Origin of the sequence: Bacillus sp. FSL L8-0193, assembly GCF_037976065.1 — a bacterium.
Lineage (GTDB): Bacteria > Bacillota > Bacilli > Bacillales > Bacillaceae > Bacillus > Bacillus paralicheniformis.
Window position 1 is genome coordinate 990,001 of the sequence record NZ_CP150261.1, and the last position, 115,343, is coordinate 1,105,343.

The following is a 115,343-nucleotide window of genomic DNA, read 5'->3' on the forward strand; positions in this document are numbered from 1 at the left end:
CTCAGGGTTCGGCGGTTCGAATCCGTCCCCCTCCACCATGTTTTTAGGGGCATAGTTTAACGGTAGAACAGAGGTCTCCAAAACCTCCAGTGTGGGTTCGATTCCTACTGCCCCTGCCAATTTTAATTCACAATTTATGGCGGTTGTGGCGAAGTGGTTAACGCACCAGATTGTGGCTCTGGCACTCGTGGGTTCGATTCCCATCAATCGCCCTTCATATTGGGCTATAGCCAAGCGGTAAGGCAACGGACTTTGACTCCGTCATGCGCTGGTTCGAATCCAGCTAGCCCAGTTTTCATCTTTCTTTATCATCCTGCATATGATAAGATGAATATTAGTTAAAATGCGGAAGTAGTTCAGTGGTAGAACACCACCTTGCCAAGGTGGGGGTCGCGGGTTCGAATCCCGTCTTCCGCTCCAATTCTTAAAATGATGGCGGCATAGCCAAGTGGTAAGGCAGAGGTCTGCAAAACCTTTATCCCCGGTTCGAATCCGGGTGTCGCCTTATTTGCCTCGTGCCGGGGTGGTGGAATTGGCAGACACACAGGACTTAAAATCCTGCGGTAGGTGACTACCGTGCCGGTTCAAGTCCGGCCCTCGGCACCATTGATCACACACATGCCGGTGTGGCGGAATTGGCAGACGCGCACGACTCAAAATCGTGTTCCTTCGGGAGTGTCGGTTCGACCCCGACCACCGGTATCATTAATCATCGTATTGCCAAACGATGAAAGAGCGTTCCTTATAAAGGGAACGCTCTTTTTATTTATTCTTTATCTTGGAACGAGTCCGTAAGAATTTTTTCTTAAGGACTGCGAGTTCTGGAAGCTGCGAGAACATACCGTGAGATATTATCGAAATGAGCTTAATAAGGTGCAGAAACTCTTACAGGAGCAAAATGTATCTGGCGATCCCTCGTCAGGAGCAGTGGTATATCATTGGATATATACGCAGAGGAGGACTAAAATTCCTTAAAGACCGGATCACTAATTCAGTCGACAATAAGAGAAGCAACTTTTAAGCCAGCCGAATCTTAGAACATTCACAGGTAACCGAGACTATTCAATGATGCTGCTCTTATTGAAGACAGGTATTCGGGAGAATGAGTTCGCAAGCCTAAAATTTAACAGTTGTAAAAATCGAAGAGAAGAATCAGTCATACACGTAAGAAATGCAAAAGGGGATCAAGAAAGAAGTGTATCGATTACGCCATAATGAAGAAGCAGCTTAAAAAGTATATTTCTATCCGAGGGTATGTCGAGGCAGAAGCAATGTTTATTACTCTCGATAGAGAGTCTGTCATTGAAATAAGAAACATTTGAGAAAAGGACAAATAAGTTTGCCGTAACTTCCTAGGGCGGCAATCGCACAATAAATTATATAGGCAAGCCCTCACTTTTTATTATCCATTTATAGGGTAAAAAGTAAATTATACAAATTCCTTTGCAAAGATTGGTAACTTTCTGTAAAATGTTCTCATAGCGATAGAGGCAGTAAAGTGTGGGAGGTTTGACAATGAAAACAGTAGCCTCTGTGAACGTAGCCAATCTCATCAATCAGTGGTATGTTCACATAAAAAAGAGAGATGTTTCAAATGCCGTAGAACTTAGGGACAGAATAAAAGGCCTTTTAAACGTAATGGAAGAAGATCAGGATGTTTTGCTTTACTTTAATCTACTTGATTACAGGTTCAGAGTATTAATGGAAGACATCGCGGGGGAGCCGCAGCTTCCGCCTATTGCTGAAGATAAGGCGAAGACAGACGGTTTGTTACGATACTATTACTTTCTCTTTAAAGGAATGTATGAAAGTGCGAGGAGCAACTACTCTAAAGCGCTTAATTGTTTTAGAGTTGCCGAGCGGCAGCTCGATAATGTCGAAGATGAAATCGAAAAGGCCGAGTTTCATTATAAGCTTGGAAATCTCTATTATTTTACGAAAACAACTCTACTTTCTTTTCATCATCTTTCAATCGCGAAGAGCATTTATAGGGCTTATGAAGAATATAAGACACAGTCGATAAACTGTACGGTACTGCTCTCGCACTCAATTATATAGACGACGGACGTTTAACAAGAGCTGAAAATATGCTTAAGAGTTGCGCAGAAAGACTGATCAAGATGGGCGATATTCATCTGCTGGCGGCTGTCTACTATGATCTCGGCTTTTTAAAAATTCAAGAGGATAAACATGAAGAAGCACTCGAGTATTTCGACCTCTCATTTAAAACGGATGATATCGAAAAAAATGCGCCTATTATGTACATGCAGTGCATATACGAGTCAGCTAGGTCAACTTATAAGATAGGTGAGGTTGATAAGGCGCTTAAGAGGGTTCATCTTGGTTTTGAGTTTGCTCAGAAAACGAATAATATCAACTTTTCGCTCAAATTCTCGATTCTAAATATATGCTATAGCGCTCCCCTCGAGGGTGTACCGCAAGTCAAAGAGTTTATCGAAATGCTCGAGGAGAGAGAGGCTTACGTAGACATTGAGGCGCTTGCTGAGGATGTGGCCAACGTCTACAGCTCATTATAATTACAAATATTCCACATACTTCTTGGAAAAAGCAATAAAATCAAGTAAACTAACAGGAAAGGAGGTTCTTTAAATGAAAAAACTTATTGTAACTGCTTTCCTTACTGCATCGCTTGGACTCGTTTTAACCAGCGCAGCAGACTTCCTCGCAGAAAGTATCCAAACAGCAGACTCAGTAACATTACTTGCCTCAAGAGGAGCGGGCTCATAAAACAAAAATACAACAGTAAGAGGGCGGCTATTACAGCCGTCTTTTTTTGCTTTCGGTTACCTTTCGCAGTTTGAATTTGTATACTATAGTTATGTCTAAAATACGAATCTTACGCCATGATAGACCGTAATGGCTTATTATATCGAATATACTGTGGACTAAGGCTTTCTAATAGAATCGGCACCACTCAAAATCGTGTTCCTTCGGGAGTGTCGGTTCGACCCCGACCACCAGTATCCTTAGCTCTTTTAAATTGGATAGAAAATGTTATGATTTGAAATGGTTTTGCACATTCTTTACACATACTCAACTTCTTCAGGCTTTTCAACTTCCTCAACAGCCATATCTTCAAAAATGTTTACAGTCTCAGTTTCATCTCTTTCCCGAAGCTCTTTAATTAAGTGAACATATGTATTTGACGTGGTTTCTATATCAGCATGTCCTAACCTTTCACTTACATAATAAATTGACACCTTTCTATAAAGCAGCACGCTTACGGGAGGGCGCTTTTATTTTAGGGAGATGATCTGGATGGAATCGAAATGCGAGTATTGCGGTGAGGTTCATGGGGTTTTATTGCGGGAGGAGAAAAGGGAGAATGGCGTTGAAATTTGGTATATTCAATGCCCCGCCTGCCAGCATAGGGCCGTGTTTTCTGTGACTACCCCACAAATTAGAGTCCTCAAAAGCGTATTAGAGGTGTAAAGAACCAATATGCGAAAGCCGACAACATTTACGGGCCGAAGACAAAGGCAAAACTTGAATCCTTACTTGAAGTAATAAAAAAGGCCCTCTCGTAAAAAAGTGGGCCTTTCAAGTCTTTTTCTTTTAAATAGCTTCTTTTATTTGCTCTATTACACTTTTTAACCATTGTATTGGAGTTAATCCGATAGCAGGAAAATAAATTTCGCAGTGCGATTTTATAAAGTCTTCTTTCTCTTGATCAGATATGTCATTATTTAAAAACTCTTGACAAAATTGTATTGTGAAAGCCAAGCATTCTTTGCTGGATTCACTAATAAACTCATTCAGTGCTTGTTCTGGGGCCCCCATATCCTGATGAAATGTGCCATCCAAAAAATCGCTTAACTCTTCAAAAATATCATAATTATCTTGCATATTGAAACTCCTTTATTTTATTGGATATCCTGTTAAAATATACTCTCCATCTTTCCCCTTTTTCAAGACTATTTTTGCATTCGTAACATCTTCTGCGGTATTTGAGCCTCTTTCTATACTTCTTCCAAGAACATCTCCATTACCTTTGTATCTTAATGCAAGAGTAGGCCTGCTTTTAGGGTCTGATAACCACTTTTCTACTTTTTTTATGTTTTTGGGATCTTTCAATACTTCACTAGCGACTTTTTCTGCTGTAGCTCTATCTTTAAAAGTAGATGAACCAGTGATTTTAAGATCTTTTTTTAAACGTTGGGATAACTCCTCGTCAGTTTTCCCAACATGCCTTTTGATTAAGTGGCCTCTTTTGGATTCATGAGCTGCTAATCCACCACCTGGTGCCAGGGGACTACTGTCCCCTGGTTTAACTGTATCTTTACTCTTCTGGGCTTTATCTACCTTAGAAACGTTCTTTGCCGCTTCTTCACCTTTAAATAACTTGAAGCCGCGCTTTCCGTACTTAAATGCCTTTCCAAAAGGTGTGACACTCAATGCGGCCATCAAACGATCACCTTTATCTTTAACGATTTCGCCTGTCGCAAGGTCGTATCCAAACGCTGCTCTCACTGCATCATACACACCTGTAAATTCCATCGCTGTATCGAAATATTCAGCAAAGTCGCTTTTTTCCACATTCTCTGGAAGGGTGTAGGCGGGTTCTATCTTAACGATTGTATCACCATCTATGTATGCCCGGTAAAGCGTATCGTTAAATACTCTATAATCTTTTTTCAGTTCATTCAATTCCTCTTGGGTGTACTCTTTCTTGGAAACCTTTTGTGTCGCCAATTTTTTTAATCGATCTGGATTGGCGAGTGTGTTAATGTCCGCATCTTCTTTGTCTCCGACTTTTTTCAACATGGCACCCATTGCTGTTTCTTGATTTCCACTCAAGGTATCCATCTCATCCGGCTTTAAAATCGCGCCTTTTTGATAACCGGTGATTTCAATTTTGGGGCCGGTATACATCTTTTCGAGCCGCGCCATGTATTTTTGCATCGTCTCAAGATCGTTTTCAGCCGTTTTGAGGGCGTTGGTTTGCTCGCGGTCAAACGCATGCAGCTTTTCAAGGGTCGTGCTGATTTCCTTTAACGCTTTCTGATTCTGTTCATGAAAACCGCTGTCATTCAAATCCGGTAAATCAACGATATGACTGACTTTTGCGATTGTGGCGTTGGCCTTAGAAACCAAATGTTTCGTTGTGCGATCAGCAGCATTTAAGCCATTCTCCAGTTCGTGTTCGAGAAAGGGCTGTGAAATAAATCCGTTATGGTTGGGTTCCAGGGAATTCAACGCGCTTTTCATTTTCTTCAGCGTGGAACTGTATTCCTCTATGAAAGTGTCATAGAACCGCAGAAAAGGGGTGTGACATTCCTCGTAAAAGGCGCGGATCGCGTCGCCGCCTTTTCCTTTTAAAGCATCATCAAGTGATGTGATCCCCTCAACGGCCTTTTTAACTTTATCGAATTCGTCTGATTGTTGTTTTAATTGTTCCAGCGTTTGATCAATTGCAGGGTGAAGCGCCTGAACATCCAGAGTCTTCATGGCATTCTCCTCTAATACTTTTCATTACAATCAGTATATAGTTTACCACTTTATAGAAAGGACTTGGTGAATATATCCTGTTCAACCATGAAAATGAATCATTGGACTTAGGTCATTACTTCTATTAATTCATTTCGTTTTTTGGGATGATATAAGTTTTGCAATTTTTCTATTACTCAAACAAAAAATTAAACTACTCGTTCAATATGGGAATATTCCAGCTTTATTTTAACCTCACATGATTGCAAGGTTTTCTCCATTTTTCCTGTTAAAGTGCTATAATATAATTGTCTTTTTTTACATAGCTAAGAAAGATCTATGTATGGTTATAAGCTATGATAAATTGTGAAAACTATTGATTGACAAGAAAATGAACAAAACTGACTTAAAAGATTAAGCTGGAATCACCTACAATATACTGGGTCGTCTTGGAAAAGGGCAGCCGGTAAGTGTGGAAAGCTTATATAAGATTTGCAAATGCCTCAATGTAATATCGATGACATCATAGAATTTCACTTCGATCGACAAATATAGCGGTTAAATTGAATGGAAGGTGCTGATGATATGGGGAAGAAACATCTATCTGAAGAAGATATCAAAGCTAGATATATCACACCGGCAATTATTGATGCGGGGTGGGATATAAATAAGCAAGTTCGGCTTGAATACGCCTTTACGGCTGGTAGAATCATCCTTCGTGGAAATGTGACTGCCAGAGGAAAAAAGAAAAGAGCGGACTATGTACTTTTTTACAAAAATAACTTTCCTTTAGCAGTCATAGAAGCTAAAGATAATAATCATCCGGTAGGAGCAGGTTTGCAGCAAGGGATCGAATATGCGAAAGCACTGGACATATCCTATGTCTACGCTTCTAATGGGGATGCCTTTGTAGAGCAGAACTTGATTACTGGTGAGGTAAGAGAACTAAGACTTGAAGAGTTTCCATCACCAGAAGAATTATACCAAAGATATTTAATTGATAAAAATATCAATGAGGCCGAAGAAAAGGTTATCTTAGAGCCTTATTATTATGTGCCTAATTACAAAACACCTAGATACTATCAAAGGGTCGCGATCAATAGAACAGTAGATGCGGTTGCCAAAGGACAAGAACGTGTGCTTTTAGTTAGTGCCACAGGTACCGGTAAAACTTTTATGACCTTCCAAATTATCTATAGGTTGTGGAAATCGGGTTTGAAGAAAAGGATCCTTTTCTTAGCAGACCGCAATGTACTGGTTGACCAGACTATATCGGGAGATTTCAAGCCTTTTAGCGGGAAGATGACAAAGGTGAAAAATAAAGATCTTGATAGTTCCTACGAGATTTATTTAGCTCTTTATCAGCAGCTTACTGGTGACGATGGAGAAGAGACGTTCCGTCAGTTCCAGCCGAATTTTTTTGATTTAATTGTAATAGATGAGTGCCACAGAGGAAGTGCAAAAGAAGAATCAGCATGGAGAAAGGTTTTGGATTATTTTTCATCGGCTACTCACATTGGTTGTACAGCAACACCAATCGAAACAAAAGAAGCCTCAAGCCATACCTACTTTGGGGAGCCCATTTATGAGTACTCTTTAAAACAAGGAATCAATGATGGCTTCTTGGCACCTTATAAAGTCATCAGAATTGGATTGGATCGAGATCTTGAAGGTTATCGCCCGGAAGCAGGAAAGGTTGATAAATATGGTTATGAAATTGAGGATCGAGAGTACAATATAAAAGATTTTGAACGATCTCTTGTGATTGATGATCGCACACGAGTCATAGCATCTAAAATCACAGAGTTCTTAAAGAAAACCGATCGCTTTAGTAAAACCATCGTATTCTGTGTGGACATTGAACACGCCGAACGTATGAGGCAAGCACTTATTAATGAAAATAAAGACTTGTATGCGGAAAATGATAAATACATCATGCGTATTACGGGGGATAATGATGAAGGAAAAGAACAACTAGACTACTTTATTGATGAAGAAAGTGATTACCCGGTAATTGCAGTAACCAGTAAGCTAATGACTACCGGTGTGGATGCGAAAATGTGTAAGTTGATTGTTTTGGAAAATAACATCAATAGCATGACCGAATTTAAGCAGATTATTGGTCGTGGTACAAGACTTCTTGAAGAATACGGTAAGACCTACTTTACTATTATGGACTTTCGTAATTCCAGCCGGCTCTTTGCTGATCCTGCATTTGATGGTAGACCGGAAGTGGTTATTGATATTGATGGGAATGATCCGGTGGATGAACCAGAGCCGCCGACAGATGAAGAGGAAGATGGTTCTGAGGAAAATGATGGGGATAATCGTGTCAAAGAAGATAATGGTGAGTATGGAACTGGGGACACACCACCTTTTAATGATGACGGTGAAGATAAACCTCGCAAATATTATATAGGCGATGTTACTGTTAGGGTTCTTTCAGAGAGAGTCCAATATGTCGATAAGGATGGGAAGCTCATCACTGAAAGTCTGATTGACTACACAAAGAAAAATATCCTAGAGCAATATGCAAGGCTGGATGATTTCTTGAGAACATGGACAGAAGCGGAGAAAAAACAAGCCATCATTGATGAATTACAAGACAGTGGTGTACTGCTAGATGCGGTCAGAGAAGAATTGGGCAAAACGGAGCTAGATGATTTTGATCTCATTTGTCACTTGGCTTACGATAAACCACCGCTGACCAAAAAAGAGCGAGCAGAGAATGTGAAGAAACGTCACTACTTGTACAAGTATTCCGATACTGCACAACAGGTTATTGAAGCACTGCTTGATAAGTATGCCAACGATGGCATTAAAGAGATTGAAGATACAAAGGTACTTCAACTAAAGGAATTTGCTAAGATTGGTAGTCCAATGAAAATAGTCAAAGCCTTTGGTGGAAAAGAAGCCTATCTGAAGGCTGTAAAGGAACTAGAGAATGAAATTTATTACGCATAAGTAAAACAAACAATAGTAGACAAGGCAGGTATAGGTTATGGCGATTAGTAATTTTGTCAAAAGAATTCAAGATGTTATGCGAAATGACTCGGGTGTTAATGGAGATGCTCAGAGAATTGAGCAAATCGTGTGGATTCTTTTCTTGAAAATATATGATGCAAAAGAAGAAGCATGGGAGCTTTATGATGACAATTATAAGTCCATCATTCCAGAGGGCTTAAAGTGGAGAGATTGGGCTGTTGATCTAAAAGACGGTGAGGCACTTACAGGAGATGCCTTACTTGATTTTGTAAACAACAAACTGTTTCCTACGCTTAAGAACTTAGAAATTGATGAAGAAACACCGATGAGTCAAATCATCGTAAAATCAGCTTTTGAAGATGCCAATAACTATCAAAAAGATGGAGTGCTGCTTCGTCAGGTTATTAATATTATTGATGAAATTGACTTCACAGAATATAAAGAGCGCCATGAATTCGGTGCCATCTATGAATCGTTCCTTAAGGATTTACAGAGTGCAGGAAATGCCGGTGAATTTTACACGCCTAGAGCTGTAACAGACTTTATGGTAGAAGTGGTTAAACCGGTATTAGGAGAAAAGGTTGCTGACTTTGCTTGTGGTACAGGGGGCTTCTTGACATCTGCGCTAAATGCTCTGGATAAACAAGTTGGTAACTCTCTTGAAAATAGAGAAATCTATAACAAGTCTGTGTATGGAATAGAAAAAAAAGCGTTGCCGCATATGCTGTGTGTGACCAATATGCTGATTCATGATATTGACGATCCAAATATACTTCATGGAAACGCATTAGAAACAGACTATAAAGAACTTCGTAAAATGGAGCCTTTTGATGTGATTCTAATGAATCCGCCTTATGGAGGAAGTGAGAAAGAGAGCGTTAAAGTCAACTTTCCAATGGAACTGAGAAGTTCTGAAACAGCAGATTTATTCATGAATGTCATCATGTATCGATTGAAGAAGAACGGTCGAGCGGCAGTAATCATCCCAGATGGATTTCTGTTTGGAACTGATAATGCAAAATTCAATATTAAGAAGAAATTATTTAGTGAATTTAATGTACACACAGTCATAAGGATGCCTCATAGCGTTTTTGCGCCATATACGTCAATTCGAACTAATATCTTGTTCTTTGATAACACCAAATCTACGGAGGGAACTTGGTTCTATCGTGTGGATATGCCAGAGGGGTATAAGAACTTCTCTAAGACTAGACCGATGAAGTTAGAACACTTCAATGATGCTATGGCATGGTGGGAAAACCGAGAAGATATTGAAGTTGAAGGTTATCCAAAAGCGAAGAAATATACCATCAATGAAATTGTAAATCGAAGCTATAACATCGACCTTTGTGGTTTTCCTCATGAGGAAGAAGTTATTTTAGAACCGATGGACTTGATTCAAGAATATCAAGAAAAAAGAGCTTCACTAAATGCTGAAATCGATCATGTGTTAGACCAGATTACTTCTATGCTTGGAGGTAATTAAGATGGATGCACAGGACTTAAAACACAGCATTCTGCAGTTAGCAATTCAAGGGAAATTGGTTGAACAACGTGAAGAAGAGGGAACTGCAAAAGAACTACTTGAGCAGATTAAAGCAGCAAAAGAACAGCTAATAAAAGAGAAGAAGATTAAAAAGCAAAAAGCACTTCCAGAGATAACAGAAGATGAGATACCCTTTGATATTCCTGAAAGTTGGGAATGGGTAAGAGTTGGTGATGTTGGATCGTGGAGCGCAGGTGCTACCCCTTCAAGGTCAAACCCAGAGTATTATGGCGGAAATATACCTTGGTTAAAAACTGGTGATTTAAATGATAGTTATATTGATGAAGTTCCAGAGTATATTTCGGAAAAGGCATTAGAAAAGACATCAGTTCGATTAAATCCTGTGGGTTCAGTATTGATGGCTATGTATGGAGCAACAATTGGTAAACTTGGGATTTTAAATATTGAAGCTACAACAAATCAAGCTTGTTGTGCATGTATACCTTATGGAGGCATTAATAACAAATATTTATTTTATTATTTAATGGGGCAAAGAAGAGCTTATATCAAAATGGGTGCAGGTGGAGCACAACCAAATATATCCAAAGAAAAAATTACTACGTCATTGATCCCCCTACCTCCGATCCAAGAACAAAAGCGTATTGTAGCAAAGATCGAAGAGTTAATGCCTTATGTGGAAAAATACGATAAAGCATATTCTGAAGTGAATGAGCTGAATAAGAAGTTCCCGGATGATATGCAAAAATCTATTTTGCAATATGCGATCCAAGGCAAGCTGGTAAAGCAGCGAGAAGAAGAGGGTACTGCTGAAGAACTGTTTCAGCAGATTCAAGAAGAAAAAGATAAGCTTATCAAGGAAGGTATGATTAAAAAGAAGAATGCTCTTCCAGAAATCAAAGAAGATGAGATCCCATTTGATATCCCTGAAAATTGGAAGTGGGTTAGGTTGGGTGAGGTATTCGACATAATAATGGGGCAATCACCAAAAGGTACAAGTGTATTCGAAGGAAATGAAGGAATTGAGTTTCACCAAGGTAAAGTGTTCTTTGGGAAAGATTATCTTCAAAATTCGAATCAATCAACAAATAAGCCAACTAAAGTAGTTGAACCCAATACTGTACTTCTGTGTGTTAGAGCACCGGTAGGTATAGTAAATATAACAGAAAGAAAGATATGTATTGGAAGGGGGTTGTGTGGGATAAATACTCTTTTGGGAATTGATCCTAAATTTGTGATGTATACATTAAGAGCTTTTAAGAATGAATTTATAAAAAAAGCTACTGGAACAACATTCGTCGCAATTACAGGTGAAGTAGTTAAAAACCAACTATACCCACTCCCCCCACTCGAAGAACAAAAGCGAATCGTAGCGAAGATTGAAGAATTATTACCTTATACAAAAAAATTGGTTAAGTGAAATGACCGCACTGAAGTCCCGTGTAAAAAATAGAGATAAACTATCACGACATATCAATAGTTCCTGTTATTTATGAATAGGTTAAAGCGAGAAGAGTGATTAAATTTAAATTCGCGTTAAAACACAATCAATTTTACACATAACTAGTCTAAAACCTTATAAATTCAATTAATATAGACCTATTTCGACCCCGACCACCGGTATCACTAAGCATCGTATTGCCAAACAATGAAAGAGCGTTCCTTACAAAAGAAACGCTCTTTTTGTTTATTCCTCAACAAAGCGGAAAACCGCCAAAATAAACACAATGATCAATTGTTGTTGTCCGCACTCTCATTCTTCATTCAGCACCATTGAAATTCATCCAATCAAATCATCACATTTTAGTGAGAATAAGGCACCTTGTCATCAGCAAGGTGCTTTTCTCTATGCAATGATATGTTCCGATCCTCCGATCGCCTTTTTACGTTTTGTTTACAAGTTGATCAAACTTTAGCGACATCTGCCCGCTATATTGAATACAGCCAGATCTCATCCAGATATAGACAAAGAAACACGTAAAGGATTAATTTTTTGAGGAGGAATACAGTTGTCAATTCGCATTAAATTGCCTGACGGGTCCGTCAGAGAATTTGAGGAGGAAGCAAGCATTGAAGATGTCGCTGCTTCTATTAGCTGCGGTCTGGAAAATGCGGTTGCAGGTAAATTAAACGGAAAGCTTGTAGATTTATCAACTCCGCTTCAGGACGGTGCGCTCGTTGAAATTGTCACCCGGGACTCGGCTGAAGGTCAGAAGTTCAAGCGTGAAAAAGCGCGGGGGACAGGGCGTATTGTGGCACTTGATGCAGCTCGGGGGCTGGCGGTCATCGGGATGTATTTGCAGCACTTCGCCTTGAACGAAACGAACGGTTCAATCGTTTCCGGGAATACGACGCTTCTATTTGTGCTTTGCGGCGGCATCTCCTATTCGATCATGGCCGGGCGCATGTTGGATCGAGGAATGGAGCCGGCCGCATTTCGGACGCGGATGCTTGCCCGCGCGGTATTTATCGATATTATAGGATACCTTCTCATCATGCTGAATACTCCGTTCGGGGTGATTTTGCCAGCTTATGCGGCACTGTTTGTGCTGGCGTTGGTGCTGATTCGTCGTTCGACACGTGTGTTAGTTACAACAGCAGCTGTTTTGCTTGCAGTGAGCCCGCCGCTGATGATTCTCGGAGGCAGCGTCCTGTCGAAAGCATACTTACTTGGTGATATGGCAGGCGGCCCGATGTCGGCGCTCGCACTTGCACCCGCTTTTGTCGCCGGTATGGCAATCGGGCGCTTCGATTTGACCAGGATGCGGACCGCACTCTCGCTAGTGGGCAGCGGCACAATCATGGTTATCGTCTCTAAAGTTTTGGGCACTTTCGTTCTTCCGGGGCTGAGCCGTTCATTCGAAGAGTGGCTCGTAAGTGTTCAAGGCACCGCCGGCGCTGAGCCGGATCAGTATGCAATCTGGCCGCACAACGTGGCACCGCCGTTGTGGCACAATCTTCTTTCGATCGCTCCGCACAGTGCGTCAACTTTCCAGACGATGCTGGGGCTTGGGGTTGCCTTTCTGGTGCTTGGATTGGTATGTCTCGTGCCGCAGAAAAACTCTGCCGTGTTAAAGCCGTTCGCGGGAGTCGGACGTGTGGCGTTGACGATGTATGCAGCTCAGTTTGTTGTTATATGGACTCTTGAAATCTCGGGGGCCAAGTATGATATCGGGGCCATTCCATTCAGTGATCTGTTCGTCGCGGCCATGGTGACGGTGACAGGGTGGCTGATTGCACGGCTTCCTGCCGGTCCGCTTGAGACAGCGATGCGCCGCTTTGACCGGGCCTTCAGCACCTTGGGACCCGTCACGGGAACGACGACATCCAGGTAGGCGGTCTTTAACATTTTACCAGAAGAAACCGTCTAAGGAGGCAGTTCCTTCAGGCTGTTAGCCTGTCGGGAGCTCCGGAAGATATTGGAGGAGGAGGGCATGCTGAATCAGAGTGTGAGGCAGGCAAATGAAATGCAGCCAGAACTCCTCACTCTTGTAATGGTTTTCTCTTATCAAGTTTGCAATTTGAAAATATCACGAAATGGGGATGGCATTTTTCTATGTTTAAGAAATCGTTCACAAAGTGTTATCTGATCTTGGTTTTGTCGTTTATGATGCTGCTTGGAGCGATAACCCCCGGTGTTGCTATGGCGCAGACTGGCAAGGGGACGGCGTCCGGTCAGCAGACAAAAGTAAAGACTAAAAAATCTCAGAAGCTAAAACTGGACAACAATGTTGCTTCGATGACAGAGAAACGAACGCTTCATGCTGCGTTTAAGCTTCCGCAAGGTGTTGATGTGAAGAGCTTAAGCTGGACGTATGACGGCAAACCGCTGTCTCAATGGAAAAAATATAAGGTCCGGGATTACAGCGGTGCACCTTTCATTACTGTTAGCCATGTAAAAGTGACCAACGGCAAGGTTCATGCTAACATCAATTTCGATCTTCCATACGATACAGACAACCTGTCAGAGCCGCGATTGCAACGTCCGCTATACGCATCGCTGATGGGCACATATGATTTGGCGGCAACAGTGAACGGACGAGTGGTTGCCCATGCTCCCGTAAAATTGACGCCATATGACAGCTTCCGCACTTACGATGAGCTGAAACCGGAGATCGATGCCGTTACAGCAAAAGCTGCGCAAAAAAACAACAGATATATCAAAACGACTTCTATTGGAAAATCGGTCGAAGGCCGTGATATCTATTTGACAGTGCTTGCCAAAGATAAAGCCGCTGTCGATAAGTATCAGAAGGTGACTCACCCTGCCATGCTCAATGACCCGAAGAAATTGCAGGCCGACATTATATCCGGCGCATTTGGCGACTATCAGGTGCCGATCTGGTTGAACAATATTCATCCGAATGAAGCGCCTGGCGTCGATGCGATCATGAATTACTTTAAGTCAATGGCATTGGATAAGAGCATGACGTACGATACAGTCCTGCCGAATGGCAAGAAAAGCAAGACAACGTTGAATATAGATGATGCATTGGAACATGTTTTTTTCCTGTTCGTTTATACGGACAACCCGGATGGCCGGGTTCATACAACACGTTCCAATGCTGAGGATTTCGATTTGAACCGGGATAATTCTTATCAAACCCAGCCTGAAACGCGCAGCGTAACGGAACAAATCGCGAAGTGGTCGCCGCTGTCTTTTCTGGATATGCACGGGTTCGATGCCAATTTCCTGATTGAGCCTTCTACTCCGCCTCATAACCCGAATGTTGAGTATGACCTTTTGATTGACCACATGGTGGAACAGGCAAAGGCTATGGGTGAGGCCGGGATTGCTAATACGAAGTATGACTACTATCACATCCCTTATGAAGAACATCGGAAAACTGCGAAAGATCCAAATTATGTGTCAAAAGGCACGGCTTCGGGATGGGATGATGCATCTGCAGCATATACCGCTGCATTCGCCATGTATCACGGTGCGATGGGTCACACGCTGGAAACGCCCGAGTCGAATGAAGAGTCTACCAAAGCTCTGTATTACAGTTCTGCGGCAGCTGCAAAATATGTAGCGGAAAAAAAAGAAGAGCTGTTCCTGAACCAATTAAAAATATTCGAGCGCGGCGTGGACAATATCGATGATCGCGCTGTCGATCATTACTTGGTCAACGCCAAAAACGAAGAGATCGGCCGACCGCGGCAAGGCAATCAAAACTTCTTCCCGGAATATTACGTACTGCCGGTCGATAAAAATATTCAAAAGAATGTGTTGGAAACCTATAAGATGGTTGAGTACTTCCTTCGCAACGGCGTAAAGATTGAACGATCAACAAAAGCGGTAACCGTTGACGGAAAAACATATCCGGCAGGATCATTTATTGTAAACATGCACCAGGCAAACCGCGGCCTCGCGAACTTGGTCTTGTATGATGGAATAGATGTATCTGATTATGAAATGATAGCCGGTGAGATGATTCAAAATTTCCATGATATGCGAGGTTTTGACCGTTATGTAATTCGAGATGCCGGGGTGTTCAAACGCAAGACTTCTGCCATCACCTCCGTGTCGTTTCCGGGGACTAAAATGCCAAAACGCTCAGCTTATGTGCTGATCCAGAACACAAGCAATGATGCGATAAAGGCAGTCAACGAGTTACTGGCAGCCGGCAAGACCGTTACAATGCTCACCAAGAGCGGATCAGGCTATCAAGCCGGCGACTTCGCGGTTGCCTACAAGGACCTGGCCCCATTGGCTTCCAAGTACTATCTCGACGTGAGCGCATCCGGCCATAAGAAACCAAGCGGCAAAGTCCTCAAGGCTTCTACTGTAGGAGCACTGGGTGAAGCGGCATATGTACTGAAAAATCTGGGCTTTAACGTCACCCCAGAACAGGCGGGCGCAGATGTGCTTGTCAATACGTTCGACTCTTCTAAATATGTTAATAAAGGAAAGCCTTACATTGCATTTGGAAACATGGGGATGACGAATGTTCAGAAGTGGATCCCCGGATTTTCTTTTAAAGGACCTGAATGGGAGAGATACGAAGGCGTCTTCTTGGCAAATGTCATGCAAGATCATGCTATTACAGCTCCTTACAATAAACAGGAATACTTCTACACAGTCACTGGTTCTTATATTACCGCTGTTCCTAAAACGGCAAAAGTGCTGGCCGTGATCGCTGATCAAGACCATTTCTTTAAGGCAGGCTGGTGGCCTGGACATGATGCTGCCAAAGGAAAGATTATGGCTTTCACGTATAAAGATCACAACAAGAACTTAACTGTTTTCGCTAACGATCTAACCAATGACGATCATCCGCAGCATCAATATCGGTTGCTGGCGAATTCGATTTTCAATGCCGGTCCCGGAAAAACCGAAAATGCTCCATCATCAAAACGATGAGAGGCTGAACAGCTGAAGTGCAAGCGGCTCCCGCTGTGGAGGCGCCTCTAAACAGCTGGATAGACAAGCTTTGGAACGAACATTGAACCATCGTTAGCAGCGCCATGATTTTAGATCATGCTGCCTTTCTTTTGAAGGGCAGTTTTTTCGTGTCTGACGGGTCTTCATCGTTTGCTTTGCTTCTAGTCAAAGGGCCGGAAGCTTCCGTAAGTGCCTGCTTTTCATATGCGGCCATATGCTTCCAGCCTTTCTTGAATCCTCCCCATTTTTTTATGCAGAAACTTAAGGTTAAAAAAGACGATAAGTGTTCCGGATAGGGCTGATAAGATCATTGCAGGAAAACTGAATTTTTCTATCTCTGCGGCAGCGGTCAGCAGATAGCAACAAAATGGCAGCATAAAGATCGACGTTAATATGCCGGGTACATAATGTTTAAATCTGAACCATAGGACGATGTGAACAAGGAAATGAACAGTAAAAGCAAAAAAGAAACCAAACCAGATAATATATTGATTAAAATAAATACTGAGAACAGTTACACCAACAGCTAGTATAAATTCTTCGAGCACAGCGCAAACAAAAGAAGCGGTTTTGGCATGTCCGAATGGAGCTTTTTTCAGTTGTTTCAGTTTGCTTCGATATCTTTTGCCCCATGCCTCGACCATCACCATCTCTTCAAAATCATGCAGTATAAATAATATCGGCAGCATCCAAGCGATAAATTGCATGTTTTCCATTTACATTCCCCCTCTTATGTGCCACAATTGTGACATTTCATAGAGAACAAAGTCAATGAGCCAACGAAAAGTGCTACATTGCCATAAAAAGCGCGACAGGAGAGAGAATATGAAGCAAATGCCCTCAAAAACAGCTCAGCAATCTAAAAGCTGGCTGACGCTATCATTGTTGGAGCTTATGAAGGAAAAAAGCTTTTCAGACATCACCATTACAGAGATAGCGGAAAAAGCGCAGCTTGACAGAAGAACATTTTATCGGCATTTCCATTCAAAAAAAGATATATTAGACCGCTATTTTGAGCAGCTTTGCAGTGAGTATTCCAATTACATTGTTCAGGAAAAACATATTGACTTATCCAGTCTTGGACATGCATACTTCAACTTTTGGAGCCGACATGCCGATTTTTTACAAGCCCTTCATCAGAACCATTTGTTTTATTTGATTGTTGAGAAATATAATGAACTTCTACCGGATCTTCATAAAAAATTTAAAGAAGAAACCTTTCATTTTAAAAGCAAAATCGACTTGGAGTACGGGCTTTCATTCAGCGCAGGGGGCTTTTGGAACATCCTTTCAAAATGGTTTGAGAGAGGCCGGAAGGAAACTCCTGAAGAAATGAGTCATATTCTGCAAGGAATAGTAGATTCATTTTTAAACAAGCAAGCTATCGAAAGGTGATCTCATGTTGGTATATGAGTGCTTTAAGCGTTTAGCCTTCTTTCTTAATTTCTGCTTGTGCTTACGGCCAATCTTCGGTACCGTTAATGCAAAGACCCTTGTAATATAGAGAACAGGAGTGAGGTCGTTGTTGAATACGGTGAAGATCAGAGGGGTGGCCATCGGAGAAGGAGCCCCGAAAATTTGCGTGCCGCTCATCGGAAAAACGCATGAACAATTGAAAGAAGAAGCTGCTTTTCTTCTATCGATTAATCCGGATCTTGCCGAATGGCGGGCGGATTTTTTTGAGGATGTCGAAGACGTTGACAAAGTGAAAAAGGTATTGGCTGACATCCGGGAGATCTTAAAGGATATCCCGTTGATATTTACATTTCGCAGCGCGGAGGAAGGCGGCGAAAAAGAAGTCAGTAAGGAATTTTACTTTTCCTTGAATCATGCCGTAGTCAAAACAGGGCTGGCAGATGTGATTGATGTCGAGCTGTTCAATGAAGAGCATCATGTGGAAAAACTGGTTCAAGCGGCTCATATGCAGCATGTCTTTGTCATTATATCCAACCACGATTTCGGGAAGACGCCGAGAGCGGAAGAGATCGTTTCCCGTCTCCGAAAAGCCCAGGATCTTGGCGCCGATTTCCCTAAGATCGCGGTGATGCCTGAAACACCGGCAGATGTGCTGGTGTTGCTTGAGGCGACTCATATGATGCATGAGCGGTATGCGAAGCGGCCGATTATCACGATGTCGATGGCCGGAAAAGGCTTGATCAGCCGGCTCGCCGGAGAGGTATTTGGCTCGGCCGTGACGTTCGGCGCAGCGAAAAAAGCATCCGCACCTGGCCAAATTGAGGCGACGGATTTGAAACATATACTTGATGTGCTTCATCGCAATTTATAATAATTGGGTGTGCCGCTATAGTGAAAAAGATTCATATATTTTTCCATCCTTTTCACTTGCCAAATCGGTGTGTTACGATAAAAAATGAATTGAATAGCTTTACTAGGGGTGCCCGACTGCGGGCTGAGAGAGAAACATGTGTTTCTTAACCCTTTGGACCTGATCTGGTTCGTACCAGCGTGGGGAAGTAAAAAGGATTCGGGAGAAGATGGGGAATAGGTATGGTCCGTCTGTCTTCCAGTGATTTTACTGACTGTAAAACCAGGTTCATCATATGAGCCTGGTTTTTTTGTGCTGGTGCTGTTCCGGAGTTTCGTCCTGATCAATTTTTTAGAGGGGAAGGATTTTTACATGAAACAGGAGTCAGTACAGCAAAAAAACATCTCGATTATGTCAAGTTTTTCAGGGAGCCGCAAAGTGTATGTCGAAGGGGCGCGACCTGACATTCAAGTGCCGATGAGAGAAATTTCGCTAAGTCCGACGACGGGTTCATTTGGCGCCGAAGAAAATCAGCCTGTCCGCGTCTACGACACGAGCGGTCCCTATACGGACGCGAATGCAGAGGTTGATATTCTTAAGGGGCTGAAACCTTTGCGGGCGACCTGGATCAGGGAGCGCGGCGATACCGAAGAATATGAAGGCAGAGAAATCAGACCGGAGGATAACGGCTATAAAAGCAAAGAGAAAGCGAGCAACAGCTATCCAGGGTTGAAACGAAAACCGCTGCGCGCGAAAAAAAGTCAAAATGTCACCCAGCTGCATTACGCAAGAAAGGGGATCATTACGCCCGAGATGGAATTTATCGCGATCCGAGAGCATATATCTCCCGAATTTGTTCGTGATGAAGTGGCAAGCGGACGGGCGATTATTCCGTCAAATATCAACCATCCGGAAAGCGAACCGATGATTATCGGCCGCAACTTCCACGTGAAAATCAATGCCAACATCGGCAATTCCGCTGTCACCTCTTCGATTGAAGAAGAAGTAGAAAAAATGACATGGGCCATCCGCTGGGGCGCCGATACGATGATGGACTTGTCCACAGGTAAAGATATTCATACAACGAGGGAGTGGATCATCCGCAATTGTCCAGTTCCTGTAGGGACTGTGCCAATTTATCAGGCGCTTGAAAAAGTAAACGGCGTCGCGGAAGATCTCACTTGGGAGATTTACCGCGATACATTAATCGAGCAGGCTGAGCAAGGCGTTGATTATTTTACGATTCATGCCGGCGTCCTTCTTCGGTATGTGCCGCTGACGGCAAAGCGCGTCACTGGAATCGTATCCCGCGGCGGGGCAATTATGGCGCAATGGTGTTTGGCTCATCATGAGGAAAGCTTTCTGTACACGCATTTTGAAGAGATTTGCGAGATTATGAAAACATACGATATCGCATTTTCGCTCGGGGACGGCCTTCGGCCCGGCTCGATTGCGGATGCGAATGATGAGGCCCAATTTGCCGAATTGGAGACGCTCGGCGAGCTGACGGAAATCGCCTGGAAGCATGATGTTCAAGTGATGATCGAAGGACCGGGACACGTGCCGATGCATAAAATTAAAGAGAATGTCGACAAGCAGATGGAAATTTGCAAAGAGGCGCCGTTTTACACGCTCGGCCCGCTGACGACCGATATTGCACCGGGCTACGATCATATTACATCGGCAATCGGAGCGGCGATGATCGGCTGGTACGGCACGGCCATGCTTTGCTATGTGACGCCGAAGGAGCATTTGGGACTGCCGAACAAAGACGATGTCCGCGAAGGCGTCATAACATACAAAATCGCGGCCCATGCGGCTGACCTTGCCAAAGGGCACCCCGGCGCGCAAATCCGCGATGACGCGCTTTCCAAGGCGCGCTTTGAATTCCGCTGGCGGGACCAGTTCAATTTGTCGCTCGATCCGGAAAGAGCGCTTGAATACCATGATGAAACCCTTCCGGCGGAAGGCGCCAAAACGGCACACTTTTGTTCAATGTGCGGGCCTAAATTTTGCAGTATGAGAATTTCCCAGGATATTCGCGACTATGCCAAGGAAAACGGCCTTGATGAACAAAAGGCTATTCAAAAAGGATTGGAAGAGAAGGCGAAGGAATTTAAAAAAGCAGGCGGCAGCATTTACAGTTAAAAACGGGCAATACTGCAGATGAAAGGGGAACCTTTCATCTGTTTTTTTATAATATAGGGTTGACAGGTCGGAATAATATGAATTAGTATGTTGTTTAATATTTCGGAAAATTTCATCAGCGCTGATCGGTCAACCGAAGGCTCTTATCTCAATTGGGATAAGAGTTTTTTATTTTCAGTTTAGAAAAGAAAGGGGAACAAGATGTCTTTATCAATTCGTGTAAATGAAAAAGCATTTGGAAACGGCAGCCTTAAAACAAGCGTGCTTCAAGACGTGAAACTGACGGTCGAAAACGGCGAATTTCTGACTGTCATCGGTCCAAGCGGATGCGGGAAAAGCACGCTCTTAAAAATCGCTGCCGGTCTTGACGGGAATTATGAAGGGCGAATCAGCATGAACGGAAGAGAAATCAAGGGCCCGGGGATTCAGCAAGGTTTTATCTTTCAGGAGCATCGGCTTTTTCCATGGCTGACGGTCGAGCAAAATATCGCCGCAGATTTAAGCCTGAAAGAACCGGCGGTGCGAAAAAAAGTCGATGAATTGATTGAAACGGTGCGGCTGAAAGGCGCGGAGAAACAGTATCCACGCGAGCTGTCCGGAGGTATGTCGCAGCGGGTCGCGATTGCCAGGGCTTTGCTCAGGGAGCCTGAGATTTTGCTGCTTGATGAACCCTTCGGCGCCTTGGACGCCTTTACGAGAAAGCATCTCCAGGATGTTCTGACAGACATTTGGCGAGAAAAGAAGATGACGATGATCCTCGTGACGCACGATATTGACGAATCGGTTTATTTAGCCAACCGGGTCGCGATTCTTACCGCAAAGCCGGGGAGAATCCACAAGCTGATTCCGGTCGATCTGCCATTTCCGCGCAGCAGAACATCGCCCGTTTTTCAATCAATCAGACAAAAAGTGCTGAAAGAATTCGAGACAACGGAAACATTCAGCTTTCAGGAAGGTTCAGGGATTTGAGCAGAAAGGAGCGGAAAAACGTGAAAAAATGGCCGTTGTATATGCTGGGCTGCCTGATGCTTCTTGCGGGCTGTTCAGCAGCCCAATCAAGCGGAGGGGGCGGAGATTTAAAAGAGATCAACATCGGAGTGCAGCAAAGCTTAAGCCCGTTGCTCCTTGCGAAAGAAAAAGGCTGGTTTGAAAAAGAGTTCGCAAAAGAAGGGATTAAAGTGAAATGGACAGAGTTTCAAAGCGGTCCGCCGCAGTTTGAAGGTCTTGCCGCAGGTAAACTTGATTTTTCCCAGGTTGGAAATTCACCGGTGATCGCAGGGCAGGCGGCTGGCATTGATTTTAAAGAAATCGGTCTTTCGCAAGACGGTTTAAAGGCGAACGGCATTCTTGTGAAAAAAGGGAGCGGCATCGATGACATAAAAGATTTGAAAGGAAAGAAGGTGGCGGTGGCAAAAGGCAGCAGCGGGTTCGATTTTCTGTATAAAGTGATCGATAAAGCAGGTCTGGAGCCAACAGACGTCAACATCATTCAGCTTCAGCCTGACGAAGCCATGCCGGCATTTGACAGCGGCGCGATTGATGCATGGTCGATTTGGGAGCCGTTTTTGTCCCTTAAAACGATCAAAAGTGATGCGGCAATATTGGTTGACGGGGAACAAATCGACAAGTATTCCCCGGGTTTTACGCTTGTACGAAGCGAATTTGCCGAGAAGTATCCTGATGAGGTGATCCGTTTTCTGAAGGTGTATGACAAGGCCGTGAAATGGCATAAAAACCATAAGAAAGAAGCGGTTGAAGCGTATGCGAAAATTAAAAATCTCGACAAAAAGGTCGTTGAAAACGTGCTGAATAACACCGAACCGTTAAATGAGCCGATCACAGACCGTATTATTGAAACGCAGCAGGAGACTGCCGATTTTCAATTTAAATTAAAAGCGATTAACAAAGAGATTGATGTAAAAGAAGTGGTTGACAATTCATTTATTAAAAAAGCGCTGAAAGGAGGAGATGACAGATGAGGGCTGTTTCACCAAGCACCCCCTCGATCCAGCCGAAAGCAGGCGCAAAACTGAGACCGGCCGCTTTTCGGCTGGCATGGGGGAAGGGAATTGTATTACCTGTGATATTGATTTTATTATGGCAGCTTGTCGGGACATTTGAGCTCATATCAAAAACCGTGCTTCCGGCTCCTTTAGATATATTGCTTACATTTCGGGATCTCATCGTATCAGGAGAGCTTTTCACTCATTTAGGCATCAGCATTCAGCGCGCCGCGCTCGGCTTTTTCCTGGGAGCCGGACTCGGGCTCCTGCTGGGGCTTGTAATCGGCTTTTCAAAAATCGCCGAGGATTATCTCGATCCCTCTCTGCAAATGCTGAGAACCGTTCCGCATCTCGCCGTCACGCCGCTGTTTATCTTATGGTTCGGTTTCGACGAACTGTCAAAGGTGCTCTTGATCGCGCTCGGCGCCTTCTTCTCGGTATATATCAACACATTTTCAGGAATCAGGGGCGTCGATTCGAAACTGTTCGATGTGGCGAGAGTATTGGAGTTCCATTGGCTGAAGCAGGTGACTAAGCTGATTCTTCCCGCATCGCTTCCGAACATCCTCTTAGGCATCCGCCTGTCGCTCGGTGTTTCGTGGCTGGGCCTTGTTGTTGCCGAACTGATGGGATCAAGCGCGGGAGTCGGCTATATGATTATGGATGCCAGACAGTTTTCACAAACCGATAAGGTGTTTGTCGGAATTTTGATTTTCGCTGCCGTCGGCAAGCTGACGGATTCATTCGTCAGAATTCTGGAGAAAAAGTGCCTTGGCTGGAGAAACAGCTATCAAGGTAATCAAAAGTAAAGGGGAGATCTTTTTGGACATTTTATGGTTTATTCCTACTCATGGGGACGGACGTTATCTCGGCACAGACACGGGAGGCAGAGCCGCAGATCACACCTATTTTCAGCAGGTAGCGCAAGCGGCTGACCGGCTTGGGTATACAGGGGTTCTTTTGCCGACGGGAAGATCGTGCGAAGATCCGTGGATTACCGCCGCCGCTCTGGCGTCAGTCACGAAAAATCTGAAGTTTTTAGTCGCTGTAAGACCCGGTTTGATGCAGCCGTCGGTTGCGGCGCGGATGGCTTCCACATTCGACCGGCTTGCAGAGGGCAGACTCCTCATCAATGTGGTCGCCGGCGGTGATCCGTATGAATTAGCCGGCGACGGCCTGTTTATCAGCCATGATGAACGGTATGAAGCGACAAATGAGTTTCTCGACATATGGCGGTCGCTTTTAAAAGGCGAGACTGTCAGCTATTCGGGGAAACACTTGAAGACCGAAAACGGCCGCTTACTCTTTCCGCCCGCCCAACACCCTCATCCGCCGATCTATTTTGGGGGCTCGTCAAAGGCCGGGCAGGAGACTGCCGCCAAACACGCAGATGTCTATTTAACATGGGGAGAGCCGCCCCATCTCGTTAAAGAAAAAATCCAATCTGTCAAAAGACAGGCTGAAAAAGAAGGGAGGAACGTCCGTTTTGGAATTAGACTGCACGTAATCGTCAGAGAAACGGAACAAGAGGCGTGGCAGGCGGCAAATAGACTGATCAGCCACTTGGATGATGAAACGATTGCCGCAGCCCAAAACGCGATGAAACGGACGGATTCATCAGGGCAAAAGAGGATGGTTCAGCTTCATCAGGGAAACAGAACCAATCTTGAGATCAGCCCGAATCTTTGGGCGGGCATCGGACTGGTCAGAGGCGGAGCGGGGACAGCGCTCGTCGGTGATCCGGAAACGGTGGCCTGCCGGATAAAAGAATATGCTGATCTCGGCATCGAATCCTTTATCTTCTCAGGTTATCCTCATCTTGAAGAAGCGTACCATTTTGCCGAAAAGGTCTTTCCGCTCCTTCCGTTTCGCCCGAAACTTCAAAGAAAAGCGTCTGGCGAAGTCATCGGAAATGACCATTTTCCGACGAGGCAAAAGGAAAAAACGATTTAAATAAAAAAACTCCAGACATTCTGGAGTTTTTTATCTGTTTTTATAAAATGAAAACATATACGAAAGATGCTGAATAATGATCAGCACAAAGATGACGATGATCGGGAAATACGGGATCCTGGCTTGGAAAAACGGGTAAAAGATCAATAGAAGCGCTGCGACTGGCATCGCCACATACAGCACGATATAAGATGTTCTGCATGCTTTTGCGGTAATCATCTGTTCTCTTTCATCCTGTTCTTTAAATTCGTCAGGGACGAGCATAAAGCGCTGCTTGCGTGAACCGCTTTTTTTCTCCAAGTATGTGTAAATCGAAAGCACGAGCCCAAAGAGAAGGATGGGAATCAGGTTAAAAACAAAATGGAGCTCTGAAGCGTTTGTTTTCAAGCTTTTGGCGATTTGTTCCGATGTGTGAAAAAAGGTTATAAACGTCCAGCATGCGAGTCCGAACAGAAGGATGTGAAAGAAAGTCCGTGTGATCATATTCATTCGTGTTTGCCTCCCTCTAACCAAAATACGTCTTCCATTTTTAATTGAAATTCCTCGCAAATTTTCAAAGCCAAAAGAAGCGACGGGATGTAATTGCCTTTTTCAATGGCCGCAACTGTCTGCCTTGTAACTCCGATCGCGTTTGCAAGGGCTTCCTGTGAATACCCGTACCTTGCTCTCAATTCTCTAACCCTGTTGTTCATCCTACCACCTGCAATTCTTCGTTTATATAGTATATTTGACATATTGTTAAATGGGTTTGACATAATGTTAACTTGATTTTACAATGTAATCAACATCTTTTGATCTAGGATCGGCAGGTTATTAACTGTAACATTTAAATTTATACATAAAATTAACAGAAATGGAATAGAGAAAATAGAATTATCTCACTTTTTGAAAAAAGGGACTTTGGGGGTATTTTGGGGTTCGGATTTCAGGAGAAGGAGAGTCTTATTAGCCAGTTCTTTTTCCTTAACATCCTTGAAAGACACGAGATTTATAAAAAGAAAAAATGAGAGAGAAAGAAGGAGGAGAAATAAGACAAAAAGATTATAAAGACATCATAAAGTGGAAACGGGGCTTTCATCTTCTCTTCCAAGCCGAAAAGCGTGGGCCATTAGATTGAAAAACCGCGAGATCCTTAAATAAATAGTTGGAACGTAGTGTTTATGAAATAGGAAATTTCATAGATTTCAGTATGATTTTGGATATGTTACTCTTTGGTTACTTGATAGAAAGGAGGGGGAAAAATGACATACGCAGCACCTCAGGTTGACTATTCTGTCAATCCGTCGATCGAAGATCAGGCTTGGTTCTTGGTGTTTGTTGCAGTGCTTTTGGCACTTGGCGCAACTGTTGTTCTTGGCGCCGCTGTATGGTGTGTAGTTAACGGAAACGGCAGCTTCACAGGATCCGTCCAATGGGTCAGCGGTTTGAAAGTCAACATTGAATGTAGGAAATAGCCATACTTAAAGTATCTGTTCACAACAAGAGACATATTTGATGAGGCTTAACCGTCTGTGGGGGGCGGTTAAGTCTTCCTGACATTAATCATACCCTGGAGGCATTATGTTTATTATAGATAACCTATCTAAAACATATAAAAACAATGTGACTGCCGTTAGCGGGTTTCATATAAAGATTGAAAAAAACCAGATTGTCGCGATAGCGGGTCCGAACGGTTCAGGAAAGACGTCGATTATTAATTCCATTTTAGGAATCATTACGCCTAGTGAAGGAACCATTCTTTTGGATGACCTGCAGAACACGACGGCGGAATTCAAGCAAAAGCTGGCGTATGTTCCCGATGAACTGCTTTTGCCGGATGCCCTTTCAGCTGCCGAATATTTGGATTTTGTTTCTTCTATGTATAATTGTACATCAAATGAAAAGCGGAGACAATTAATTGAGCTTTTCGATATGAAAGAGGCTTTGCAGGAGCCGATTGAAACGTACTCACACGGAATGAAAAAAAAGACGCAGCTGATCGCTGCTTTTATGCTGGAGAGCGAATTTGTCATCATGGATGAGCCGTTTCGCGGGCTTGATATTGAAGCGGTCATCAATACGAAAAAGCTGATGAAGCGCTATGCGGCCACACAAGGATCGATACTGCTTGCGACTCATGACATGCTTTCTGCGGAAGAATTGTGCGATAAGATTGCGATTATTTCCAAAGGCGTCAAGATGGATGAAGGAAAAGTCAAAGAATTAAAGGTTAAATACAGCTGTAATTCGCTTGAAGAAGTGTTCTTGAAAGCTTCGATGCTGAGTGATAGGGGTGCGCATTTTGATCAAATCATTCGAAATTTCTAAAATGATGCTGAAAATGTGGCAGAAGGAAATGGGCAAGCTCTTAAATACCGGCACCAAAAAAATGATCGCCGCCCTTTTTTTAATTTTGGCGGTTGCGATGGGGAGCATCATTGGCTACAGCTTTACGGGGATGTTTTTAAGCGCTTTTCTGAATGGAGAAATTCGCTCACTCGGGTTGTTCGTGATTTCAATGTTCATGAACGTCTCGATTTTTACGTTTGTTTTCTTCATTTTATTTAAAGTAAGGACGCCTGAACAGAACAGCTTCTCCATGCAGCTGAGCTGGTTCCCGCTGACGGCTTTCGAGAGGAGTCTCGGATATTTTATTCCGTTTGCCGGCGCGGTTTCATTCCTTGTCCTGTTTATCATGTCTATTCTGCTGATTCCGAATTTTGTCGCCAGCGGTGTAGGCTTTTGGTTTGCTTTTACGTTTTTTGCCCTGCTTTTTGTGCAGATCATTTTTTTCTTTTCGCTTCTCAACCTTGTTTATAACCTGGTGTATATGGTGATCTTGAAATTCGGTTTTCCGCTGCAAAAATTTTTTTCAATGTTTGTTCTTGTCGTATTAGCTGTTATTTACGGATTCACCTCTTTTGATCTGGGGAAGATTCAGAACGCTTATTCAACCTTTGATTATAATCTGACATATTTTGCAGCGCCGCTGTTTCTCGTGCTGAACGGTCAGTCGGCAGGCGCCGGAATTATACTGGTGGTGCTGATCTTGGCAGCCGCAGTAACTGCTTCGTTTATGTCGCTGAATGTTGTGCCGATCCTCACTGAAAAAAAATCATCCAAACTGTTTTCATTTATTAAAATCCCGTCGTCAAAACCGCTGTCTTTGGCGGTGAAAGAAATAAAATCACAGGCCAGAAATGAAGAAAATATTTTAAACTTCATTTTTTTACTTTTGGCTCTATGCTTTTTAAAATACAAATTTCAGTTCGGATTTACCGGGGAGAGCTATTTGGTGCTTGGAGGCGTGACGGGCATCATCGCCTTCAATTCATATGGGAATGATCTGCGGATGATGCAGGTGTACAAGGCGATGCACTTGAAAATAACAACGGTTTTGTGGTCAAAGTATCTCGGGCTGTGTGTGCTTGGCCTCATTCAACTCTGCTTGTTTTCCGTGTTGACGTGGACTTTTCCTGAGAGCTTTGCGGTCTTCGTAAAGACGATTGCCGTGCTATTAAACGCAATTGCGATGTTCTATTTAGCGGGCATTATTTTTCCGCTTGACCGCAACAACCCTTATATGGGGATCTTCTCTTTCGGAATGCTCCTCATCTTTATGATTCCGCTGTTTTTCATCGTGAATTATGCGGTCGATAAAGTCACGGGCGAAGCGCTGCTGTTTCTCATACCGTGTCTCGAATTACTGCTGATCCTGCTGTTATACGGAGGGTTTAAATGGAGGTACCATTATGATCATTAGGATGTTGAAAGCACTGGTCGGAATCAAAAAAATTCCCTATTTTCCAGAGCATGTGAAGCTGGATCGGAAGCATATTTCAGATCGCGATCTCGATGCGGATTTTCCCATCAATCCGACAGCCTATCAAATGCTGAAAGAAGTCGACGGAAAAAAAGACGAACTGGAGATAGCCGGGGATCTGGCCGGCGTCTTTCGCGTCAGTGAAGAGGTGTTGCTAAAGGATTTGCACCAATTGCTGACAGGGCTCAACCGCAACTATTTAATCAATTGGAAGTACGGTGAACGCCCGTCTTTCCTCGGTTTTCTCTATCAGTTTTTCGGCCAGTACCATATTCGCTACAAGGAAAGGTTTTCAAGCGATTCTGATTCATTTCTGTTTTTGTACATGAAATTTCTTCATGTGATTTCTAAGAAAATTATTGTTTTCTGGCTCGTCTTTTTGATGCTGTCGCTTTCGGCTTACATTTTCGTTCCGGACGGTTCAATCATCAGCATTGCCGCTTATTTTTCCGTCATCTATTTCGGGTTGATCACCGGCACAGCGCTTCATGAAGTGGTGCACGGCATCGCGCACCGGAAATTTGTCGGAAAAAACGGGCCTCAAGGGTTTTTAGCGGCTGATATGATGTCCGTCAAATTTATCAGGCCTGTCATATCGCCGTATGATAAAAAGTCGATTTGGATTACGGCGTTGGGGCCGCTTATACCAGGGGCGCTCGGAATAGCTGGCGTGCTGTTTACGATCTTTTTTCTTCAGGAAAACGCGGTCTCGGTCGGCATGCTTCTGTTCTTTTCCACTTATGCTCTGCATATGATGTATCTGCTTCCGTTTATGGGTGACGGAAAGTCGATTATGAAACAGCTGATGATCAGAGGAATTGGAGGTAAATCATCATGAATACAAACTCTTTAAAGCAGGGACTAATCTTTGCCAGTTTCTCAAGCTTTCTCGCATTTCCGATGCTTGCGGCTGCGCTTTTGTTTTATCATCTTTTTTCAAATCAAACGAGCAACGATATCCTGTTTAACAGTTTGTCGTTTGTCATGGAGAGCGAATCGGCTTTTTCATTCCAGGTGAAGCCCAACTTTTTCTTCATTATGATCGGGCTGTTTATCGGCATTTTTATTATAACGGCCGCGATTTCATCAATTTATCAGAAAAAAAAGGGTGAATCTTAAAAGAGCTTGCTACTTGAGGCAGGCTTTTTTTATTTGCATCGGAAGACGGGTTGTGATAAATTTAAATCGTAATCATTACGCTTTATTGAGAAGGAGGATACTCAGAGTGGCCAAGAAATCAAAAATTGCTAAAGAAAAAAAGCGCCAAAAGCTTGTTGAACAATATGCGGAACTCAGAAAAGAACTAAAAGAAAAAGGCGATTACAGAGCTTTGAGCAAGCTTCCGCGCGACTCGGCGCCATCAAGGCTGCATAACCGCTGCGAAGTGACCGGAAGGCCGCGAGGATATATGAGAAAGTTTAAAATGTCGCGGATCGCGTTCAGAGAGTTAGCATATAAAGGCCAGGTACCAGGTGTGAAGAAATCCAGCTGGTAATCTGTCAATGTCCGGAAAAAAGCTGCCGATGTTCATATCGGCGGCTTTTTTTCGACAAATTTTTAATATACCCTTGACGAAATTTTAATAAACGTGTAACATAATAAAAGTCAAAACGATGATGTTGTTTTTAGAGATCATATGCGGGTGTAGTTTAGTGGTAAAACCTCAGCCTTCCAAGCTGATGTCGTGGGTTCGATTCCCATCACCCGCTCCATACATACTGTTTATAACGCAGTGTTTCGTTTCTCAGATTAAACGAAGCATTGCGTTTTTTCATGTATGAAATCATCGTAAAAAACCTGCTCTCTTTAAGAACAGGTTTTTAAGGAAAGACGGTTGAGATATGTTCGCCGCCGTGAATTTGTTCGAACATTTTTGTTAAAGACTCGAGCAGGCGGCGGGATTCTTCTATAGATAATGAGGGCCTGAAAAAGACGAGCTGCAAGGCATCTTTTGTATCCGTTCCTGCATGATGAAGGCTGAGGTTTCCGGTGATCGTGCCGAATGCTCCAGCATCATCGGAGAACGTGATGATCTCGCCGGGACTTCCGGGTTCGATTTTGATCGGACCGTTTAATTTCCGGGCATCATATATATGAACCGGTATCAAATATTTGAGGGAGAAAAAACGGCTCAGATCAATCGCTGAATTTTCCGGCTCAACAAAGCGTTGTTCTTTGATATCTTTCAGCATCCGTTCGAGTCCGCTTTCCCGTCCTGAATAAGACGGGTTCAGCTCACGGAAGGCATCATGCCATTCTTTAACGGCCGATTCATCTTCGGGACTGCGATCGGCATAGTCAAAAAACAGCGATTCCTGAAAAAGGCGGAGCCGGCCTTTGAGCATTTGCGGGGAGCCGGTGATCTCAATATCTTGATATAACACAGCGCCAACCTTAAATGAAGGAATGCGGTTTAAAATAGCAGGCGCGATTTGCAAACGAAGTTCCAATTTAAATTCATCTCCCGTGTCATGGTACACTCTATTATACAGAGAGCGAAAACGAAAACAAAGAAAGGAGGCTCTGCACGATGGATGTGAAAAAACTGAAACAGGATGTCATCGAATTCGCACAGGAAATCGGCATCGATAAAATCCGGTTCGCCAGTGCAGATACTTTTGAAACATTAAAAGAACGATTGATTGAGAACCGGACCCTCGGCTATGAATCAGGCTTTGAAGAACCCGATCTTGAAAAGCGGACGAACCCGGATCTGCTTTTGCCGAAGGCGAAATCGATCATCGCCATCGCCCTTGCTTACCCTTCAAAAATGAAAGATGCGCCGAGAAGCAAGAAAGGCGAACGGAGGGGCATCTTTTGCAGAGCTTCCTGGGGAAAGGATTATCATCATGTCCTGCGGGAAAAGCTTGATCAGCTGGAAGAATTTTTGAAAGCGCAGCGCAGCGATGTCAGAACGAAATCGATGGTTGACACCGGTGAGCTGTCGGACAGAGCTGTCGCAGAGCGCGCGGGCATCGGCTGGAGCGGAAAGAACTGCATGATCATTACGCCTGAATTCGGGTCTTACGTTTACTTGGCGGAAATGATTACGAATATTCCGTTCGAGCCTGATGAGAGAATCGAAGATCAATGCGGCTCATGCAACAAATGTATCGAGGCATGCCCGACCGGTGCGCTCGTCAACCCCGGGCAGCTCAACTCCCAGCGCTGCATCGCTTTTCAGACGCAGACAAAAGGTTTTCTGCCCGACGAGTTCCGTACGAAAATCGGGAATAGGATCTACGGCTGTGATACGTGCCAGATGGTATGCCCGAAAAATAAAGGGGTCGATTTTCATCTGCATCCTGAAATGGAGCCGGACCCTGAGATTGCCAAGCCGCTTTTAAAACCGCTTCTGACGATGTCGAATCGCGAATTTAAAGAAAAGTTCGGCCACGTGGCCGGCTCATGGAGAGGCAAAAAGCCGATTCAGAGAAATGCGATTATCGCACTTGCCCATTTTAAAGAAACGGACGCTCTCCCTGAACTGATTGAGCTGATGCACAAAGATCCGCGACCGGTCATCAGGGGAACCGCCGCATGGGCGGTCGGAAAGATCGGCGGAGCAGATGTGATGGGTGAATTGGAGCGCGCGCTCGCGCACGAGCAGGATGAAGAAGCAAAAGCTGAAATCCAAAAAGGCATCGCTCTTTTAAAAGAAACGAGTGCGACTAATTAAGGGCTGTCCTGACATATGTTTAATGATGAGAAATGAATTAACAAACATATGGTGGTGTAGCCCTTGAAACAGATCATCGAGCAGCTCCTGAAAGCCAGACTTCATTACTTAATCAACGGAAAAGATGAAACAAACTGGCGGGATGCCGGGGGTTTTGAAATCATTGAACGGAAGCGGAGGCTTTTTCAAAAACGCGGCGTGCAGATCGTGAAGGCCAATATAAAAGCAGCTGTAAAAGAGCACTGGCTTGATGAAGACGGCGCGTCGCATGTGAACTATCAAACCCATACCGCATACTTGTGCAAAGACGGGGATGATATGTATATGGAAGAACATATTGAAGACAGAAGCGCCATTTTGTATGATCAGATGGTCATCAAAGACTCCAAGGCCCCGCGTCCGGCCGCACAGTCTTATCCTGACCCTGAAAGCGGCGATGATGAGATGCGCGAATTGCTGGGAAGGGCGTTCCGCTATGACCGGCTGGCCGCGGTGCGCTATGCAGAAACGTATTGGAATAAACGAAATCCCGCTTACAAAAACTTTGAAGACAATTGCACAAACTTTATTTCCCAGTGCATAAGGGCGGGAGATGCGCCGATGCGCGGCTATCCGAACAGAGGAAAAGGCTGGTGGATGCAAAACCATTCCTGGAGTTACAGCTGGACTGTCGCTCATTCGCTCAGAACCTTTTTGAAGCAGTCAAAAGCCGGCCTCCGAGCGGTTCAAAAGCGGGCCGCGAAAGAGCTGATCGAAGGCGATGTCATCTGCTATGATTTTAACGGAGACGGAAGATTTGACCACGTGGCTCTTGTGACGGCAAAGGATAAAAGCAATATGCCGCTGGTGAACGCGCAAACGCACGACTGCCGGATGAGGTACTGGTCTTACGAGGATTCGCCTGCTTATACTTCATCGATTCGATATGCGTTTTTTCATATATCAGATGATACGACAAAATCGTAATGAGTGGTATAATAAACAGCGGATCAGAAAAACAGAGGTGAATACTTTTGGCATTGCATGTCGTACTATATCAACCAGAAATTCCTGCAAACACAGGAAATATCGCACGGACTTGTGCAGCAACAGATACAACGCTTCATTTAATCAGACCGCTCGGTTTTTCAACCGACGATAAAATGCTCAAGCGGGCAGGTCTTGATTATTGGGAATTCGTCAATGTCGTCTACCACGACTCATTGGACGAATTGTTTAATGCCCATCCTGACGGCCGTTTTTTCTTCATTACAAAATTCGGTCAAAAACCGCACACTTCATTTGATTATTCAGATCAAAACGAAGATCACTTCTTTGTCTTCGGAAGAGAGACGAACGGCTTGCCGAAAGAGCTGATCGAACAAAACATGGATCGCTGTCTGCGCCTGCCGATGACAGAGCATGTCAGATCACTGAACTTATCAAATACTGCAGCAATCCTCGTGTACGAGGCGCTTCGCCAGCAGAATTACAGAGATTTGACTTAAGCTTTATCAGGAAAAGAGCCCTTTTTAACAGAGGGTTCTTTTTTTTACTTTCTAATGTAACAGTGTTATGTTACAATGTGTGTAAAGGAGCTGAAACAGATGGTTCAGGATGATTTAATTTCAAAAAAAGAGCTGCTGGATTTGACTTCGATCTCATACGGGCAGCTCTATAGATGGAAACGGAAAAATTTAATACCGGAAGAGTGGTTTATCCGGAAATCGACGTTCACCGGACAAGAAACGTTTTTTCCGAAGGAAGACATTTTAAAAAGAATCGAAACCATTCAAAGCATGAAAGAAAATCTTTCCCTTGATGAAATGGCGGAAATGTTTACACCCGGTCTGTCCGAACTTAGCGCGAGCCGCGGGGAACTGCTTGAAAAAGGCATCGTTTCACAAGCGGTCATGACGTTTTTTGAAGAATGCACCGGAAAGCGCGATGATCCATTTCATCTGACAGAAGCGCTTGCGGCTTATGTGCTGGAAGGCCTGCTCCAATCCGGCGACATCAGCCTGGATGAAGGAAAAATGGTGCTGGATGTCATCATGTCACACGAGGCGGAGAACAAAGGGAGGCTGATTGTGCTTCGGAAGCTCGGCATTGCAACATGTCTGATCACCGAGGGCAGCATCGTGTTGGAAAAAGGAGTCAAGGTCGCCGCTGACATCAATCTGGCAGCGAGCAGCGAAGAATTGAAAACAAAATTCATGTAAATGGAGGATCAAAAGATGGAGAATTTATTGATAAACGGATTTGGCAGTTCAGGCGGAGGCACGTATCAAACGGTTGAATTAAACGGCAAAGGAACGATTAACGGCGATATTGACTGCGAAAGGTTCAGCTGCAGCGGCACCGGGACTGTAAACGGAGACGTGAAAGCGGGGGAGCTGAGAATCAGCGGCCACGCCAAACTAAACGGCGCAATCGCAGCTTCCAAGGTCAGAATCGACGGTTCTGCAAAGGTGGATGGCGATGTCGAAGCAGAACAGCTTAAAGTCTTAGGCTATGCCGGCATTAGCGGACATGTGAAAGGCGACGAAGCAATCGTTCGCGGAAAAACGTCAATCGGCAAAGACTGCGAAGTGGAACATTTTACTGCGGAAGGCTATTTTACAATCGACGGGCTTTTAAACGCGGAACAAATTGAGATTAAGGTTCACGGCGGTGAAAGTAAAGTGAAAGAAATCGGGTGCCGGCGGATCGTCTGCACTGCACATCAATCGAAGCTGTTCTCGTTTTTAACGCCGCTTATTTCTCCTCCGAGACTGTCTGCCGAGCTGATTGAAGGGGATCAAATTGAACTCGCCAATACGGCCGCGAAAGTTGTCCGGGGCAATTCGGTTATCATCGGCGAAAATTGCGACATCGGCCTGATTGAGTATAAGGAAGATATCCGGGTGGCGGAAACGGCAAAAGTCGGAGAGAAGAGGAAAATATAGCGGAGGGATAGGACATGAAGAAACACGACTTGAAAATACACGGCTCCGGAAATGCCGGAGGCGGATCATTCCATCATGTTCTCATCAGAGGTGAAGGAACGATCACAGGAAACATTGAATGTGAAAAATTCAGTACACACGGCACAAGCGAATTGTCAGGCGATGCGACAATCAAAAGCTTTAGTGTACACGGGGAAACAGAGATCCGGGGGAGGCTGAAAGCTGACAAAGCCAGAGTGTACGGGACGGCGGATGTTTCTGAGGACGCCGACATCAGCGATGCAGCCGTAAAAGGCATTATCAATATCGGGGGTAATATGGCGGCTGAAACGTGCGATGTCAAAGGCGCACTGAACGTAAGAGGCGATTGTGAGGCAGAGGATTTTACACTGACGGGCAGCTTGGACGTAAAGGGTCTGCTGAACGCCGGCGCGATTGACATCGGCTTAAAGTTCGGAAACAGTTCGATTGGCGATATCGGCGGCACGCATATTAAGATTGGCAAAAAACGCGGGCTCTTGTTTAATAGAAACGGAGGTTTTCTCTCAGCAGGGACAATCGAAGGAGATGATATTTACCTGGAAAACACGGAGGCCCGCATGGTCAGGGGAAACCGCGTGCATATAGGGCCCGGATGCAAGATTGAGAAAGTTGAATACAAAAGCAGCTGCCGGGTATCTCCTAAGTCTGAAGTGAATGAAGATCAACAGGAATGAAACAGTGTTATGTTACGAAAAAAGGATGGCTTCAAAAGTGAGCCATCCTTTTTCCTTTGAATTTTATTTGCCGGGTTTGCTTTCGTATCCGGCAGTAAAAATGGATACGAGGAACGCGAGGATGACCCCCATCATGATCAACGTTCTCATTAAAATCCCTCCTCATCCTTATTCCCTTGTTGTCATCTGCACCGATGCCATCAGCCGTACCGCAGGAGCACTTGCGGACGGAACTTTTCTGCTCTTATTATGAATGGTTTGCTCCATCCTTGTCAATTCGAGGAAAGTACATTTCATTTTTTATATGAAAAGCATCTAAAGGGACATCTCCGCATAGATTGAATGTAACAGTGATTCACTTGGCACCTTGCATTTATCATCATATAGGAGGTTCTTATGGATATATTAAAAAAGATTGAACAGTATAGAGAGGAAGAGCAGCGTCTGAAATGGGAAGGAACCTTCGCTGAATATTTGGAAATCGTAAAGGAAAATCCGACTGTCGCGCAATCTGCTCATTCCCGCGTTTACAATATGATTAAAGACAGCGGCATTGAAGAGAAAGACGGGAAAAAAGTATACAGCTTCTTTGACAAAGAGCTGTTTGGTCTTGAAGAGCCTTTGGAACGCCTTGTTGAAGAATACTTTCATCCGGCCGCGAAGCGCCTTGATGTCAGAAAAAGAATCCTGCTTTTGATGGGGCCTGTCAGCGGGGGAAAGTCGACTTTGGTCACCATGCTGAAAAGGGGGCTTGAAGCATACTCTCTTACAGATGAAGGGGCTGTCTACGCCATTCAGGGCTGTCCAATGCACGAAGATCCGCTTCATCTAATTCCTCAGCATCTGCGGGACGATTTTTACAATGAATACGGCATCCGTATTCAAGGCAACCTGTCCCCTTTGAACATGATGAGGCTGGAACAGGAATACGGCGGAAGAATAGAAGACGTGAAGGTTGAAAGAATCTTTTTTTCAGAGGATAAACGGACGGGGATCGGCACGTTCAGTCCGTCGGACCCTAAATCGCAGGATATCGCTGATCTGACGGGAAGCATTGATTTTTCGACGATTGCCGAATACGGATCGGAATCCGATCCGCGCGCATACCGGTTCGACGGAGAATTAAACAAAGCGAACAGAGGAATGATGGAATTTCAGGAGATGCTGAAATGCGATGAAAAATTCCTCTGGCATCTTTTATCGCTTACACAGGAAGGGAATTTCAAGGCGGGCCGGTTCGCGCTCATCTCAGCGGATGAATTGATCGTAGCCCACACGAATGAAACCGAATACCGTTCATTTATATCCAATAAGAAAAACGAAGCGCTCCATTCGCGGATTATCGTCATGCCGATTCCATATAATTTAAAAGTATCAGAAGAAGAAAGAATTTATGAAAAAATGATCGCTGAAAGCGATGTGTCTGATGTTCATATTGCGCCGCACACGCTAAAAGTGGCTGCGATGTTTTCGATTTTGACGAGGCTGAAAGAGCCGAAGCGGTCAGACATTGATCTTGTCAAAAAAATGAGGCTGTATGACGGAGAGAGTGTTGAAGGCTACAATTCTGTCGATGTCGAGGATTTGAAAAAAGAATACACTGACGAAGGAATGAGCGGAATCGATCCGCGCTATGTCATCAACCGGATCTCGTCGACGATCATCCGCAAAAACATGGAATCGATCAATGCGCTTGATGTCCTCCGTTCTTTAAAAGAAGGGCTTAGCCAGCATCCATCGATTTCGGCAGAAGACCGCGAGCGTTATTTGAACTTTATTTCCGCCGCCAGAAAAGAATACGACGAAATGGCGAAGAAAGAAGTCCAAAAAGCGTTTGTGTACTCTTATGAGGAATCTGCGAAAACGCTGATGGACAATTATCTTGATAATGTCGAAGCGTACTGCAATAAAATTAAGCTTCGCGATCCGCTGACGGGAGAAGAAATGAATCCGGATGAAAAGCTGATGAGGTCAATAGAAGAACAAATCGGCATTTCCGAAAATGCGAAAAAGGCATTCCGCGAAGAAATTCTCATTCGCATTTCTGCCTATGCAAGAAAAGGGAAACGGTTTGACTATAATTCGCATGAGCGGCTCAGAGAAGCCATTCAGAAAAAGCTGTTCGCAGACTTGAAAGATGTCGTCAAAATCACGACATCGACAAAAACGCCGGACGAACAGCAGCTCAAGAAAATCAACGAGGTCGTCGCCCGTCTCATTGATGAGCACGGCTACAACTCGACTAGCGCAAACGAACTCTTAAAATATGTAGGAAGCTTATTAAACCGGTAACTTGAAGACCCGTCCGGAGAAGGGCGGGTCCTTTTGTCCCATTTTCAAAATTGTTTGTCAAAAGTTATTTGCACCTGCATAAGATAACAATAAACATTTTAGACTTGCATCCGCAGGGCTATAAACCGAAGCCATTTAAGGGGATTATCAATAAGGAGGGGAATTCATGTCCCATAAAGACAATGGCCATTTTATTATTTCTCAGGAAGACTGGTCCCTCCACCGAAAAGGGTATGATGACCAACAGCGTCACCAGAAAAAGGTGCAGGACGCGATCAAAAACAATCTGCCTGACCTGATTACAGAAGAAAGCATTATTATGTCCAACGGCAAAGATGTTGTCAAAATTCCGATTCGATCGTTAGATGAGTATAAAATCCGCTATAACTATGATAAAAATAAACATGCCGGCCAAGGAGACGGCGACAGCGAGGTAGGAGATATCGTCGCAAGGGACGGTTCGGATAAACGGGGCGCCGGCAAAGGCCAGGGAGCGGGCGATCAGGCCGGTGAAGATTATTATGAAGCGGAAGTTTCGTTAATCGATTTGGAAGAGGCGCTCTTCAGCGAAATGGAACTGCCGAATTTAGAACAAAAAGAACGGGATGATATCGTTGTCGAAGATATTGAGTTCAACGATATCCGCAAAACGGGTTTGACCGGTAATATCGATAAGAAAAGAACGATGCTCAGCGCTTTTAAGCGAAATGCAATGACGGGAAAACCTTCATTTTATCCGATCTACCCCGAAGACTTAAAATTTAAAACGTGGAATGACTCCGTAAAGCCGGAATCAAAAGCCGTTGTGCTCGCAATGATGGATACGAGCGGATCGATGGGCGTTTGGGAAAAATATATGGCGCGAAGCTTTTTCTTTTGGATGACACGTTTTTTACGGACAAAGTATGAAACGGTCGATATTGAGTTTATCGCCCATCACACTGAAGCCAAAGTGGTATCAGAAGAAGATTTCTTTTCGAAAGGGGAAAGCGGGGGCACGATTTGTTCATCTGTATACCGCAAATCCCTCGAACTGATTGAAGACAAATACCATCCGACACGCTATAACATTTATCCGTTTCATTTTTCGGACGGCGATAATTTGACATCCGACAATGCGCGTTGCGTTAAGCTTGTCGGAGAGATTATGGAGAAAGCGAATATCTTTTGCTATGGCGAAGTCAACCAGTACAACAGACATTCAACGTTAATGTCAGCCTACAAAAATATTAAAAACGAAAAATTCAAGTATTATGTGCTGAAACAGAAAGCCGATGTTTTTCAGGCTCTGAAGAGCTTCTTCAGCAATGAAGAACGGCATCAATATACATGAAAAAACGCGATTGAAACCTCCGGCAGCGGAGGTTTTTTGTTTGGAAAATATTTAAATCAAAATTTTAAGTGCAAGGTTATTGACATTCTTTATTACTTTAACTAATATTTAATCTTGTTAACTATTTATTTTGTTGTGCAGAGGTAAAAACAAATTTACCGCTTCCGATCTTTCTTGCTCAGTTTTGAACAACTTTTTCAGTACACGTCCCGCAAGTTGCTGGGCAGGAAATAGGAAAACGCAAAACCGCGGAAGCCGATCAAACCGGCTTCATCCAAAATATAAGGATATGAAAGGAGAAATAAACATGAGCAAAGGACGTTTAATTGCGACGAACATTATCGGACTCATCATCGTGCTTGCCATCTTAGCAGGAGGTGCGTATTTCTATTATGACAGCATCAGCTATGTGAAAACCGACGAAGCACACGTGACAGGCGAGATGGCCGACATTACGGCGCCTGCATCAGGGAAGCTCTCAGATTGGGATTTGAAAGAAGGATCAAAAGTTTCAAAAGACGAAAAAGCAGCGAAAATCAAAGGGGAACAAACGGTTGACGTGAAGTCGATCATGGACGGAACGATTGTCAAAAACGAAGCGAAAGAAGGCCAGATCGTACAAGCCGGTCAAACGCTTGCGAAAACCATCGACATGGATCATCTGTACATTACAGCTAACATTGAAGAAAACGACCTGAAAGACATCGAAAAAGGGGACAAAGTCGATATCGTCGTTGACGGTGATTCAGGCACTACATTTGAAGGAAATGTCGAAGAAATCGGCTATGCGACAAACTCAACATTTGACTTGCTTTCTCAAAGCAATTCAAGCGGAAACTACACGAAAGTGACGCAGAAAGTACCTGTGAAAATTTCAATTAAAAACCCGTCTGACAAAGTGCTGCCGGGAATGAACGCATCCGTGAAAATTTCAAAATAACCGGGGGAAATAAAAACGAGCGAAAGGAGGATGTCATAAGTGGCTTCTCAGAAAAAAGGAAATATGTCACTGCTCATCATTTTAATGGGCGGCTTGTTTCTGGCCATTTTAAACCAAACGCTACTGAATGTGGCGATGCCTCATCTCATGACAGAGTTCAATGTGAGCGCCACAACGATTCAATGGCTGACAACCGGATATATGCTTGTCAACGGCGTTTTGATTCCTTTATCAGCCTTCCTGATTATGCGGTTCGGCGGACGGAGCTTGTTTTTAACGGCGATGCTGCTGTTTACGGTCGGAACGCTGATATGCGGAATTGCGCCTAACTTCTCGACGATGTTAACCGGACGCCTCATTCAGGCAGTCGGCGGAGGCATACTTCAGCCTTTGGTCATGACCACGATTCTCTTTATCTTTCCTCCGGAAAGCCGCGGGAAAGGAATGGGAATCTTCGGGCTTGCGATGATGTTTGCTCCTGCTGTCGGTCCGACGCTATCCGGCTGGGTCATTGAAAACTACAGCTGGCGGATCATGTTTTACGGCCTTGTGCCGGTTGGTTTGATCGTCATCATTTTCGGTTTTTTCCTATTTAAAAATATGACGGAACCTAAAAAAATCAAATTGGACACAGCGGGCGCGATTCTTTCAATTGTCGGATTTGCGGCGTTGCTGTATGGTGTGAGCGAAGCCGGCTCAGACGGCTGGGATGATCCGCTCGTACTTTCTACAGTTGTGATCGGTGTGATCGGCATTGCCGCTTTTATCATCCAGCAGTTGAAATCGAAAGAGCCGATGCTTGACTTCAGAGTGTTCAAATACGATATGTTTTCACTGTCAAGCGTGATCAACGCCATCATTACAGTTGCTTTGTATGCAGGAATGTTCCTGATTCCGATTTATTTGCAAAACCTGGTCGGCTTTACAGCGCTTCAGTCGGGGCTTCTGATGCTGCCGGGCGCACTCGTCATGCTTGTGATGTCGCCGATCTCAGGAATTTTATTTGATAAAGTCGGCCCAAGGCCGCTAGCGATTGTCGGATTATTGATCACTGTTGTGACGACCTACGAATTTACGACGCTTACGATCGATACACCGTATATGCACATCGTGTTGATCTATGCGATTCGGGCGTTTGGGATGTCCATGTTGATGATGCCGATCATGACTGCCGGCATGAACCAGCTTCCGCAGCATTTAAACAGCCACGGAACGGCGATGTCGAATACGCTTCGCCAAATCAGCGGTTCGATCGGAACGAGCTTGATCACGACGATTTATACAAATCGCACGACATTCCACTATGCATCAATGGCCGATCAGACAAATACGGCTGATCCGTCATTTATGAGCACATTGCAGTCAACCATTCAGTCAACAGCGCAATCGATGCATATATCTCTTGAACAAGCACAACAATATGTCGTGAAATATTTGACCGGACAGGCTCAGCTCAACTCGAATGTCATGGGCATCAATGACGCATTTATGTGGGCGGCCGGGTTCTGTGTCATCGGCCTCGTTCTCAGCCTGTTTTTGAGGGATGTCAGAAAAGACAAGCTGCGCAGGAAGAACAAGGCGGAGGAGCTGACATTGCTTCCGGCTCCTAAAGAAGCGAAAGAATCTTAAAATGAGGAGGTTCTGACATGAAAATTTATGTTGTTTACGACAGTGAAGGCGAGCATACGAAAAAGCTGGCTGAAGCCATTGCGGAAGGCGCAGGGGAACATGAGGCTGCAGACGTGCTGATCGATCATGTCAGCCAGGCGGATATTAGAAAGCTCGAAGAAATGGATGCTATCATCTGGGGCTGCCCAGGTCATTTCGGTACAATCAGCTCCGGATTAAAAACTTGGATCGACAGGCTGGGCTACCTTTGGGCGGAAGGGAAGCTGATCAATAAGATCGGCGCAGTCTTCTGCACAACAGCGACAACTCACGGCGGTCTTGAGGCGACAATGCTCAACTTAATAACACCGATGCTTCATCAAGGCATGATGGTCGTCGGCTTGCCTGGAAATGTACCTGAAAATGCTTTATACGGGTCTTATTACGGTGCAGGCATCACGTGTCCTGTCGACAGTGACGAACTGATCGGCGAAGAAGGCCTGGAGCTGGGCCGGGCTTTAGGCAGACGCGTCGCCCAAGTGACAGACCGCTTTACAGCAGGACAGTGAGGAGCGATTTGACATGACCATTATATTGACCATCATCGCTGCTGTCCTCGTCATTATCGGTCTGGTGGTATTTAATGTACGGTCGGCGTCTTCACAGGATAAACCCGAACATGAGGATAACGCGGCAGCTGAAGCTGGCATTCCTCATGTTCAGGAAGAAGAAGCGCCTGAGCAAGTTGAAGCCGATCAGCAAGATCCGTTCGAAATGAATGATCAAACCTATCGGGCGATTCTGCAAAAACTTCAACATCCAAAAGAGGAAAAAAAACATTCCGAGAAAACGGAAATGGACGATATGGATTACCGAAAAGCATTAAAATCCATGAAAAAACGGGAACAGGATTAAAGGCAAATTCGCTGGGAACCAGCGGGTTTGCTTTTTTTATTTGCGCTTTTTTGCAATATTACTTGTGATTTCCCTCGTACTACTGATGCAGTACTCTGATACAGCTCGGTCTGGAAGGAAAGACGCAGCTTTGGTTATATAATCCGAACAACAGTGCGTTATTGCTGTTGTATACCAATTGATTTCCCGCGCTAGTTTATTCATTTTCGGGCTGATTGTCAGAAGCGTTCTGCTCTCAAGCAGCAACAGCCTGTTTTCCGCGTCATTTGCTTCTTGTCAATATCGCTGTCTTTTTAGGCTCCGTGTTTTTTCCACATGAGGTGATGTTCTTTCGAACGATAGATGAAGCGCTCAGAAAATATTCGGCTATCAAAAATTCATCCGGGACATTTCCTTGTTGATCTACAATGCTTATGGATTATTCGAGGCGCTGTTCATCAAGTGCAGAGATTCTGGAGCATTTCTTTAAAAGCTGATTCAGCCAGAAAGGAGACGAAGAACATCGCCTATTTAACAGAGCTCGATATGTTCTACGATCCATTTCGGGTCAAGGATATGATTCACTTTTATGAAACCCAGTTTTCCGATTTCCGTATAAATAAAGCGTGGGATCTGTTAAAGGACATGAAAATCGACGGGGATAAAAAAATCGGCAAGCTTTCCAAAGGCAACCGGGGCAGGCTGAAGCTCGCGCTCACATTGGCGCGCGATGCAGCAGTCGTGCTGCTTGATGAGCCGTTTTCCGGTCTTGATCCGATGGTGAGAGAATCGATCGTCAAAAGCCTTCTTACATATTTGGAGCTTGATAAGCAGACAATCGTCATCGCCACCCATGAGATTCATGAAATTGAACAAATTTTGGATGAGGTCGTCGTCGTCTTAAATGGCCGAATTGAAGAAAAAAAGGATGTCGAACAGCTGCGCGAGGAATCCGGAATGTCGCTTTTGGAATGGCTGAAACGGTTTATTGAAGAAAAAAATTGAAAAGGCTGGAGGAGAAACAGTGGAAACACTTTTGGAATTAAAAAATGTATCAAAAACGATCAGGGGGAAAAAGATTATCGACGGCTTGAGCTTTGACGTGCGGGCAGGCGAAATATTCGGCTTCCTGGGTCCGAACGGCGCCGGAAAAACGACGACGATCCGGATGATTGTCGGGCATATGAACATCACCGCCGGTGAAATCGCCGTGTGCGGCGTCAGCGTAAAAGAAAATTTTGAAAAGGCCGCGCGGCATATCGGAGCGATCGTTGAAAATCCGGAACTGTATAAATTTTTAACGGGCTATCAAAACCTTCAGCAATACGCGCGCATGACGAAAGGCGTGACGAAACAGAAAATTGACGAAATCGTCGAGCTTGTCGGATTGAAAAACAGGATCAACGATAAGGTCAAAACGTATTCTTTAGGAATGAGACAAAGGCTTGGCCTGGCCCAAAGCCTTTTGCACGATCCGAAGCTCTTGATTCTCGATGAGCCGACGAACGGGCTTGATCCGGCCGGTATCCGGGAAATTCGCGATCATTTAAGAAAGCTGACGAGAGAAAGAGGTATGGCGGTCATCGTTTCAAGCCACCTGCTTTCAGAAATGGAGCTGATGTGCGACAGGATCGCCATTATCCAGAACGGAAAGCTCCGGGATATTCAGCATGTGCACGGACCCGCTCGGGATGAAAAGAAGCGCTATTATATTCAAGCGGATGACAATCAGGCTCTGATGCGGGAAGCGGCTGCCTTCAAAAAGATGAAGGTTGACGAAGCGGAAGGCGGGATAGAGCTCAGCCTTCAAAAGGATGAAGTGCCTGATTTGATCAAACACTTGTCAGACAACGGTGTCCGCCTATATGAAGTGAAGGCTGTGAACAAATCGCTGGAAGACCGGTTCCTGGAAATCACCGCAGAGAAGGAGGAAGCTCAGCATGTTTAATCTCATCGTAAATGAATGGATCAAAATTTTTAATCGAAAAGGCACATATGTCATGATTGCGATTTTGCTGTTATCTGCCATCGGGCTGGGCGTTCTCACAAAGACGATCGGAGAGACAGACCAAAACCCGGACTGGAAAAAAGAATTGATGCAGGAAAATAAAGATATGAAAGAACAACTTAAAGGGGTCAATAATCCGGCACTTGAAAAAAGCTATGAACGGTCGACCGCCATTAATGAGTATCGAATCAAGCACGATTTGCCGGAAGACGGGGACTATTCGGCCCTGTCGTTCATCAGCGACGCGAGCAGCACCATTCCTCTCCTCGGTCTGTTTGTGATCACGGTGGCTGCGGGAATCGTTGCGAATGAATTCAACTGGGGAACGGTGAAGCTGCTTGTCATCAGGCCGATCAGCCGCTTTAAAATTTTGCTGGCAAAATATTTTACAGTTCTGCTTTTTGCATTGGCTTTGCTGTTCATTCTGTTCGCAAGCGCGGGTATCACAGGCCTTGCTTTATTCGGGGCAGGCGACGGCAGCCAGGTTCACTTGGCGTACGCCGATGGAACAGTTGAAGAAAAAAGCCTGCTGCTGCACTTGGCCGGCAGCTATTTGCTGAATTCAATATCGCTTTTGATGATGGCGACAATGGCCTTTATGATTTCAGCTGTTTTCAGAAACAGCTCGCTTGCCGTAGGTATTTCAATTTTCCTTTTGGCAATGGGCGGAACGGTGACAAACTTGCTCGCAACGAAATTTGATTGGGTGAAATACATCTTATTTGCCAACACTGATCTCACTCAATACTTTGACGGATCTCCGCTTGTTTCAGACATGACGCTGGGATTCTCGATTGTGGTGCTGGCTGTCTATTTTATCGTTTTTCATGTGCTCGCCTTTGGTGCATTCACAAAAAGAGACATCGCTTCATAAGCGGTTTTCGCAAAAAAAGCCTGACGCCGGTTTTCCGGGCGTCAGGCTTTTTTTAAATATAAAAAGACTGCTGACATTCGGTCAGCAGTCCTGTATGAAGATCAGCGGTTCACAGCTTACGCTTTTGTTACGTTAGCAGCTTGTGGTCCGCGGTTTCCTTCAACGATTTCGAAAGATACAGATTGGCCTTCTTCCAAAGTTTTGAAGCCTTCGCCTTGAATAGCAGAGAAATGAACGAATACATCGTCTTGTCCTTCAACTTCGATGAATCCGAAACCTTTTTCAGAGTTAAACCATTTTACTTTACCTTCTAGCATGAAATTTCCTCCTAAAGCGATAACGCTTAAATTCACTATTCTTGCTCTAAAACAAACTTCCAAGACGAAAACTCTTACAAAACTTTCTTCTTAAAGATAGTTCGAACAAAAATAATTACCTTTACTTTACCAGTGTTTAAGCGAAATTACAACTGCTAAACACAATTTTTTTAAAAAAAGTGAAATTTAATAATCAGGGCAAAAAATAAAGCATTGAAAAGCGGGTTTTTGAAATTTTCACAATTCTGATTGACAACATTTCAAAGAAGCTGTAAAGTTAGGTAAAACTTCATGCATCAACACTTCTTATTCAGAGAGGCGGAGGGAATTGGCCCTATGAAGCCTCGGCAGCGGGTTCTGCATACAGCAGAATACTGTGCCACATCCAACAAGCCGTACGGGCTTGGAAGATAAGAAGAGAGCGGACCACTCTATTTACTTCGTGTCGTCTAAGGCTTCTTCTTATTTTTTAAGAGGGAGCCTTTTTTGTTAGCCAAAAAGAGGAGGAAGATCATCATGATTACATTTGAAGGCGTTGAAAAGGTCTATGAAAGCGGCGGACAGAAGGTTCATGCGCTCAATGGAATCGACCTTCATGTAGATAAAGGGGAAATATACGGCGTCATCGGATTCAGCGGCGCAGGGAAAAGCACGCTGATCCGCTGTGTGAACTTCCTTGAAAAACCGACGGCCGGAAAGGTATTCGTCGGCGGAAGAGACTTGATGTCTCTGTCGAAAGCTGAGATTCGAGCTGTTAAAAGGAAGATCGGCATGGTATTTCAGCATTTTAACCTGTTAAATTCAAAGACGATTTTCGCTAATGTCGCTGAGCCGCTCGCGCTTGTCAAAACACCGAAAGCCGAAATCAAGCAAAAAGTGACGGAACTGCTCCATTTTGTCGGGCTTGAGGATAAAGCCCGCGATTATCCGGATCAGCTGTCGGGCGGCCAAAAGCAGCGCGTGGGCATTGCCCGGGCGCTGGCGACAAATCCGGAGGTTCTGCTCTGTGATGAAGCGACATCCGCGCTTGACCCGCAGACGACCGGCGATATTTTGAAGCTGCTGAAGCGCGTCAACGAACAATATAACATCACGATTTTGTTGATCACTCATGAAATGAATGTGGCAAAAGAAATCTGCGACAAAGTCGCGGTCATTGAAAAAGGAAGGATCATTGAATCAGGCAGCGTGTTTGACGTGTTTTCCGCGCCGGAAACCGAAACGGCCAAAAGCTTTGTCAAATCAGCCATCGACCACGAGATACCTGAATCGATTCAAAAATTAAATGTGAAGCATCTCTACCAGCTTCAATTTGTCGGCGAATCTTCCGGGAAGCCATTTCTTTCGCAAGTGGCAAAGCGGTTTGACGTAGAAGTCAACATTCTGCACGGAACGATTACAGAGCTTCAGGGAATTCCGTTTGGCAGTATGACGGTTGAACTGCAGGGGGAAGACGGTGAAATCGGGCGGGCGCTCGAATATATACGCAGAGAAAACATTCGCATCAGGGAGGTATAAGAATGCTTGTTACATATGACCAAATCATTGACGCACTGGTTCAGACGATTCAAATGACGGTTTTCTCGCTTTTATTTTCAAGCGTGATCGGCATTCCGCTCGGCATTTTGCTGGTTGTCACAAGGAAGGGGCATCTGCTTGAAAATCCGGCAGTTTTTACGGTTGTCAATATGATCATTAACATTTTCCGGTCCGTTCCGTTTATCATCTTGATGGTTGCTTTAATTCCGGTGACAAGGCTGATTGTGGGGACGTCCATCGGCACATCGGCAGCGATTGTTCCCCTGACTTTTTATGCGGGGCCTTACATCGCAAGGCTCGTCGAGAACTCTCTGCTTGAAGTCGATCCGGGAGTCATTGAAGCCGCTGAAGCAATGGGAGCGACTCCGCGGCAGATCATCTTCCGGTTTCTGATTCCGGAAGCGCTCGGTTCGCTTGTGCTGAGTTTTACGGTGGCAACGGTCGGATTGGTCGGAGCGTCGGCGATGGCTGGTGCGATAGGCGCCGGCGGTCTTGGGGATTTGGCGATCACATACGGCTACCAAAGGTTTGACACGCTGACGATGATCATCACGGTTGCAATTCTCGTCATCGTTGTGCAGGGATTGCAGACATCCGGAAACGTTCTGTCCAAAAAATTGAGAAGAAGATAAACAGAGAGGGAGACAGCTATGATGAAAAAGTTCACATTTGTTATCATTTTACTGCTGCTTGCGGGAGTGATCGCGGGGTGTGCGGCAGACTCTGATGCGAAAACCATTAAAATCGGCATCAGCGGAACGGATACAAGAATCTGGGACTATGTGAAGAAAAAAGCCGAGAAAGAAGGCTTAAAGCTTGAAATCGTCAAATATTCTGATTATGTTCAGCCGAACCAGGCTTTGGCAGGCGGTGACATTGACGCCAATGCATTTCAGACGATATCTTACTTTAATGCATTCAAAAAGGAACGCAATCTTGAACTATCGCCGATCGGCACAACGATCATCGCTCCGATGGGCATTTATTCCGAGAAGTATGATTCGCCTGACGATATACCAAACGGCGCGGAAATCGCTGTTCCGAGCGAAGCGACGAACATGGGCAGAGCCTTGCTCCTGTTGGAGTCCGCCGGCCTGCTTCAATTAAAGGACGGATTTGACGGAAACGGAACGCTTGATGCGATTAAAGAAAATCCTAAAAAACTCAAAATCACAACGGTGGCCGCAGAGCAAACGCCGCGCGTGCTTCCCGACGTCGCTGCATCTGTTATCAACAACGGCATAGCGGTTGACGCCGGCTTCCATCCTGTCAAAGATTCGATTAAACTGGAAGACGAAACAGCGACACCGTACATCAACATTATTGCGGCCAGAACAGAAGACCGGGACCGTGAAGATTTGAAAAAGATCGTTGAGCTGTACCAATCAGACGATATCGCTGAATTGATCAAAAAAGAGTTTGACGGTGCACAGCTGCCGACTTTTGTTCCACTGAAAGACATCGGCGAATAAAATGTCAGTCGCGCAATTGATTCCCGGGTCATATATTGAAATACATCGATAATTCCTACTTGACCAATCAGGTTTGTTGTACTATAGTTTTTAAATGTAAAAAATTCTGGGGGTGCTTTTGTTACCATGACATTATTTGTTGTTATTAATATTATCGTCATGCTCGGCCTGATGGCGCTCCTTTATATGATGCAAAAAAAACATGTTTCTTTTTCTAAGCGGGTATTTACCGCTCTGGGAATCGGCATTGTTTTTGGATTCGCTTTGCATTTTATATATGGTTCGTCTTCAGAAACGATTACGCAGACATCTGATTGGTTTAATATTGCAGGCGGCGGCTATGTGAAGCTTTTGCAGATGATCGTTATGCCGCTTGTATTCATCTCGATTTTGGGTGCTTTTACAAAGCTTAAACTGACGCACAATATCGGAAAAATCAGCGGATTGATCATCGGCCTCTTGATCGCGACGACAGCTGTCGCTGCTGCGGTGGGAATCGCGTCCGCACTTGCTTTCGACCTGCAGGCTGTCCATGTGGATCAAGGCCAGGCAGAGTCAATGAGAGGGGCGGAACTCGAACAGAAATCGCAGGACATGGAAGCCAAAACACTTCCACAGCAAATTGTCGAGCTTCTTCCGGGGAATCCGTTTTTAGATTTTACGGGAGCAAGACCGACATCAACGATCGCCGTTGTTATTTTTGCGGCTTTCCTTGGAATCGCGTATCTCGGGGTCAATCGAAAACAGCCTGAACAAGCTGAGCTTTTCAAAAAGATGGTTGATGCCGTGTATGCGATCATTATGCGTGTAGTGACGTTGATTCTGAGGCTGACGCCTTACGGTGTATTGGCGATCATGACAAAAACGATTGCAACGAGCGATCTCGACAGCATTGCCAAGCTCGGCAAATTTGTCATCGCTTCATATGCGGCGCTGATCGTCATGTTCATCATTCACCTGCTGCTCATTACATTCAGCGGTTTAAATCCTGTCACATACTTGAAAAAGGCGTTTCCGGTCCTTGTATTCGCGTTTACATCTAGATCAAGCGCAGGCGCTTTGCCGCTGAACATTAAAACGCAGCGCAGCCTCGGTGTTCCCGAAGGCATTGCAAACTTTGCCGGTTCCTTCGGACTGTCCATCGGACAAAACGGATGTGCCGGAATTTACCCTGCAATGCTCGCGATCATGATTGCGCCGACGGTCGGACAAAATCCGCTTGAGCCGTCATTTTTGTTCACGGTTATCGCTGTTGTTGCGATCAGCTCTTTCGGAGTGGCAGGCGTCGGCGGAGGTGCGACATTTGCAGCGCTTCTCGTCCTTTCGGCGTTAAATATGCCCGTAGCGCTTGCTGGACTGCTGATTTCGGTTGAGCCGCTCATCGACATGGGGCGTACGGCTCTTAATGTCAGCGGCAGCATGACGTCAGGACTTGTCACAAGCAAAGCAACAAATGAACTTGAAAAAGACACGTACCAAGACCGTACTAATATCATTGAAGCAGAAGTGTAAAAGAAGAACGGCCCGCACAGCTTGATTGCTCGTGCGGGCCGTTTTTTATGAATAGTTTTGGTCGTTATCGAACATCGTCTGGTTTGCAGTCTGATCGTTCATGACATTAACCGGGGCAGTCATATGGCTTGATTGATGCTGGTCGTTTGCCGTATGGCCTGACTGGCGATGTTCCTGTGACTGTCCTCCGGAATTGAAAGCCTGTTTGATCATGTCAGCCGGATTCATCATCATCTGGTTTCGGCCGTTACCTTGCTGTCGACCTCCCATGCCCTTCGCGAACATGCCTGTCAATCTTTTGCGGATTTCGGGAGAAAAAGCCGCGGTCAATGCAGCTGATCCTAAAACCAATACAGCGGGATGGATGCCTGATCTTCTTCTAAACAAAGGGTCAACCTCCTTTTTACGTATACCATCCCCAGTCCTGATCGGTTTTATTCTTCAAGCTGTGCCGCGAGGTATAAGCGGTTACTTTCGAAAAATTCGAAAATTTTATGGTAGGCTTTTATTTTATTTTCTGTTTTAGAAAAACCGTGTCCTTCATTTTCCAAAACAAGATACTCAATATTCCGCCCCATGGCTTTTAACCGATCGACGACCTGATCGGACTCTTCCTTTACGACGCGGGGATCGTTTGCGCCTTGGATGATCAGCATCGGCTGAGTCATATTCTCCAGGTATGTAACAGGAGAATCGGCTTTCAGTTTTTCATAATCCCGCTCACGGTTGCCGACCCATTTTTCCATCATCGGCTGCCAGAAATCCGGTACGGATTCGACAAACGAAAACAGATTGCTGACTCCGCATATATCGACGACGGCGCTACTCTGGATGCCTTCCGTGAAGCAATAGCGACATATACCCTCCGTAGCTGCCCCCCATTAAAAAAAGTTTTTCGCGGTCCGCAAGCTTTTGATCGATAAGCCAGTCGATGCCTGCAGTCATATCGAGGCGCGGTCCGTCTCCCCAATCTTGTTCAACCATTTTAAAGAAGGAATAGCCGTAATTCGCTGATCCCCTGAAATTAGGGGCGAATAACTGGTAGCCCATTCTCGCAGCGAGTTGAAAGAGATCATAGAACATAAAGGTTTCTGCATCTTGCGGTCCGCCGTGCGGCCAAATAATCGTCCAGCCGTTCGCTTCTTCCGGGCCCGGCTTAAACAGCAGCCCTTCTATAGCGAGACCGTCAAAAGAAGGATATGTCACAACCTCCGGATATGACAGCTCCTGTTCGGAGAAACCTGGAACCGAATGTTTCGTTAATTGCCGCCATTTTGTCTGTCCTTTCGTTAATACATAGAGATTAGCCGGCCTGGTCGGCGTTGAGCCGAGAATGTACAGCGTGCCCGAAGAGGCGCAGTGTATTTTCGAAATGGATGTGCAAGGGCAGTCCACCTGCCGGCTTCCTCCTGTTGCTGTGTTGTACTCATACATCACCTCTTTGACGCCTTTTTTTCCAATCAGATAAAGGAAAGTTCCACTCGGATCAGCGTGGATGGCTGTTAAATCAGTTTTGTCAATCGAAAGCACCGGCGCAAAAATACCGGATGAAACGTTGTACAAGGCAAGGTATGAAAACTCGGCTTCGTAGTTTGTCGTGACGAATAACCGATCATCAGATGCAAAGCGGGAAGAATAAACCATATGAGGCAGCGTCTCATCGGGGACGATTCCTGTCGTCACACCTTCAGCGGTATGGATCATGCAGACATTGTGGCTGTTGACATAGTAGACATGGATGCTGACGGCTTTCTCGCCCGGGCTTACATCAGCCAGTATTGAAGTTCCGTCTTTTCCTTTAAAAATAAGCTCTTCTTTTTCAGCGAGACAATCGTATCTGTATGTATTTAAAAATGTCGGATTGTCCTTTGTGGAGGAGTAGTAAACGGCGTTTTGGACAGGGATGGGCTCGAAGTGGCGGTCCGTTTGATTTCCGTTTAATGAATGGAACGACCCGTTTTTTGACGAAAGCTTGTACAGTCCGCTTTGTTCGTTTCCGTCATGGTCAAAACCGGCATAGAGAATAGAGCCGTCGGGATTGTAGGCGATTCCTTTTGCATCCTGATTCAAGAATGACAGCTGGTACGGGTATGCATCGGGAAGATCCATCGCCCACAGGTTTGATGTTCCGTTGAGATTTGTATCAAAAACAAGCTGCGTCTCATCGGGATGTACCGCAAAGTTTTTAATTCGCAGCACATGCAAAATGCTTTTTGCTTTTTCCATTTTATATACACCTCAGGATTTATTTGGGTATTTTTACATTCAATAAGATCATAACAAAAGTCGCGTATAAAAAATATGCTTTAGACAAATAAATAACACGAAAAAGAAAAAACCTATACGTCAATCATTAAAGGAGGCAATTTTAATGTTCAGTATGAAAAAAAGCGCGATTGTTGCTTTGCTCCTTCCGTTTTTGTTCACAGCCGGATGCGGCATGGCAAACCAGGGGGCGGATAACAACCGTCGCAACCAGGACAATGCGCTTCAAAATGTAACAAACAGAGATAACGACCGCACGAATGTCAATGACGGCAGAAACGTCAACGACCAAATGAATGTGACAGACAACCGCGATGCCAACCGGGATAATAATAATATGGAAGTGGCGGATAAAGCCGCAGACAAAGTGACGGAACTGAAAGAAGTCAGAAGTGCAAACGTCATTACGACAAACCGCAACGCTTATGTAGCGGTCGTTTTGAAAGGCAATCCGAAAGGCGACGTAACGAATGAGCTGAAAGGGAAAATCTCGAAAAAGGTTAAAGAAGCAGACAATAACATTAACAATGTATTCGTTTCGGCAAATCCTGATTTTGTTGACCGGATGAGAAATTATGGCGACAGAATCCAAAATGGCGAACCGATCGAGGGCATGTTTGAAGAATTCGGTGAAACGATCAACAGAATTTTCCCGAATCAAAGATAATGAAAAGCCGCAATGAGCGGCTTTTTTTGTTGGCTGCTTTTCATACAGGCCACTTCCTGAACCTTTCCGCATAGTGTGTAGTACAGAGAAGCACATCGCGGAGGAGGGATGATATGTGACGGGAGAGATGAAAGCAGCCTTTATTTTAATTATGGCGGGCACTCTATCCGCTTCGTTATTGGCCGTTTTTGTCGTGTTCAGCCAAGAGAGCCCTGAGGCAGCTGTTCTTTCTGGGAAAAAAGAAAAACTGAAAGAATCGCTGAAAATGCTTAAATATGAAAGTGTCAGCATTTATTACGCTGAAGAAGATAGGACGATCCTGGAGCTGACAAAGGAGACGCTTCGGGATGCAGCTGACTTGAATCGGGAACTGTTTGCGAGTCCTCTTCAAGACAGCGTTGATTTGATCTTTTTTTCAAACCGCGATGATATGGAGTCATTTTCAAAATTAAAGGATATCACCGGATTTTACTCAAATGATATGCGGATGATCGGGCTGTTGCTCGAGGAGAAAAAGCATCTGAATAGCAGCGAGGGATTCGCCGTCTTCCTGTACAAACGGGTGCTGATACATGAGTATACCCATTATGCTTTTCACGTCAAGCTGAGAGAACTGAATGCCGACCCGGCAGCTTATCCGCTTTGGTTTCACGAGGGAGTGGCGGAATGGGTTTCTGCGCACGACGCCGTAGAAATCCGGACTTTGCCGTCAGCCGTTCCTTTAAGCAAGCTGAAGACCGACCGGCAGTGGCAAAAAGCACGCATTGGATATGAAACCGATATTTATTTGCAAAGTTATTATTTGATCGAAGAGCTCGCGGAGAAAAAAGGAAGGGGTATCATCCTCGACATTATAGAGGAAACGGCTGCTCGGGGAAGTTTTGAAGACGGATTTAAGGCCGCCGTCGGTCAGTCTTTACCGGGCTTTGAAAAAGAATTCAAACGGAAATATGAAGCGAAAAAAACGGCATGGAAGGTTTCATTCTTCCGTGCCGTTTTCATTATCAATGAATAGGTCTCTGCTGCCCTTTCGGAGGCATTTGCGGCTGACCTTGCACCGGAGCGAATGCTGAAGTCATCTTCTGCATGTCTTGCGGTGCAAGCTGAGGAACTTGATAGTACCCGTGTTTGTTCTGATAAAGGAAAATTTCATAAGCCATTTCGATATAGTGAGGAATCTGGTCTGCGAGAACCCTTCTGCAGACAGGGTTTGTCACTTCGGGAGCCGCCATGGCCAATGCCGAACAATTGGTTTTCATCAAGCCGAGCATAAAGCTGCTGATACAGGCGTCATCAATCGCCTGCACGGATTGCTTCGGCTGTTTTGGCTGGGCATCTTTTAACCCGTAGACAAATTGGCGATCCTCTTTCATCATATATGTTGCCGTTTCCTGGCTCGGCTTTTGCCCCGTTCTGAAACATTCTGTTGTGATGTTGTACTGAGACGAAATAAACCGGTGCTGCCTGTCCAAAATATCGAGCAGCTCCGGATCTTTGACATGCTCTCTGAACATCATATATTGCTCAAGAACGCCGATCATACCGGACAACACTTCATGCATGTCAAACACTTCGTGGCCCCCGTGATTCATATGCTGCATTCCTTCATTGCCTTGATTGATTTGCATTTGCGGCTGGTTTTGCTGTTCCACTCTAACGTATCCTCCTTAAATGTAATTCAACTATTATATTTCGTTTTTGCCGTCATGTTTATTCAAAAAAGGAATAATCGATAAACTGGATTTAAAGGGATTTTATTCTAACCGTCGAATAGTTTAGTTCAGAGAAAATATTATGGGGGTCTTGTGTTCAAAGACAATATATCATCTCATTGGTCGAAAGTGGAAATGAGGTCATTTTGGCGTCAAACTGAAAAAAACTGAGGATCAGGAGAGGAAATTCTGGCCGGTTTTGAGATCCCTCGTACCTTTGTAAACGGAGCACATATCTGCCGGGCGATGATGAAATGTTCATGCATGCTTCCGGCAGTTAAAGGAATTCGATGAGTGGATGGATGTTTGATATCCGAAAAAACAAATGAGCCGAAACAGGTCGGATTCAAATAAAGGCTGCCGGAAGAAGAATAAAAGACGGATGTCGGTCTTGTGTTCATGCACTTTTGTTTAAATATGGACTGAAAAACAATCGATTTGCAATGCCCGGGTGGATATCGGCATGAAGAACTTTGGCATTTAAAGAAGGTGCCTGCAAACTTTTTATTGCCCCTGCGCGATCTGTAAAGGATTCTCCCTCCGTAAATGATTTCAGCTGCCAATCATCATGAAAATGCAAAAAAGGTGTTTTCCTTTTTGATTTTGCACTTAGAAAAGGAGGAGTTTTGTAATGCTGGGCTCAAGTGAGACGGTTGGAAAAATGTCAGGTTTATTTGGTAATGATTCTGTGTATCCGAAGGTGCAAACAGAAGTATATAAAAAAATCAGTGAACTGAGTGGTTTTTATAGGCTGGATGATATTTATCTTTCCTTGATCGACCAGTATATGTTTCCTTGTCTGATCCTGAATGACCGGGGAGAAATTGTCGCGTCCTCAGAAAGCGCCGATCAATATTTGAAAAGTTCAAAAGGCAACATTCATCAAGCTTTTCCCGCGAGCTTATCCGTGCAGGTCAATGCCGCTTTACAGCGGGCAAAGAAAGAGAAAAAAGTGTCGTTTAAAAACGTTCCGATTTATTTAAGCGGAGAACTATCCTTTGTTCATTTAACATTAAAAAGTTTCTTCCGCCAGTATCACAAGCTTTATGTGCTGTTTATCGAAAAAGCAAAAGAAGAGGCAGCCCGCGTGCCGGTATCCGGCGGAGAAGACGGCCAGCTTCATCTTCAGCATCTGTACCGGACGGTAAAAGAGCTCGAAGCGTCCAATGACGCTTTGGTGTCTGCCAACCAAAAGCTTCAGGAGGAAAACAAAAAATTAACGGCGCTAAACAGGGCGTTTGAAAAGAAAGTGAATGAGCTGAACACCCTTAAAAATGATCTGAACAATCTGCTGACCAGCACGAACATCGCCGCCGTTTTTTTGGATCAGGAATTGAAATTGAAATTATTTACGCCGGAAGCCGCCAACATGTTCGACCTGAAAAAGGAGGACCTTTCAAGGCCTGCCGATAAGCTGACAGAGAGGTTCAACTATAAGGAGTATGCCGATGACATAAAGCGCACGCTTTATGAAAACAAGACGGTCGTAAAAGAGTTCGAAATGCCAAACGGCGGCTGGTATACCGTGAAAATGATCCCTTATTATGCTTCAGGGAAAAAGGTTGAAGGCATTGTTGTCACGTTCACGAATGTCACTGAATTGAAAATGACGAACGAGGCGCTGCATATCAGCTCACAGGCTATTGATCAAAGTCCGGCCAACATATTGCTCACTTCGGTCGACGGTTCGGTCACTTATGCAAACAAACGCTTTTGCCGGATGCTCGAAAAACATCTGGATGACCTCATCGGCGGCGATGTATTTAACATTTACCGCAAGCATTTTCACTGTGATGATCTCAATCGCTTCTGGAAGCACGTCCTTGATAAGAAACCATGGTCAGGGGAGCTTAATTACCAGGATAGGGAGCAGCAGGACAGGTGGGAGCAAATCTCCCTTATTCCTGTGGAGGACAGCGCGGGGAACGTGCATCAGGTTATGCTGATATCCGAGGACATTACAAACCAAAAGCGATCTGAAAAAATGCTCATGAAATCGGAAATGCTGTCAGCGGTCGGGCAGCTTGCTGCCGGGATCGCTCATGAAATACGGAATCCCCTCACATCTCTGAAAGGGTTCCTCCAGCTGATGATCCAGTCTAAAAAATATCAAAAAGATTATGCGGAAGTGATGATGTCCGAATTCATCAGGCTTGAAGCGATTATCAACGAATTTCTCGTATTGGCCAAAACAAAATCGACTACATTTGATCCGGTTCAGGTCAACTCGATTGTTGAAGATGTCTGCATGGTATTGGAGTCGCAGGCCGTGCTGAACAATGTGCGGATCGAGAAACAGCTGAGCGGAGATCTCCCTGAGATTCTCGCTGTTTCAAATGAACTGAAACAGGTTTTCCTCAACATATTAAAAAATGCGATCGAGGCGATGGAGGATGCTGAAGGCTTTATTACAATACGTTCCTACTATGAAAAAGACAGCGTATTCATCACCTTTGAAGATCAGGGAAAGGGCATCTCAAAAGATGTGCTTGAAAAGCTTGGGGAGCCATTTTATACAACGAAGGAAAAAGGAACCGGGCTCGGATTAATGGTTACATTTAAAATTATTGAAAATCACGGCGGAAGCATTCATTTTGAAAGCGAGGAAGGAAAAGGAACGACCGTAAAATTGAAGCTTCCGATTAAAGAATGAGAATGCGGTCATCCCTGTTCTCATTCTTTTTTGAAAATTTTACAAAAAAATCATATGTTCTTTATCATTATCAGATAAACTTGACAGGAAGCAAAAAACGGGAGGCGAATATATGGTCAATGTTCTAAAGTGTCGTTTTTTAGCTGGTTTGACGATCACGCTTATGATGATTGCGTCTTTTTTGACGCCGTTTGCGGACATATCGCGCGCTTCAGAAACGATTACCGTAGAAGAAGCGATTAAGCACAACGAAGGGCATGCAGCTGTTGAAGGGTATGTCGTCGGACACACTGTCTCGAGCGGCCATTATCGTTTCAGCGGAAATTTCGCCAACAATTATAACATCGCCATCGCTGATAAAAAAGAGGAAACATCACCTGAGAACATACTCCCCGTGCAGATACCCGCATCTTTCAGAGACCAGTTCGGTTTAAAGACAAACCCTCATCTCATCGGAAAAAAACTCATCATCGAAGGCGAACGCTCTACATATTTTAATTCCCCCGGTTTGAAATCCGTTCAATCCATCACATTTTCCGGAGGCGATGCACCGCCTGCCAAGCCTGAGATCAAAACGATAGCTGAAGCGCGCAAGCTTTTAAATGAAACGGTCAAAATCACAGGAATCGTCACTGCGGATCAGGCGGCTGTCGGAGGAGGAAAGCTGTCCACATTTATTCAGGACGAAACGGCGGGCATCAATATCTATTCCGCTGCACAAGGCGATTTTCCGGAGCTGAAAGAGGGAATGTCCGTTTCGGTCACGGGGAAGATCACGACATACAAAGGATTGACAGAAATCGTTCCCGTACCGTCAGGCATTGAAGTAACCGGAGAAGGAGCGGTACTGCCCGACCCTGTTCCGCTGACCATTAAAGATGTGCTCGATCAGGGAACGGCAGTTAAATACGAAGGCCGGCTAGTGAAGATGAAAGGATTTATTGAAACAAAGCCGGATGCGCCGGCAGGCGGCGGCTATAATATCACGATGATCGATGAAAACTATCATCCGCTCACACTAAGGGTGATGGAACAAACGAATGCCGCCGATTCGATAGAACAAGGACAATGGTACGAAATTACCGGCATATTAAGCCGTTATGATACGGTGCAGCTTCTGCCGAGAAAACAGGAAGATCTTCAGATATTAGACGGCATTGCGCATCCTCCCCCCGCTGCTGAAGGGGAATACGAAAGCGTTGTCGAACGAGTTGTCGACGGGGATACGATCCACTTAAAAGAGCCGGTTCTCGGATCTACAAAAGTCCGCTATGTCAACATAGATACAGCCGAAACTTACCATAAGCCGAAAAATGAATTAGATGAAAACCAGCTGAAACACGGCAACAAAGCGAAGGAATATTTGCAGTCTATATTGGCTCCGGGAGACAAAGTCACTGTGAAAGTGGGCAAGGAAGCAAAAGACAGCTACGGCCGCCTGCTTGCCCAAGTCATCACTGAAGACGGCGTCAACACGAATTTGCAGCTTGTTCAAAAGGGGATGGCCGTCACCTATTTCATTTGGCCGGTTGGAAGTGATGAAGACTATCAATTGTTTCAAAGCGCCGTCAAAAAGGCGAAAGATGAGAAAATCGGCATTTGGAATCCCGCTGATCCGCTCCTCGAAATGCCGTTTGAATTTCGTGCCAGGGAGCAGGGCAAAGGGCTGACGCGGCATGTCGGTGACTCTGCGGAAAAAACGTATGTCGCGCCTGAGAAGTGGCGAGAGATTCCGGTGGAAAGACGAATTTTCTTTGCGTCGGCTGAAGAAGCGGAAGCTGCAGGCTATTCGAAAAAAGAGCAAAGCGGCAATATTCCGCTGCGCCTGTTAAGCATGAATGATCTGCACGGAAAGATCGATCAACAATATGAGCTCGATCTAAACGGCGATGGCCGGACGGATGGAACATTCGGCAGGATGGATTATGCAGCAGCATTGATCAAAGAGAAAAAAGCCGAGCGGGAAAATACGCTGATCGTCCACGCAGGTGATATGATCGGCGGAAGCTCGCCGGTTTCTTCCCTGCTTCAGGACGAACCGACAGTTGAAGTCATGGAGGAAATCGGATTTGATGTGGGAACCGTCGGGAACCACGAGTTTGATGAAGGAACCGAAGAGCTGCTGCGCATGTTGAACGGCGGCGAACACCCTGAAGGGAAAGGGACAAAAGGCTATGACGGACAGGATTTCCCGCTTGTCTGCGCCAATTGCAAGTTGAAAACAAACGGGGAAAGCTTTCTTCCTCCATATGAAATCATTGAAGTTGAAGGGGTGCCTGTCGCTTTTATCGGTGTTGTGACACAAGCGGCCGCCAATATGGTTATGCCCGAAGGAATTCGCTCAATTGAATTTACAGATGAAACAAAGGCCGTCAACCAGGCTGCAAAAGAACTGAAAGCGAAAGGGGTCCGGGCGATAGCGGTGCTCGCCCATATGACAGCTTCCCAGGACGGCGGAGTTGTGACCGGTGAATCAGCCGAACTTGCTAAAAAAGCAGATCCTGAGATCGATGTCATCTTTGCCGGCCACAATCATGAAGTGGTCAACGGCCAAGTCAATGATATTTTAATCGTCCAAGCATACGAATACGGGAAGGCAATCGGTATCGTCGATCTTGAAATCGACCGGGAAACGAAAGACATCGTACAAAAGAAAGCGGAAATCGAATATGTGAATCAGGAAAAGCTCAAGCCTGATCCGGCAGTCGGTCAGATACTGGATAAATATGAGCGGATGGTTGCGCCGATCATCGGCGAGAAAGTTGGTGAAGCAGCACACGATATGGCAGGAGGCTATTCAAACGACGGAGACACCCCTCTCGGGAATCTGATTGCTGACGGGATGCGGAGCGCAATGAATTCAGATTTCGCATTAATGAACGGGGGCGGCATCCGTCAAGATTTAAAAAAAGGAACGATTACATGGGGAGACTTGTTCAATATCCAGCCTTTCGGCAATGTACTCGTCCGGCTTGAAATAAAAGGCAGGGATTTATACGATATTATAGACGCGCAAATATCCCCATCATACGGCCCGGATTACTCGATCAGCGGCTTTACCTACACGTGGGACCCGAAAACAAACAAAACCGCGGATATTTTTCTTGAGGACGGAACGCCGATTGATGTAGACCGGACATATACGCTGACCGTAAACAACTTTATGGCATCTGCTTCAGGCAGCAAGTATTTGCCGATTTCCCGGCTTGGAAAAAATCCGGTCACAGGTCCGGAAGATATCGAAGCTACAGTAGAATTTGTCAAAAGCTTTAAAGAACCGATCGCTTATGCTGCCGAAGGACGAATCAAAAAATTAGCAGAAGATGATTCACGTCCGGGAGAAGAACCCGGACGCGGGGCAGATCCTGATGACGAAGAAAAACCGGGAAGCGGAGGCGCTGATCCGAATGACGAAGAAAAACCGGCTGGAGATAAGGGCGATGGAGAAAAGCCCGGCAATGACAGCGGAGAAAAGTCGGTTCATGGCAATACCGGCGATACGTCAAAGAGCGGTGCTGTTCCTGTTGCAGGCGTGACGATCGGTGAAGGGGCGGATGCGCCGGAGGAGAAGATGGACGGTCTGTCAAATGATGCGTTTCTGTCAGATTCGCGTGAAGAGCACAAGCTGCCCGACACGGCGGCTTCTTACGGCGGTTTCCTTTTGTACGGCTTCCTGACGTTTATGTTCGGAGCGATTCTTTATATGCGGAAAAGGGGTATTGCAAAACTATGAAAGTGAAGATGTTATCGTTTCTGCTGATGACGGCGGGGCTTGCCATTTTTGCATATGGCGGCTGGAAAATATTCGATATGAACAGACAGACCGATATTTCTTTAACTGAAGCAAAAGAAGCCATTGCATCGAGTCAATCCGTCCGTTCGGCAAAGCACCCCTCAGCGCCAGCATCGTTTAAGCCCGCCAACGGCGAAGCGGCAGGCATCCTCCATATACCCAGACTGGGCGCTCAGCTTCCCATCGTTGAAGGAACAAGTCCCGATGATTTGGAAAAAGGCGTCGGTCATTATAAAGACAGCTATTATCCAAAACAAAACGGGCAAATTGTTCTTTCAGGGCACAGGGATACGGTTTTTCGCAGAACAGGGGAGCTGGAAATCGGAGATAAGCTGAAAATCGAGCTTCCATACGGAAGCTTCGAATATGAAATCACACACACGAAAATTGTTGATCAAGATGATACATCCATCATCACGCTGCAGCACGAAAAAGAAGAATTGCTGTTAACGACATGCTATCCGTTTTCTTATGTCGGAAATGCGCCTGAGCGCTATATTATGTATGCAAAACCGCTTTAAGGCTGTCCTTAATGGACAGCCTTTTTATGGTTAATCAATCGTGCCGAACAGTCGTCCGATTTCGTCTTTCAAGTCATCCGGCAGCGGTGCTGTGACAGTGACGCGTTCTTTTGTGATCGGATGGGTGACATTGATTTCGATCGCGTGAAGAGCCTGCCTCGGAAAAAGCCCTTCTGAACCGCCGTATAAAGTGTCGCCTGACAAAGGATGACCGATGCTTGCAAGGTGAACACGTATTTGGTGGGTTCGGCCTGTCTCCAGCTGCAGCCTGCATAGTGTAACATCGTGCCGGCTGTCATACCCTAACGATTCAAAATGGGTCACGGCGGGCTGTCCGGAATTGGACACCCTTCTTCTGACGGGATGGTACCTGTCTCTGCCGATCGGCGCCGAAATAGTTCCCGTTTTTTTTCTGAATTTCCCTTCCGCTACAGCTAGATATGTCCGCGCCAGTTCTTTTCTTTGCAGCTGTTCGTCTAAAAGGGCGTGGGCGAGGCGGTGCTTTGCAAAAACGACAGCGCCGCTCGTATCCTTGTCAAGACGGTGGACGTGCCGGACTTTTCGCTCCTCCCCGTTCATTTGAAAATAAAACGCCACAAGGTTGCTCAGCGTGCCGGTCTGGCCAGCTTCATTCGGATGTGTCGCCATTCCCGCCGGCTTATTGACAATGAGCATATGATCATCTTCAAACAGAACGGGAAGTTCTCCGTATTCAGGGACGATACCGCTTTCTTCTTCCTCTCTGAGATCGATCATTACGCTGTCTCCGCACTCAAGCTGAACGTTATGATCCACGGGTTTATGATTCACTTTAATTTTCTCATTTGCGATCCAGTATTGAATGACAGGCTTCGATGCTTTCGCTTCTCTTTTTAAATATGCAAATAAATGTTCGCCGTGATGCCGGCTGCCTGCGCTGAAGATTAAGCCGTGATTTTTTTGGTTCATTTTTACTGCTCCTTTCTGTAAAAAGCGTTGAGCCATTAGGAAACACTTACCTTCACAGCCCATTGTTTATGTATGCTATTCTGTTTGAAGAGATTTGAACAAGGGATGAAGGGTGATCAATTTGCGAATTGTAAAGGCAGCAACTGAAGAACAAGAAATTTATATAGAAGAGCTTGTATCAGAGCTGTATCAAATATTTCCATTGTACTTGAATAAACAAAAAATAAAAGAACTCAAAAAGCAGGGCGTGCTTGAATTGAAAGAGGATGAATACAAAGGAACGCTCGATGAAGCGTTTCAGATTATGACAAGCCTGCAATTGATTCATGCCTTATTAACTAAGGCGAAGCGCCGGTGGGTGCTGAAAGATCGTGATTTGTTCGATAAAAACTGCCGCAAGCTGAATGACTGCGGTCTGTACTTCCCTCTGACATCTGCCGACTTTCATATCGTGAATACCGACAATAAAATGCTGATGTAAAGCCGGGTTTGTCTGAATTGAAAGAGCTTGTTCCGTTTTCGGAAAAGCTCTTCTTTTTATGAAAAGATGATATAAGAAATAAGCGGAAAACACAATGAAATGGTGCCAACTTCCTTTTTAGCATGTGCATGACCTGTACATACTAACAATCGAAAGGGGTGCAGTCTATTGACGACAATCAGCAATGCGATGTCTAGACAAGTGGCAACAATTTCTTCCAATCAAACGGTTCAAGAAGCGGCTGAGTTGATGAGCCGCCATAATATAGGGGCGATCCCGGTCGTGGATCAAGGCGTGTTAAAAGGAATGATCACAGACCGTGATATCACGCTCAGAACGACAGCGGAAGGCCAGGATGGGCAGACACCTGTTTCAAACGTGATGACAACAAATGTTGTGTCAGGGAACCCGAACATGAGCCTTGAAGAAGCATCACAGATGATGGCTCAGAGTCAAATCCGCCGTCTGCCGATCGTCGAAAACAACCATTTAGTCGGGATTTTGGCGCTCGGGGATCTGGCGGTAAACGAAATGTCCAATGAATCTGCCGGACAGGCGCTTACGAACATTTCCACTCCGGCACGGACTCAGTAAGAACGGAAGAGCTTGCCTCTTACAGCAGGCTCTTCTTCATTTATACATACCGGTTTTTAGTGTCTTCTCTTTTCAAGGGGCGGCAAGAAGGATACAATGAATGGTGCAAACAGTCAAAAGGAGTTGGGCTAAAGCGCGATGATTAAAGCAGTGATATTTGATTTTGACGGTCTTATTTTAGATACAGAAACGCACGAATATGAAGTGCTCCAGGAAATTTTTGAAGAGCACGGCTCAGAGCTGCCAATGTCGGTTTGGGGAAATGTCATCGGCACGGCCGCCGGATTCCGGCCGTTCTCTTATTTGGAGGAACAGCTGCAAAAAAAGCTGGACCATGAGCAATTGACGAAATTGAGGCAAGAGCGTTTTACGAAAAGAATGGAAAGCGAAAAAGCGCGTCCCGGTGTGGAAGCTTATTTGTCCGCGGCGAAAGAGCTCGGTTTAAAAATCGGCCTGGCGTCAAGCTCGGATTATAAATGGGTGTCTCAGCATTTGAAACAAATCGGCCTGTACGATGATTTCGAGTGCATCAGAACGGCCGATGATGTTGAGGAAGTCAAACCGAACCCGGAACTCTATTTAAAAGCGGCGGAATGTCTCGGTGTGAAGCCTGAAGAGTGCATTGCGTTCGAAGATTCTGTCAACGGATCAATCGCCGCGAAAAGAGCCGGAATGAAATGTGTCATTGTACCGAATAAAGTAACGAAAAGCCTGCTGTTCGAGCATTATGACCACCGTTTGGAATCAATGGCGGAAATGGAGCTGGAACAGCTGATCGAAAAAATTTCCGACCCATCATAAAGAAGGCAGAGGAGGAATGGGACGTGTCTGAAAAACTGGATCTTTCCCGCTTTGAAAAAAAGATTGTCATCCGCAATATTGAAGAAAAAGATATCGACAGCATCATCGGGCTTCAAGAGCTATGTTTTCCGGGAATGATCCCATGGAAACGGGAACATCTGGAAAGCCATTTGGAACACTTCCCGGAAGGCCAGTTTTGCGCAGAGCTTGACGGAGAAGTGATCGGTTCCTGTTCAAGCCTGTTGATCAACTTTGATGAATATGATGACAGACATACATGGCAGGATATTACAGACGACGGGTATATTACGAATCATAATCCCGACGGCTTAAACATGTACGGGATCGAGGTTATGGTTCATCCTGAATACAGACGGATGAAGATCGGCCACCGTCTCTATGAAGCGCGTAAAGATCTGGCAAGGCGCTTAAATTTAAAGAGCATTATCATCGGCGGCAGGATTCCGAACTATCATAAGTACGCTTCCGAGATGACGCCGAGGGAGTATGTCGAACAAGTCATCCACCACCAGATCTATGATCCGGTCCTTTCGTTTCAACTGTTGAACGGATTTACGATGATGAGGATCAACCCGAACTATCTCCCGGATGACAGAGCATCAAGCAAATATGCGACATTGATGGAGTGGAATAATGTCGACTACTTGCCGCAGACGAAGCGCTATTACAAATCAGCTTTTCCGGTGAGAATCTGTGTGATTCAATATGAGATGAAGCAGATTCATTCCTTCGAGGAGTTTGCCAACCAAGTCGAATACTATGCAGATGTAGCTTCAGACGCGGGAGCGGATTTTGCCGTCTATCCCGAAATCTTTACGACGCAGCTGATGTCGTTTCTTGAAGAGCGCTCACCGAGCCTGGCCGTTCAGCGGATTACCGAATATACAGAAGACTATATCAGCCTGTTCACAGATCTTGCCGTTAAATACAATGTCAACATTATCGGCGGTTCCCACTTCGTTGAAGAAGAAGGGAAGATCTACAATATCGCTTACTTGTTCAGAAGAGACGGAACGATCGAAAAGCAATATAAGCTTCATATTACCCCGAATGAACGAAAATGGTGGGGCATCAGCAGGGGGGACGAAGTGCGCGTCTTTGACACAGACTGCGGCAAAATCGCGATCCAGATCTGCTATGACATCGAGTTCCCGGAACTCGGCAGAATCGCAACCGAAAAAGGGGCCAAGATTATTTTTACCCCTTTCTGCACGGAAGACCGCCAAGGCTACTTGCGAGTCAGATACTGCGCTCAAGCAAGAGCGGTTGAAAATCAGGTGTACACGGTTATTTCCGGTACGGTCGGCAATCTGCCGCAAACCGAAAATATGGATATCCAATATGCGCAATCCGCGATTTTCGCTCCTTCAGATTTTGAATTCGCAAGGGACGGAATCGTCGGCGAATGCAATCCGAACATTGAAATGGTGGTCATCGGCGATGTCGACCTGGAAATTCTCAGAAGGCAGCGGCAGGACGGAACGGTCCGGCAGCTCAAAGACAGACGCCATGACATCTACCGGATTCATTATCAAAAATAGCAGATTCGTGTGCCGGCCGCTTGAGGCCGGCTTTTCATGTTGACTTTTCTCTCTATTTTTCATATATTGTAACTATTAAAAGGAGGTGGAAAAGATGAATCAAACTGGTAAGCGCATGACGGATATGCAAGCTCATCTGTATATTTGTCGCGCGATTTTTTCCGGGGAATGCGTATTACGGGATCAGTCTGCCCTTTTTTACACATTCAATTGGAAAAAATACCAGTGAGAGACATCTGCCCACAATCGGATTTTCTGATGCTGACGGCGGGGTGTAAGCTCTGCCGTCTTTTTTATGCTCAGTGTCTCTTCACGGGATGCGGAGGAAAGATAGATGATAATATGCAGTTTGCAACGTGTCGGGCAAACATACGGAGGACATACGATTTTCAGCGGGCTGTCATGGGACCTGCACCAAGGGGAGCGAATCGGTCTGATCGGACGAAACGGGGAAGGGAAAACGACGTTGTTAAAGCTGATCGGCGGCCAAATGAAACCTGATGAAGGCCTTGTGACTTGGAAAAAAGGATTATCAACGGGGCTCTTGGAGCAAAATCCCGCATGGGACGGCAGGAAAACGGTAAAAGAGCTGCTCTATGACGTTTTTTCATCATTATGGGACACACAGCAGAAGCTTTCCCGGATTGAACGGCAATTGGCGGTTGAAAAGGACGCGGAAAAACTCAGTCTTCTTTTGGAAAAGTACGGGGCTTTGCAAGATGAATTTCAGCGAAAAGGCGGCTACGGCATCAGTGCGCAAATCGAACGGGTGGCGCACGGTTTGAATATTGAGCGGCTACTCGATGCCGAGTGGCGGGAGTTAAGCGGAGGAGAACGGACGAAAGCGGGTCTTGCCAGGCTTCTCTTGGCAGCTCCGGATCTGCTTTTGCTGGATGAACCGACAAACCATTTGGATTTGACAGCGATCGAATGGCTGACATCTTTTTTAAAGCAGTACAAAGGCACAGCAGTCATCGTATCGCATGATCGCTATTTCCTGGATGAAGCGGTCACCTCAATTCTTGAAATCGACCAGGGAGAGCTTCACTTTTCCAAAGGCGGCTATACACATTATGCCGATGAACGGGAAGAGCGCCTCATGAGAGAATTTCATGACTATCAGGATCAGCAGAAGAAAATCAAAAAAATGAAGGAAACGATCAAGCGGCTGAAGGAATGGGCGAATCGCGCCAATCCTCCGAATGACGGCCTGCACCGGCGAGCGAAAAGCATGGAAAAAGCTTTGGAACGCATGGGGAAGGTGAAAAAACCCGTACTGGAACGCAAAAAGATCGATTTAGCTTTCAGCATGGATGAACGAAGCGGAAAAGATGTCGTCAGGCTTGAGGATGTCTGCAAAAGCTTCGGTGAGCGGTTGCTTTTTGACAATCTCAATATGCATGTCCGTTTTCAGGAGCGCGCCGCCATCGTCGGAGAGAACGGCAGCGGCAAAACGACGCTGCTCAACATCATTAGCGGGAAGGAAACGCCGGACAGCGGTGACGTGCAGCTTGGCAGCAATTTATCGGCCGCATATCTGACGCAGCATGTCGGCGAAATGGAGGAAGAGCGCACGGTTTTAGCCGAATTCCGTGAACATGTTTCTGCATCAGAAGGCGAAGCCAGAATGTTGCTTGCAAAGTTTTTGTTTTTCGGCCAATCCGTCTTTCAAAAAGTGAAAAATTTAAGCGGAGGCGAACGGATGCGGCTCCGCTTGGCCCAGCTCGTTCACCAAAACCATAATGTGCTGATCCTCGATGAGCCGACAAACCATTTGGATATCGAATCGAAGGAGATGCTTGAAGAAGCATTAAGCCAATTTCAAGGGACGATTATTGCGGTTTCGCACGACAGATACTTTCTTGACCGGCTTTTCAATGTTACCTGGTGGCTTGACGGCAAGAAACTCGTCAAGTATGAAGGGAACTATACATTCGCAAGAGAGAAACGGCGGCAGGGTTGACACATTTTTATCACATTTGATAGGATATTGCTACAGTTATAGAAGGCAAAAGCAATGGAATGTATGCACGGACTGTATATATTCTCTTTCGATATCTTAATTCTGCTTGATTTTGTTGTATGGGTATGCATACAAGTTAGGCAGCATTCAAACGCCTGGTTGACACAGGTTATTTGAGTGCTGCCTTTTTTTATTGTCTTTCTGCCATAACTGTGAGAAAAGAAGAAATCATGGAGGGGTTTAGTATGGCTTTTCGAAAACCGGATGAAATAGCGGATGCGGCAATTGAAGCAGGAATGAAAAAAGTACAGCTCCCGCTGCCGGCTCTGCTTGTATTGGGGTTTTTAGGCGGCGCATTTATCGCGCTTGGGTACTTGCTTGATATCAGGGTAATCGGCGACCTGCCGAAAGAATGGGGAAGCCTGTCCAGCCTGATCGGAGCTGCCGTATTTCCTGTCGGTCTGATACTTGTGGTGCTCGCTGGCGCTGAATTGATCACAGGGAATATGATGTCCGTTGCGATGGCTTTATTTTCAAGAAAAATATCACTGAAACAATTGGCGGTTAACTGGGGAATCGTTACGATGATGAACTTAATCGGCGCACTGTTTGTTGCTTACTTTTTCGGACATTTGGTTGGATTGACTGAAACAGGCCCTTATTTAGAAAAAACGATCGCCGTTGCACAAGGAAAACTGGATATGAGCTTCGGCAAGGTTCTCATTTCCGGCATCGGCTGTAACTGGCTTGTATGTCTTGCGGTATGGCTTTCTTTCGGCGCCCAAGACGGAGCAGGAAAAATCCTTGGCATCTGGTTCCCAATTATGGCTTTTGTGGCCATCGGATTTCAGCACGTTGTCGCCAACATGTTTGTGATTCCCGCAGCCATTTTTGCAGGCTCGTTCACATGGGGGCAGTTTATCGGAAACATCATTCCGGCTTTTATCGGCAATGTCATTGGCGGAGCCGTGTTTGTCGGTCTCATTTATTTTATTGGATACCACAAGAAAGACCGCTCCAGACAAGAAATAAAGCGGGTATCATAAACAAAGGGCAAATCCATCCGATGAAACATACAAATGCCGTCCGTTTTTGGAAAAAGATGATGATGAAATGGGATTAGGCGGGTGTGCTTACAAAGTAAGAAAAAAGCAACGGAGCTGAACGACAATGAGACAGCAACGTCAACCTGAATGTGATACACAAGGAAAAGCTCATGGCTCATTCATCCTGCGGAAGAGTTCGTGTCCTTCCTTAACCAATGCTTATCGCACTCATTAAAATCGGAATAGACGGACATCCGCAACTCCCCGCAGACAGTAGAGGCATCGGTTGTCTTCTTTTGTCTGCGGTTTTTATTTGCCCGCGGAAAGGGGGGGGAGTGATATATGGAAGTTTCATGATGACAGTGAAAAAGGCAGTTACATTTGCCCAAACCAGCAAGACCGAAAAGGCTGCCGGTCATATAAAAATCCTGAAACATGCCGATTGCTTGAGCACTGCCAAGATCAAAGAACCGCCAGAAAGTCATCACCCGGCATATATGGGAGGCCCACAAAATCGTTTGTCTGTTTCAGGGAAAACAGAATGTGAGTGAACAAGTTCCCTCACAGCCGCATCCCAGAACATGAAGAAGATTGCCGCACACCTAGCCAAGCAGGGCCGGGTATACGGGAGCTCTTTTTCTGCAAACGGGCTGGAAACCCCGTTGAAAACAAACGGAATTTTCTATATGATTGATAGTATTAATGAGAACGGTTATACATAAAAAGAAGGTGCATCATGGAGTTTGTGCTTGTTTTACTGCCGGTTTTCGGGATATTTGCGATCGGGTTCATCGGACAAAAGCTGCTTCATTTTGATATTCAGAACCTATCTAAAATGTCCCTGTATTTAATGTCTCCGTTTTTAGCGTTTGATACGTTTTATGAGAACAAGCTGACGATGGATTATATCTATATGTCTGTCTATTGTCTCGGCCTCTGTTTCATTTTGATTCTATTTGTCTACCTCATTTCATATGTTCACGGGTATTCCAATCAGGAGCGATGCGCTCTCGTTTTATCATCCGCTTTCATGAATAACGGAAACTACGGCACTCCCGTCGTCCTGCTTGTCTACGGCACGGCCGGGCTTGATATCGCCGTTGTGCTGATGGTGCTTCAGCAGCTTGTCATGAGCACGATCGGCATATATTATGCAGCGAAAGGAAGCCCTGAAGCGGGCGGATTTAAAATTGTGATGACAAGGGTTATCCGGATGCCGGTCGCATACGGTGCGCTGCTCGGCATATGCTTTCAGCTGGGGCATATTTCGATTCCCGAACAGTTAATGACAGGAATTAAATTGGTAGGGGACGCCGCGATTCCGACGATCATGATTATTCTCGGCATGCAGCTTGCGGTGATCTCCTTTCAACATATCGAATACCGGAAAATTTCCTACTCGCTCTTGCTGAAATTATTCGTGTCTCCGCTCATTGCCTTGGGGTTTGCGCTGATTCTTCCCGTCGACGGACTGGTCAAACAGATCATGGTGTTGGCGGCCGCCATGCCGACGGCGGCGAATACAACTTTGATGGCGGTGCAGTTTGAAACAAAGCCGGAAATCGTTTCAAGCGCGACGTTTATCAGTACAATGCTCAGCATCGTCACCCTTCCGGTCGTGCTGTGGCTGCTTTCATTATGGGGCTGACCTCTTTTTTCGGTCAAAACCAAAAAACGGCGGCTGAGGACTGGCAAGCCGCCGTTCCCCAGAGGTTACCCGCCTATTTGCAATGCGATATTTCCAAACTGCTCCCCGTCTTTCATCCGTTTAAAGGCTGCAACCGCTTCTGATAAAGGAAACACTTGATCAAGCACCGGCTTAAGCGAATGGCGTTCGATAAAATCAATCATTTGCCGAAATTCTTCGAGGCTGCCCATCGAAGTGCCGATGATGCTGATTTGCGGGAAAAAGAGCGAGCGCAGCGGAAGCTGGATGCTGTCTCCCGAGCTGGCGCCGAAATTGATGATCCTTCCGTTCGGCTCGATGACATCGAAATAATTCGCAAAAGTTGCCGGGCCGATGCTGTCGAGGATCAAATCAACCCGTTCCCCGCCCAAGCTTTCTTTCCACAGGCCGCGGCTGTCCATTGCGAAGTCGGCTCCATAGCGGAGCGCTTCTTTTCTTTTTTCTTCGCTTCGGGAGGTTACAGTCACCCGCGCCCCCGCGGCCTTTGCCATGAGCAGCGCATTTGTGGCGACGCCTCCGCCGATTCCCGGTATTAAGACGTGTTCGCCTTTTTTCAAATGTCCTTTCGTAAATAACGCCCTGTAAGCAGTCAGAGCGGATAAAGGCAGGACGCCTGCTTCCTCCCAGGAAAGGTGCGCCGGCTTTTTCAACACGTGCTTCGCCGGGACGATGACATGCTCTGCGAAGGTTCCGTCAGATGGGCCGCCGAGAATGTCAGGTACTTGCGGAACAGAATCCGTATATTCCCAGCCGATGCTCGGATTGATGATCACCTCTGTATGAACGGCGAGGCCCTGAACACCTTCGCCTGTCTCTTCGATCGTGCCTGCTCCGTCGGAGCCGGGTATAAACGGGGCATCACCCGCTTCCCTGGATTGAAAGAGGAACAAGTCACGGTGGTTCAGCCCGGCCGCTTTCAGTCTGATTTTGACTTCACCCGGACCGGGCGTTTTGTCGGAAACATCTGTATATTTCAGCCCTGAAAGGCCCTTGATTCCTTCATGGATGATCGCTTTCATAAAAAATTCCCTCCATTCGAGTTGGTTGTGTTAAATTATGGACATGAATGAAGGTAAATGTAAAATGATTTGCCCGGGGACCGCGAGCGGCTTCTGTTTATAAAGGATTGCAATGAGGCGGAAATTCCATTAGTGTAATACAGAAGCAAGATAGCAAGTGAAGGAGATGGAACATGAGTTTTCACGATCAAAAAATTTTACCTGCGGTACGCAATATGAAGCAGTTTGATACATTCCTGGACAGCCCATTTTCATACGGGGTTCTGCTTGACATCCACCTTGGACAGCTGGGGGGTGTCATCAGCGCGGCCAGATCCCATGGGAAAAAAATGTTTGTGCACGTCGATTTGATCCAAGGAATTAAGCATGATGAATACGGTGCGGAATTCATTTGCCAGGAAATGAAGCCGGCGGGGATTCTTTCTACAAGATCAAGCGTTATTGCCAAAGCAAAGCAGAAGAAAGTGTATGCGATCCAGCGCATGTTTTTAATCGACACAAGCGCCATGAAGAAGAGTATTGAATTGGTGAAAAAGCACAGACCCGACTATATAGAAGTGCTTCCCGGAGTGGTGCCGGAACTGATCAAGGAAGTCAAAGAAAAAACCGGCATTCCGATCTTTGCGGGCGGGTTTATCCGTACTGAAAAAGACGTCGAGCAGGCGCTTGCAGCAGGGGCTTCCGCAGTCACCACCTCAGACACTGATTTATGGAAAAAATACTGGAAGTAAAAATTTAAAATGTGAAAAATTATTGACAACGCTTTCACTATACGATACGATTTTACTAAGTTAATACATTGTGACGGAGACCCGGAGACCACAGCAGTTCTTTACTCAATGATGTAAAGAAAGTTTGCTGTGTTTTTTTATGGTCTTATAGACACAGTGGAAAAGGTGAGCCTATGGTGTTCATCTTTAAAATAACACTTCATAATAGATTTTAGGAGGGATAGCCTTGACAGCATTTTGGGGGGAAGTTATCGGAACGATGCTGCTCATCGTCTTTGGAGCCGGAGTTTGTGCAGGAGTTAATTTGAAAAAATCGCTGTCCCATCAATCCGGATGGATTGTGATCGTCTTCGGCTGGGGGCTTGGCGTGGCCATGGCGGTATATGCCGTCGGCGGCATCAGCGGAGCGCATTTAAATCCCGCCGTTACATTGGGGCTGGCATTTGTCGGAGATTTTCCTTGGAAAGAAGTGCCTTCCTATATTTTGGGACAGATGATCGGCGCATTTTTAGGAGCGGTGCTCGTTTTTCTTCACTACTTGCCGCACTGGAAAGAAACCGAGGATCAAGGCGCGAAACTGGGAGTATTTTCGACAGGTCCGGCGATTCCAAATACATTTGCAAACCTGTTCAGTGAAACATTGGGGACTTTTGTTCTCGTTCTCGGACTTTTAGCGATCGGTGCAAACAAGTTTACTGACGGACTGAATCCGCTTGTTGTCGGATTTCTGATCGTGGCGATCGGGATCTCGCTCGGCGGAACAACAGGCTATGCGATTAATCCTGCCCGCGATCTGGGGCCGAGAATTGCCCACTTTGTCCTTCCGATTGCAGGCAAAGGGAGTTCAAATTGGAAGTACGCGTGGATTCCTGTTTTAGGACCGGCGCTCGGCGGTTCATTTGCAGGTGTTTTTTACAACGCCGCATTCAAAGGGCACATCACCAACACATTTTGGATTGTAAGCGTTATATTAGTTGTGATATTGTTAGGTTTCTATATTCATATGAAAAAACAGTCGGTTGATCAATCGGTCAACATTTAAAAAAAACGCAATCTTAACAGACATATAAGGGGGAGTTTTAAAAAATGGAAAAATACATTTTGTCTCTTGATCAAGGCACCACAAGCACAAGGGCGATTGTTTTCAACAAAGCAGGCGAAATCGTCCATATTGCGCAAAAAGAATTTCAACAATATTTTCCAAACCCCGGCTGGGTTGAACATAATGCAAATGAAATCTGGGGCTCGGTTCTGTCGGTGATCGCTTCTGCGCTTTCAGAATCGGGGATCGAAGCCGGACAAATTGCCGGAATCGGGATCACAAACCAGCGGGAAACGACCGTGGTTTGGGATAAACATACCGGCAAACCGGTCTACAACGCGATTGTGTGGCAGTCCCGCCAATCGGCGGAAATATGCCAGGAATTGAGAGAGAAAGGCTATGAAGAGACGATCAGAGAAAAAACAGGTCTTTTAATTGATCCTTATTTCTCAGGCACGAAGGTGAAATGGATTTTGGATCATGTGGAAGGGGCACGGGAGAAAGCTGAAAACGGCGACCTTCTCTTCGGTACGATCGATTCTTGGCTCATCTGGAAAATGTCCGGCGGAAAAGCGCATGTGACAGATTATTCAAACGCCTCAAGAACATTGATGTTCAACATCTATGACCTAAAATGGGATGATGAACTTCTCGATATTCTCGGCGTGCCGAAATCGATGCTTCCGGAAGTCAAGCCTTCATCGCATGTATACGCTGAAACGGTCGATTATCATTTCTTCGGCAAAAACATTCCGATTGCAGGTGCAGCCGGCGACCAGCAGGCAGCATTGTTCGGGCAGGCTTGCTTTGAAGAGGGAATGGTTAAGAACACGTATGGAACAGGCTGCTTTATGCTGATGAACACCGGCGAAAAAGCGATCAAATCAGAGCACGGCCTGCTGACGACAATCGCCTGGGGCATCGACGGAAAGGTGGAATATGCGCTGGAAGGCAGCGTCTTCGTCGCAGGTTCCGCTATTCAATGGCTCCGTGATGGGCTGAGAATGTTTAAAGACGCCAAAGAAAGTGAAAAATACGCTGTAAGAGCAGAATCTGCCGATGGTGTTTATGTGGTCCCTGCATTTGTAGGTTTAGGCACGCCTTATTGGGACAGCGATGTCCGCGGCGCTGTATTCGGACTGACCCGGGGTACGACGAAAGAGCATTTTGTCAGAGCAACGCTTGAAGCGCTTGCCTATCAAACGAAAGACGTGCTTGACGCAATGAAGGAAGACTCCGGGATCTCGGTGAAAACGCTGAGAGTCGACGGCGGAGCTGTCAAAAACAACTTCCTGATGGATTTTCAGGGCGACATTTTGGATGTCCCTGTAGAACGTCCTGAAATCAATGAAACAACAGCGCTCGGTTCAGCCTATTTAGCGGGCCTTGCCGTCGGCTTCTGGAGCGATCGTTCCGAGATTAAAGACCAATGGCAGCTTGACAAACGTTTTGAACCGAAAATGGAAGAAAAAGAGCGTGAGAGTCTGTACAGCGGGTGGAAGAAAGCTGTAAATGCAGCTAGGGCTTTTAAATAAGCCGCATGTATGTTACAATCTAATTAAGTTAATAGAAACGGTTGGAGAAGAGGAGAGACCGCAGGCACCAAAGCAGTATCAGCGCTTTGGATGTTTGTGGTCTCTTTTTCTATTTTTTACCGTGACAACAAGGGAGGACATGAACATGGAATCATTATTTTCAAGCCGTAAACGGGACGATATTTTACAGAATATGACGAAGCAGAAGTATGACGTGTTTATTATCGGCGGAGGGATTACAGGTGCAGGGACGGCATTGGACGCCGCATCGCGCGGAATGAAAACGGCGCTTTGCGAAATGCAGGACTTTGCGGCCGGAACGTCAAGCCGCTCCACGAAACTCGTACACGGCGGACTTCGCTATTTAAAGCAATTTGAAGTGAAAATGGTAGCTGAGGTCGGCAAAGAGCGGGCGATCGTCTATGAAAACGGGCCGCATGTGACAACGCCCGAATGGATGCTGCTTCCGATGCATAAGGGAGGCACTTTCGGCAAATTCAGCACGTCAATCGGACTGAGGGTGTACGACTTTTTAGCAGGCGTCAAAAAAGCTGAGCGGAGGAGCATGCTGAATGCCGAAGAAACGCTTCAAAAAGAGCCGCTCGTGAAAAAGAACGGTCTGAAAGGCGGCGGCTATTATGTCGAATACCGGACGGATGACGCCAGGCTGACGATCGAAGTCATGAAAGAAGCGGTTAAATTCGGAGCCGAGGCTGTCAATTATGCGAAAGTAAGCGATTTTATTTATGAAAATGGCAAGGTCACCGGCGTGGTCATTGAAGACGTCTTCACGAAAAAAACATACCGCGTCCACGCGAAAAAAATCGTCAATGCCGCGGGTCCGTGGGTTGACCGTCTGCGGGAAAAAGACCATTCAAAAGAAGGCAAACACCTTCAGCATACAAAAGGCGTGCATCTTGTTTTTGATCAATCGGTCTTTCCTTTAAAACAAGCCGTTTATTTTGATACACCCGACGGCCGCATGGTGTTCGCGATTCCGAGAGACGGTAAGGCATATGTCGGCACAACGGACACCGTCTACAACGAGGATCTGGAACATCCTCGAATGACGACTGCAGACAGGGATTATGTCATTAATGCCATCAACTATATGTTCCCTGAACTGGGAATCAAGGCCGAGGATGTCGAATCAAGCTGGGCTGGGCTCAGACCGCTGATTCATGAAGAAGGAAAAGACCCATCCGAGATTTCCCGGAAAGATGAGATCTGGACTTCTGAATCCGGACTGATCACGATTGCCGGCGGAAAGCTGACCGGCTACAGAAAAATGGCTGAGCATATCGTTGATCTTGTCAGAGACCGATTAAAAGAAGAGGGCGGCAGAGACTTCGGTCCTTGCAGAACAAAAACGATGCCGATCTCAGGCGGCCATATCGGCGGCTCCAAAAATCTCGAGGATTTTATTCGAGCGAAAGCAGCCGAAGGGATCAAGGCTGGACTGTCCGAAGAGACGGCCAGACAGATCGCCGCACGATACGGTTCGAACGCAGACCGCCTGTTTGATCGTGTTCCATCCCTAAAAGATGAAGCAGCAGAACGCCGCATTCCTGTCCATGTACTGGCAGAAATGGATTACGGGATCGAGGAAGAAATGGCTGCCGTCCCGGCAGACTTCTTCGTGCGCAGAACGGGTGCGCTGTTCTTTGACATCAATTGGGTCCGCACTTACAAAGACAGCCTTACGGACTACATGAGCGAGAAGCTGAACTGGGATGGCGAAACGAAGGCCCGGCATGTCCAGGTCTTGGAAGGACTTCTTCACGACGCTGTTGTCCCGCTGGAAAGCAGATAATTGATCGGGTCAAATGACCTTGATGAAATTTCGTTAAAAATCAATCGAATGGCCTAACGTGAGGCTGTCTTGATCAGGCAGCCTCATTTTTGTCGTTCGGCATGCTAAATTTGGACAAAGCGGCTGTTTGTCGATATGATAAAAGAAAAGCTGCAATTATTTAGCTGGAATATTGGAGGTAATCATGAGCTGGAGAACGAGCTATGAACGCTGGAGAAACAGAGAAAACTTAGATTCCGAATTAAAATCGCTTCTTCTGGAAGCTGAAGGAAATGAAAAAGAATTAGAGGATTGCTTTTATAAAAAACTTGAGTTTGGTACAGCCGGCATGCGCGGAGAGATCGGACCCGGTCCGAACCGCATGAACGTTTATACGGTTCGCAAAGCATCGGCGGGCCTTGCCGCATACATAGGAGCGAACGGCGAAGAAGCAAAAAAGCGCGGCGTTGTGATCGCGTACGATTCCCGCCACAAATCGCCTGAATTCGCAATGGAAGCTGCTAAAACGCTCGCAGAAAACGGCGTTCAAACGTACGTGTTTGACGAACTGTGCCCGACACCTGAACTTTCCTTTGCGGTAAGAGAACTGAATGCGTTTGCAGGTATTGTCATCACGGCGAGCCATAACCCGCCTGAATACAACGGCTATAAAGTCTACGGAGAGGACGGCGCGCAGCTTCCGCCTGCTGATGCCGACAAACTCATCGGCTATGTCAATGCGATTGAAAACGAACTGGAGATCGAAGCCGGCGATGAAGCTGCTTTAACCGAAAAAGGGCTGATCAAAATAATCGGCGAGGAAATCGATCAAGCGTATCTTGATAAACTGACATCGATTTCTGTCAATCCTGATCTGGCAAAGGAAACTGAAGTCAAAGTCATTTTCACCCCGCTGCACGGCACGGCAAACAAATCCGTAAGACGCGGCTTGAAAGCTCTCGGATATGAACATGTCACAGTCGTCCCTGAACAGGAGCTGCCTGACCCTGACTTTTCGACCGTGTCTTCTCCTAATCCGGAAGAGCACGCCGCTTTTGAATATGCGATCAGGCTCGGAGAAGAAAAAGGAGCCGATATTCTGATCGGAACCGATCCCGACGCGGACCGCCTCGGCGTCGCTGTAAAGGATCAAGAAGGCCGCTACACGGTGCTGACAGGAAATCAAACCGGCGCGCTGCTTTTGCATTATCTGCTATCGCAAAAACAGCAGAAAGGCACGCTGCCTGATAACGGAGTCGTTCTGAAAACGATTGTGACGAGCGAAATGGGGCGCGACATCGCCGCTTCTTTCGGACTTGACACGATCGACACGCTGACCGGCTTTAAATTCATCGGAGAAAAAATCAAACAATTTGAAGCATCGGGCGAATACGCTTTCCAATTCGGTTATGAGGAAAGCTACGGCTACTTGATCGGCGATTTCGCAAGAGACAAGGATGCCGTCCAGGCCGCACTGCTCGCCGTTGAAGTATGCGCCTTCTATAAAAAGCAGGGAAAATCGCTGTATGACGGGCTCCTCGAATTGTATAAATCGTTCGGCTTCTATAGAGAAGGCTTGAAGTCCCTGACCTTAAAAGGAAAAGAGGGAGCGGAGCAAATCGCAGCCATCCTCAGCACATTCAGAGAACAGCCGCCTCTTTCCATCGCCGGAAAAGACGTTGTATCCGCAGAAGACTATTTGACAGGGAAGCGGACGCTGCTGAAGGAAAACAAAACAGAAACGATCGATCTGCCGACATCCAATGTTTTGAAATATTTCCTTGAAGACGGCTCATGGTTCTGCCTCCGTCCATCTGGCACAGAGCCTAAAGTGAAATTTTATTTCGCGGTCAAAGGCCGAACAAATGAAGACAGTGAAGCGCTTCTCCATCAATTGACAGATGAAGTGATGAAAAAAATCGATGATATTGTAAAAGCGACTTCAAATTGATAATTGCTGAAAACCCGCCTTGCTACACGGCGGGTTTTCAATTTTTATTGATAAGCGGCAATACATGATGTAATATATACTTAACAATAAGTCAGATATAAATTGCATCTTGAAAGGGGAAAATGGCTGACATGAAATGGATCAAAACCGGGGATGAATACGTAGAAAAGAAAATGACGCAATTTTTTAGCGAAGCCGGTACGATCGTCGCTGCTATATTATTTTTGGATGTGATCATCCGGGGCTTCATTTTAGGAAGACCGTCATCCGAATACATTATCAGCGCCATCGGTTTTGCAGTCTATGCAGGCTGGATATTGTTTCGCTATCTTTTGTCGGGGTTTGAATATCCGGAGATCGCAAGTCAAGCAGCGTACAGGAAAAAAAGAAAAGAAATCACAGCCCTCAGCCTCGCTTCCGGCCTCATATTTGCCATTTTAGCGCTTATCTTTACCGGCATACCGGAACATCTCGGCAGTTGGGTTGACTTTATTGTCATGGTGATGTTGTTTGTATTTATTCATTTTCTGATCAACTTTATCTCGTTGCGCAAATCCTTTCGGAAAAATCAAGATCTATTAGATGATTAAATGAAAACGGCGGGTGAGCATATGGTTAACCGGGTCAAACTCGCCCGGATCGAAAAGTCTTTGACACAAGCCCAGCTTGCCGAGCGGGTCAATGTGACAAGGCAGACGATCGGGCTGATCGAAAAAAATAAATACAATCCGACATTGCACCTTTGCATCGCGATTGCAAAGGCGCTGGATAAAACGCTTGATGAATTGTTTTGGGAAAAAGAAGCTTAACGATTCGCTTTGTCCCTTCTCGGTCAAAAGTCTTAGAAAAGTTCATCTCATGAGAGCGGCTTTTTTTTAGCAAATATCGATATAATAAAAGAAACTCCGGTTTAAGGGGATGAAGCTTTTGCGGGAAGACACGCAGTTTGAAAAATTGAAAACGCTCAAAGAAATAGCGGAAACGTTAAACGAAGGGAACTATCTAAAAGAAACGCTTCATGCTGTTTTAAAAAAGCTGCTCCGCTTAACAGGGCTCAAAACGGCGTGGCTGTTTCTGATCGATGAAAAGGGGAACTTTGAACTGGCCGCTTCGGTCCGCCTGCCCCAGGCGCTTTCTTACCGGCACAACCGTTTATTATGCGAAGGAAGCTGCTACTGTCTTGAACAATATAGGGACGAAAAGCTGGACAGGGCGAAAAATATCATCCATTGCCGGCGGATTACGACGGCTATGAAACAGAAAACTGGAGATCCGGAAGGTATCACACACCATGCAACCGTCCCGCTCAGCGACCAGAAGAAACGGTTCGGTTTACTGAACGTTGCGGCTCCGGGCAAAATTCATTTCAGCCGCGGAGAACTGGCGCTTCTCGAAGCTGTAGCTCTGCAAATCGGAATGGCGATCAAACGGATGCGGCTTGCTGAACAACAGCAAAAACACATGCTGCTGACCGAAAGAAACAGATTGGCTCAGGACTTGCATGATTCCGTCAATCAAATGCTTTTTTCGCTTAGCTTGACCGCTAAAGCGGCGGGTGAAATGACAGACCAGCCTGAGATCAGGGAAATGCTCGAGTTTATGCAACATCTTTCTCATGAAGCGCTGCTTGAGATGCGGGCGTTAATTTGGCAGCTCAGGCCCCAGGGCTTGGAAGAAGGGTTGGCGGCGGCACTTGAAAAATATGCGGAAGTGCTCGGCCTTCAGGTGATGTTCAAGCTCAGCGGTGTGCTCCGTCTACCGCCTTCTGTTGAGGAATTGATGTGGCGGCTGAGCCAGGAAGCTCTCAACAATTGCAAAAAGCATGCCGGTGCAAGCCGCATACAAGTGAAAATCGATGTATTCCAGTCGTCTGCCGTCTTGGAAATCGAAGATGACGGCAAAGGGTTTCAGTACGATCCTGACGCGGGGCTTCCGACGCTTGGGCTGAAAGGAATGAAGGAGCGGACGGAAAAAGCGGGCGGCACGTTTTTGATCAACTCCGCAATCGGTAAGGGGACGAAAATCCGGGCGGTTTTGCCTTTGAAGGAGAAGGGGGAGGCAGGATGGAACAGGTGAAAATCATCATTGCCGATGATCATCATATTGTCAGAAAAGGCCTCTTGTTTTTTTTCAAAACAAAAAGCGATTTTGACGTTGTCGGAGGGGCATCGACAGGAATCGAGGCGCTCGATGTCTTGCGAAAACGGGAAGCAGACATCGTATTAATGGATTTATCAATGCCTGAAATGGACGGAATTGAGGCGACTAAGCGAATAAAAAAAGAATATCCGTCTGTCAAAATCATAGCGCTGACAAGCTATGCGGACGAAAGCTATGTGATTCCCGCCATCCAGGCGGGAGCCTCTGCCTATCAGCTGAAAGACGCCGAGCCTGATGAACTTGTCGAGACGATACGCGCTGTTTATGGAGGGAAATACTCCTTGGATCCAAGCATCATGTCCCACGTCTTTCACCATGTGTCACAGGCTGATGAGAAAGAAAAAATACATCAATTGACAAATAGAGAAAAAGATGTTTTATTGGAAATTACAAAAGGGAAAAGCAACAAGGAAATTGCCACATCTTTATTTATCAGCGAAAAAACAGTGAAAACCCATGTATCCAATCTGCTGTCAAAGCTAGGCTTATCCGATCGCACGCAAGCCGCGCTCTTTGCAGTAAAACACGGACTACAACAAAATGACGGGAGATGAGCAAATGAAAATAACCGTAATCAGCGGAACCGCGAGAAAACAAGGCAGAACGCGGATCGCCGCTTCCTATATCGCCCGCACGTATCAGGCGGAGCTTATCGATTTAAGCGAGTTCATCCTACCGATTTTCAACGGAGATGAAGAGCAGAGCTCGCTGGAAAATGTCCAAAAACTGAAAGCTTCGGTCAAAGAAGCAGATGCTGTCGTTTTATTATCTCCCGAATACCACAGCGGTATGAGCGGCGCTTTGAAAAATGCGCTCGATTTTTTAAGCAATGAACAGTTCTCGGGCAAACCGGTGGCGCTTTTTGCTTGTGCAGGAGGCGGCAAAGGCGGGATGAACGCGCTCGCCAATATGCGCATTGTCGCGCGCGGCGTTTATGCGAACGTCATCACAAAGCAGCTTGTGCTCGATCCGATTCATATTGATGAGGAACACCAAACGGTTACTGAAGCAGCCAAAGCCAATATCAAAAATGTAATGGAAGAGCTTCTGCTCTTTGCCGAATTTCAAAAAGCCTGACGCCGATTAGAGCGCCAGGCTTATTTTACGTAAAAACAAGCACGCCGTTTTCGTGTTCGTGTCCCGAAAATGAGGCGTGATCAATGTACTGCAGCAGATCATAAAGCCTTTTCTCAACAATGGCGTCATCTCTTTCAAAATTGTAGGCGTGTAAAAAATGTTCGATCCGCTTTGATAATAAATCGTCTTCTGTCCGCACCATCAGGATCAGCAGGTTGTCCCACTGCGAGCGGTGCGTATAGTACAAAGCTTTGTCATAATCAGCGTAATTCAATTTCGCCACTCTCCCTTCTTTCTGAGGAGTCATGATTATTTTATGTGGCGGGTTGTTTTTTTCTCCGGGCAAAACTTGGTCTCCTTTGTTTGGCGGCCTAGAAATATGAGGATGGTATACGCTAGACCGCGAAAAATGTCTGCATGACATTCGCCATTTCCGGTCAAGCTAACGTATGTACAATACATGCGGAGCGAATGGAAATGAAAAAACGATATTGCACGTACTTTTTTTGCATACTAACGCTTTTATCATTCCCGGCGAAAAGCCACTTTCAAGCAGGTGTTTCCGATGCGCCTGAACGGTGGGAGAGAATCGCCTGGAGCGCGCTTGAAGAAAAATACGAAGGCGCAAAGTTCGAGGATTATGAATATTTAGGGCGCACACAAGTCAATGATGAAGAGACAAAAGATGTCTTCAGGGTAACCGTCAATCAGGAAGGCAAATCATTTTCGGCGCACGCCGAGGTGTATTTTCACCCGGTGACCAATGCGATCATCAATGTGAATATTTTTACCTTATAGCAAAAAAAAAACGAAGGAAGCGGCTTCCTTCGTTAACTCAATAATTTACGTATATGGTCCTGATTAATGATAATATCCTGCAGAGTGTATTGATCCAATACGTCCAAATAGGCGGAAAGGGCTTTGTTTAAAACATGCTTTAATCCGCAGATCGGAGAAAGTATACAATGGTTTTTTTCACCGTTAAAACACTCGACAAGGTTAAAATCATCTTCTGTATGTCTTATGACTTCACCGATATTAATCAGTTCAGGCGCTTTTCCGAGACGAATCCCGCCGTTGCGGCCCCGAATCGTTTCAACGTAGCCAAGCTTGCCAAGCTCGTAAATCACCTTCATAAGGTGGTTTTTTGAAATGGAATAAGAATCGGCGATGTCTTTAATATTGACAAGCTCGTTTGAGTTTTTGGTTGCTAGAAAAATCAGTACCCTCAATGAGTAATCCGTATAATTTGTTAATTTCATCGCATGACCTCAATCAAACAAGTTTCCATTATCTTATCACATTTGCCTTCGGTTATGAGGGTGGAGCGGAAATTGTTACAAAAATATAAAACATTCCTTGAAAATATTGCTTTAATTCCATTAAAAGTCTAGTATAAAGATGTATCTTAAATACATCTTTAATCAAAAGTAACAGTCCCATTTAAAAAAGATCTTATTGCACCTTTAAAGATGTATTTCAAATACATTTTTAAAGTGACTGGAGAGGAGAAAGCGTTATGCTATCTGAAAAAACCATGCAAATTGTCAAATCGACCGCCCCTGTTTTAAAAGAAAAGGGAACAGAGATCACCACTTGTTTTTACAAGCGGATGTTTAATGCGCACCCTGAATTGAAAAATATCTTCAACATGTCCCGCCAGCAAACCGGCGGACAGCCGAAAGCTTTGGCTTTTACTGTTTTGCAGGCGGCTGAGAACATCGACCGGCTCGGAGACCTGCTGCCGGTTGTCAAACAAATCGGACATAAACACAAAAGTTTGCATGTGAAACCAGAGCACTATCCTATTGTCGGTCAGCACCTATTGGAAGCCATTGAAATCGTGCTCGGCGAAGCTGCGACAGAGGACATTCTCCAGGCATGGGCAGAAGCCTATGAAGAGATCGCCCGCGTATTTATTGAAGTCGAAAAACAAATGTATGAAGAAGACAAAAAGCAGGATGGAAACTGGGAAGGATTTAAACCGTTTGTCATCATGGATAAGCGGGTCGAATCCGCTACGATTACTTCCTTTTATTTGAAGCCTGCCGATGGAACGGATTTGCCCGCTTTCAGTCCCGGACAGTACGTATCTGTCCGCATTAAAATTCCCGGCGAACCATATTTCTTAACAAGGCAGTACAGCTTGTCAGATGCCTGGAATAAAGACTACTACCGCATTTCAGTCAAACTGGAAGCGGAGGAAGGGCAACCGGTCGGAAGGGTATCAAGCTATCTGCATGAGAACATGGAAATCGGGGGCAGCTTGGAAGTGAGCGCTCCGGCCGGAGACTTCACCCTTTCCGAAGGAACGGATCGTCCGGTTTACTTCATCAGCGCCGGATCAGGCATCACGCCTGTCATGAGCATGGTGCAAACATTGGCACAAAAAGAAAGCAGCCGCGAGATCACATTCGTGCACGCTGCAAAATCTGAACAGCATCACGCTTTCAAGGAAGAAACGGAAAAGCTGCTCGGCGCCAATTCGGCGAACCGTCTCCTGTTTGTCTACAGCAGGGATGCTGAAGCGACGGAAGATCATACTGTAAAAGGCCGGGTGAATGAAGAGCTTTTGAAATCGATCGTGAAAGATCCAAATGGCGAATTTTATGTATGCGGCCCGCTTTCATTTATGAAAAGCGTGATTGAAGGATTGCAAAATCTGGGCGTTTCGATGGAAAACATCCGCTATGAGAGCTTTGCTTCATCCCTTGACATGCAAATAGCGAACTGACCAAAGAGGCAGCTGTCAAACCGACAGCTGCCTTTCATCTTTTCAAAACCCGGCTCATACAATAAAGAGAAGTCCAACCGGGGGGGATTTGAGTATTGAGCATACGGGAGCAAAAAGAGCTGCAGCGGGCGATAGCAGAAATTACGGAGATCGCGGAAGGATTCGGCCTGGATTTTTATCCGATGAGATATGAAATTTGTCCGGCTGAAATCATTTATACATTCGGCGCATACGGGATGCCGACAAGATACAGCCACTGGAGTTTCGGCAAGCAATTTCACAAAATGAAGCTTCACTATGACTTTGGCTTGAGCAAAATATATGAGCTTGTCATTAATTCAAATCCGTGTTACGCGTTTTTGCTGGACAGCAATTCATTGATTCAAAATAAGCTGATTGTCGCACACGTCCTGGCTCATTGTGATTTCTTTAAAAATAACTGTCGTTTTCAAAATACGAAGCGCGATATGGTTGAAAGCATGTCGGCGACAGCAGAGCGGATTAAACATTATGAGACGGTCCACGGTTCAAAAGAAGTCGAAGCATTTCTCGATGCGGTGCTGGCGATTGAAGAACACATTGACCCTTCGCTCGTAAGGCCGAAGCTGTCGTGGAGCATAGATGACGAAGAGGAAGAAGAAACAGACGCGCCGCCCACTCTTTATGACGACCTCTGGGAACTGGATCACAAAGGATCGAAAGAGAAGAAGAAAAGGACGAAAAAAAAGTTTCCGCCGAAGCCGGAAAAAGACATTCTGCTGTTCATTGAAGAACATTCGCGGGAGCTGGAACCTTGGCAGCGCGACATCTTAACGATGATGAGAGAGGAAATGCTGTATTTCTGGCCGCAGCTTGAAACGAAAATCATGAATGAAGGATGGGCGTCCTATTGGCATCAGCGAATCATCCGCGAGCTTGAGCTGACATCAAGTGAAGCGATCGAATTCGCCAAGCTCAACGCGGGAGTGGTTCAGCCGTCCAAAACGGGCATCAATCCTTATTATCTCGGATTGAAAATATTTGAGGACATAGAGGAGCGCTACAACAACCCGACAGAAGATATGAAGAAGATGGGTGTAAAGCCGAACTCGGGGAGAGAAAAAATATTTGAAGTCAGGGAGATCGAATCAGACATTTCATTTATCAGAAACTATTTAACGAAAGATCTCGTGATGCGGGAAGATCTCTACTTGTTTCAAAAACAGGGAAGGGATTATAAAATCGTTGACAAGGATTGGGAGGCTGTGCGCGATCAGCTTGTCAGCATGAGAGTCAACGGAGGATTTCCTTATTTGACAGTTGAGGACGGAGATTACTTAAAGAACAATGAATTATACATTAAGCATTGGTATGAAGGGATCGAACTCGATTTAAAGTATCTTGAAAAAGTTCTGCCTTACCTTCACCAGCTATGGGGAAGAAGCGTGCATGTCGAAACCGTGCTCGAAGATAAGCCCGTCATGTTTTCCTATGATGGAAAGGCTGTCCATCGCAGATATTTATAAAAAGTTTCAGGCTGCATTCGGGCAGCCTTTTTTATTTTAAAGCGCAACGACGACCGTCACTATGCCAAATAAAAGAATGTTTGTCCAGTTTTATAAGTTAATCATAAAAATGTAAAATAAAGGATTTAATACTCTTTCTAAAATTGTAATTTTGGCTCCCGGAAAGTGCGAAAATGTAGTATTTAAGTTACCTTTGAAATGTAAATGAAATATTATCTACCCTTAAAAACTTTTTTTAAAAACGAATAATTAAGGAATTTGACATAGTAAGTCAAGACTATACCTGATGGAATTCCCTCCTTATAATAGAAACAGAGGAAGGGCTGAAGCAGCCGTTCTCAAAAAAAATGAAACTGCTAATTTTCGCCTTTAAAAATATAAAATATTCTGCTATTGGGAGGACAACATGAAAAAACAAGTCATAACAGCAGCATCAGCGGTTGTTTTAGGATCAACTTTATTTGCGGGAGCGGCTTCCGCGCAAACCATAACGGTGAAAAAAGGGGATACGTTATGGGGATTTTCGAAGAAGTACGGTACAAGTATCAGCAAGATTAAACAGGAAAACAAGCTGAAATCCGATATCATTTACATAGGGCAGAGGTTGTCGATCAATGGAAGCAGTTCATCGTCTGCAAAAGCGTCGCAAGCTTCATCAGCTACGCATAAAGTGGTCAAGGGAGACAGCCTTTGGAAAATTTCTCGGACATACGGCATGACCGTCAATGAACTGAAGTCTCTGAATGGTTTAAAAACAGATTTAATCCGGATTGGACAAGTATTAAAAGTTAAAGGGACGAAAAGCGTAAAAGCTGCATCAACAACAAAGCCTTCTTCTTCAAGCAAAACAAGTAAGGCACCTGCGCAAACCTCTTCAGCGCTGAATACGTCAAAGCTTGTTTCAGATGCAAAAGCCCTTATCGGAACGCCTTATAAATGGGGCGGAACATCTACATCAGGATTTGACTGCAGCGGATTTGTCTGGTACATCCTCAATAAACAGACAAATGTGGCGAGAACGAACACAGCCGGTTACTGGAATTCGATGAAGAGCGTATCAAGCCCTGCAGTAGGTGATTTCGTATTCTTCACGACATATCAGCCGGGACCTTCGCATATGGGGGTTTACATCGGAAACAATCAATTCGTTCATGCCGGTTCTGACGGCGTAACGATCAGCGATATGACAAACAGCTATTGGAAGCCCCGCTATCTTGGAGCAAAACGCTTCTAATGTTGCAGGGACAAGCCCGTTCATCATGATGAACGGGTTTTTTTTCGTTTAGAAACGGAACTCGGCTAAAAACGCTAAAAAGTGTTCGACCTTCTCATTATCTTTCAGACTAATTGCATATCCCCCTGCAACAGGAAGCTTCATGAAATCGCACGGCACCTCTATTAATCTTCCTTCCATCAGCTCGCGGCGCACAGTCGACAGCGGCAAAAATGATATACCGAGTCCTTCTGAAATAAATCGTTTCGTAATATGCGTTTGGCTTACGAGCATTGTTCTGACGAACGGAAATTTGATCCTCAGCTGCCTGACGAGGTCGTCCCAGTATTCGGGGTGATTATGGGTCAACAGCAAATATTCTTCAAGCAAATCTTCGACATCGAGCGGCGGCGCTTGTTCTGAATCGCGGCCGTCATGAGGGGCGACCAAAATCACGGGATCGCTGTACATGGAATAGCAGTTCAGGTTTGACGATTGCACGTTTAAGCAGCTTAAACCGATATCTGCATGGCCGGCTGAAATCAGGGGAGCGATTTCAGCTGATTCGGCGATCTTTACTTTGATCTCCGAATTCGGATGCAGCGCTGTGTATTTTTTTAATACAAATGGGAGAATCGTATCGGCGATAAGCGGTGAAACCGCTAGATTCAATGTCTGCGAATAGCCCTGTCTGATTCTGTGAAGCTCTGCCATGCTCGATTCATAGTCTTCCAGCAGGCGAAGGGCGAAAGGAAGGTAAGCGCGGCCTTCTTTCGTTAAATGAATGCTTCTTCCTTTGCGGGTGAACAGCTGGCACCCGAGTTCTTCCTCAAGCAGTTTAATTTGAACGGTGACGGTCGGCTGAGAAATAAATAAGGTTTCCGCCGTCTTTCTGAAATTTTCGTATTTTGCGGCAGTAACAAAGGTATGAAGCCATTTAAAATCCATTGCAGTCCTCCTGATTAATTTTGTTAATCAAAGACATCAATATAATTCAATATTTTTTAAATATTATATCAACTATAATGATATTTACAAAGGAAAAAGGAGGAATTGATATGGTTTATCATGGATTAAAAGGGATTACTTGTGTTGAAACAGCCATCAGCCGCATTGACGGTGAAGAGGGAAAGCTGATCTACAGAGGGTACAATGCTGATGAACTGGCGCTTACATCCACATTTGAAGAAGTCGCTTATCTGATACTCAACGGGTCATTTCCGACGGAAGCGGAACTCAGCCAATTCAATGAGATGCTCGCTTCATTCCGTGTGCTGCCAGAAGCATGCGAGCGATTGATCCGCAGCCTTCCTGCCGAATTAGACGATATGGCGGTTCTTCGCACGGCCGTTTCTTCATTCGGGGATAAATCGTTTGCGTTCAAGCCGACAATGGAGCAGGCTCTCAGACTGATAGCAGCCGCCCCGTCGATTATCGCCTTCAGAAAAAGGCTGACTGATGGCAAAGAGCCTGTTCAGCCGCTGGATGAGCTTGGCTTTGTGGAACATTATTTTTACATGCTGAAAGGAAAGCGCCCGACAGAAGCTCAGAAAAAAGCGCTCGAAACGTACATGATTCTTGCGATGGAACACGGCATGAACGCTTCAACCTTTTCGGCAAGGGTTACGGTGTCTACGGAATCCGATCTTGTTTCTGCCGTCACATCTGCACTTGGCACAATGAAAGGACCTTTGCACGGCGGAGCGCCGTCAGCGGTTACCGATATGCTGGAAGGCATCGGGGAAAAACAGCACGCAGAAAGCTATATAAGAGAGAAGCTTGAAAAAGGCGAGAGACTGATGGGATTTGGACACCGCGTCTATAAAACGCATGATCCGAGAGCGAAGGCTTTAAGGGTGAAAGCTGAGGAAATTGCCGGGGGCGACCGGGATATCGACCTTGCTCTTCATGTTGAAAATACGGCGATCCGCCTTTTGGAAGAATACAAACCGGGGCGCAAGCTTTATACGAATGTCGAATTTTACGCAGCGGCTGTCATGAAGGCGATCGATTTTGATGCCGCATTGTTTACCCCTACTTTTTCGGCAGCGAGAATGGTCGGCTGGTGCGCCCATGTGCTGGAGCAGGCTGATAACAACATGATTTTCAGGCCGTCGGCTAAATATATCGGGGAATTGGTTTCTCAGTAATGCGGACACACGCCTTCTCAGCGAAGGGCGTGTTTTTTAATAGATTTTTGTATGTTTAAGTAGGGAATTATGCCGGTGTTCTTGAATGTATTCATCAAGAAAATCCTTTAAGGGGGAGACGATGAAAAAAGGATTCCTGATGTTGATCATGCTGTTTTTTCTGAGTGCATGCTCGGAAGGCCGGGATTTTGATGCTGAAAATGAAGCGGCGGCGACAAAAGAAGGCGGAAGCGGCGCCGAGGTCATCGCAGAGCGCTTGGATGTACCTTGGACGATCGCTCACACTGGCGGGATTTTTTTCATTACCGAAAGAAACGGGGGAATCGTATCCATTGCCGAAGGCAAAAAGGAGCGCATGCAGCTTCAGCTGAAAAAGCCCGTTCATCAAGAAGGGGAAGGCGGGCTGCTCGGATTTGTGCTCCATCCTGATTTTAAAAACAATCAGGAGGCATACGTTTACCATACATACAAAGACGGGAGCCATCTGAAAAACCGGATCGTAAAATTGACGCTTGACCGTCTTACTTGGACGGAAACGGAGGAGCTGCTTGCCGATTTGCCAGGAGGCGTGATTCATAACGGCGGCCGGATGGCGATCGGGCCCGATCAAAAGCTGTACATCACGACAGGTGATGCGGGGGAAAGGGAATGGGCCCAGCAGCCTGAAAAGCTGGCGGGGGTGATTTTAAGGATGGAGCTTGATGGTGCGGTCCCTGCTGATCAGCCTTTTCGCTCGTCTTATGTATACAGCTTTGGACACCGGAATCCGCAAGGCCTCGCATGGATCGGCCGGCAGCTTTACAGCTCCGAACACGGGCAGTCTGAACATGATGAAGTGAACAAAATTGAACCCGGAGCCAATTATGGCTGGCCGGTGATTGAGGGAAGCGATGAGAAGCGGGGAATGAAAGCGCCGCTCATCCATTCGGGAGAAAAAACGTGGGCCCCATCCGGTTTAGCGCAGAAAGGGGATGTCCTCTATATGGCCGGGCTGCGGGGAGAGGGGGGTTTCCGGGTCGATCCTGCGGAAGCCAAAGCGGTCAAATGGCTTGGCGGATACGGCAGAATCAGAGATGTAAAAGTAATCGGAGATGATCTGTATTTCATTACGAACAATGGCGACGGAAGAGGCGAAAAAAAACAGACAGATGACCGGCTCATCCGCGTGCCTCTGTCTGACCAGTAAACATGTCTCGCTGAGTTCTTGCGTTTAAGGATGCCGGAATCGTGGTAACTGTGCACTAAACAATGGTGAAGAGGTGAGACGAATGAATCCGGCAAACAGACAGACGGATGGACAGAAAGCGCAAAAACAAGAAAAACAACCCGGGGCTGAGCACAAGATGGTGCCCCTTCCGCTCTCGGAAGATCGTGACTACAAAGGAAGCGGCAAATTAAAAGGAAAAACCGCCATTATTACCGGAGGAGACAGCGGAATCGGCAGAGCGGCCGCCATTGCATACGCCAAAGAAGGTGCGGACATTGCCGTCATGTACTTGGACGAACACAAGGATGCCGAGGAAACGAAAGAACGAATCGAACAGGAAGGCGCAAAATGCCTCTTGATTCCCGGAGATGTCGGGGATGAAGCACATTGCAAAACATCTGTCGAAAAAGCGGTGAATCACTTTGGCGGACTCGACATTCTTGTCAACAACGCTGCCGAACAGCATCCGCAAAAAGGGATCGAAGATATTTCGACCGAACAGCTTGAACAAACGTTCAGAACGAATATTTTCTCCATGTTTCACATGACAAAAGCCGCGCTCCCGCATTTAGGGGAAGGAAGCGCGATTATCAATACCGCATCGATCACAGCTTATGAGGGCAGTCCGGCGCTGATTGACTATTCGAGCACAAAGGGTGCGATTGTCGCGTTTACCCGTTCGATGGCTGCATCCCTTGTCAAAAAAGGAATACGCGTCAACGCGGTAGCGCCGGGGCCCATTTGGACGCCGCTCATTCCGGCTACTTTTTCGCCGGAAAAAACGGAAAAACACGGTACAAATACGCCGATGGGAAGGCCCGGACAGCCTTCTGAACACGCTGCGGTGTATGTTCTGCTCGCTTCAGACGATTCTTCTTATATGACAGGACAGACGATCCACATCAACGGCGGAAGATATGTGACGACATAACCTTTCAACCGGCTGCTATTGTAAGGCAGTCGGTTTTTTCTGTTTGTTTTTTTCGGAAAAATAAGAATTTGAAAGATCACTTTCAAAAAAGCTGCCCCGTAAGAGATAATAGAAACAGAAAGAGAAAGGATGTGTATGAATGAGCGATCGCAGAATGACAGCAAAATGGGCATCCAAACTTGGATTTGTTCTCGCTGCAGGGGGATCCGCCATCGGCCTGGGGGCGATTTGGAAGTTTCCCTATGTGGCTGGAACGAGCGGAGGAGGCGCATTTTTCCTTGTATTTGTCCTATTTACGATCCTGCTGGGATACCCCTTGCTTTTGGGGGAATTTATATTAGGCCGAAAAAGCCAATCGGATGCTATCGGCACCTATCAAAAAATAGCGCCGGGGACGCCTTGGGTGATCACAGGCTGGATCGGAATCGCCGCCTGCTTCCTTGTTCTGTCGTTTTACAGTGTGATCGGCGGCTGGATTTTGCTTTATATCATCAAAGCAGTAACCGGTTCATTGTCGGGTCTCACGCAGGACGGATACGGGGAGCTCTTCGGTTCGATCATCCAAGATCCGCTGCAGACACTGGCAGCGCAGCTTGCGTTTATCATCATGACGATCCTCGTCGTGGCGAAGGGTGTGCAAAAAGGAATCGAGCGCGTCAGTTCGATTATGATGCCGCTATTATTTATTTTATTTATTGCGCTCGTTTTAAGGGCTCTGACGCTTGAGCATGCGATCGACGGCGTGCGTTTTCTGCTTGTGCCCGATTTTGGCAGCCTGACGCCGCAGGCGATTCTTTTTGCGCTCGGACAAGCTTTCTTTACGTTGACGCTTGGCGTATCTGTGATGGTAACGTACAGCTCCTATTTGTCAAAGTCACAAAACCTTCCGAAGTCGGCGGTCTCGATCGTGATCATGAACCTTGCCGTCACGCTGCTTGCCGGTTTGGCGATTTTTCCGGCCGTCTTTTCATTCGGGCTTCAGCCCGATCAGGGTCCGACTTTATTATTTACGGTTCTGCCGGCAGTTTTTGACCGGCTTCCATTCGGGATGCTGTTTTTTATCGGATTTTTGACGGCCTTTTTATTTGCTGCCCTGACTTCGGCTTTTTCGATGATTGAGATCATTGTTGCCGCTATTACAAAAGGCGATCAAACAAAAAGGGGAAAATGGACGTGGGCGATCGGCCTTTTGATTTTTGCCGTCGGCATTCCTTCCTGCTTGTCTTACGGAGTGCTCGATGAGCCGTTCATTTTTAAGAAGACGTTTTTTGATGCGGCGGATTATGTCGTCAGCAATATTTTGCTGCCGCTTGGCGCGCTTTTTATTTCGATTTTTATTCCGCTGAAATTGTCCAAACACGATCTATATGAAGAAATGAAGAGCGGATCAAAAGCGGGGAAAGGCTTTTTTATCGTGTGGTTTTATCTTCTCCGTTTCCTTGTGCCGCTTGCAATTGTACTTGTCTTTTTAAATTTAATCGGAGTGTTTTCATTTTAAAAGATCAGGAGATGGGTGAATATGGTGTTAGACTTTCAACAGATGTTTCCGAGCGAGGATGGCAATCACGAGGCGCGGTATCAGCTGCTGGCATTGCTTGAAGCGGTATTGGCCGGAATGGACAGGCTGAAGGATCCCGCCCGGATGACGCTTGGCCGCGAGTCTGAAGTTTCCTCTGACTACTATCAAAGCGTCATTGAAGAGGCCGCCTTGCCGGAAAAAGGCTTCGGGGCGGAAAAAAGCGTTGAAGAGCTATTGAAATTGCTTGACGGCCACCGTTTTTTAAACAGGCATTATGTGGCCAACGCGACACCTTTGCCGAACACCGCCAGCATCGCCGGGAATCTTTTAATGGTTCTTTTAAACGGAAACAATTTATGGGATGTAGACGGCACGGCTGCAGCAAGGACGGAAGTGCAGATCACGGCGATGCTTTCGGACATTGTCGGCTATGACAGGCACAAGAGCGGCGGTTTTACCACATGGGGCGGGCAGGGAGCTGTTTTTCAGTCGCTCAGGCTGGCGATCGCAAGCGCGTATCCTGAAGCGAATCAGCAAGGAACGCCGCATCACCTGTACGCGTTCTGTTCAGAGCTTTCGCATTTCAGTCTTTACAAATCGATGGAAGCTTCCGGAATCGGGACGGACCATTTGATCAAGGTCAAGACGAATCGCGATCATTCGATGGATCTGGCCGATTTGCGGGAAAAAATGCAAGCCGTGATTGAAAAAGGCGGACATCCGATCTATGTATTGGCAACGCTTGGCACAACTGACTCATTTGGCATCGATGATTTGGCCGGTATCAAAAAAGTGACTGAGGAAATAGAGGCCGCCTACGGTTTGCCTCCTGTCTATATTCATGCCGATACGGCGATGGGTGGGATGTACGGTTTTTTTAACGGATACGATTTCATCGGAAACCCGCTTCATCTTGAAGATGAGGTGCTTGAGACGCTTGCCCGCTACAAAAAACATTTTCAGCATTTGCACCTGGCGGACAGCTTGGTCTTTGATTTTCATAAACTTGGACAAACGCCTTATATCACAAGCCTTTTCTTGGTGAAAAACCGTGAGGCACTGAAAGTCGTTGATTTGGATCCGGATGAGACGCCTTATGTCGGTAACAGAGGGTTTGGCAGCTATCATACGAGCTATACGCTAGAGTGTTCGCGAATGGGAAGCAGCATACCGATTTATGCTTCTCTGCTCGCATTCGGAATCGAAGGCTACCAGGAGATCTTGGCCAATTACATTAGAGTTAACCTGGCATTTCGAAAAAAACTCCTGCAGGCTTTTCCGAATGCAGCCGTCACCAATGATGTATCACCTGTAACGACATTCCGCTTCTATCCGGGAAATGTCCGCTATCACGAAGAAATCAGCGGCGCCATCACGGAGGAAGAAGTGCGGAATATTAACAAATTCAATGAAAAAATCGCCGAAACATTGGGAAGGCACCGCAGTCACACCTATTTTGGCAGCACGAAAAAGCAAACATACGTTTATCCTGCTGACAGCCGTTTGCCCGTGCCGCTTTATGTCCAGAAATTCTACAGTGTCTCGCCTTACACGACGGTTGATACAATTGACCATTATATCGCCTTTTTAAAAGCGCATGTTGAACCGTCCGATGTAGCAGCCGGATAAAGTTTGAAAATGAAGCCGCATACCATGCACATCATAAAAAATGTTCAGTTGATATGTGAGTTTCCTTAAACCGAACGCCAATGCAAAATCGATCAGCGTGGAAACGTATGTCGAAAAAAATGACAAGATTCACGGTGAAGCGGTTCAGAATACCGCTGAATTGGTCGCCGATCTGTGCAAGCGCTATGGTCTTTCTACAGAATTCAGGAAAAAGTCGATGCTCTGCTGTACAATCTGATGCATGAGCTGTCTGCAAACGGTATTTACGGGCCAAAAACAAAGGCGAAAATTGAAGATTTATTGAAGTAATCAAAAAGGCCCTTTCTTATGTAAAGGGCCACATTTTTTCGCTTCATTAAGAGCACCATTTCTGCGTTGAATTAAAAAAGAAGGGGCCAGTTGTGGCGCCCTCCAAAAGTATTTATATTTATTCTAATCCTGAATATGGATTTTCAAAGTTTCCTTCTAATTCCTCAATAGTTTCCTCTATAAGCTCTCTAACTTCTTCACTAGGGTTTTCTTTAATCATTTCCTGTAATGCTTTAAAGCTTTCTGGAAGTCCCAAATAAGCTATTATTGATGTAGCATTGTCTATTAGATCATAAGAATTTGCATCCAATATATTTTTTATTAAAATATCTATTTTATGTTTAATTTTGTCGTCCAGAATTTTATAAGTATTCCATTGTCTTTCTGAAAGCTGGTATATTGCTTCTGATAATTCAATATAATTGACATTATCTTTTGCACTTTCATAAATATCAACAATCTGATTGAAATACTTCTCTAATGTATCTTCAGATAAAGAATCGGGTAATTCATCAAACTTAGAAAAATCCATGTTCGTTTCACTCTCCTACAACTGGAATGTGTGTTATGTTACTCGGTTTTTTATGGAGTTTACCATCTTGTCCTAGAAGTTTTTTCTGTATCTTTATTTGGGCAGTCCACATATTTCCGGAATTACTGTCCGGAAATTTCTCTTTTGCGTTTAAATCCGGTGAATGCCACTTTACCTCTACTTTTTTTCCGTCAATTTCAAAGTTGTATTTGTATCCTTTTTTTATAGTTTCACTTGCTTTAAAATTGTTTGGTGTACCCTTTGGTATCATGGATTCTAAATCATTAGCGGAAATTTTTCCATTCTTGAGCTTGCTAGTCGCAAAACTCAGATCAAAATCTTTAACTTTGTCTTTTCCCTCAGAAGCTTTTTTTGGCGTTTCCTTTGCTGATTTAGAAGGGTTTTGCTCAACTTTTCCAACATCCTTAGCTGCTTTCGATCCTTTATCTACCTTTGCAACTTTCTTTCCCGCTTCTTCACCTTTAAATAACTTGAAGCCGCGCTTTCCGTATTTAAATGCCTTTCCGAAAGGTGTGACACTCAATCCGGCCATCAAACGGTCACCATTACCTTTAACGATTTCGCCTGTCGCAAGGTCGTATCCAAACGCTGCTCTTACTGCATCATACACACCTGTAAATTCCATCGCCGTATCGAAATATTTATCAAAATCGCTTTTTTCCACATTCTCTGGAAGGGTGTAGGCGGGTTCTATCTTAACGATTGTATCACCATCTATGTATGCCCGGTAAAGCGTATCGTTAAATACTCTATAATCTTTTTTTAGTTTATTCAATTCCTCTTGAGTGTACTCTTTGGTGGAAACCTTTTGTGTCGCCAATTTTTTTAATCGATCTGGATCGGCAAGAGTGTTTACGTCAACATCTTCTTTGTCTCCGACTTTTTTCAGCATGGTACCCATCGCTGTTTCTTGATTTCCACTCAGGTTATCCATCTCATCCGGCTTTAAAATCGAACCTTTTTGATAGCCGGTGATTTCAATTTTTGGTCCGGTATACATCTTTTCGAGCCGCGCGATATATTTCTGCATCGTCTCAAGGTCGTTTTCGGCCGTTTTGAGCGCGTTTGTTTGTTCGCGGTCAAACGCATGCAGCTTTTCAAGGGTCGTGCTGATTTCCTTTAACGCTTTCTGTTTCTGTTCATGAAAACCGCTGTCGTTCAAATCCGGCAAATCAACGATATGACTGACCTTCGCAATTGTAGCGTTGGTCTTCGAAACCAAATGTTTCGTTGTTCGATCAGCAGCATTTAAGCCATTCTCTAGTTCGTGTTCAAGAAAGGATTGTGAAATAAATCCGTTGTGGTTTGGTTCCAGAGAATTCAGCGCGCTTTTCATTTTCTTCAGCGTGGAACTGTATTCCTCTATAAAGGTATCATAGAACTGTAGAAAAGGGGTGTGGCATTCCTCATAAAACGCGCGGATCGCGTCGCCGCCTTTTCCTTTTAAAGCATCATCAAGCGATGTGATGCCTTCAACGGCTTTTTTGACTTTAGAAAATTCGTCTGATTGTTGTTTTAATTGTTCGAGCGTTTGATCTATCGCATTGTGCAACGCTTGAACATCCAGCGTCTTCATGGCATTCTCCTCTAATCCTTTTGGTTACAATCAGTATAGAGTTTACCACTTTACGGAAACCAATCGGGGAATAAATCCTGTTCATCCATGAAAATGAATCAAATTACTTAGGTTATTAGGGCTAGTCTTTAGCTTTTTTTCCATCTGCTCTTAATAACCCCCATGAACAAAATGTAAATTAATACAACGATGATATTTATACAAAGGGTCAATTTTTAAAAAGACAGTATTAAGAATCATCACTAGAAGCATGAGGAGTGTTCCAATCTACCATATAAACTCATATTTTTTATCACTCTGTTCTTGACTCCTCTTAGATAGGGATTCAAAAAATTCCAGGAGATCATACAAACGGGTGTAAAATTGTTGAGGAAGCGAACCGTCAATATGAATGCACTTGGTTGTTTCTCATATTAACGGTTCGATTTTTTATTATTAATGTCGTTTTTGGAACATTAGCCAAATGAACAGAGTAATTCCCACCCTGATGAATCCGATTATGAATAGGAGCTTTCATCTCTTCATCGTTTTTCAAAGTCTTGCGCTGCTTTATTTGTACGCCTGTGCAAATTCTTCAAGGCTGAAATTAAATGCTATCTGGGTATTCTACGTCATTTTCTTCAATGTTATATCGTCACTCTCAGCGTCATTGTCTCTTTTTCTTCTGAAGCGGTATTGTGAAGCAAAAAGAACTGATATCTCGAGCTTTTGTTTTTTTCTAACTTTAATCCTTACATGCCAATTCTTTTTTGGACAGGTATCCATATTTCGCTTTTAAACGTTGGGGAGCTGATATCTTGATCCTGATTCCAAAGGATTTCCGGCCCTTTCGTTTGCTCGTAATGTGAAGACGGGAACCATTCAGCATAAATGCGTCCCCAGACATTTTGAAGGGTGTCCGGAAACGGACCGGCCGCTTCAAAGACAGCCCATGTCGAGGCGGGAACTTCAAGCTGTTCATATCGGTCCGGGCATTCCTTCGTTGTCGCTGCACCGATATAATGGTCAAGTTCTCCCTTCTCTTCCATCCGGCCTTCGGAAAAGTTCCCTGATGCTTGAATCAGTCCAAGCGGCTCGACATTTGACAGCTCTTTTAATTCAGCGATGTTTTCACTGCTTAAAGCTTTCCACATCGAGGCGATTTCCGGATTGATTCCGTGAAAGACGACAGGGACCCTTTTTTTGATTCCGACGATCCGAAATGCCTTCTTTTCTACAATACGGTAGTTCATTTCGTTTCCTCCTCTAATTGTTAACTGGAAGGTCATCGGAGGATATGCTTTCAGTGTGCTGATATCGTGCCTTGCCTCTGTCGGCGTGATGCCGTGCAGCTTTTGAAATGCGCGCGTAAAAGCATCCGGCGAGTGATAGCCGTATTTCACCGCAATATCGATCACTTTTCGATTCGTGTTCTTCAGTTCAAACGCTGCAAGGGTAAGCCGCCTGCGGCGGATGTATTCGGACAGCGAAACCCCGGCAAGAAAAGAAAACATCCTTTTAAAATGATATTCAGAGCAGTAAGAAAGCTTCGCAAGCGTTTGAAAGTCGATACTGTCCGCCAAGTGTTCTTCAATATACGCCATGGCTTGATTCATGTTCTTCAGCAAATCCATTTGATGACCTCCTATGTTTACAAGAATAGCAGGAGCAGAATCCCCACATCCGACTTTCCGTGCCCGATTGTGCAGGGTCATTCCCGAGACTGTCCACCGTTCAACCATGCTGTCTTCAGCTTTTTGATGCCGTCTGCGATGCTTTTTTCAGAAAGTCCGCCAAACCCGAGGAGCACCGCGTGGGTTTCAGGAGGAGTCACATACGAGACTGAGGCTGGATATACTTTGACCCCTTGTTCCAGCGCTTTCCGGGTCAGCCACTCTTCGCTCGGGGCGTCTTTCACCTCAAGGATGATGTGAAGGCCGGCGTTCTCTCCTCTGACTGCGGCATGATCGCCAAATTCACGCTTGATGGCATCAAGGAGCGTTTTTCGCTTTTTTCGGTAGAGTGTTCTCATTCGGTTCAAGTGCCTTTGATAATCCCCGTTTTTCATAAAAAAAGCAATGGCATGCTGTACATGGCGGGAAACCGTTTGTTTAAATAAGGATGCCATGTTGAGCCCTTCTTGGACGAGCGGAAAGGGGAGAACCATATAGCTGATCCTGAGGGAGGGAATCAGCGATTTTGAAAAGGTTCCTAAATAGATGACCCGGTGGTTCCGGTCAAGTCCCTGAAGGGAAGGAATCGGCTGTCCTGCATAGCGGAATTCCCCGTCATAATCGTCTTCGATGATATAAGCTCCGGTCGATGCTGCCCAGTCAAGCAATTGCAGCCTGCGGCCGACCGGCATGATCATTCCGAGCGGAAACTGATGGGACGGGGTGGTGTATGCGAGCTGCGGCTGATATTGTTCAAGATCTTGCACGGAAATCCCGCTCTCGTCGACTGCTATAGGCATCACATTGAAGCCGCCGGTTTTCAGGACCGTTTTCGAGCGATGAAATCCGGGATCTTCAAAACCGACGGTTGTGCCTTTAGGAAACAGATGGCACAGCAACTGCAGCAAAACCGGTGTGCCGGCTCCGATGATGATTTGCTCGGGTGAACAGACCACGCCGCGCGATTCTCTGAGGTAAACCGCAATCATTTTCCGCAGCGGAAGATCTCCGGCCGTGGGGCCGCTTTGAAAAAGTCCGTGCCCTGATTCATCAAAGGTTTTGGCGAGCGTTTTTTTCCATAGGGAAACGGGAAATGACGCGAGGTCTACATGGCCGTGGTGAAAATCGATCATGTCCGCCGCCGTCTCATGTTCTTCCATTTCTTTTTCGGCAGGAGGAGGTGCAGCCTGTGCAAAGTCTCCTTCCGCTTCGGCCGCATACCAGCCCTTTCTAGGCTTGCTGAGCAGATATCCTTCTGCAGCCAGCTGTTCATACGCGTGTTCAACGGTTGTCAGGCTGATATTTAAATGTTTGGCAAGCATTCGTTTGGAGGGAAGCTTTGTTCCAGGCTTTATGTGTCCCGAATGAATGCTTCGTTTGAAAAACGCGTACAGCTGCTGATAAAGCGGCTCGCTGCCGCTGCGGCTTAAAAAGGGGGTTATATCCATTCAATCATCCCTTTCAATTCATCTGGTATGTATTATTTTATCAAAACTGGCCATTTTAAAAAGGTCAGTTTCCGGGTTAAAGTAGTTTCATAACCAACAGAAGGGAATGACGATGTTGCTCGATTGTAGGGAATTGCATTGTGAAACAGAGCTCAAGGAAGTCTATCCGATTATGAGACAGCTCCGCCCCCATTTGGATGAAACGTCTTTTTTGGAGCTCGTCAAAGAAGCGCGGGAGGCTGAAAGGTATACGTTATTTGCGCTGTATGACGGTGATATTCCGGTGGCTTTGGCCGGCTTTTTGCCGAGGGTTTCTTTGAACCAAGGCCGTCATGTTTGGGTAGCGGACCTGGTGACGTGTGAAAAACACCGTTCAAAAGGCTATGGAAAGAAGCTTTTAGGCGCTGTTGAAGAGTGGGCCAAAGGGAACGGATTGGCTTCAATCGCTTTATCATCAGGCTTACAGCGGGCAGACGCTCACCGTTTTTACGAAGAGAAAATGGGGTATGAAAAAGCGAGCTACCTATTTCGCAAGGCTCTGAAATGAAAAACTCCCCGGTATAACCGGGGAGTTATTAAAAGCCGAGCTGCAGATTCGTATCGATGGAGACGATGGTCCATACGCAAACGAGAATGAAAATGTTCAGGACGACGCCGAGAAATCCGAGACCGGTCCGTCCTTTTTTTATGAACAGCTCGATAATTCCGAGCGGAACGGCGGCCATCGCAAAAGGAAGCATCTTATACGAATATGCAATCGTGTCGCTTAAAATGGCCAAGTTTAAGACGAACAGGGACAGAATGGCCGTGCCGACAGACACCCATCCAAATACGTTGTGCTCCTTAAAGATTCTTACCAGTTCCATAATTCCACCTCACCTACTTTAGCTGCTTTGACAGGCCCTTTTTTGATCAGCCGTTCAACCTCTTTTGACGGTCCGGTAATGACGGCTCCATACACGTTCACACCATTCTGTTCCACATAGTCAAGCCGTTTGGAAAGCTTCAGGTCTTTCCTGCCTGAAATGGTTTCAGCCCAATGCTTGTTCTTGATCATGTAGGAAAGCGCCGCTTTAAACTGTTCGTCATCGTTTTCGGCAGGTTGCTGAATTTCAAAAATCCGGTTTGAATCTTTTCCGGGAAATCCGATCGGCTCTGCGTATGGATGCTCTTTTAAATCGCCCTCTGTTTCAATCGCATTCCACAGAACGCGAATATCATAGCCTTTTAATTTTTCATACAGCTCCTTTGTCGGGTATGCTTTTTCAAAGGAAAGGAAAGCTTCGGTTACGGTTCCGTCAGGCAGCTGTTTTAAAATCGACTCGGCTTTGGACACTGATTTTTCTTTGATGCCGTCAGGGTAGACAAAATGACGTTCTTCTTTTGAAAGCTCCTGATTGTATTGATGAATCTGCGGAGACTTCAGCTGATCGAAGAACATTTCCACTTCTTCATTTCCAACTACTTTTGTGACGTTTCCGATTTGCTTCTTTAACGGGAACTGTGTTTCGATTCCAAAGAGTTTTACTTTGTTGACAAGGGCTTCAGTATCGACTTGAATATTCGGGTTTGTGACGGCAACTGTCATTGAAGCGGTTTGCACCAGTTCATTCCCTTTGCTTTCATGCCCGCCCAACCCGTAGTATAGATAGCTGCCGAGTGTGCAGATCGGCAGAATAATAAGCGTAGAAATAACAGCAAGGGTGGAAATCCGCATATATGATTTATTTTTTCCGTATCTTAAAATCGCTTTTTGCTTTTCAGGACTGATCGCCAAATCCCAGTCTTCGTCTTTCATTTCCTGTTCCAGCATGTCCTGGTATTCTTCAAGCTGTTCAAGCTCTTCTTCGACCCGGAGCATTTCCGATTCGGAAAGTTCGCCGTTTTTATATTTTTCCCAACGTTTTTTAAAATCTTCATTCATCGTTAACACCTCTGTTGTAAAGTGCTTTCAGCCGCTGTCTGGCACGAAATAAAACACTTTTAAAATTAGCCTCTGAGATATTCATCAAGCTTGACGCTTCCTTGTAGTTCATTTCTTTTAAATAGTACAGCGTAAGCGCTTCCCGGTAGTTATCGGGGAGCTGGTTCATATATAAGGTTAACACTTCCTTGATTTCGACCTGGTGAGCAGGGCTTTGCACCGCGTTTTGAAACAGGTTTCCGATCATGTCGTCAGAAATCGTCACTTCCTTTTTATGCTTTCTGACATAGTCGATAAACGCATTGCGTGCCACTTGAAAAAGCCATGGCTTCACTTTGCTGTGGTCGTAAGAATGGATGTGTATGTAAGCTCTCATAAAGGTTTCCTGAAGCAAATCCTCTGCTAGATGTTTATCTTTCGTCATGGAGAGCAGGAACCTGTAAACATCATTCATATACATTTGGTAAATTTCGTCGATAGTCACTGCCTTTTCTCCCCTCTATGTTATAAACGCATAAGAAAGGTTTGAAGTTGCACTAAATATGCCCACGGCTCATTTTTCCTCCAATTTCTTACCTTTAAAATCATCTATCCTATATAATAACTGAACACGTTCAAAAAAACTAATCTTCATCGCGATTTTAACGACTGAACGGCCGAAATATAAAGCACAGCAGCAAAATAAGCCTTTAAGCATATCAGATCTTTATTATATGCTAAAAGGCTATTTGATTAGAGGATATCCTTCATTATCAGCTGTTTTTATCGTCTGTCAAAAATATTGGCCGTGACCGCGGCGGTCTTCTGCGGCCAGCGCATCGGCTTTCGTTCGATGGACGGTGCCGAATGGATGGTTGGGCGGAGCATAGATTGAATATAGTTTCAGCGGAGTATTGCCTGTATTGGTGAGATTGTGCCATGTTCCGGCAGGGACGACGATAGCGGTGTCATCGTAAACATTTCTTTTAAATTGCAAATGATGTTTGCTCGGCCCCATTTGAACGATTCCCCTGCCTTGTTCAACACGAAGGAACTGGTCAACGTGAGGGTGCATTTCCAATCCGATGTCTTCGCCGGGGTTGAGGCTCATCAGGGTAACTTGCAAATGTCTTCCTGTCCATAAAGCGGTCCGAAACGTTTTGTTCTGTTTTGCCGCTTCGTTGATATTAGCGGCAAACGGCTTTTGTCCATAATCTCTTAATACGATGCGTTCTTCGCTGCCGGGTGTTCGAAAAGCGCCTGCATAGTCTGATTCGTGAAACCAAACCGGGTTATAAGAAAAAGGAATATAATATGGGTATTGATTTGGATGCATTTGTTCTAGGTCCCTTCATTAGTTTATTGGGATCATCATATGCAATAGGCATATGAAGTGTCCCGCTGTAAGATGATTTTTAGTCAAAACACGTTTTTAAAAAAAAGCTTCCGGGAAAATATGATATCAGACTCACAACAGGAGGGAGAGGAGCATGGAATACATCAACATATCCGGTACATCGATCGAATCGTCGCGCATCGGTCTCGGAACATGGGCCATCGGAGGTTTTATGTGGGGCGGAAGCGATGAAAAAGAAGCGATTCAGACGATTCATGCTGCGTTTGATGAAGGAATCAACCTGATTGATACCGCTCCGGCATACGGTTTCGGGCAGTCGGAAGAAATCGTCGGTAAAGCCGTACAGCAATACGGAGAGCGCGACCGAGTCATTCTCGCGACAAAATCAGGACTTGATTGGAAGCAGGAACAGCTGTACCTCGACGGATCGAGGGAGCGGATCATCAAGGAAGTTGACGATTCGCTGAAAAGGCTCAATACGGATTACATCGACCTGTATCAAGTGCATTGGCCCGATCCGCTCGTCCTGATCGAAGAAACGGCGGAAGCGATGAAAGACTTGTATGATGCGGGGAAAATCAGAGCGGTCGGCGTCAGCAATTTTTCCCCGGAGCAGATGGACACATTCAGAGCTGCGGCGCCGCTTCATACCGTACAGCCGCCGTACAACATGTTTGAAAGGGAAATCGAGCAAGACATTCTTCCGTATGCGCAAGATCAAGGGCTGACGACGCTATTATACGGAAGCTTGTGCAGGGGGCTTCTGTCAGGAAAAATGAATGAGGACTACACGTTCAAAGGGGACGACCTTCGAAAGCGGGACCCTAAGTTTCAAAAGCCGCGCTTTAAAGAATATCTGGAGGCCGTCAGGAAACTTGATGAGTTTGCAAACGAGCGGTTCGGCAAATCGGTTCTCCATCTGGCAGCAAGATGGGTGCTTGATCAGCCCGGCGCAAGTATCGCTTTATGGGGAGCGAGACGCCCTGATCAAATCCGTCCAGTCAGCGAAATCACCGGCTGGAGCTTAACGGAAAGTGATCAAAAAGCAATTGACGACATATTGGACAATACGATTTCAGAACAGATCGGGCCTGAATTTATGGCGCCGCCGACAAAAGAAAAAGTCTGAAAACCGGGGAGAAAATTCCCCGGTTTTTTTTGTGAAAAATCATTTTTTAGTACCAGGTAATAAAAAAAATTGTTATAATAATAAAGGGAAACCTCATACGACTACATCAATAAAGGAAGTGCCATATGTATAAATTTACTGGTTATGCTGCAAAAGCGATTCTTTCTTTGCGCGGCGGAATTAAAGTATACAATAAAGAAAATCTTCCTAAAGACACAGGTTTCGTTATTGCGTGCACACATGCAGGATGGGTGGATGTCGTCGCACTGGGTGTCGGCATTTTGCCTATGGAAATTCATTACATGGCGAAAAAAGAGCTTTTTGAAAATAAATTAAGCGGTTCTTTTCTTTCAAGCATCAACGCATTTCCCGTCGACAGGGAAAATCCCGGGCCAAGCAGCATCAAAACCCCGATTAAGCTGTTGAAAGAAGGAAAAATCGTCGGCATTTTCCCAAGCGGAACAAGATCATCTGAAGATGTTCCATTGAAAAGAGGGGCTGTCACGATCGCCCAGATGGGAAGAGCGCCGCTTGTGCCGGCCGCATACAGCGGTCCTTCCAACGAAAAAGAGCTTTTCAAGAGAGGCAAAATGAAACTGGTCATCGGCGAACCGCTCAATCAGGAAGATTTCGCTCAATATTCGTCAAAAGAAAAGCTGGTCAAGATGACGGAGGCTTTGAATGACAGTATTAAAGCTTTAGAGAAAAAGCTGGAGCAGCTATAATTCAAACATACGCAAGGAAAAACAGCTTCTCACGCACAGAAGCTGTTTTTTAATTTTTTGGGCAGTATTTTAGAACGATATTTATTGGTGAGGAGCTTATATATGAAATGGTATTTGAAAGCAATAAAAAACTATGCAGGATTTACAGGAAGGGCGAGACGAAAGGAATTTTGGCTGTTTTGCTTTTTCTCATACATGATTTTGGTCCTCTACGGTTTTTTTAAAGCCATTCTGCATCTTCCGGAATATGAAATAGAGACATTTTTAGGGATGGTTTATTTGCTTGCCATTCTTGTGCCGGGCTTGGCTGTCACGATCCGCAGATTGCATGATACGGGTAAAAGCGGCTGCTGGATCTGCATCGGTCTGATCCCTCTCATTGGGCAATTTATTTTGCTGATCATGCTTTGTCAAAACAGTGTAAAAGAGGAAAATCAATACGGGCCGAACCCGAAGGGAGCTATCTAAGCGAAAACCGCCTGTCCCCAGGCGGTTTTTTAGTTGTTTGGGGCAGTTGATTTTTCTAAAAACAAAAGCAGTTCCCGCCAAAATGTTTGAGCTGCAATGGCATCGGCTTCAGTTTTTCCCCCATAGGCTATTTTTCGGCTTTTCCGCTCGGATGTCGGAAAGTATGGAGGCCTGATATTATGGCCGGCATCTTCGAAATATAGATGTTTAACAGAATAGGGAAATCTCTTCTTTTTCAGCCGTTCAACGATTTTCTCGTTCATAGAGGCGGAGGGCCATACCAAATCATCCGTACCTGAAGTTAACAGAATAGGCCCATTAATATGTTCCGCTTTTATAATTGCTGGATGATCCTCTTTCACTTTCCGTAAAGCTTTTTTGTAAAGATCAGTAAAAGCATGAGGCTGTCTTGTGAGCTTATGTGTCACCATATTCCACAGCTGAGAAAGCGAAAACAATGGCAGCGGGGCAAAGGCGAGCGGTGCGCCGTCCAGACTCCAGGAAGATGTCTGCCGAAATTTTTTTAATCCAACGCCTTGAAAGACGACCCCGCCGCCTACATGAGAAACCGCAAAACGGATTTCCGGAAAATGGGAACCTATCAGCAGCGCCAGTTCGCCGCCTTTTGACCTTCCGCATATTCCGATCTGACGATGATGAAGTCCTTCTTGGCGTCCGAGCCAATCGATCGCTTTCCGGAAATATTCAAGCGGGATTTCAACCAGTTTTTTAGGAAGCTGTTTGTATTGAAAATAAGGGATTGCAAATGTTGCATATCCGTAATTTGCTAACATGCCTGCCATTGTTTCATCAAGACCGCCGTCAGATCCCCCTAATACGATGACTGCGGGAGGCCGGTTGACAGCAAGCGGACGAAAAAATGTGCCGGACAACCCATTTTCGCTTACTTCCTGTCTCTCTACTGTTTCAGAAAGCAGCACTCGTTTTATTTCTTTACTCAGGATCGTGCGTTCTTTTTGCTTCACCTCAATCCTGTAAACGGAGGAATTAACCGATTTTTTATGGAACGAGCAGGAGGATTCAACCGCCTGCATTGACCAAAAAAGCCCCATTTGATCTTTAGACTGGTAGGTTCCTTTTATTGGGGCTGCTGCTGCAGGGTCGACTTCTCCCAATCGATTCGCTTGAAAAACAGCATGTGATCTCCACTCTGCGTCAGCTTCATCTTTCACAGTCAAGATGATTTCAATGATATCAAACGGTCGGAGTCCGCTTATCTTCAGGTTTATTTTTTCATCCCATTTGGAAACTGCAGGTATGTGCAAAACCGGTTGCAGAGTAATCAAGACGGCACTTCCTTTTCAAGTTTTGTATAAAATAAATCGACGCACTCCTCAACATAGTCATCAATACGATCATCGAACGACTCCTTGAATGCGGGCAAATGTTGAAACATAATGTATTGATTCAGCAAACCGAAAAACATTTGGCTTAAAATTTGAAAATTGCCGCCTGAAATTTTTTTTTCGGCATAGAGGTTGGCAAAATAAGTCTCTAAAAAGCGATTGAGACGGCGGGGAATATCCATGATTAATTCGCAAACTTCCTTATCCTGTACTGCATCATTAAAGTAAAGTAAAAAAACAGTACCTTTTTCCAGGTTTTCTTTTAGATATGCTTTCGCAATGAATGAGAGGTCTTGTCGTAAATCGCCGCTCAGTATTCCTTCAAGTTCTCCAATAAAATCTCCCGATGACACATGTTGAATAACACTTTCCCGAAATAAATTCTGTTTATTTCCGAAGTGTCTAAAAAGGGTCAAATGATTGACGCCTGCTTTTTGGGCAATTTCCCTGGTGGATGCGGCTTGATATCCTTTTTCTTTGAAAAGGGCAAGCGCCGCTTCGATTAATCGATCCCTTGTAGATTGTGCTGACATAAGTCCCTCCTGAAATGTAATCACTTGATTACATGATAATTGAATTTTGTTCTGTAATCAAGTGGTTACATATTTTGAATGCAAAAAAAAGAGGATACAAATTCATTGTATCCCCCGGTTTGTTCACAATGTTATTCCGCTTCCTCAAGCAGCGGCGTTTCCGCAGCTTTTTTCACCTCAACGTATGAAACGTGGTGGCCGTCGATTTCGTTGATCGTGAATTCAAATCCCTGATCGGTGATCATGTCGCCTTTTTGGACGTCATATTTTTGTGTCAGGAACCATCCGCCGATCGTGTCAATTTCCTCATTGTCGAGCTGAATGCCGAGCAGATCGTTGACTTGGTTGACGAGCACTTTACCGTCGAGAATGTAATGGTTTTCGCCAATCTTGCGGATTTCATTAATTTCATCGATATCGAATTCGTCACGGATTTCGCCGACGATTTCTTCAATGATGTCTTCGACCGTCACGAGTCCGGCCGTTCCGCCGTATTCATCAGAAAGGATCGCCATATGAACGCGTTCTTTCTGCATTTTCAGAAGCAGATCGTGGATCGGAACAGTCTCGATCACATGAATGATCGGATTGATAAACTGTTCAATCGTGTCTTCTTTGGAGCATTCTCCGCTGATGCAGGCCGTTAGTATTTCCTTGACATTGATGACGCCGACGATGTTGTCCTTATCTCCGTCTTCGACGGGATAGCGGGTATAGCCTTCGACCTTCGTGATGTCGATCATCTCGGCGATTTTCATATCATTTGGAAAGCTGACGACTTCTGTTCTCGGGATCATGATTTCCTTGGCAAGACGGTCATCGAATTCAAAAATTTTGTTGACATATTTGAACTCAGATTGATTGATTTCGCCGCTTTTGTAGCTTTCTGACAGAATAATTCGCAGCTCTTCCTCTGAGTGCGCCATTTCATTTTCAGAAACCGCTTCAAGGCCAAACGCTTTCGTCAGCAGCCTTGCCGATCCGTTCAGCGCCCAGATGAATGGGAACATGATGCGGTAGAACCAGATCAACGGTTTTGCAAAAAGGAAGGAAACGGCTTCCGCTTTTTGGATCGCAAGCGTCTTCGGAGCGAGCTCGCCGACAACCACATGCAAAAACGTAATCAAGCTGAAGGCGATCACGACTGAAACGATGTGTGATACAGAGCTCGGAATGTTCCACTTCACAAATAGCGGTTCAAGCAGCCGGGCAACTGTCGGCTCCCCGAGCCAACCGAGACCGAGAGCCGTCAAAGTGATGCCGAGCTGACAGGCCGATAAATATTCGTCTAAATGCGTAATGACTTTTTTCACCGAAACCGCTGTTTTGTTTCCTTCAGCAATCAATTGATCAACCCGCGAGCTTCTGATTCTGATAATCGCAAACTCAGACGCTACGAAAAATGCTGTTAAAGCAATTAATACAGCAACAAAAACCAAATTAACTATTTCCAATTAGGACCTTCACTCTAGCGTGAGAATGAAGGTAACACCTCCTGTTTAGTAAAAGATTAACTAAAGCAGCAGTAAAAAGGACTGGATGACCGTCATTTTTTCAGGAGAAAGCCGGCTTTTCAGAATCTTCCGTTCATCGGGATTCAGCCGTTTCAATCTGTTTATGAGCACGGAAATATTGTCATTGACATGATCAATTTCCGTTGTCAGGCTTCCAATTTCATCATCATTCACAGTTGAAGAGGGAAACTGGTTTTCCAGCCTTACTTTAATGTCGGACAGGGCCAATCTCTGCTGCTTGCAGTCCATAATAAACTTCAGCCGTTTGAGAGCGGCTTCATCGTAATAACGGTAGTTTGAACATGATCTGTCAGGCGTTAACAGCCCGAGATTCGTATAATAATCGACAGTCCGTTTTGTTACGCCTGCAGCAGCTGCTAATTCGCCAATGCGATATTTCTCTGCCCCATCTGCATCCCTCCTCAACCATCACGTTATAGTTATAAAACATTTTAATATATTAGAAGCTGTTTATACAAGTTAATTGATCAAAAAAAGGCGTAAAATTGATGCGAAAACCTTTATTTATCTAAATATTCGAGAAAATATTGTTAGATTTAAAGTTTAGACATTTGACTGACTCTTTTTTAATAAAGTAAGATAATAGTATATATTTGGCTTGGAGGTGGTTAGATGGGGCCCTCTGCATAGTCATTTTTACAGAACGCACATCAGCCTTATTAAGGGAATTTGAATTCATCAGGAGGTGACTCCTTGTCCTTTGTGAAGGATAAGGTTAAATGGACGATATTGTTAGTCTGATAATCATCGGGATTCTGATTGCATTAACCGCTTTTTTCGTGGCATCGGAATTTGCGATTGTCAGAGTCAGAAGCTCCCGCATTGATCAGCTGATTGCTGAAGGAAACAAAAAGGCGGTTCGCGCAAAACAAGTGGTGTCGGATTTGGATGAATACCTTTCAGCTTGCCAGCTCGGCATTACGATTACAGCACTCGGACTCGGCTGGATGGGGGAGCCGACGGTTAAAAAGGTGCTGCATCCGGTCTTTGAAAGCTTGCATGTTTCTGGCGCTGTATCGCACGCTCTTTCAGTTGCCATTGCATTTTTAGTGATTACATTCCTGAACGTCGTGGTTGGAGAACTTGCCCCAAAAACCATCGCGATTCAAAAAGCCGAACAGATGACACTGTGGCTGGCGGGACCTCTGCACTTTTTCAATGTTGTGATGTTCCCGTTCATTTGGACGCTGAATGCCTCAGCCAGAGTGCTGACCGGGTTATTCGGTTTGAAGCCTGCTTCGGAAAAGGATGAATCCCATTCGGAGGAAGAGCTGCGAATCCTGTTATCAGAAAGCTACAAAAGCGGAGAAATCAATCCGTCTGAATATAGATACGTTAATAAAATCTTTGAATTCGACAATCGGATCGCCAAAGAAATTATGGTGCCGCGCACTGAAATCGCCTCTGTCCCGGTGGATATGCCGATCGATGAGGCCATTTCGGTCATGCTGCAGGAAAAGTATACGCGCTGGCCTGTCTATAAAGGCGATAAGGATCATGTCATCGGCATGATCAATACGAAACAGCTGTTTACGGATATGCTCATGATGTCAGAGGCTGAGAAAAAGCGATTGTCCCTTGAAGCCTATGTCCGTCCGGTTATTGAAGTCATTGAAACCGTGCCTGTTCAAAAGCTGCTGATCAAAATGCAGCGGGAGCGGATTCACATGGCGATCTTAACGGATGAGTACGGCGGGACATCTGGTCTTGTGACGGCCGAGGATATTCTTGAAGAAATCGTCGGGGAAATCAGGGACGAATTCGATGAAGACGAAAAACCGCTTATCGAAAAAGTCTCCGATCATGAATACATCATGGACGGCAAAGTGAGAATCGATCAGGTCAATGAGCTGTTTGAAGACGATCTCGAGGAAGAGGAAGTCGAAACAGTCGGCGGACTTGTGCTGAAAGAAAACATAGATATCGCGGAAGGCCAGGCGGTGCATATCGGCTCCTACACGATAACGGTTCTCGAAATGGAAGGGCGTCTGATTAAGCACGTCGAAGTTAAGCGGGAACAAACAACAGAACATGTAGAGCTGGCACCGGCAAATCCGGTCGTCGTTAACGAAGTCACCTTGAGCGAAAAATAGCTCAAGGTGATTTTTGATTTTAAGAAAAAAGTCATTTGAACAGGAACTTTTGTTCGTATATAATGGGAACAAATGTTCTGTTTGAGAGGTGATTGATTTGCTGTGGTACGAAATCATTTCGGAGGAAGAGAGGAAAACGTATATTAAGCGGATCGAATTTCATTTGCGGAATTGGAAAAATTACAAAGCCGCCGTGCTCAATTTAGAAAGGAGGATGGAGAAGGAGCAAAAGAACGGGCTCGCCGTCAAAGAAAGAAACGCTGAATATCAGATCGACGCGGAAAAAAGGCTCTATCAATTTTTGCTTGATTCGATGGAAACGGCTGTCTCCGAATTGGATGAGCTCGAGCGGAAGTTGGTGGAATGCCGGTATATTCATAATTGGAGCATGGGAAAATGCGCGATGGAAATCGGCTACAGCGAAAAAACGCTGTTTTTAATGAAGAAATCGCTGCTGGACAAGCTGCTTGTCAGCTTGGCGGCGATCACGAATATTTAACGGATGCGAGGGCTTGTCTCAAACAAGCCCTTCTTTTCTGCGCCGCTTCAGTTTTTTTTCAGGTTCTTGACGCGATGATGACACGGGAGAGGGCAGCTTTTCATTTATGATAAAGACAAGCTTTAAACAGCGGGGAGGTTTGACACATGTAATGCCGGTCATTTTTTGAGACAAACGCTTCAGGAAAGGAGAGGAAGAACATGGATTTTTCTGAAATTGCGCTCGTTCCGCTGATTACGGGATTGGTGCATACGGTAAAGCTTGTCGGCATTCAGAAACGATTTCTCCCCATCTGTGCAATTGTCTTCGGCATCTCGATTTCTCTCTTGTTTACCGCAGGGGACTGGAAGGAAGATATGATGATCGGAACTTGGCTTGGCTTGTCATCAGTTGGATTTTACTCCGGCTCAAAAAACGTCTTGAAACCATTATCAAAGGAGGAGATTGAACATGAAGATTTATTTGGATCCGGGACACGGCGGAAGTGATCCGGGAGCATCGGGAAACGGTTTGCAGGAAAAGGACGTGACGCTTGCGATTGCTCTCAAAATGAATGACATTCTATTAAAAGAGTATGATAACGCAGAGACGAGGCTGAGCAGAACAACAGACAAAACGGTCACCCTTCAGGAGCGCACAGATGATGCCAATTCGTGGGGGGCCGATTTATTTGTCTCCATTCATACAAACGCTTTTGACGGTACGGCGTACGGGTATGAAGATTATATCTACAGCGGCTTGACCGATGAGTCGGTTACTGCTCTTTATCAACGGATCATTCACGGCGAAGTGATCAAGCAGAACGGACTCAGGGACAGGGGAATGAAGAAGGCGAACTTTCATGTTCTTCGGGAAACAGCGATGCACGCCATATTGACGGAGAACGGCTTTATCGATCATCCCGAAGATTCGGCAAAAATGAAAAGCGCCGCCTGGATCGAACAGACGGCGCGGGGACATGCAGCCGGCATCGCACTCTGCCTCGGTCTGACACACAATGAGTTTCCCCTGTATAAAGTGACGATGGACGGGGGACAAATTGGAGCTTACCAAGAAAAAGACGATGTTTTGAACGTTATTTCTGCGAATTGGGACAGCTTTCAAACAGCGGCCATTGAAAAAGGATAAAAAGGGAAGAATCCATTTTGAAGCATTCAAAATGGATTCTTTAATGTGTTTGTATCTTTTTTAGTTGTCCGTGGTGTTCCTTTCTGAACAATGCCATCCAAATCAGGGCACTGCTTTTGCGACGGCGGGCGCAAAAAAAAATGACAACCGGAAGTACATGTGCAAGCGCCTGTTCATAGCCGAACGAGCATCATTGTTTCATCATCTTCACAAAATCAGCATGCTGCCGGCCCAGAACCCCCCGAGTGAGCATGCCATTGTAAGCAGCATGTAAACCGCTGAATCCTTTACACGTTTTGCAGCCAAAAGCTGAACCGCTTCGACGCTGAATGTGGAAAATGTTGTGAAGCCTCCGAAAAATCCAGTTCCGACCAAGATAGAGACCGTTTGATTGTCAATGCCGAGGCTGACGAATATGCCGAGGGTGAATGAGCCGACAATATTGACCACCATCACGCTGACAGGAATGCGCGGGCGCGGAAACATCGCCATGAGCATATTGCCGAGCCAAAATCTTAAAACGGAGCCGAATCCTCCGGCGATCATAAATCCAACTGCCATCATGATTGATACCGCTCCTTTTCTTTCCCTGACGCTCCGCTCATCCTTTTGCCGATCATGATGCCCAAAAATGCGGAGCACACCCCGCAGGCAAGCGACACGATCAAGTACAGAACCCCGATGTGCGGAGCGGCCGATTGCAGCAAAAATACGGTCTCTTTAGAAAAAGCGGACATTGTCGTATATCCTCCGCAAAACCCCGTTCCTAAACATAACTGGACGAGCGGCTTTTTTGCCCGAGCCGCAAAAAAACCTGTCAAAAGGCCGAGGAGAAGGCTTCCAGACGCATTTTCAATAAAAGTCGGCCAAGGAAAACCGGCGGTGCCGCCATGCAGATTGACGAAGTAGCGCAGCAGCGAGCCGAGGGCTCCTCCGATAAAAACGGCAACAGATGATTTCATACTCTTCCTTCTTTCTCAAAAATAATCCGGGTAGTCGGTAATGATCCCGTCGATTTTCCAGCTTTTCAGGCGGCGTCCCGTTTTCTCCCCGTTGACCGTCCAGGCCAGCGCCTTCAAATCACAGCTGTGAATCGATTTGATCAGAAAAGGGCTGACCATCGTAGCTTTCAGGCTGACGTACCGGGCAAACTCCGCGATTTGCCGCAGCCGGGCGCGCGGCAGCATTCCGAATCGCGGCCTGATCAAAACGGCGGTCGGAATCGAAGGATACATGTGATGAAGCGCCCTCATGGCGCCTGCGTCAAACGACTGGACAATCGCGTTCATCGAATGGCCGAACCGGCTGATCAGTTGTCCGGCCGCTTTTTCGATTCCGGGCTGGGTTTTGGACGACTTGATTTCGATGAGAAGGCCCGTCTTGTTGTGATATTTCACCAGAACAGCTTCAAGTGAAGGGATTTTTTCGCCCTGAAATTCCGGGCTGAACCAGCTTCCCGCATCAAGCTTTTCGAGCTCATTCATCGTATACTCGCGAACGAACCCGGTACCGTTTGTCGTTCTGTCAACTTTGTCATCGTGGATGACGGCAAGTCTGCCGTCTTTTGTCAGCTGT

Annotated in this window: 111 protein-coding genes, 9 tRNA genes, 2 pseudogenes and 2 riboswitches (2 of these 124 only partly in view); of the genes and pseudogenes, 91 read left to right on the forward strand and 31 right to left on the reverse strand. The window is 45.4% G+C overall.

From position 1 onward, the window contains the following. The 10 genes and pseudogenes from MHH76_RS04890 to MHH76_RS04935 form a co-directional block, all read left to right on the forward strand. Positions 1–38: transfer RNA gene (locus tag MHH76_RS04890), tRNA-Tyr, on the forward strand (it extends 47 nt beyond the left edge of the window). Between the two features lie 7 nt (positions 39–45). Continuing rightward, positions 46–119, forward strand: a tRNA-Trp gene (locus MHH76_RS04895). 20 nt (positions 120–139) lie between these two features. Then, positions 140–212 (forward strand) — tRNA-His (locus tag MHH76_RS04900). A gap of 8 nt (positions 213–220) precedes the next feature. Next, positions 221–292 (forward strand) — tRNA-Gln (locus tag MHH76_RS04905). A gap of 53 nt (positions 293–345) precedes the next feature. Beyond that, positions 346–420: transfer RNA gene (locus MHH76_RS04910), tRNA-Gly, on the forward strand. Between the two features lie 14 nt (positions 421–434). Further along, positions 435–505 (forward strand) — tRNA-Cys (locus tag MHH76_RS04915). Between the two features lie 12 nt (positions 506–517). Then, a tRNA-Leu gene (locus MHH76_RS04920) sits at positions 518–606 on the forward strand. 14 nt (positions 607–620) lie between these two features. Beyond that, positions 621–702: transfer RNA gene (locus tag MHH76_RS04925), tRNA-Leu, on the forward strand. An 813-nt stretch (positions 703–1,515) separates the two neighbouring features. After that, positions 1,516–2,610 (forward strand): annotated as a pseudogene (locus tag MHH76_RS04930) (tetratricopeptide repeat protein). Then, the gene (locus MHH76_RS04935) at positions 2,611–2,748 is read left to right on the forward strand and encodes a hypothetical protein (RefSeq protein WP_011201590.1); all 138 of its coding nucleotides are present in this window, start codon (positions 2,611–2,613) and stop codon (positions 2,746–2,748) included. Between the two features lie 828 nt (positions 2,749–3,576). On the opposite strand, the gene MHH76_RS04940 is transcribed toward MHH76_RS04935, so the two are convergent. Both MHH76_RS04940 and MHH76_RS04945 read right to left on the reverse strand, forming a co-directional pair. Further along, a complete protein-coding gene (locus tag MHH76_RS04940; protein ID WP_035339163.1) occupies positions 3,577–3,867 on the reverse strand; it encodes a contact-dependent growth inhibition system immunity protein in 291 nt (96 codons plus the stop codon). Between the two features lie 12 nt (positions 3,868–3,879). Then, positions 3,880–5,469 carry a T7SS effector LXG polymorphic toxin gene (locus MHH76_RS04945; RefSeq protein WP_025811893.1) on the reverse strand — a complete coding sequence of 530 codons (1,590 nt, stop codon included), beginning with the start codon at positions 5,467–5,469 and terminating at the stop codon, positions 3,880–3,882. Between the two features lie 546 nt (positions 5,470–6,015). On the opposite strand from MHH76_RS04945, the gene MHH76_RS04950 reads away from it, so the two are divergent. From MHH76_RS04950 to MHH76_RS04970, 5 genes are all read left to right on the forward strand, one after another. Further along, a complete protein-coding gene (locus MHH76_RS04950; protein WP_230588685.1) occupies positions 6,016–8,412 on the forward strand; it encodes a DEAD/DEAH box helicase family protein in 2,397 nt (798 codons plus the stop codon). Positions 8,413–8,449: 37 nt separating this feature from the next. Further along, positions 8,450–9,919 (forward strand): class I SAM-dependent DNA methyltransferase, encoded by a 1,470-nt coding sequence (locus MHH76_RS04955; protein WP_025811889.1) that lies wholly within the window; start codon positions 8,450–8,452, stop codon positions 9,917–9,919. Position 9,920: 1 nt separating this feature from the next. After that, entirely contained in the window at positions 9,921–11,357 is a 1,437-nt protein-coding gene (locus tag MHH76_RS04960) for a restriction endonuclease subunit S (protein ID WP_025811887.1), read from the forward strand. A 589-nt stretch (positions 11,358–11,946) separates the two neighbouring features. After that, positions 11,947–13,272 carry a TGS domain-containing protein gene (locus MHH76_RS04965; protein ID WP_025811885.1) on the forward strand — a complete coding sequence of 442 codons (1,326 nt, stop codon included), beginning with the start codon at positions 11,947–11,949 and terminating at the stop codon, positions 13,270–13,272. 221 nt (positions 13,273–13,493) lie between these two features. After that, positions 13,494–16,301: a M14 family zinc carboxypeptidase gene (locus MHH76_RS04970; RefSeq protein ID WP_043054245.1), complete on the forward strand. Its 2,808-nt coding sequence runs from the start codon at positions 13,494–13,496 to the stop codon at positions 16,299–16,301. Positions 16,302–16,522: 221 nt separating this feature from the next. Here MHH76_RS04970 and MHH76_RS04975 read toward each other — a convergent pair whose 3' ends face one another. Next, positions 16,523–17,038 carry an HXXEE domain-containing protein gene (locus MHH76_RS04975; protein WP_043054246.1) on the reverse strand — a complete coding sequence of 172 codons (516 nt, stop codon included), beginning with the start codon at positions 17,036–17,038 and terminating at the stop codon, positions 16,523–16,525. Between the two features lie 109 nt (positions 17,039–17,147). Here MHH76_RS04975 and MHH76_RS04980 point away from each other — a divergent pair, with 109 nt between their 5' ends. From MHH76_RS04980 to ssuD, 7 genes are all read left to right on the forward strand, one after another. Beyond that, entirely contained in the window at positions 17,148–17,717 is a 570-nt protein-coding gene (locus MHH76_RS04980; RefSeq protein WP_035339157.1) for a TetR/AcrR family transcriptional regulator, read from the forward strand. A gap of 127 nt (positions 17,718–17,844) precedes the next feature. Further along, positions 17,845–18,609: a type I 3-dehydroquinate dehydratase gene (gene aroD, locus MHH76_RS04985; protein ID WP_031305076.1), complete on the forward strand. Its 765-nt coding sequence runs from the start codon at positions 17,845–17,847 to the stop codon at positions 18,607–18,609. Between the two features lie 94 nt (positions 18,610–18,703). Beyond that, a riboswitch (TPP riboswitch) is annotated at positions 18,704–18,812 on the forward strand. A 148-nt stretch (positions 18,813–18,960) separates the two neighbouring features. Next, entirely contained in the window at positions 18,961–20,736 is a 1,776-nt protein-coding gene (gene thiC / locus MHH76_RS04990) for a phosphomethylpyrimidine synthase ThiC (RefSeq protein WP_043054570.1), read from the forward strand. A gap of 201 nt (positions 20,737–20,937) precedes the next feature. Further along, positions 20,938–21,705, forward strand: a complete 768-nt coding sequence (locus tag MHH76_RS04995) for an ABC transporter ATP-binding protein (protein WP_020450655.1) — start codon at positions 20,938–20,940, stop codon at positions 21,703–21,705. Positions 21,706–21,725: 20 nt separating this feature from the next. Next, positions 21,726–22,715: an aliphatic sulfonate ABC transporter substrate-binding protein gene (locus MHH76_RS05000; RefSeq protein WP_043054571.1), complete on the forward strand. Its 990-nt coding sequence runs from the start codon at positions 21,726–21,728 to the stop codon at positions 22,713–22,715. Beyond that, on the forward strand, positions 22,712–23,548 hold the full coding sequence (locus tag MHH76_RS05005) for an ABC transporter permease (protein ID WP_043054247.1): 837 nt from the start codon (positions 22,712–22,714) through the stop codon (positions 23,546–23,548). Before MHH76_RS05000 ends, MHH76_RS05005 begins: the two co-directional genes overlap by 4 nt. Positions 23,549–23,561: 13 nt before the next feature. Beyond that, positions 23,562–24,692 (forward strand): FMNH2-dependent alkanesulfonate monooxygenase, encoded by a 1,131-nt coding sequence (ssuD, locus tag MHH76_RS05010; protein ID WP_020450658.1) that lies wholly within the window; start codon positions 23,562–23,564, stop codon positions 24,690–24,692. Positions 24,693–24,722: 30 nt separating this feature from the next. On the opposite strand, the gene MHH76_RS05015 is transcribed toward ssuD, so the two are convergent. Continuing rightward, positions 24,723–25,181, reverse strand: coding sequence for a hypothetical protein (locus tag MHH76_RS05015; protein WP_020450659.1), 459 nt, complete (start codon positions 25,179–25,181; stop codon positions 24,723–24,725). Further along, entirely contained in the window at positions 25,178–25,384 is a 207-nt protein-coding gene (locus MHH76_RS05020; RefSeq protein ID WP_020450660.1) for a helix-turn-helix transcriptional regulator, read from the reverse strand. The genes MHH76_RS05015 and MHH76_RS05020 overlap by 4 nt, the downstream gene beginning before the upstream one ends. A gap of 549 nt (positions 25,385–25,933) precedes the next feature. Between MHH76_RS05020 and MHH76_RS05025 the strand changes: the two genes are divergently transcribed. The 7 genes from MHH76_RS05025 (at position 25,934) to MHH76_RS05055 (ending at position 30,206) form a co-directional block, all read left to right on the forward strand. Further along, positions 25,934–26,146, forward strand: coding sequence for a hypothetical protein (locus MHH76_RS05025; RefSeq protein WP_020450662.1), 213 nt, complete (start codon positions 25,934–25,936; stop codon positions 26,144–26,146). Between the two features lie 106 nt (positions 26,147–26,252). Beyond that, positions 26,253–26,999, forward strand: a complete 747-nt coding sequence (locus MHH76_RS05030) for an ABC transporter ATP-binding protein (RefSeq protein WP_020450663.1) — start codon at positions 26,253–26,255, stop codon at positions 26,997–26,999. Next, positions 26,965–28,434: a hypothetical protein gene (locus MHH76_RS05035; RefSeq protein WP_031305077.1), complete on the forward strand. Its 1,470-nt coding sequence runs from the start codon at positions 26,965–26,967 to the stop codon at positions 28,432–28,434. The genes MHH76_RS05030 and MHH76_RS05035 overlap by 35 nt, the downstream gene beginning before the upstream one ends. Next, positions 28,424–29,332, forward strand: coding sequence for a PqqD family protein (locus tag MHH76_RS05040; RefSeq protein ID WP_020450665.1), 909 nt, complete (start codon positions 28,424–28,426; stop codon positions 29,330–29,332). The genes MHH76_RS05035 and MHH76_RS05040 overlap by 11 nt, the downstream gene beginning before the upstream one ends. Next, positions 29,329–29,613: a hypothetical protein gene (locus MHH76_RS05045; protein ID WP_011197680.1), complete on the forward strand. Its 285-nt coding sequence runs from the start codon at positions 29,329–29,331 to the stop codon at positions 29,611–29,613. The genes MHH76_RS05040 and MHH76_RS05045 overlap by 4 nt, the downstream gene beginning before the upstream one ends. A 106-nt stretch (positions 29,614–29,719) precedes the next feature. Then, the gene (gene rpsN / locus MHH76_RS05050) at positions 29,720–29,989 is read left to right on the forward strand and encodes a 30S ribosomal protein S14 (protein WP_023856470.1); all 270 of its coding nucleotides are present in this window, start codon (positions 29,720–29,722) and stop codon (positions 29,987–29,989) included. 143 nt (positions 29,990–30,132) lie between these two features. Beyond that, a tRNA-Gly gene (locus MHH76_RS05055) sits at positions 30,133–30,206 on the forward strand. A 108-nt stretch (positions 30,207–30,314) separates the two neighbouring features. Here the strand turns inward: MHH76_RS05055 and MHH76_RS05060 are convergent. Continuing rightward, positions 30,315–30,944 carry a hypothetical protein gene (locus MHH76_RS05060; RefSeq protein ID WP_023856471.1) on the reverse strand — a complete coding sequence of 210 codons (630 nt, stop codon included), beginning with the start codon at positions 30,942–30,944 and terminating at the stop codon, positions 30,315–30,317. 80 nt (positions 30,945–31,024) lie between these two features. On the opposite strand from MHH76_RS05060, the gene queG reads away from it, so the two are divergent. The 16 genes from queG to MHH76_RS05140 all read left to right on the forward strand — a co-directional run bounded on the left by queG (position 31,025) and on the right by MHH76_RS05140 (position 45,765). Beyond that, positions 31,025–32,173 carry a tRNA epoxyqueuosine(34) reductase QueG gene (gene queG, locus MHH76_RS05065; protein WP_025811864.1) on the forward strand — a complete coding sequence of 383 codons (1,149 nt, stop codon included), beginning with the start codon at positions 31,025–31,027 and terminating at the stop codon, positions 32,171–32,173. A 63-nt stretch (positions 32,174–32,236) separates the two neighbouring features. After that, positions 32,237–33,139: an amidase domain-containing protein gene (locus MHH76_RS05070; RefSeq protein WP_025811863.1), complete on the forward strand. Its 903-nt coding sequence runs from the start codon at positions 32,237–32,239 to the stop codon at positions 33,137–33,139. A 47-nt stretch (positions 33,140–33,186) separates the two neighbouring features. Continuing rightward, a complete protein-coding gene (gene trmL / locus MHH76_RS05075) occupies positions 33,187–33,660 on the forward strand; it encodes a tRNA (uridine(34)/cytosine(34)/5-carboxymethylaminomethyluridine(34)-2'-O)-methyltransferase TrmL (RefSeq protein ID WP_020450670.1) in 474 nt (157 codons plus the stop codon). Positions 33,661–33,759: 99 nt separating this feature from the next. Further along, positions 33,760–34,374, forward strand: coding sequence for a YhbD family protein (locus MHH76_RS05080; RefSeq protein WP_023856473.1), 615 nt, complete (start codon positions 33,760–33,762; stop codon positions 34,372–34,374). A 15-nt stretch (positions 34,375–34,389) separates the two neighbouring features. Further along, on the forward strand, positions 34,390–35,100 hold the full coding sequence (locus MHH76_RS05085; RefSeq protein WP_043054248.1) for a polymer-forming cytoskeletal protein: 711 nt from the start codon (positions 34,390–34,392) through the stop codon (positions 35,098–35,100). Between the two features lie 14 nt (positions 35,101–35,114). Continuing rightward, complete coding sequence (locus tag MHH76_RS05090) at positions 35,115–35,816, forward strand: hypothetical protein (RefSeq protein ID WP_035339144.1); 702 nt, start codon at positions 35,115–35,117, stop codon at positions 35,814–35,816. A 37-nt stretch (positions 35,817–35,853) separates the two neighbouring features. After that, complete coding sequence (locus tag MHH76_RS05095; protein WP_125897635.1) at positions 35,854–36,069, forward strand: hypothetical protein; 216 nt, start codon at positions 35,854–35,856, stop codon at positions 36,067–36,069. 143 nt (positions 36,070–36,212) lie between these two features. Continuing rightward, a complete protein-coding gene (prkA, locus tag MHH76_RS05100; RefSeq protein ID WP_020450674.1) occupies positions 36,213–38,108 on the forward strand; it encodes a serine/threonine protein kinase PrkA in 1,896 nt (631 codons plus the stop codon). Between the two features lie 166 nt (positions 38,109–38,274). Further along, complete coding sequence (gene yhbH, locus MHH76_RS05105) at positions 38,275–39,441, forward strand: sporulation protein YhbH (RefSeq protein ID WP_020450675.1); 1,167 nt, start codon at positions 38,275–38,277, stop codon at positions 39,439–39,441. 307 nt (positions 39,442–39,748) lie between these two features. Then, on the forward strand, positions 39,749–40,381 hold the full coding sequence (locus MHH76_RS05110; RefSeq protein ID WP_020450676.1) for an HlyD family efflux transporter periplasmic adaptor subunit: 633 nt from the start codon (positions 39,749–39,751) through the stop codon (positions 40,379–40,381). Positions 40,382–40,420: 39 nt separating this feature from the next. Continuing rightward, entirely contained in the window at positions 40,421–42,010 is a 1,590-nt protein-coding gene (locus MHH76_RS05115) for a DHA2 family efflux MFS transporter permease subunit (RefSeq protein ID WP_020450677.1), read from the forward strand. 17 nt (positions 42,011–42,027) lie between these two features. Next, entirely contained in the window at positions 42,028–42,558 is a 531-nt protein-coding gene (locus MHH76_RS05120; RefSeq protein ID WP_020450678.1) for an NAD(P)H-dependent oxidoreductase, read from the forward strand. A gap of 13 nt (positions 42,559–42,571) precedes the next feature. Further along, on the forward strand, positions 42,572–42,904 hold the full coding sequence (locus MHH76_RS05125) for a hypothetical protein (protein WP_025811853.1): 333 nt from the start codon (positions 42,572–42,574) through the stop codon (positions 42,902–42,904). A gap of 441 nt (positions 42,905–43,345) precedes the next feature. Continuing rightward, on the forward strand, positions 43,346–43,888 hold the full coding sequence (locus MHH76_RS05130; protein WP_230631837.1) for an ATP-binding cassette domain-containing protein: 543 nt from the start codon (positions 43,346–43,348) through the stop codon (positions 43,886–43,888). Positions 43,889–43,907: 19 nt separating this feature from the next. Next, the gene (locus tag MHH76_RS05135; protein ID WP_023856481.1) at positions 43,908–44,831 is read left to right on the forward strand and encodes an ABC transporter ATP-binding protein; all 924 of its coding nucleotides are present in this window, start codon (positions 43,908–43,910) and stop codon (positions 44,829–44,831) included. Beyond that, positions 44,824–45,765: an ABC transporter permease gene (locus MHH76_RS05140; protein ID WP_023856482.1), complete on the forward strand. Its 942-nt coding sequence runs from the start codon at positions 44,824–44,826 to the stop codon at positions 45,763–45,765. The genes MHH76_RS05135 and MHH76_RS05140 overlap by 8 nt, the downstream gene beginning before the upstream one ends. A 116-nt stretch (positions 45,766–45,881) precedes the next feature. Here MHH76_RS05140 and cspB read toward each other — a convergent pair whose 3' ends face one another. Beyond that, a complete protein-coding gene (cspB, locus tag MHH76_RS05145; RefSeq protein ID WP_003155376.1) occupies positions 45,882–46,082 on the reverse strand; it encodes a cold shock-like protein CspB in 201 nt (66 codons plus the stop codon). 303 nt (positions 46,083–46,385) lie between these two features. After that, positions 46,386–46,499, forward strand: a riboswitch (SAM riboswitch). A 99-nt stretch (positions 46,500–46,598) separates the two neighbouring features. Here cspB and MHH76_RS05150 point away from each other — a divergent pair. The 4 genes from MHH76_RS05150 to MHH76_RS05165 all read left to right on the forward strand — a co-directional run bounded on the left by MHH76_RS05150 (position 46,599) and on the right by MHH76_RS05165 (position 50,605). Continuing rightward, positions 46,599–47,600, forward strand: a complete 1,002-nt coding sequence (locus tag MHH76_RS05150) for a methionine ABC transporter ATP-binding protein (RefSeq protein ID WP_023856483.1) — start codon at positions 46,599–46,601, stop codon at positions 47,598–47,600. Positions 47,601–47,602: 2 nt separating this feature from the next. After that, a complete protein-coding gene (locus MHH76_RS05155; RefSeq protein WP_020450685.1) occupies positions 47,603–48,253 on the forward strand; it encodes a methionine ABC transporter permease in 651 nt (216 codons plus the stop codon). Positions 48,254–48,274: 21 nt separating this feature from the next. Next, on the forward strand, positions 48,275–49,093 hold the full coding sequence (locus tag MHH76_RS05160) for a MetQ/NlpA family ABC transporter substrate-binding protein (RefSeq protein ID WP_023856484.1): 819 nt from the start codon (positions 48,275–48,277) through the stop codon (positions 49,091–49,093). A gap of 126 nt (positions 49,094–49,219) precedes the next feature. Continuing rightward, positions 49,220–50,605 (forward strand): L-cystine transporter, encoded by a 1,386-nt coding sequence (locus MHH76_RS05165; RefSeq protein WP_023856485.1) that lies wholly within the window; start codon positions 49,220–49,222, stop codon positions 50,603–50,605. A 45-nt stretch (positions 50,606–50,650) separates the two neighbouring features. On the opposite strand, the gene MHH76_RS05170 is transcribed toward MHH76_RS05165, so the two are convergent. Genes MHH76_RS05170 through MHH76_RS05180 form a run of 3 tightly spaced genes read right to left on the reverse strand, consistent with a single transcriptional unit; the run spans position 50,651 to position 52,831 of the window. Continuing rightward, positions 50,651–50,992 carry a hypothetical protein gene (locus MHH76_RS05170; RefSeq protein WP_020450688.1) on the reverse strand — a complete coding sequence of 114 codons (342 nt, stop codon included), beginning with the start codon at positions 50,990–50,992 and terminating at the stop codon, positions 50,651–50,653. Between the two features lie 47 nt (positions 50,993–51,039). Beyond that, entirely contained in the window at positions 51,040–51,465 is a 426-nt protein-coding gene (locus tag MHH76_RS05175) for a prolyl oligopeptidase family serine peptidase (protein ID WP_308442920.1), read from the reverse strand. Beyond that, complete coding sequence (locus MHH76_RS05180) at positions 51,428–52,831, reverse strand: alpha/beta fold hydrolase (RefSeq protein ID WP_250635917.1); 1,404 nt, start codon at positions 52,829–52,831, stop codon at positions 51,428–51,430. The genes MHH76_RS05175 and MHH76_RS05180 overlap by 38 nt, the downstream gene beginning before the upstream one ends. A 145-nt stretch (positions 52,832–52,976) precedes the next feature. Here MHH76_RS05180 and MHH76_RS05185 point away from each other — a divergent pair, with 145 nt between their 5' ends. Both MHH76_RS05185 and MHH76_RS05190 read left to right on the forward strand, forming a co-directional pair. Next, positions 52,977–53,537 carry a YhcN/YlaJ family sporulation lipoprotein gene (locus tag MHH76_RS05185; protein WP_023856486.1) on the forward strand — a complete coding sequence of 187 codons (561 nt, stop codon included), beginning with the start codon at positions 52,977–52,979 and terminating at the stop codon, positions 53,535–53,537. Positions 53,538–53,652: 115 nt separating this feature from the next. Next, positions 53,653–54,552 carry a hypothetical protein gene (locus MHH76_RS05190; protein ID WP_023856487.1) on the forward strand — a complete coding sequence of 300 codons (900 nt, stop codon included), beginning with the start codon at positions 53,653–53,655 and terminating at the stop codon, positions 54,550–54,552. Here MHH76_RS05190 and MHH76_RS05195 read toward each other — a convergent pair. Beyond that, positions 54,542–55,189: a spore coat protein gene (locus tag MHH76_RS05195; RefSeq protein ID WP_023856488.1), complete on the reverse strand. Its 648-nt coding sequence runs from the start codon at positions 55,187–55,189 to the stop codon at positions 54,542–54,544. The two genes, MHH76_RS05190 and MHH76_RS05195, sit on opposite strands and share 11 nt — an antisense overlap. A 691-nt stretch (positions 55,190–55,880) precedes the next feature. On the opposite strand from MHH76_RS05195, the gene MHH76_RS05200 reads away from it, so the two are divergent. The 3 genes from MHH76_RS05200 to MHH76_RS05210 all read left to right on the forward strand — a co-directional run bounded on the left by MHH76_RS05200 (position 55,881) and on the right by MHH76_RS05210 (position 62,216). Beyond that, the gene (locus MHH76_RS05200; RefSeq protein ID WP_043054251.1) at positions 55,881–57,902 is read left to right on the forward strand and encodes an ATP-binding protein; all 2,022 of its coding nucleotides are present in this window, start codon (positions 55,881–55,883) and stop codon (positions 57,900–57,902) included. Between the two features lie 112 nt (positions 57,903–58,014). Further along, positions 58,015–61,635, forward strand: a complete 3,621-nt coding sequence (locus tag MHH76_RS05205; RefSeq protein ID WP_025811838.1) for a 5'-nucleotidase C-terminal domain-containing protein — start codon at positions 58,015–58,017, stop codon at positions 61,633–61,635. Then, positions 61,632–62,216 carry a class D sortase gene (locus MHH76_RS05210; RefSeq protein WP_020450696.1) on the forward strand — a complete coding sequence of 195 codons (585 nt, stop codon included), beginning with the start codon at positions 61,632–61,634 and terminating at the stop codon, positions 62,214–62,216. Before MHH76_RS05205 ends, MHH76_RS05210 begins: the two co-directional genes overlap by 4 nt. 30 nt (positions 62,217–62,246) lie before the next feature. Here the strand turns inward: MHH76_RS05210 and MHH76_RS05215 are convergent, their stop codons facing one another. Beyond that, positions 62,247–63,164, reverse strand: coding sequence for an RluA family pseudouridine synthase (locus MHH76_RS05215; protein WP_020450697.1), 918 nt, complete (start codon positions 63,162–63,164; stop codon positions 62,247–62,249). A gap of 112 nt (positions 63,165–63,276) precedes the next feature. On the opposite strand from MHH76_RS05215, the gene MHH76_RS05220 reads away from it, so the two are divergent. From MHH76_RS05220 to MHH76_RS05255, 8 genes are all read left to right on the forward strand, one after another. After that, on the forward strand, positions 63,277–63,645 hold the full coding sequence (locus tag MHH76_RS05220; RefSeq protein ID WP_020450698.1) for a YhcU family protein: 369 nt from the start codon (positions 63,277–63,279) through the stop codon (positions 63,643–63,645). Positions 63,646–63,813: 168 nt separating this feature from the next. After that, positions 63,814–64,239, forward strand: coding sequence for a CBS domain-containing protein (locus MHH76_RS05225; protein ID WP_020450699.1), 426 nt, complete (start codon positions 63,814–63,816; stop codon positions 64,237–64,239). 138 nt (positions 64,240–64,377) lie between these two features. Then, positions 64,378–65,040 carry an HAD family hydrolase gene (locus tag MHH76_RS05230; protein ID WP_020450700.1) on the forward strand — a complete coding sequence of 221 codons (663 nt, stop codon included), beginning with the start codon at positions 64,378–64,380 and terminating at the stop codon, positions 65,038–65,040. A 23-nt stretch (positions 65,041–65,063) separates the two neighbouring features. Beyond that, the gene (locus MHH76_RS05235) at positions 65,064–66,602 is read left to right on the forward strand and encodes a bifunctional GNAT family N-acetyltransferase/carbon-nitrogen hydrolase family protein (RefSeq protein ID WP_020450701.1); all 1,539 of its coding nucleotides are present in this window, start codon (positions 65,064–65,066) and stop codon (positions 66,600–66,602) included. Positions 66,603–66,936: 334 nt separating this feature from the next. Beyond that, positions 66,937–68,565 carry an ABC-F type ribosomal protection protein gene (abc-f, locus tag MHH76_RS05240; protein ID WP_020450702.1) on the forward strand — a complete coding sequence of 543 codons (1,629 nt, stop codon included), beginning with the start codon at positions 66,937–66,939 and terminating at the stop codon, positions 68,563–68,565. 245 nt (positions 68,566–68,810) lie between these two features. After that, positions 68,811–69,611, forward strand: coding sequence for a formate/nitrite transporter family protein (locus MHH76_RS05245; RefSeq protein ID WP_020450704.1), 801 nt, complete (start codon positions 68,811–68,813; stop codon positions 69,609–69,611). Between the two features lie 356 nt (positions 69,612–69,967). Next, positions 69,968–70,162 carry a hypothetical protein gene (locus tag MHH76_RS05250; RefSeq protein WP_035339117.1) on the forward strand — a complete coding sequence of 65 codons (195 nt, stop codon included), beginning with the start codon at positions 69,968–69,970 and terminating at the stop codon, positions 70,160–70,162. 185 nt (positions 70,163–70,347) lie between these two features. Continuing rightward, positions 70,348–71,259: an AEC family transporter gene (locus tag MHH76_RS05255; protein WP_020450706.1), complete on the forward strand. Its 912-nt coding sequence runs from the start codon at positions 70,348–70,350 to the stop codon at positions 71,257–71,259. A gap of 65 nt (positions 71,260–71,324) precedes the next feature. Here MHH76_RS05255 and MHH76_RS05260 read toward each other — a convergent pair whose 3' ends face one another. Then, a complete protein-coding gene (locus tag MHH76_RS05260) occupies positions 71,325–72,317 on the reverse strand; it encodes a zinc-binding dehydrogenase (RefSeq protein WP_020450707.1) in 993 nt (330 codons plus the stop codon). 173 nt (positions 72,318–72,490) lie between these two features. Here MHH76_RS05260 and MHH76_RS05265 point away from each other — a divergent pair, with 173 nt between their 5' ends. The 10 genes from MHH76_RS05265 (at position 72,491) to MHH76_RS05310 (ending at position 82,605) form a co-directional block, all read left to right on the forward strand. Next, positions 72,491–73,048, forward strand: coding sequence for a glycerol-3-phosphate responsive antiterminator (locus MHH76_RS05265; protein ID WP_020450708.1), 558 nt, complete (start codon positions 72,491–72,493; stop codon positions 73,046–73,048). Between the two features lie 226 nt (positions 73,049–73,274). Continuing rightward, positions 73,275–74,090, forward strand: a complete 816-nt coding sequence (locus MHH76_RS05270; protein WP_023856503.1) for an MIP/aquaporin family protein — start codon at positions 73,275–73,277, stop codon at positions 74,088–74,090. Positions 74,091–74,134: 44 nt separating this feature from the next. Next, positions 74,135–75,625 (forward strand): glycerol kinase GlpK, encoded by a 1,491-nt coding sequence (gene glpK / locus MHH76_RS05275; RefSeq protein WP_023856504.1) that lies wholly within the window; start codon positions 74,135–74,137, stop codon positions 75,623–75,625. 145 nt (positions 75,626–75,770) lie between these two features. Further along, positions 75,771–77,438, forward strand: a complete 1,668-nt coding sequence (glpD, locus tag MHH76_RS05280) for a glycerol-3-phosphate dehydrogenase (RefSeq protein WP_023856505.1) — start codon at positions 75,771–75,773, stop codon at positions 77,436–77,438. A 184-nt stretch (positions 77,439–77,622) separates the two neighbouring features. Then, on the forward strand, positions 77,623–79,368 hold the full coding sequence (locus MHH76_RS05285) for a phospho-sugar mutase (protein ID WP_020450712.1): 1,746 nt from the start codon (positions 77,623–77,625) through the stop codon (positions 79,366–79,368). Between the two features lie 131 nt (positions 79,369–79,499). Further along, positions 79,500–79,958 carry a DUF6773 family protein gene (locus MHH76_RS05290; RefSeq protein ID WP_020450713.1) on the forward strand — a complete coding sequence of 153 codons (459 nt, stop codon included), beginning with the start codon at positions 79,500–79,502 and terminating at the stop codon, positions 79,956–79,958. Positions 79,959–79,979: 21 nt separating this feature from the next. Then, positions 79,980–80,177, forward strand: coding sequence for a helix-turn-helix transcriptional regulator (locus MHH76_RS05295; protein ID WP_020450714.1), 198 nt, complete (start codon positions 79,980–79,982; stop codon positions 80,175–80,177). A gap of 118 nt (positions 80,178–80,295) precedes the next feature. Next, positions 80,296–81,444, forward strand: a complete 1,149-nt coding sequence (locus tag MHH76_RS05300; RefSeq protein ID WP_020450715.1) for a GAF domain-containing sensor histidine kinase — start codon at positions 80,296–80,298, stop codon at positions 81,442–81,444. Then, positions 81,432–82,082, forward strand: coding sequence for a response regulator transcription factor (locus MHH76_RS05305; RefSeq protein WP_043054253.1), 651 nt, complete (start codon positions 81,432–81,434; stop codon positions 82,080–82,082). Before MHH76_RS05300 ends, MHH76_RS05305 begins: the two co-directional genes overlap by 13 nt. A 4-nt stretch (positions 82,083–82,086) precedes the next feature. Further along, entirely contained in the window at positions 82,087–82,605 is a 519-nt protein-coding gene (locus MHH76_RS05310; RefSeq protein WP_020450717.1) for an NADPH-dependent FMN reductase, read from the forward strand. A 25-nt stretch (positions 82,606–82,630) separates the two neighbouring features. On the opposite strand, the gene MHH76_RS05315 is transcribed toward MHH76_RS05310, so the two are convergent. Continuing rightward, positions 82,631–82,879 carry a YhdB family protein gene (locus MHH76_RS05315; protein WP_003180102.1) on the reverse strand — a complete coding sequence of 83 codons (249 nt, stop codon included), beginning with the start codon at positions 82,877–82,879 and terminating at the stop codon, positions 82,631–82,633. A 203-nt stretch (positions 82,880–83,082) separates the two neighbouring features. Here MHH76_RS05315 and MHH76_RS05320 point away from each other — a divergent pair, with 203 nt between their 5' ends. Then, entirely contained in the window at positions 83,083–83,403 is a 321-nt protein-coding gene (locus MHH76_RS05320; protein WP_020450719.1) for a YqzG/YhdC family protein, read from the forward strand. 32 nt (positions 83,404–83,435) lie between these two features. On the opposite strand, the gene nsrR is transcribed toward MHH76_RS05320, so the two are convergent. Then, the gene (gene nsrR / locus MHH76_RS05325) at positions 83,436–83,867 is read right to left on the reverse strand and encodes a nitric oxide-sensing transcriptional repressor NsrR (RefSeq protein WP_020450720.1); all 432 of its coding nucleotides are present in this window, start codon (positions 83,865–83,867) and stop codon (positions 83,436–83,438) included. 257 nt (positions 83,868–84,124) lie between these two features. On the opposite strand from nsrR, the gene hmpA reads away from it, so the two are divergent. The 3 genes from hmpA to MHH76_RS05340 all read left to right on the forward strand — a co-directional run bounded on the left by hmpA (position 84,125) and on the right by MHH76_RS05340 (position 88,078). Further along, positions 84,125–85,339 carry an NO-inducible flavohemoprotein gene (hmpA, locus tag MHH76_RS05330; RefSeq protein WP_020450721.1) on the forward strand — a complete coding sequence of 405 codons (1,215 nt, stop codon included), beginning with the start codon at positions 84,125–84,127 and terminating at the stop codon, positions 85,337–85,339. 95 nt (positions 85,340–85,434) lie between these two features. Next, positions 85,435–86,844, forward strand: coding sequence for a SpoVR family protein (locus tag MHH76_RS05335; RefSeq protein WP_020450722.1), 1,410 nt, complete (start codon positions 85,435–85,437; stop codon positions 86,842–86,844). Positions 86,845–87,250: 406 nt separating this feature from the next. After that, entirely contained in the window at positions 87,251–88,078 is an 828-nt protein-coding gene (locus tag MHH76_RS05340; RefSeq protein WP_026579990.1) for a C40 family peptidase, read from the forward strand. Between the two features lie 48 nt (positions 88,079–88,126). Here the strand turns inward: MHH76_RS05340 and MHH76_RS05345 are convergent, their stop codons facing one another. After that, positions 88,127–89,005, reverse strand: coding sequence for a LysR family transcriptional regulator (locus MHH76_RS05345; protein ID WP_025811806.1), 879 nt, complete (start codon positions 89,003–89,005; stop codon positions 88,127–88,129). Positions 89,006–89,115: 110 nt separating this feature from the next. On the opposite strand from MHH76_RS05345, the gene MHH76_RS05350 reads away from it, so the two are divergent. The 7 genes and pseudogenes from MHH76_RS05350 (at position 89,116) to MHH76_RS05380 (ending at position 95,802) form a co-directional block, all read left to right on the forward strand. Further along, positions 89,116–90,207, forward strand: coding sequence for a citrate synthase/methylcitrate synthase (locus MHH76_RS05350; RefSeq protein WP_025811804.1), 1,092 nt, complete (start codon positions 89,116–89,118; stop codon positions 90,205–90,207). Positions 90,208–90,328: 121 nt separating this feature from the next. Next, on the forward strand, positions 90,329–91,393 hold the full coding sequence (locus tag MHH76_RS05355) for a PQQ-dependent sugar dehydrogenase (RefSeq protein WP_035339111.1): 1,065 nt from the start codon (positions 90,329–90,331) through the stop codon (positions 91,391–91,393). An 82-nt stretch (positions 91,394–91,475) separates the two neighbouring features. Further along, on the forward strand, positions 91,476–92,345 hold the full coding sequence (locus MHH76_RS05360; protein WP_020450727.1) for an SDR family oxidoreductase: 870 nt from the start codon (positions 91,476–91,478) through the stop codon (positions 92,343–92,345). Positions 92,346–92,484: 139 nt separating this feature from the next. Then, positions 92,485–93,843: a sodium-dependent transporter gene (locus MHH76_RS05365; RefSeq protein WP_020450728.1), complete on the forward strand. Its 1,359-nt coding sequence runs from the start codon at positions 92,485–92,487 to the stop codon at positions 93,841–93,843. Between the two features lie 21 nt (positions 93,844–93,864). After that, entirely contained in the window at positions 93,865–95,493 is a 1,629-nt protein-coding gene (locus MHH76_RS05370; protein ID WP_020450729.1) for a pyridoxal-dependent decarboxylase, read from the forward strand. Between the two features lie 5 nt (positions 95,494–95,498). Beyond that, positions 95,499–95,695: pseudogene (locus MHH76_RS05375) on the forward strand (N-acetylmuramoyl-L-alanine amidase); the annotation flags it as partial. Next, positions 95,668–95,802 carry a hypothetical protein gene (locus MHH76_RS05380; RefSeq protein WP_023856518.1) on the forward strand — a complete coding sequence of 45 codons (135 nt, stop codon included), beginning with the start codon at positions 95,668–95,670 and terminating at the stop codon, positions 95,800–95,802. The pseudogene MHH76_RS05375 and the gene MHH76_RS05380, both read left to right, overlap by 28 nt. A 118-nt stretch (positions 95,803–95,920) precedes the next feature. Here the strand turns inward: MHH76_RS05380 and MHH76_RS05385 are convergent, their stop codons facing one another. The 4 genes from MHH76_RS05385 to MHH76_RS05400 form a co-directional block, all read right to left on the reverse strand. Beyond that, on the reverse strand, positions 95,921–96,334 hold the full coding sequence (locus MHH76_RS05385) for a hypothetical protein (RefSeq protein ID WP_023856519.1): 414 nt from the start codon (positions 96,332–96,334) through the stop codon (positions 95,921–95,923). A 7-nt stretch (positions 96,335–96,341) separates the two neighbouring features. Then, positions 96,342–97,931 (reverse strand): T7SS effector LXG polymorphic toxin, encoded by a 1,590-nt coding sequence (locus tag MHH76_RS05390; RefSeq protein ID WP_023856520.1) that lies wholly within the window; start codon positions 97,929–97,931, stop codon positions 96,342–96,344. A 731-nt stretch (positions 97,932–98,662) separates the two neighbouring features. Next, the gene (locus tag MHH76_RS05395) at positions 98,663–99,544 is read right to left on the reverse strand and encodes an AraC family transcriptional regulator (protein ID WP_023856521.1); all 882 of its coding nucleotides are present in this window, start codon (positions 99,542–99,544) and stop codon (positions 98,663–98,665) included. A gap of 77 nt (positions 99,545–99,621) precedes the next feature. Further along, positions 99,622–101,031 (reverse strand): PLP-dependent aminotransferase family protein, encoded by a 1,410-nt coding sequence (locus MHH76_RS05400; RefSeq protein WP_020450734.1) that lies wholly within the window; start codon positions 101,029–101,031, stop codon positions 99,622–99,624. A 112-nt stretch (positions 101,032–101,143) separates the two neighbouring features. On the opposite strand from MHH76_RS05400, the gene MHH76_RS05405 reads away from it, so the two are divergent. Then, positions 101,144–101,578: a GNAT family N-acetyltransferase gene (locus MHH76_RS05405; RefSeq protein ID WP_020450735.1), complete on the forward strand. Its 435-nt coding sequence runs from the start codon at positions 101,144–101,146 to the stop codon at positions 101,576–101,578. Between the two features lie 28 nt (positions 101,579–101,606). Here the strand turns inward: MHH76_RS05405 and MHH76_RS05410 are convergent, their stop codons facing one another. From MHH76_RS05410 to MHH76_RS05425, 4 genes are all read right to left on the reverse strand, one after another. After that, positions 101,607–101,897, reverse strand: a complete 291-nt coding sequence (locus MHH76_RS05410; RefSeq protein WP_003180123.1) for a hypothetical protein — start codon at positions 101,895–101,897, stop codon at positions 101,607–101,609. Then, positions 101,885–102,955, reverse strand: coding sequence for an anti-sigma factor (locus MHH76_RS05415; protein ID WP_020450736.1), 1,071 nt, complete (start codon positions 102,953–102,955; stop codon positions 101,885–101,887). The genes MHH76_RS05410 and MHH76_RS05415 overlap by 13 nt, the downstream gene beginning before the upstream one ends. Beyond that, entirely contained in the window at positions 102,948–103,439 is a 492-nt protein-coding gene (gene sigM / locus MHH76_RS05420; RefSeq protein WP_020450737.1) for an RNA polymerase sigma factor SigM, read from the reverse strand. Before sigM ends, MHH76_RS05415 begins: the two co-directional genes overlap by 8 nt. A 288-nt stretch (positions 103,440–103,727) precedes the next feature. After that, on the reverse strand, positions 103,728–104,270 hold the full coding sequence (locus MHH76_RS05425; RefSeq protein ID WP_020450738.1) for a cupin domain-containing protein: 543 nt from the start codon (positions 104,268–104,270) through the stop codon (positions 103,728–103,730). A 154-nt stretch (positions 104,271–104,424) separates the two neighbouring features. On the opposite strand from MHH76_RS05425, the gene MHH76_RS05430 reads away from it, so the two are divergent. From MHH76_RS05430 to MHH76_RS05440, 3 genes are all read left to right on the forward strand, one after another. After that, positions 104,425–105,420 carry an aldo/keto reductase gene (locus tag MHH76_RS05430; protein WP_020450739.1) on the forward strand — a complete coding sequence of 332 codons (996 nt, stop codon included), beginning with the start codon at positions 104,425–104,427 and terminating at the stop codon, positions 105,418–105,420. Between the two features lie 125 nt (positions 105,421–105,545). Then, positions 105,546–106,145 (forward strand): lysophospholipid acyltransferase family protein, encoded by a 600-nt coding sequence (locus MHH76_RS05435; RefSeq protein WP_020450740.1) that lies wholly within the window; start codon positions 105,546–105,548, stop codon positions 106,143–106,145. A 102-nt stretch (positions 106,146–106,247) separates the two neighbouring features. Further along, positions 106,248–106,613 carry a DUF805 domain-containing protein gene (locus MHH76_RS05440; protein WP_020450741.1) on the forward strand — a complete coding sequence of 122 codons (366 nt, stop codon included), beginning with the start codon at positions 106,248–106,250 and terminating at the stop codon, positions 106,611–106,613. 29 nt (positions 106,614–106,642) lie between these two features. Here MHH76_RS05440 and MHH76_RS05445 read toward each other — a convergent pair whose 3' ends face one another. The 4 genes from MHH76_RS05445 to MHH76_RS05460 all read right to left on the reverse strand — a co-directional run bounded on the left by MHH76_RS05445 (position 106,643) and on the right by MHH76_RS05460 (position 110,453). Then, on the reverse strand, positions 106,643–107,920 hold the full coding sequence (locus MHH76_RS05445; protein ID WP_020450742.1) for an acyl-CoA thioester hydrolase/BAAT C-terminal domain-containing protein: 1,278 nt from the start codon (positions 107,918–107,920) through the stop codon (positions 106,643–106,645). Beyond that, positions 107,917–108,513 (reverse strand): TetR/AcrR family transcriptional regulator, encoded by a 597-nt coding sequence (locus MHH76_RS05450; protein ID WP_020450743.1) that lies wholly within the window; start codon positions 108,511–108,513, stop codon positions 107,917–107,919. The genes MHH76_RS05445 and MHH76_RS05450 overlap by 4 nt, the downstream gene beginning before the upstream one ends. Positions 108,514–108,644: 131 nt before the next feature. After that, entirely contained in the window at positions 108,645–109,967 is a 1,323-nt protein-coding gene (locus MHH76_RS05455) for a hemolysin family protein (protein ID WP_020450744.1), read from the reverse strand. Positions 109,968–110,027: 60 nt separating this feature from the next. Next, positions 110,028–110,453, reverse strand: a complete 426-nt coding sequence (locus MHH76_RS05460) for a MerR family transcriptional regulator (RefSeq protein ID WP_020450745.1) — start codon at positions 110,451–110,453, stop codon at positions 110,028–110,030. 314 nt (positions 110,454–110,767) lie between these two features. On the opposite strand from MHH76_RS05460, the gene MHH76_RS05465 reads away from it, so the two are divergent. The 4 genes from MHH76_RS05465 (at position 110,768) to MHH76_RS05480 (ending at position 113,768) form a co-directional block, all read left to right on the forward strand. After that, complete coding sequence (locus MHH76_RS05465; RefSeq protein WP_003180145.1) at positions 110,768–112,141, forward strand: hemolysin family protein; 1,374 nt, start codon at positions 110,768–110,770, stop codon at positions 112,139–112,141. Between the two features lie 97 nt (positions 112,142–112,238). Continuing rightward, entirely contained in the window at positions 112,239–112,640 is a 402-nt protein-coding gene (locus MHH76_RS05470; protein WP_020450746.1) for a hypothetical protein, read from the forward strand. A gap of 200 nt (positions 112,641–112,840) precedes the next feature. Beyond that, a complete protein-coding gene (locus MHH76_RS05475; protein ID WP_003180149.1) occupies positions 112,841–113,128 on the forward strand; it encodes a hypothetical protein in 288 nt (95 codons plus the stop codon). Beyond that, positions 113,091–113,768 (forward strand): N-acetylmuramoyl-L-alanine amidase, encoded by a 678-nt coding sequence (locus MHH76_RS05480; protein ID WP_009328972.1) that lies wholly within the window; start codon positions 113,091–113,093, stop codon positions 113,766–113,768. The genes MHH76_RS05475 and MHH76_RS05480 overlap by 38 nt, the downstream gene beginning before the upstream one ends. Before the next feature lie 207 nt (positions 113,769–113,975). On the opposite strand, the gene crcB is transcribed toward MHH76_RS05480, so the two are convergent. The 3 genes in view from crcB to MHH76_RS05495 are tightly spaced (at most 15 nt apart) and all read right to left on the reverse strand, a layout consistent with a single transcriptional unit that may run on beyond the window. Beyond that, positions 113,976–114,332 (reverse strand): fluoride efflux transporter CrcB, encoded by a 357-nt coding sequence (crcB, locus tag MHH76_RS05485; RefSeq protein ID WP_023856525.1) that lies wholly within the window; start codon positions 114,330–114,332, stop codon positions 113,976–113,978. Next, complete coding sequence (locus MHH76_RS05490; protein ID WP_023856526.1) at positions 114,329–114,730, reverse strand: CrcB family protein; 402 nt, start codon at positions 114,728–114,730, stop codon at positions 114,329–114,331. Before MHH76_RS05490 ends, crcB begins: the two co-directional genes overlap by 4 nt. A 15-nt stretch (positions 114,731–114,745) precedes the next feature. Next, a protein-coding gene (locus tag MHH76_RS05495) for a glycerophosphodiester phosphodiesterase family protein (protein ID WP_025811795.1) crosses the window boundary here: on the reverse strand, positions 114,746–115,343 show its 3' portion. It continues 107 nt past the right edge of the window; the window shows 598 of its 705 coding nt (coding positions 108–705); its start codon lies beyond the right edge, outside the window; it ends in the stop codon at positions 114,746–114,748.

Coding starts and splice junctions, on each gene's coding strand:
- MHH76_RS04935 (WP_011201590.1), top strand. CDS start 2,611: ATGAAAAAACTTATTGTAACTGCTTTCCTTACTGCATCGCTTGGACTC.
- MHH76_RS04940 (WP_035339163.1), bottom strand. CDS start 3,867: ATGCAAGATAATTATGATATTTTTGAAGAGTTAAGCGATTTTTTGGAT.
- MHH76_RS04945 (WP_025811893.1), bottom strand. CDS start 5,469: ATGAAGACTCTGGATGTTCAGGCGCTTCACCCTGCAATTGATCAAACG.
- MHH76_RS04950 (WP_230588685.1), top strand. CDS start 6,016: ATGGAAGGTGCTGATGATATGGGGAAGAAACATCTATCTGAAGAAGAT.
- MHH76_RS04955 (WP_025811889.1), top strand. CDS start 8,450: ATGGCGATTAGTAATTTTGTCAAAAGAATTCAAGATGTTATGCGAAAT.
- MHH76_RS04960 (WP_025811887.1), top strand. CDS start 9,921: ATGGATGCACAGGACTTAAAACACAGCATTCTGCAGTTAGCAATTCAA.
- MHH76_RS04970 (WP_043054245.1), top strand. CDS start 13,494: ATGTTTAAGAAATCGTTCACAAAGTGTTATCTGATCTTGGTTTTGTCG.
- MHH76_RS04975 (WP_043054246.1), bottom strand. CDS start 17,038: ATGGAAAACATGCAATTTATCGCTTGGATGCTGCCGATATTATTTATA.
- MHH76_RS04980 (WP_035339157.1), top strand. CDS start 17,148: ATGAAGCAAATGCCCTCAAAAACAGCTCAGCAATCTAAAAGCTGGCTG.
- thiC (WP_043054570.1), top strand. CDS start 18,961: ATGAAACAGGAGTCAGTACAGCAAAAAAACATCTCGATTATGTCAAGT.
- MHH76_RS04995 (WP_020450655.1), top strand. CDS start 20,938: ATGTCTTTATCAATTCGTGTAAATGAAAAAGCATTTGGAAACGGCAGC.
- MHH76_RS05005 (WP_043054247.1), top strand. CDS start 22,712: ATGAGGGCTGTTTCACCAAGCACCCCCTCGATCCAGCCGAAAGCAGGC.
- MHH76_RS05015 (WP_020450659.1), bottom strand. CDS start 25,181: ATGAATATGATCACACGGACTTTCTTTCACATCCTTCTGTTCGGACTC.
- MHH76_RS05020 (WP_020450660.1), bottom strand. CDS start 25,384: ATGAACAACAGGGTTAGAGAATTGAGAGCAAGGTACGGGTATTCACAG.
- MHH76_RS05025 (WP_020450662.1), top strand. CDS start 25,934: ATGACATACGCAGCACCTCAGGTTGACTATTCTGTCAATCCGTCGATC.
- MHH76_RS05030 (WP_020450663.1), top strand. CDS start 26,253: ATGTTTATTATAGATAACCTATCTAAAACATATAAAAACAATGTGACT.
- MHH76_RS05040 (WP_020450665.1), top strand. CDS start 28,424: ATGATCATTAGGATGTTGAAAGCACTGGTCGGAATCAAAAAAATTCCC.
- MHH76_RS05045 (WP_011197680.1), top strand. CDS start 29,329: ATGAATACAAACTCTTTAAAGCAGGGACTAATCTTTGCCAGTTTCTCA.
- queG (WP_025811864.1), top strand. CDS start 31,025: ATGGATGTGAAAAAACTGAAACAGGATGTCATCGAATTCGCACAGGAA.
- MHH76_RS05080 (WP_023856473.1), top strand. CDS start 33,760: ATGGTTCAGGATGATTTAATTTCAAAAAAAGAGCTGCTGGATTTGACT.
- MHH76_RS05085 (WP_043054248.1), top strand. CDS start 34,390: ATGGAGAATTTATTGATAAACGGATTTGGCAGTTCAGGCGGAGGCACG.
- MHH76_RS05090 (WP_035339144.1), top strand. CDS start 35,115: ATGAAGAAACACGACTTGAAAATACACGGCTCCGGAAATGCCGGAGGC.
- prkA (WP_020450674.1), top strand. CDS start 36,213: ATGGATATATTAAAAAAGATTGAACAGTATAGAGAGGAAGAGCAGCGT.
- yhbH (WP_020450675.1), top strand. CDS start 38,275: ATGTCCCATAAAGACAATGGCCATTTTATTATTTCTCAGGAAGACTGG.
- MHH76_RS05110 (WP_020450676.1), top strand. CDS start 39,749: ATGAGCAAAGGACGTTTAATTGCGACGAACATTATCGGACTCATCATC.
- MHH76_RS05120 (WP_020450678.1), top strand. CDS start 42,028: ATGAAAATTTATGTTGTTTACGACAGTGAAGGCGAGCATACGAAAAAG.
- MHH76_RS05125 (WP_025811853.1), top strand. CDS start 42,572: ATGACCATTATATTGACCATCATCGCTGCTGTCCTCGTCATTATCGGT.
- MHH76_RS05140 (WP_023856482.1), top strand. CDS start 44,824: ATGTTTAATCTCATCGTAAATGAATGGATCAAAATTTTTAATCGAAAA.
- cspB (WP_003155376.1), bottom strand. CDS start 46,082: ATGCTAGAAGGTAAAGTAAAATGGTTTAACTCTGAAAAAGGTTTCGGA.
- MHH76_RS05150 (WP_023856483.1), top strand. CDS start 46,599: ATGATTACATTTGAAGGCGTTGAAAAGGTCTATGAAAGCGGCGGACAG.
- MHH76_RS05155 (WP_020450685.1), top strand. CDS start 47,603: ATGCTTGTTACATATGACCAAATCATTGACGCACTGGTTCAGACGATT.
- MHH76_RS05160 (WP_023856484.1), top strand. CDS start 48,275: ATGAAAAAGTTCACATTTGTTATCATTTTACTGCTGCTTGCGGGAGTG.
- MHH76_RS05165 (WP_023856485.1), top strand. CDS start 49,220: ATGACATTATTTGTTGTTATTAATATTATCGTCATGCTCGGCCTGATG.
- MHH76_RS05180 (WP_250635917.1), bottom strand. CDS start 52,831: ATGGAAAAAGCAAAAAGCATTTTGCATGTGCTGCGAATTAAAAACTTT.
- MHH76_RS05185 (WP_023856486.1), top strand. CDS start 52,977: ATGTTCAGTATGAAAAAAAGCGCGATTGTTGCTTTGCTCCTTCCGTTT.
- MHH76_RS05200 (WP_043054251.1), top strand. CDS start 55,881: ATGCTGGGCTCAAGTGAGACGGTTGGAAAAATGTCAGGTTTATTTGGT.
- MHH76_RS05205 (WP_025811838.1), top strand. CDS start 58,015: ATGGTCAATGTTCTAAAGTGTCGTTTTTTAGCTGGTTTGACGATCACG.
- MHH76_RS05210 (WP_020450696.1), top strand. CDS start 61,632: ATGAAAGTGAAGATGTTATCGTTTCTGCTGATGACGGCGGGGCTTGCC.
- MHH76_RS05215 (WP_020450697.1), bottom strand. CDS start 63,164: ATGAACCAAAAAAATCACGGCTTAATCTTCAGCGCAGGCAGCCGGCAT.
- MHH76_RS05230 (WP_020450700.1), top strand. CDS start 64,378: ATGATTAAAGCAGTGATATTTGATTTTGACGGTCTTATTTTAGATACA.
- abc-f (WP_020450702.1), top strand. CDS start 66,937: ATGATAATATGCAGTTTGCAACGTGTCGGGCAAACATACGGAGGACAT.
- MHH76_RS05245 (WP_020450704.1), top strand. CDS start 68,811: ATGGCTTTTCGAAAACCGGATGAAATAGCGGATGCGGCAATTGAAGCA.
- MHH76_RS05250 (WP_035339117.1), top strand. CDS start 69,968: ATGACAGTGAAAAAGGCAGTTACATTTGCCCAAACCAGCAAGACCGAA.
- MHH76_RS05255 (WP_020450706.1), top strand. CDS start 70,348: ATGGAGTTTGTGCTTGTTTTACTGCCGGTTTTCGGGATATTTGCGATC.
- MHH76_RS05260 (WP_020450707.1), bottom strand. CDS start 72,317: ATGAAAGCGATCATCCATGAAGGAATCAAGGGCCTTTCAGGGCTGAAA.
- MHH76_RS05265 (WP_020450708.1), top strand. CDS start 72,491: ATGAGTTTTCACGATCAAAAAATTTTACCTGCGGTACGCAATATGAAG.
- glpK (WP_023856504.1), top strand. CDS start 74,135: ATGGAAAAATACATTTTGTCTCTTGATCAAGGCACCACAAGCACAAGG.
- glpD (WP_023856505.1), top strand. CDS start 75,771: ATGGAATCATTATTTTCAAGCCGTAAACGGGACGATATTTTACAGAAT.
- MHH76_RS05285 (WP_020450712.1), top strand. CDS start 77,623: ATGAGCTGGAGAACGAGCTATGAACGCTGGAGAAACAGAGAAAACTTA.
- MHH76_RS05290 (WP_020450713.1), top strand. CDS start 79,500: ATGAAATGGATCAAAACCGGGGATGAATACGTAGAAAAGAAAATGACG.
- MHH76_RS05295 (WP_020450714.1), top strand. CDS start 79,980: ATGGTTAACCGGGTCAAACTCGCCCGGATCGAAAAGTCTTTGACACAA.
- MHH76_RS05305 (WP_043054253.1), top strand. CDS start 81,432: ATGGAACAGGTGAAAATCATCATTGCCGATGATCATCATATTGTCAGA.
- MHH76_RS05310 (WP_020450717.1), top strand. CDS start 82,087: ATGAAAATAACCGTAATCAGCGGAACCGCGAGAAAACAAGGCAGAACG.
- MHH76_RS05320 (WP_020450719.1), top strand. CDS start 83,083: ATGAAAAAACGATATTGCACGTACTTTTTTTGCATACTAACGCTTTTA.
- nsrR (WP_020450720.1), bottom strand. CDS start 83,867: ATGAAATTAACAAATTATACGGATTACTCATTGAGGGTACTGATTTTT.
- hmpA (WP_020450721.1), top strand. CDS start 84,125: ATGCTATCTGAAAAAACCATGCAAATTGTCAAATCGACCGCCCCTGTT.
- MHH76_RS05340 (WP_026579990.1), top strand. CDS start 87,251: ATGAAAAAACAAGTCATAACAGCAGCATCAGCGGTTGTTTTAGGATCA.
- MHH76_RS05345 (WP_025811806.1), bottom strand. CDS start 89,005: ATGGATTTTAAATGGCTTCATACCTTTGTTACTGCCGCAAAATACGAA.
- MHH76_RS05350 (WP_025811804.1), top strand. CDS start 89,116: ATGGTTTATCATGGATTAAAAGGGATTACTTGTGTTGAAACAGCCATC.
- MHH76_RS05355 (WP_035339111.1), top strand. CDS start 90,329: ATGAAAAAAGGATTCCTGATGTTGATCATGCTGTTTTTTCTGAGTGCA.
- MHH76_RS05360 (WP_020450727.1), top strand. CDS start 91,476: ATGAATCCGGCAAACAGACAGACGGATGGACAGAAAGCGCAAAAACAA.
- MHH76_RS05365 (WP_020450728.1), top strand. CDS start 92,485: ATGAGCGATCGCAGAATGACAGCAAAATGGGCATCCAAACTTGGATTT.
- MHH76_RS05370 (WP_020450729.1), top strand. CDS start 93,865: ATGGTGTTAGACTTTCAACAGATGTTTCCGAGCGAGGATGGCAATCAC.
- MHH76_RS05385 (WP_023856519.1), bottom strand. CDS start 96,334: ATGGATTTTTCTAAGTTTGATGAATTACCCGATTCTTTATCTGAAGAT.
- MHH76_RS05390 (WP_023856520.1), bottom strand. CDS start 97,931: ATGAAGACGCTGGATGTTCAAGCGTTGCACAATGCGATAGATCAAACG.
- MHH76_RS05395 (WP_023856521.1), bottom strand. CDS start 99,544: ATGGATTTGCTGAAGAACATGAATCAAGCCATGGCGTATATTGAAGAA.
- MHH76_RS05400 (WP_020450734.1), bottom strand. CDS start 101,031: ATGGATATAACCCCCTTTTTAAGCCGCAGCGGCAGCGAGCCGCTTTAT.
- MHH76_RS05405 (WP_020450735.1), top strand. CDS start 101,144: ATGTTGCTCGATTGTAGGGAATTGCATTGTGAAACAGAGCTCAAGGAA.
- MHH76_RS05410 (WP_003180123.1), bottom strand. CDS start 101,897: ATGGAACTGGTAAGAATCTTTAAGGAGCACAACGTATTTGGATGGGTG.
- MHH76_RS05415 (WP_020450736.1), bottom strand. CDS start 102,955: ATGAATGAAGATTTTAAAAAACGTTGGGAAAAATATAAAAACGGCGAA.
- MHH76_RS05425 (WP_020450738.1), bottom strand. CDS start 104,270: ATGCATCCAAATCAATACCCATATTATATTCCTTTTTCTTATAACCCG.
- MHH76_RS05430 (WP_020450739.1), top strand. CDS start 104,425: ATGGAATACATCAACATATCCGGTACATCGATCGAATCGTCGCGCATC.
- MHH76_RS05435 (WP_020450740.1), top strand. CDS start 105,546: ATGTATAAATTTACTGGTTATGCTGCAAAAGCGATTCTTTCTTTGCGC.
- MHH76_RS05440 (WP_020450741.1), top strand. CDS start 106,248: ATGAAATGGTATTTGAAAGCAATAAAAAACTATGCAGGATTTACAGGA.
- MHH76_RS05450 (WP_020450743.1), bottom strand. CDS start 108,513: ATGTCAGCACAATCTACAAGGGATCGATTAATCGAAGCGGCGCTTGCC.
- MHH76_RS05465 (WP_003180145.1), top strand. CDS start 110,768: ATGGACGATATTGTTAGTCTGATAATCATCGGGATTCTGATTGCATTA.
- MHH76_RS05475 (WP_003180149.1), top strand. CDS start 112,841: ATGGATTTTTCTGAAATTGCGCTCGTTCCGCTGATTACGGGATTGGTG.
- MHH76_RS05480 (WP_009328972.1), top strand. CDS start 113,091: ATGAAGATTTATTTGGATCCGGGACACGGCGGAAGTGATCCGGGAGCA.
- crcB (WP_023856525.1), bottom strand. CDS start 114,332: ATGATGGCAGTTGGATTTATGATCGCCGGAGGATTCGGCTCCGTTTTA.
- MHH76_RS05490 (WP_023856526.1), bottom strand. CDS start 114,730: ATGAAATCATCTGTTGCCGTTTTTATCGGAGGAGCCCTCGGCTCGCTG.